101 protein-coding genes, 3 rRNA genes, 2 pseudogenes and 1 riboswitch (2 of these 107 only partly in view) are annotated in these 115343 nt (G+C 71.8%); of the genes and pseudogenes, 42 read left to right on the top strand and 64 right to left on the bottom strand.

Annotated features, from left to right (window positions below):
* The 3 genes in view from OG776_RS31700 to OG776_RS31690 are tightly spaced (at most 22 nt apart) and all read left to right on the top strand, a layout consistent with a single transcriptional unit that may run on beyond the window.
* Nucleotides 1-567: the 3' portion of a DUF6529 family protein gene (locus OG776_RS31700; protein ID WP_329322922.1), read on the top strand. It extends 18 nt beyond the left edge of the window; only the last 567 of its 585 coding nucleotides appear in the window; its start codon lies off the left edge, out of view; it ends in the stop codon at nucleotides 565-567.
* Complete coding sequence (locus OG776_RS31695; protein ID WP_329322921.1) at nucleotides 564-986, top strand: Rieske (2Fe-2S) protein; 423 nt, start codon at nucleotides 564-566, stop codon at nucleotides 984-986. Before OG776_RS31700 ends, OG776_RS31695 begins: the two co-directional genes overlap by 4 nt.
* Nucleotides 987-1008: 22 nt before the next feature.
* Nucleotides 1009-1773 (top strand): nucleotidyltransferase domain-containing protein, encoded by a 765-nt coding sequence (locus tag OG776_RS31690; protein WP_329322920.1) that lies wholly within the window; start codon nucleotides 1009-1011, stop codon nucleotides 1771-1773.
* Here OG776_RS31690 and OG776_RS31685 read toward each other — a convergent pair.
* From OG776_RS31685 to OG776_RS31630, 12 genes are all read right to left on the bottom strand, one after another.
* Nucleotides 1678-2451: a nucleotidyltransferase domain-containing protein gene (locus OG776_RS31685; protein WP_410093133.1), complete on the bottom strand. Its 774-nt coding sequence runs from the start codon at nucleotides 2449-2451 to the stop codon at nucleotides 1678-1680. The genes OG776_RS31690 and OG776_RS31685 overlap by 96 nt on opposite strands.
* Nucleotides 2452-2454: 3 nt before the next feature.
* Entirely contained in the window at nucleotides 2455-3480 is a 1026-nt protein-coding gene (locus OG776_RS31680; RefSeq protein ID WP_148007581.1) for an ADP-ribosylglycohydrolase family protein, read from the bottom strand.
* Nucleotides 3480-4241 (bottom strand): NUDIX hydrolase, encoded by a 762-nt coding sequence (locus OG776_RS31675; protein ID WP_329322919.1) that lies wholly within the window; start codon nucleotides 4239-4241, stop codon nucleotides 3480-3482. Before OG776_RS31675 ends, OG776_RS31680 begins: the two co-directional genes overlap by 1 nt.
* 430 nt (nucleotides 4242-4671) lie before the next feature.
* A complete protein-coding gene (locus OG776_RS31670; protein WP_148007580.1) occupies nucleotides 4672-5772 on the bottom strand; it encodes a pseudouridine synthase in 1101 nt (366 codons plus the stop codon).
* Complete coding sequence (gene scpB / locus OG776_RS31665) at nucleotides 5772-6437, bottom strand: SMC-Scp complex subunit ScpB (RefSeq protein ID WP_148007579.1); 666 nt, start codon at nucleotides 6435-6437, stop codon at nucleotides 5772-5774. Before scpB ends, OG776_RS31670 begins: the two co-directional genes overlap by 1 nt.
* Nucleotides 6434-7747, bottom strand: coding sequence for a segregation and condensation protein A (locus OG776_RS31660; RefSeq protein ID WP_329322918.1), 1314 nt, complete (start codon nucleotides 7745-7747; stop codon nucleotides 6434-6436). The genes scpB and OG776_RS31660 overlap by 4 nt, the downstream gene beginning before the upstream one ends.
* A gap of 18 nt (nucleotides 7748-7765) precedes the next feature.
* Nucleotides 7766-8341, bottom strand: coding sequence for a hypothetical protein (locus OG776_RS31655; RefSeq protein ID WP_148007578.1), 576 nt, complete (start codon nucleotides 8339-8341; stop codon nucleotides 7766-7768).
* Nucleotides 8326-9453 (bottom strand): ParA family protein, encoded by a 1128-nt coding sequence (locus OG776_RS31650; protein WP_148007577.1) that lies wholly within the window; start codon nucleotides 9451-9453, stop codon nucleotides 8326-8328. The genes OG776_RS31655 and OG776_RS31650 overlap by 16 nt, the downstream gene beginning before the upstream one ends.
* Before the next feature lie 425 nt (nucleotides 9454-9878).
* Complete coding sequence (gene ald, locus OG776_RS31645; RefSeq protein WP_187285491.1) at nucleotides 9879-11003, bottom strand: alanine dehydrogenase; 1125 nt, start codon at nucleotides 11001-11003, stop codon at nucleotides 9879-9881.
* A 163-nt stretch (nucleotides 11004-11166) separates the two neighbouring features.
* On the bottom strand, nucleotides 11167-13248 hold the full coding sequence (locus OG776_RS31640) for a tetratricopeptide repeat protein (protein WP_329322917.1): 2082 nt from the start codon (nucleotides 13246-13248) through the stop codon (nucleotides 11167-11169).
* Between the two features lie 236 nt (nucleotides 13249-13484).
* The gene (locus OG776_RS31635) at nucleotides 13485-14111 is read right to left on the bottom strand and encodes an NUDIX domain-containing protein (protein WP_148007574.1); all 627 of its coding nucleotides are present in this window, start codon (nucleotides 14109-14111) and stop codon (nucleotides 13485-13487) included.
* Nucleotides 14112-14221: 110 nt separating this feature from the next.
* Nucleotides 14222-15889, bottom strand: a complete 1668-nt coding sequence (locus OG776_RS31630) for a CTP synthase (protein WP_148007573.1) — start codon at nucleotides 15887-15889, stop codon at nucleotides 14222-14224.
* Between the two features lie 496 nt (nucleotides 15890-16385).
* On the opposite strand from OG776_RS31630, the gene OG776_RS31625 reads away from it, so the two are divergent.
* Nucleotides 16386-18188: a glycoside hydrolase family 15 protein gene (locus OG776_RS31625; protein ID WP_187285521.1), complete on the top strand. Its 1803-nt coding sequence runs from the start codon at nucleotides 16386-16388 to the stop codon at nucleotides 18186-18188.
* 490 nt (nucleotides 18189-18678) lie between these two features.
* Complete coding sequence (locus OG776_RS31620; RefSeq protein WP_329322915.1) at nucleotides 18679-20319, top strand: PucR family transcriptional regulator; 1641 nt, start codon at nucleotides 18679-18681, stop codon at nucleotides 20317-20319.
* 39 nt (nucleotides 20320-20358) lie between these two features.
* On the opposite strand, the gene OG776_RS31615 is transcribed toward OG776_RS31620, so the two are convergent.
* The 5 genes from OG776_RS31615 to OG776_RS31595 all read right to left on the bottom strand — a co-directional run bounded on the left by OG776_RS31615 (nucleotide 20359) and on the right by OG776_RS31595 (nucleotide 26452).
* Nucleotides 20359-21495: a glycosyltransferase family 4 protein gene (locus OG776_RS31615; protein ID WP_329322914.1), complete on the bottom strand. Its 1137-nt coding sequence runs from the start codon at nucleotides 21493-21495 to the stop codon at nucleotides 20359-20361.
* 564 nt (nucleotides 21496-22059) lie between these two features.
* Nucleotides 22060-23778, bottom strand: a complete 1719-nt coding sequence (gene recN / locus OG776_RS31610) for a DNA repair protein RecN (protein WP_148008121.1) — start codon at nucleotides 23776-23778, stop codon at nucleotides 22060-22062.
* A gap of 592 nt (nucleotides 23779-24370) precedes the next feature.
* A complete protein-coding gene (locus tag OG776_RS31605) occupies nucleotides 24371-25276 on the bottom strand; it encodes an NAD kinase (RefSeq protein WP_148007570.1) in 906 nt (301 codons plus the stop codon).
* Entirely contained in the window at nucleotides 25273-26088 is an 816-nt protein-coding gene (locus tag OG776_RS31600; protein WP_329322913.1) for a TlyA family RNA methyltransferase, read from the bottom strand. The genes OG776_RS31605 and OG776_RS31600 overlap by 4 nt, the downstream gene beginning before the upstream one ends.
* A 7-nt stretch (nucleotides 26089-26095) precedes the next feature.
* Nucleotides 26096-26452 carry a hypothetical protein gene (locus OG776_RS31595; RefSeq protein WP_329322912.1) on the bottom strand — a complete coding sequence of 119 codons (357 nt, stop codon included), beginning with the start codon at nucleotides 26450-26452 and terminating at the stop codon, nucleotides 26096-26098.
* A gap of 42 nt (nucleotides 26453-26494) precedes the next feature.
* On the opposite strand from OG776_RS31595, the gene OG776_RS31590 reads away from it, so the two are divergent.
* Complete coding sequence (locus OG776_RS31590) at nucleotides 26495-26842, top strand: SCP2 sterol-binding domain-containing protein (protein ID WP_148007568.1); 348 nt, start codon at nucleotides 26495-26497, stop codon at nucleotides 26840-26842.
* Between the two features lie 122 nt (nucleotides 26843-26964).
* On the opposite strand, the gene OG776_RS31585 is transcribed toward OG776_RS31590, so the two are convergent.
* The 4 genes from OG776_RS31585 to OG776_RS31570 form a co-directional block, all read right to left on the bottom strand.
* Entirely contained in the window at nucleotides 26965-27819 is an 855-nt protein-coding gene (locus tag OG776_RS31585; protein ID WP_329322911.1) for an ABC transporter ATP-binding protein, read from the bottom strand.
* Complete coding sequence (locus OG776_RS31580) at nucleotides 27816-28859, bottom strand: FecCD family ABC transporter permease (protein WP_148007566.1); 1044 nt, start codon at nucleotides 28857-28859, stop codon at nucleotides 27816-27818. Before OG776_RS31580 ends, OG776_RS31585 begins: the two co-directional genes overlap by 4 nt.
* Nucleotides 28856-29899, bottom strand: coding sequence for a FecCD family ABC transporter permease (locus OG776_RS31575; protein ID WP_329322910.1), 1044 nt, complete (start codon nucleotides 29897-29899; stop codon nucleotides 28856-28858). The genes OG776_RS31580 and OG776_RS31575 overlap by 4 nt, the downstream gene beginning before the upstream one ends.
* An 80-nt stretch (nucleotides 29900-29979) precedes the next feature.
* Entirely contained in the window at nucleotides 29980-31008 is a 1029-nt protein-coding gene (locus tag OG776_RS31570) for an HAD hydrolase-like protein (protein WP_148007564.1), read from the bottom strand.
* An 86-nt stretch (nucleotides 31009-31094) separates the two neighbouring features.
* On the opposite strand from OG776_RS31570, the gene OG776_RS31565 reads away from it, so the two are divergent.
* Nucleotides 31095-32387: a DUF1015 domain-containing protein gene (locus OG776_RS31565; RefSeq protein WP_148007563.1), complete on the top strand. Its 1293-nt coding sequence runs from the start codon at nucleotides 31095-31097 to the stop codon at nucleotides 32385-32387.
* 65 nt (nucleotides 32388-32452) lie between these two features.
* Here the strand turns inward: OG776_RS31565 and OG776_RS31560 are convergent, their stop codons facing one another.
* From OG776_RS31560 to OG776_RS31535, 6 genes and pseudogenes are all read right to left on the bottom strand, one after another.
* Nucleotides 32453-33406 carry a tetratricopeptide repeat protein gene (locus OG776_RS31560; RefSeq protein WP_443077387.1) on the bottom strand — a complete coding sequence of 318 codons (954 nt, stop codon included), beginning with the start codon at nucleotides 33404-33406 and terminating at the stop codon, nucleotides 32453-32455.
* A 111-nt stretch (nucleotides 33407-33517) separates the two neighbouring features.
* A pseudogene (locus tag OG776_RS42485) lies at nucleotides 33518-34291 on the bottom strand (hypothetical protein); the annotation flags it as partial.
* A gap of 603 nt (nucleotides 34292-34894) precedes the next feature.
* Nucleotides 34895-35011, bottom strand: a 5S ribosomal RNA gene (gene rrf, locus OG776_RS31550).
* 136 nt (nucleotides 35012-35147) lie between these two features.
* Nucleotides 35148-38268: ribosomal RNA gene (locus OG776_RS31545) — 23S ribosomal RNA — on the bottom strand.
* Nucleotides 38269-38582: 314 nt separating this feature from the next.
* Nucleotides 38583-40108, bottom strand: a 16S ribosomal RNA gene (locus OG776_RS31540).
* Together the 16S, 23S and 5S rRNA genes form the textbook arrangement of a ribosomal RNA operon.
* 631 nt (nucleotides 40109-40739) lie before the next feature.
* Nucleotides 40740-41381, bottom strand: coding sequence for a DNA-3-methyladenine glycosylase (locus OG776_RS31535; RefSeq protein WP_329326562.1), 642 nt, complete (start codon nucleotides 41379-41381; stop codon nucleotides 40740-40742).
* A gap of 186 nt (nucleotides 41382-41567) precedes the next feature.
* Here OG776_RS31535 and OG776_RS31530 point away from each other — a divergent pair, with 186 nt between their 5' ends.
* The 3 genes from OG776_RS31530 (at nucleotide 41568) to OG776_RS31520 (ending at nucleotide 43591) form a co-directional block, all read left to right on the top strand.
* Nucleotides 41568-42353, top strand: a complete 786-nt coding sequence (locus OG776_RS31530; protein WP_329322908.1) for a sporulation protein — start codon at nucleotides 41568-41570, stop codon at nucleotides 42351-42353.
* Nucleotides 42354-42392: 39 nt separating this feature from the next.
* Nucleotides 42393-42926, top strand: coding sequence for a YbhB/YbcL family Raf kinase inhibitor-like protein (locus OG776_RS31525; RefSeq protein ID WP_148007560.1), 534 nt, complete (start codon nucleotides 42393-42395; stop codon nucleotides 42924-42926).
* Nucleotides 42927-43084: 158 nt separating this feature from the next.
* Complete coding sequence (locus OG776_RS31520) at nucleotides 43085-43591, top strand: HNH endonuclease (protein WP_148007559.1); 507 nt, start codon at nucleotides 43085-43087, stop codon at nucleotides 43589-43591.
* A 78-nt stretch (nucleotides 43592-43669) separates the two neighbouring features.
* Here OG776_RS31520 and OG776_RS31515 read toward each other — a convergent pair whose 3' ends face one another.
* The 3 genes from OG776_RS31515 to OG776_RS31505 form a co-directional block, all read right to left on the bottom strand.
* Nucleotides 43670-44617, bottom strand: coding sequence for an SPFH domain-containing protein (locus tag OG776_RS31515; protein ID WP_148007558.1), 948 nt, complete (start codon nucleotides 44615-44617; stop codon nucleotides 43670-43672).
* A gap of 133 nt (nucleotides 44618-44750) precedes the next feature.
* Nucleotides 44751-45185 carry an NfeD family protein gene (locus OG776_RS31510; RefSeq protein WP_148007557.1) on the bottom strand — a complete coding sequence of 145 codons (435 nt, stop codon included), beginning with the start codon at nucleotides 45183-45185 and terminating at the stop codon, nucleotides 44751-44753.
* Nucleotides 45186-45312: 127 nt separating this feature from the next.
* Nucleotides 45313-46104, bottom strand: a complete 792-nt coding sequence (locus OG776_RS31505; RefSeq protein WP_148007556.1) for an ABC transporter ATP-binding protein — start codon at nucleotides 46102-46104, stop codon at nucleotides 45313-45315.
* 121 nt (nucleotides 46105-46225) lie between these two features.
* Between OG776_RS31505 and OG776_RS31500 the strand changes: the two genes are divergently transcribed.
* Entirely contained in the window at nucleotides 46226-47014 is a 789-nt protein-coding gene (locus OG776_RS31500) for a hypothetical protein (RefSeq protein WP_329322907.1), read from the top strand.
* A 1033-nt stretch (nucleotides 47015-48047) separates the two neighbouring features.
* On the opposite strand, the gene OG776_RS31495 is transcribed toward OG776_RS31500, so the two are convergent.
* The 4 genes from OG776_RS31495 to OG776_RS31480 form a co-directional block, all read right to left on the bottom strand.
* A complete protein-coding gene (locus OG776_RS31495) occupies nucleotides 48048-48287 on the bottom strand; it encodes a chaplin (protein WP_148007554.1) in 240 nt (79 codons plus the stop codon).
* A gap of 212 nt (nucleotides 48288-48499) precedes the next feature.
* Entirely contained in the window at nucleotides 48500-48745 is a 246-nt protein-coding gene (locus OG776_RS31490) for a chaplin (RefSeq protein ID WP_148007553.1), read from the bottom strand.
* Between the two features lie 152 nt (nucleotides 48746-48897).
* Entirely contained in the window at nucleotides 48898-49539 is a 642-nt protein-coding gene (locus OG776_RS31485) for a response regulator (protein ID WP_148007552.1), read from the bottom strand.
* On the bottom strand, nucleotides 49532-50677 hold the full coding sequence (locus OG776_RS31480) for a GAF domain-containing sensor histidine kinase (protein ID WP_148007551.1): 1146 nt from the start codon (nucleotides 50675-50677) through the stop codon (nucleotides 49532-49534). Before OG776_RS31480 ends, OG776_RS31485 begins: the two co-directional genes overlap by 8 nt.
* A gap of 183 nt (nucleotides 50678-50860) precedes the next feature.
* Here OG776_RS31480 and OG776_RS31475 point away from each other — a divergent pair, with 183 nt between their 5' ends.
* The 3 genes from OG776_RS31475 to OG776_RS31465 all read left to right on the top strand — a co-directional run bounded on the left by OG776_RS31475 (nucleotide 50861) and on the right by OG776_RS31465 (nucleotide 53671).
* On the top strand, nucleotides 50861-51556 hold the full coding sequence (locus tag OG776_RS31475; RefSeq protein ID WP_329322906.1) for an SDR family NAD(P)-dependent oxidoreductase: 696 nt from the start codon (nucleotides 50861-50863) through the stop codon (nucleotides 51554-51556).
* Nucleotides 51553-52638, top strand: a complete 1086-nt coding sequence (locus OG776_RS31470) for an S-adenosylmethionine:tRNA ribosyltransferase-isomerase (RefSeq protein WP_148007549.1) — start codon at nucleotides 51553-51555, stop codon at nucleotides 52636-52638. Before OG776_RS31475 ends, OG776_RS31470 begins: the two co-directional genes overlap by 4 nt.
* Nucleotides 52639-52936: 298 nt before the next feature.
* Nucleotides 52937-53671: a transglycosylase SLT domain-containing protein gene (locus tag OG776_RS31465; protein WP_148007548.1), complete on the top strand. Its 735-nt coding sequence runs from the start codon at nucleotides 52937-52939 to the stop codon at nucleotides 53669-53671.
* Nucleotides 53672-53749: 78 nt separating this feature from the next.
* Here the strand turns inward: OG776_RS31465 and OG776_RS31460 are convergent, their stop codons facing one another.
* Complete coding sequence (locus tag OG776_RS31460; RefSeq protein ID WP_148007547.1) at nucleotides 53750-56251, bottom strand: ABC transporter ATP-binding protein/permease; 2502 nt, start codon at nucleotides 56249-56251, stop codon at nucleotides 53750-53752.
* 242 nt (nucleotides 56252-56493) lie between these two features.
* On the opposite strand from OG776_RS31460, the gene OG776_RS31455 reads away from it, so the two are divergent.
* Both OG776_RS31455 and serB read left to right on the top strand, forming a co-directional pair.
* Nucleotides 56494-58260: a streptophobe family protein gene (locus OG776_RS31455; protein ID WP_329322905.1), complete on the top strand. Its 1767-nt coding sequence runs from the start codon at nucleotides 56494-56496 to the stop codon at nucleotides 58258-58260.
* A 244-nt stretch (nucleotides 58261-58504) separates the two neighbouring features.
* A complete protein-coding gene (serB, locus tag OG776_RS31450; RefSeq protein ID WP_148007546.1) occupies nucleotides 58505-59716 on the top strand; it encodes a phosphoserine phosphatase SerB in 1212 nt (403 codons plus the stop codon).
* A gap of 147 nt (nucleotides 59717-59863) precedes the next feature.
* Here the strand turns inward: serB and OG776_RS31445 are convergent, their stop codons facing one another.
* The 4 genes from OG776_RS31445 to OG776_RS31430 all read right to left on the bottom strand — a co-directional run bounded on the left by OG776_RS31445 (nucleotide 59864) and on the right by OG776_RS31430 (nucleotide 62565).
* Complete coding sequence (locus OG776_RS31445) at nucleotides 59864-60382, bottom strand: SixA phosphatase family protein (protein WP_148007545.1); 519 nt, start codon at nucleotides 60380-60382, stop codon at nucleotides 59864-59866.
* Between the two features lie 120 nt (nucleotides 60383-60502).
* On the bottom strand, nucleotides 60503-60718 hold the full coding sequence (locus OG776_RS31440; RefSeq protein ID WP_148008119.1) for a hypothetical protein: 216 nt from the start codon (nucleotides 60716-60718) through the stop codon (nucleotides 60503-60505).
* Between the two features lie 179 nt (nucleotides 60719-60897).
* A complete protein-coding gene (locus OG776_RS31435; protein WP_148007544.1) occupies nucleotides 60898-61014 on the bottom strand; it encodes an SGM_5486 family transporter-associated protein in 117 nt (38 codons plus the stop codon).
* A gap of 243 nt (nucleotides 61015-61257) precedes the next feature.
* Entirely contained in the window at nucleotides 61258-62565 is a 1308-nt protein-coding gene (locus OG776_RS31430) for a CynX/NimT family MFS transporter (RefSeq protein WP_148007543.1), read from the bottom strand.
* 201 nt (nucleotides 62566-62766) lie between these two features.
* On the opposite strand from OG776_RS31430, the gene OG776_RS31425 reads away from it, so the two are divergent.
* Nucleotides 62767-63459 (top strand): FadR/GntR family transcriptional regulator, encoded by a 693-nt coding sequence (locus tag OG776_RS31425; protein ID WP_148007542.1) that lies wholly within the window; start codon nucleotides 62767-62769, stop codon nucleotides 63457-63459.
* Here OG776_RS31425 and OG776_RS31420 read toward each other — a convergent pair.
* The 3 genes from OG776_RS31420 to fabG form a co-directional block, all read right to left on the bottom strand.
* Nucleotides 63434-63787 (bottom strand): hypothetical protein, encoded by a 354-nt coding sequence (locus OG776_RS31420; RefSeq protein ID WP_148007541.1) that lies wholly within the window; start codon nucleotides 63785-63787, stop codon nucleotides 63434-63436. The genes OG776_RS31425 and OG776_RS31420 overlap by 26 nt on opposite strands.
* Nucleotides 63788-64035: 248 nt before the next feature.
* The gene (fabI, locus tag OG776_RS31415) at nucleotides 64036-64803 is read right to left on the bottom strand and encodes an enoyl-ACP reductase FabI (protein ID WP_148007540.1); all 768 of its coding nucleotides are present in this window, start codon (nucleotides 64801-64803) and stop codon (nucleotides 64036-64038) included.
* Nucleotides 64804-64808: 5 nt separating this feature from the next.
* On the bottom strand, nucleotides 64809-65528 hold the full coding sequence (fabG, locus tag OG776_RS31410) for a 3-oxoacyl-[acyl-carrier-protein] reductase (RefSeq protein WP_148007539.1): 720 nt from the start codon (nucleotides 65526-65528) through the stop codon (nucleotides 64809-64811).
* 251 nt (nucleotides 65529-65779) lie between these two features.
* On the opposite strand from fabG, the gene OG776_RS31405 reads away from it, so the two are divergent.
* From OG776_RS31405 to tyrS, 3 genes are read left to right on the top strand one after another with little or no spacing between them, the layout of a single operon-like run.
* Nucleotides 65780-67303, top strand: coding sequence for a TldD/PmbA family protein (locus OG776_RS31405; RefSeq protein ID WP_148007538.1), 1524 nt, complete (start codon nucleotides 65780-65782; stop codon nucleotides 67301-67303).
* Nucleotides 67300-68694: a metallopeptidase TldD-related protein gene (locus OG776_RS31400; RefSeq protein ID WP_148007537.1), complete on the top strand. Its 1395-nt coding sequence runs from the start codon at nucleotides 67300-67302 to the stop codon at nucleotides 68692-68694. Before OG776_RS31405 ends, OG776_RS31400 begins: the two co-directional genes overlap by 4 nt.
* A 44-nt stretch (nucleotides 68695-68738) precedes the next feature.
* Complete coding sequence (gene tyrS / locus OG776_RS31395) at nucleotides 68739-70007, top strand: tyrosine--tRNA ligase (RefSeq protein ID WP_148007536.1); 1269 nt, start codon at nucleotides 68739-68741, stop codon at nucleotides 70005-70007.
* Nucleotides 70008-70099: 92 nt separating this feature from the next.
* Here the strand turns inward: tyrS and OG776_RS31390 are convergent, their stop codons facing one another.
* Complete coding sequence (locus OG776_RS31390) at nucleotides 70100-70375, bottom strand: GlsB/YeaQ/YmgE family stress response membrane protein (protein WP_148007535.1); 276 nt, start codon at nucleotides 70373-70375, stop codon at nucleotides 70100-70102.
* Between the two features lie 242 nt (nucleotides 70376-70617).
* Here OG776_RS31390 and OG776_RS31385 point away from each other — a divergent pair, with 242 nt between their 5' ends.
* Nucleotides 70618-71028, top strand: coding sequence for a DUF3099 domain-containing protein (locus OG776_RS31385; protein ID WP_148007534.1), 411 nt, complete (start codon nucleotides 70618-70620; stop codon nucleotides 71026-71028).
* Between the two features lie 382 nt (nucleotides 71029-71410).
* Nucleotides 71411-71653 (top strand): hypothetical protein, encoded by a 243-nt coding sequence (locus OG776_RS31380; protein ID WP_148007533.1) that lies wholly within the window; start codon nucleotides 71411-71413, stop codon nucleotides 71651-71653.
* Between the two features lie 21 nt (nucleotides 71654-71674).
* On the opposite strand, the gene moaA is transcribed toward OG776_RS31380, so the two are convergent.
* The 3 genes from moaA to OG776_RS31365 all read right to left on the bottom strand — a co-directional run bounded on the left by moaA (nucleotide 71675) and on the right by OG776_RS31365 (nucleotide 74785).
* Nucleotides 71675-72664: a GTP 3',8-cyclase MoaA gene (gene moaA, locus OG776_RS31375; RefSeq protein ID WP_148007532.1), complete on the bottom strand. Its 990-nt coding sequence runs from the start codon at nucleotides 72662-72664 to the stop codon at nucleotides 71675-71677.
* A 145-nt stretch (nucleotides 72665-72809) separates the two neighbouring features.
* On the bottom strand, nucleotides 72810-74432 hold the full coding sequence (locus OG776_RS31370) for a solute symporter family protein (protein ID WP_148007531.1): 1623 nt from the start codon (nucleotides 74430-74432) through the stop codon (nucleotides 72810-72812).
* On the bottom strand, nucleotides 74429-74785 hold the full coding sequence (locus tag OG776_RS31365; protein WP_148007530.1) for a DUF485 domain-containing protein: 357 nt from the start codon (nucleotides 74783-74785) through the stop codon (nucleotides 74429-74431). Before OG776_RS31365 ends, OG776_RS31370 begins: the two co-directional genes overlap by 4 nt.
* Nucleotides 74786-75176: 391 nt before the next feature.
* On the opposite strand from OG776_RS31365, the gene OG776_RS31360 reads away from it, so the two are divergent.
* Both OG776_RS31360 and OG776_RS31355 read left to right on the top strand, forming a co-directional pair.
* On the top strand, nucleotides 75177-76703 hold the full coding sequence (locus tag OG776_RS31360; protein WP_148007529.1) for a S8 family peptidase: 1527 nt from the start codon (nucleotides 75177-75179) through the stop codon (nucleotides 76701-76703).
* A gap of 185 nt (nucleotides 76704-76888) precedes the next feature.
* Nucleotides 76889-78307, top strand: a complete 1419-nt coding sequence (locus tag OG776_RS31355) for a CoA transferase (protein ID WP_148007528.1) — start codon at nucleotides 76889-76891, stop codon at nucleotides 78305-78307.
* A gap of 253 nt (nucleotides 78308-78560) precedes the next feature.
* On the opposite strand, the gene OG776_RS31350 is transcribed toward OG776_RS31355, so the two are convergent.
* From OG776_RS31350 to OG776_RS31330, 5 genes and pseudogenes are all read right to left on the bottom strand, one after another.
* A complete protein-coding gene (locus OG776_RS31350; RefSeq protein ID WP_148007527.1) occupies nucleotides 78561-79610 on the bottom strand; it encodes a zinc-dependent alcohol dehydrogenase family protein in 1050 nt (349 codons plus the stop codon).
* 42 nt (nucleotides 79611-79652) lie between these two features.
* Nucleotides 79653-80342 carry a lysoplasmalogenase gene (locus tag OG776_RS31345; RefSeq protein ID WP_148007526.1) on the bottom strand — a complete coding sequence of 230 codons (690 nt, stop codon included), beginning with the start codon at nucleotides 80340-80342 and terminating at the stop codon, nucleotides 79653-79655.
* Complete coding sequence (locus OG776_RS31340) at nucleotides 80339-81211, bottom strand: sterol desaturase family protein (RefSeq protein WP_148007525.1); 873 nt, start codon at nucleotides 81209-81211, stop codon at nucleotides 80339-80341. The genes OG776_RS31345 and OG776_RS31340 overlap by 4 nt, the downstream gene beginning before the upstream one ends.
* 171 nt (nucleotides 81212-81382) lie before the next feature.
* Nucleotides 81383-82093, bottom strand: a complete 711-nt coding sequence (locus tag OG776_RS31335) for a VIT1/CCC1 transporter family protein (protein WP_148007524.1) — start codon at nucleotides 82091-82093, stop codon at nucleotides 81383-81385.
* A gap of 8 nt (nucleotides 82094-82101) precedes the next feature.
* A pseudogene (locus OG776_RS31330) lies at nucleotides 82102-82381 on the bottom strand (acetoacetate decarboxylase family protein); the annotation flags it as partial.
* Nucleotides 82382-82950: 569 nt separating this feature from the next.
* Between OG776_RS31330 and OG776_RS31325 the strand changes: the two are divergent.
* The 5 genes from OG776_RS31325 (at nucleotide 82951) to OG776_RS31305 (ending at nucleotide 87960) form a co-directional block, all read left to right on the top strand.
* Nucleotides 82951-83979: a DEDDh family exonuclease gene (locus OG776_RS31325; RefSeq protein WP_148007522.1), complete on the top strand. Its 1029-nt coding sequence runs from the start codon at nucleotides 82951-82953 to the stop codon at nucleotides 83977-83979.
* Between the two features lie 178 nt (nucleotides 83980-84157).
* On the top strand, nucleotides 84158-84391 hold the full coding sequence (locus tag OG776_RS31320) for a hypothetical protein (protein WP_079665165.1): 234 nt from the start codon (nucleotides 84158-84160) through the stop codon (nucleotides 84389-84391).
* Between the two features lie 67 nt (nucleotides 84392-84458).
* Entirely contained in the window at nucleotides 84459-85250 is a 792-nt protein-coding gene (locus OG776_RS31315; RefSeq protein ID WP_148007521.1) for an SURF1 family cytochrome oxidase biogenesis protein, read from the top strand.
* Nucleotides 85251-85366: 116 nt separating this feature from the next.
* Nucleotides 85367-87181, top strand: coding sequence for a glycoside hydrolase family 15 protein (locus OG776_RS31310; protein WP_148007520.1), 1815 nt, complete (start codon nucleotides 85367-85369; stop codon nucleotides 87179-87181).
* 23 nt (nucleotides 87182-87204) lie between these two features.
* Nucleotides 87205-87960: an SDR family oxidoreductase gene (locus tag OG776_RS31305; RefSeq protein WP_148007519.1), complete on the top strand. Its 756-nt coding sequence runs from the start codon at nucleotides 87205-87207 to the stop codon at nucleotides 87958-87960.
* 243 nt (nucleotides 87961-88203) lie between these two features.
* On the opposite strand, the gene amaP is transcribed toward OG776_RS31305, so the two are convergent.
* The 5 genes from amaP to OG776_RS31280 are packed head-to-tail and all read right to left on the bottom strand — an operon-like array spanning nucleotide 88204 to nucleotide 90537.
* Nucleotides 88204-88782 (bottom strand): alkaline shock response membrane anchor protein AmaP, encoded by a 579-nt coding sequence (amaP, locus tag OG776_RS31300; protein ID WP_148007518.1) that lies wholly within the window; start codon nucleotides 88780-88782, stop codon nucleotides 88204-88206.
* A 5-nt stretch (nucleotides 88783-88787) separates the two neighbouring features.
* A complete protein-coding gene (locus OG776_RS31295; protein ID WP_148007517.1) occupies nucleotides 88788-89465 on the bottom strand; it encodes a DUF6286 domain-containing protein in 678 nt (225 codons plus the stop codon).
* Nucleotides 89462-89845 carry an Asp23/Gls24 family envelope stress response protein gene (locus tag OG776_RS31290; protein WP_384959904.1) on the bottom strand — a complete coding sequence of 128 codons (384 nt, stop codon included), beginning with the start codon at nucleotides 89843-89845 and terminating at the stop codon, nucleotides 89462-89464. The genes OG776_RS31295 and OG776_RS31290 overlap by 4 nt, the downstream gene beginning before the upstream one ends.
* A complete protein-coding gene (locus OG776_RS31285; protein WP_148007515.1) occupies nucleotides 89842-90027 on the bottom strand; it encodes a hypothetical protein in 186 nt (61 codons plus the stop codon). The genes OG776_RS31290 and OG776_RS31285 overlap by 4 nt, the downstream gene beginning before the upstream one ends.
* Before the next feature lie 33 nt (nucleotides 90028-90060).
* Nucleotides 90061-90537 (bottom strand): Asp23/Gls24 family envelope stress response protein, encoded by a 477-nt coding sequence (locus OG776_RS31280; protein ID WP_148007514.1) that lies wholly within the window; start codon nucleotides 90535-90537, stop codon nucleotides 90061-90063.
* Nucleotides 90538-90624: 87 nt separating this feature from the next.
* Between OG776_RS31280 and OG776_RS31275 the strand changes: the two genes are divergently transcribed.
* Nucleotides 90625-91455 carry a nucleopolyhedrovirus P10 family protein gene (locus OG776_RS31275; protein WP_148007513.1) on the top strand — a complete coding sequence of 277 codons (831 nt, stop codon included), beginning with the start codon at nucleotides 90625-90627 and terminating at the stop codon, nucleotides 91453-91455.
* Nucleotides 91456-91566: 111 nt separating this feature from the next.
* On the opposite strand, the gene OG776_RS31270 is transcribed toward OG776_RS31275, so the two are convergent.
* The 4 genes from OG776_RS31270 to OG776_RS31255 form a co-directional block, all read right to left on the bottom strand.
* Nucleotides 91567-92370: an enoyl-CoA hydratase/isomerase family protein gene (locus OG776_RS31270; RefSeq protein ID WP_148007512.1), complete on the bottom strand. Its 804-nt coding sequence runs from the start codon at nucleotides 92368-92370 to the stop codon at nucleotides 91567-91569.
* A 137-nt stretch (nucleotides 92371-92507) separates the two neighbouring features.
* Entirely contained in the window at nucleotides 92508-92729 is a 222-nt protein-coding gene (locus tag OG776_RS31265) for a helix-turn-helix domain-containing protein (protein WP_006123601.1), read from the bottom strand.
* 398 nt (nucleotides 92730-93127) lie between these two features.
* Nucleotides 93128-94726, bottom strand: coding sequence for an ABC-F family ATP-binding cassette domain-containing protein (locus tag OG776_RS31260; RefSeq protein ID WP_148007511.1), 1599 nt, complete (start codon nucleotides 94724-94726; stop codon nucleotides 93128-93130).
* Nucleotides 94727-94817: 91 nt separating this feature from the next.
* Nucleotides 94818-95288 carry a hypothetical protein gene (locus OG776_RS31255; RefSeq protein ID WP_148007510.1) on the bottom strand — a complete coding sequence of 157 codons (471 nt, stop codon included), beginning with the start codon at nucleotides 95286-95288 and terminating at the stop codon, nucleotides 94818-94820.
* Between the two features lie 698 nt (nucleotides 95289-95986).
* Here OG776_RS31255 and ypfJ point away from each other — a divergent pair.
* Together ypfJ and OG776_RS31245 are read left to right on the top strand one after the other, a co-directional pair.
* Complete coding sequence (gene ypfJ, locus OG776_RS31250; protein WP_148007509.1) at nucleotides 95987-96877, top strand: KPN_02809 family neutral zinc metallopeptidase; 891 nt, start codon at nucleotides 95987-95989, stop codon at nucleotides 96875-96877.
* Between the two features lie 95 nt (nucleotides 96878-96972).
* Complete coding sequence (locus OG776_RS31245; RefSeq protein ID WP_148007508.1) at nucleotides 96973-97386, top strand: VOC family protein; 414 nt, start codon at nucleotides 96973-96975, stop codon at nucleotides 97384-97386.
* A gap of 51 nt (nucleotides 97387-97437) precedes the next feature.
* Here OG776_RS31245 and OG776_RS31240 read toward each other — a convergent pair whose 3' ends face one another.
* The 3 genes from OG776_RS31240 to OG776_RS31230 form a co-directional block, all read right to left on the bottom strand.
* Nucleotides 97438-98847 (bottom strand): hypothetical protein, encoded by a 1410-nt coding sequence (locus OG776_RS31240; RefSeq protein ID WP_329322902.1) that lies wholly within the window; start codon nucleotides 98845-98847, stop codon nucleotides 97438-97440.
* Between the two features lie 468 nt (nucleotides 98848-99315).
* Complete coding sequence (locus OG776_RS31235; RefSeq protein ID WP_148007506.1) at nucleotides 99316-100443, bottom strand: alpha/beta hydrolase family protein; 1128 nt, start codon at nucleotides 100441-100443, stop codon at nucleotides 99316-99318.
* 186 nt (nucleotides 100444-100629) lie between these two features.
* Nucleotides 100630-101358 (bottom strand): class II aldolase/adducin family protein, encoded by a 729-nt coding sequence (locus tag OG776_RS31230; protein ID WP_148007505.1) that lies wholly within the window; start codon nucleotides 101356-101358, stop codon nucleotides 100630-100632.
* A 171-nt stretch (nucleotides 101359-101529) separates the two neighbouring features.
* Here OG776_RS31230 and OG776_RS31225 point away from each other — a divergent pair, with 171 nt between their 5' ends.
* From OG776_RS31225 to cobI, 10 genes are all read left to right on the top strand, one after another.
* The gene (locus OG776_RS31225; RefSeq protein WP_148007504.1) at nucleotides 101530-102318 is read left to right on the top strand and encodes a lysozyme; all 789 of its coding nucleotides are present in this window, start codon (nucleotides 101530-101532) and stop codon (nucleotides 102316-102318) included.
* A gap of 178 nt (nucleotides 102319-102496) precedes the next feature.
* On the top strand, nucleotides 102497-103738 hold the full coding sequence (locus tag OG776_RS31220) for an inorganic phosphate transporter (RefSeq protein ID WP_148007503.1): 1242 nt from the start codon (nucleotides 102497-102499) through the stop codon (nucleotides 103736-103738).
* Between the two features lie 12 nt (nucleotides 103739-103750).
* Complete coding sequence (locus tag OG776_RS31215) at nucleotides 103751-103975, top strand: hypothetical protein (protein WP_329322900.1); 225 nt, start codon at nucleotides 103751-103753, stop codon at nucleotides 103973-103975.
* 188 nt (nucleotides 103976-104163) lie between these two features.
* Nucleotides 104164-104304: riboswitch (cobalamin riboswitch) on the top strand.
* 107 nt (nucleotides 104305-104411) lie between these two features.
* Nucleotides 104412-105383, top strand: a complete 972-nt coding sequence (locus OG776_RS31210; protein ID WP_148007502.1) for a cobalamin biosynthesis protein — start codon at nucleotides 104412-104414, stop codon at nucleotides 105381-105383.
* Nucleotides 105380-106888, top strand: coding sequence for a cobyric acid synthase (locus OG776_RS31205; protein ID WP_148007501.1), 1509 nt, complete (start codon nucleotides 105380-105382; stop codon nucleotides 106886-106888). The genes OG776_RS31210 and OG776_RS31205 overlap by 4 nt, the downstream gene beginning before the upstream one ends.
* Nucleotides 106885-110538 (top strand): cobaltochelatase subunit CobN, encoded by a 3654-nt coding sequence (gene cobN, locus OG776_RS31200; protein WP_148007500.1) that lies wholly within the window; start codon nucleotides 106885-106887, stop codon nucleotides 110536-110538. The genes OG776_RS31205 and cobN overlap by 4 nt, the downstream gene beginning before the upstream one ends.
* Entirely contained in the window at nucleotides 110535-112562 is a 2028-nt protein-coding gene (locus tag OG776_RS31195) for a putative cobaltochelatase (protein ID WP_148007499.1), read from the top strand. The genes cobN and OG776_RS31195 overlap by 4 nt, the downstream gene beginning before the upstream one ends.
* Nucleotides 112562-113161, top strand: coding sequence for a cob(I)yrinic acid a,c-diamide adenosyltransferase (gene cobO, locus OG776_RS31190; RefSeq protein WP_148007498.1), 600 nt, complete (start codon nucleotides 112562-112564; stop codon nucleotides 113159-113161). Before OG776_RS31195 ends, cobO begins: the two co-directional genes overlap by 1 nt.
* Nucleotides 113155-114585 carry a cobyrinate a,c-diamide synthase gene (locus OG776_RS31185; RefSeq protein WP_148007497.1) on the top strand — a complete coding sequence of 477 codons (1431 nt, stop codon included), beginning with the start codon at nucleotides 113155-113157 and terminating at the stop codon, nucleotides 114583-114585. Before cobO ends, OG776_RS31185 begins: the two co-directional genes overlap by 7 nt.
* On the top strand, nucleotides 114582-115313 hold the full coding sequence (gene cobI, locus OG776_RS31180; RefSeq protein ID WP_148007496.1) for a precorrin-2 C(20)-methyltransferase: 732 nt from the start codon (nucleotides 114582-114584) through the stop codon (nucleotides 115311-115313). Before OG776_RS31185 ends, cobI begins: the two co-directional genes overlap by 4 nt.
* An 11-nt stretch (nucleotides 115314-115324) precedes the next feature.
* Here the strand turns inward: cobI and OG776_RS31175 are convergent, their stop codons facing one another.
* Nucleotides 115325-115343 carry the 3' portion of a ZIP family metal transporter gene (locus tag OG776_RS31175; protein ID WP_148007495.1) on the bottom strand. The gene runs 716 nt beyond the window's last position, so only the last 19 of its 735 coding nucleotides appear in the window; the start codon falls outside the window, past its right edge — the gene reads right to left on this strand; the stop codon is at nucleotides 115325-115327.

Here is a 115343-nt window from a genome sequence, read left to right as displayed (position 1 = left end):
GCCGCCACGCAGGGCTTTCCCGTCCCCTCGCCCGCCCACCGCCGCCCGCACCCGGCCCGCTGTCTCGTCCCGGCCCTGGTGGCCGCGGCGGTCGCGGTCGGCCTCGGCGCGTACGGCAGGATCCACCACCCGACCGGGACCGCCTTCAACCTCGCCGGCTTCAGCAGCACGAGCGCGGTGAAGTCGTGGCTGGCCACCACGGCGTTCGCCTTCGCGCTCGTCCAGCTGGTCTCGGCGTTCATGGTGTACGGACGGCTGCCGGGGCCGAGCTGGGCACCGGCCCTGCACCGCTGGTCCGGGCGGGTCGCGTTCCTGGTGGCGGTGCCCGTCGCGGTGCACTGCCTCTACGCGCTGGGCTTCCAGACGTACGAGCCGCGCGTGCTGTGGCACTCGCTCCTCGGATGCTTCTTCTTCGGTGCATTCAGTGCCAAAATGCTCCTGCTCCGCTCGGAGCGACTGCCCGGCTGGCTGCTGCCCGTGACCGGAGGACTCGTCTTCGTGGTCCTCACCGTCATCTGGCTGACGTCCGCTCTCTGGTTCTTCCGCACGTTCGGAGTGACGACATGACCAACCCCCCGGCGCGGCGCACCGTCCTCGGCACGGGTGCGGCCGCCGCCCTGCTCGTGGGGTGCAGTAAGTACGGCGACGGCGACGGCAGTTCGGAGGTGTCCGCGTCACCGGCCGAGTCCGGCGCCGCCGGGACCGAACTCGCCCGCACGAGCGACATCCCGGTCGGCGGCGGCAAGATCTTCAAGGACCGCAAGATCGTGGTCACCCAGCCCACGAAGGGCGAGTTCAAGGCCTTCTCGGCGATCTGCACCCATCAGGGCTGCACCGTGAGCACCGTCGCCGACGGCACGATCGACTGCCCCTGCCACGGCAGCAAGTACCGCATCACCGACGCCTCGGTGGTGAAGGGCCCCGCCACGGCTCCCCTGCCCGCCGAGCGGATCACCGTGGAGAAGAACTCGATTCGCCTGGCGTGAACCACCCCGTAGGCTCCCGGGCATGCGATCCGAGGACCTGGTGCGCGACCACACGATCTACTCCTGTGTGATGGGGTCGCGCGCCTTCGGCCTGGCCACCGAGGACAGCGACACCGACCGCCGGGGCGTGTTCCTCGCCCCGACCCCGCTGTTCTGGCGCTTCGAGAAGCCGCCGACCCATGTCGAGGGCCCGGCCGACGAGCAGTTCAGCTGGGAGCTCGAACGGTTCTGCGTCCTCGCGCTGCGCGCCAATCCGAACATCCTGGAGTGCCTCCACTCCCCGCTCGTCGAGTACGCCGACGCCACGGGCCGCGCGCTGCTGGAGCTGCGCGGGGCCTTCCTCTCCCGCCGGGCCCACGAGACGTTCGCCCGCTACGCGCAGGGCCAGCGCCAGAAGCTGGAGGCCGACGTCCGCCGGGACGGCGCACCGCGCTGGAAGCACGCGATGCACCTGCTCCGCCTTCTCATGACCTCCCGGGACCTGCTGCGCACCGGCACCCTGACCCTCGACGTCGGCGAGCAGCGCGAACCGCTGCTCGCCGTGAAGCGCGGCGAGGTCCCGTGGCCCCGGGTGGAGGCGTGGATGAACGGCCTGGCCACGGAGGCGGACGAGTCCCTCGCGCGCAGTCCCCTGCCGGCCGGGCCCGACCACGCCCGTGTCGAGGACTTCCTGACCGCCGTGCGCCGCGCCTCAGCGCACCGCGCCGACCCTGGCACCCTCCAGCCGCACCCGGACCACGAACGCGTCCAGGGCGGCCCGTACGGACGGGGCGTCCGGCAGCCCTGACAGCCGCTGCGCCTCGTCCAGCAGCCCGTGCAGGCGCTCCACGTCGTCGGCGACGCGTTCCCGGTCCACGTCCGCCGGTCCGTGCTCGCGCTCGGCCTTCGCCGCCATCAGGTCCGGCAGGTACGAGGGCGCCCCGGGCTCGTCGACGAGCGCGCGCAGGTCCGCCTGCACCTCGCCGCCGCGCATCAGGTGGATGCCGGTGAGCAGCACCCGGAACGTGTAGAGGAGCGGCTTGAGTTCACCGCTCTTCTCGAAGAGCCGCCACTGTGTCGAGGCGAACCCGCGGTAGTGGTGGGCGTGATGGCGGGTGAGGACGCCCGGGGCGAGCGAGACCAGCTCGCGGTGGGCCTCGCCGGTGTGGACGACCAGGGGCGAGAGCAGCTGCTCCAGGACATAGCCGTTGCGCCGCAGCATCAGCCGCACGAACTTCCGCAGGTCGTGGGTGACGAGGTCCATCTCGACCCCGTCCCGGTCCCACATCCGCGACCGGGTCTCCTCCGGCTCGCCCAGCCCGACCAGTTCGGCCGCCGGAAGCAGGTGGACGCCCCGCAGGTCGACGTCCGAGTCGCGCGACGGGAAGCCGTACAGATGGGCGCCCGAGACGGTGGCGAACAGCACCGGGTCGGGCTGCTCGGCCACCACGCCGGAGAGGTCGATGGCCAGGACGTCGTCGATCATCCGTCAAGCATCCCAGAGCGCCCCGAGCGACATGAGGTCGCTCTGGTATTCGATGCGGTCGGCCCATTCGGTGGGCCAGATGTCCGAGCCGTGGTGGGCGCCCGCGAACGCGCCCGTCAGGCACGCGATGGAGTCGGAGTCGCCGGAGGTGCAGGCCGCCCGGCGCAGTGCGGTGACCGGCTCGTCGACGAAGAGCAGGAAGCAGAGCAGGCCGGTGGTGAGCGCCTCCTCGGCGATCCAGCCCGCGCCGGTGGCCAGGCAGGGGTCGGTCTCGGGCGAGGGGGCGCGCAGGGCGTCCCGGAGCCGGTCCAGCGCGTCCAGGCACTCGTCCCAGCCGCGCCGGATGAAGTGCTCCGGTGTGGGGTCCTGGCCGCGCGTCCACAGGTCGCCCAGCCAGCGGGCCAGGTAGCGGTCGCGGTTCTCCTCGGCGTACGCGCGCAGCAGCCCGACCAGGTCGCCGGGCGCGGCGCCCTGCACGAGGAGCCGGACGGCATGCGCGGTGAGGTCGGAGGCGGCGAGCGCCGTGGGGTGGCCGTGGGTGAGCGCCGCCTGCAACTGCGCGGCGCCCGACCGCTGTTCGTCGCTCAGCCCCGGTACGAGCCCCACCGGCGCCACCCGCATGTTGGCGCCGCATCCCTTGGAGCCGATCTGGGCGGCGTCCTGCCAGGGACGGTGCTCGTCCTTCAGGAGGTTGCAGGCGACGAGGCAGGTGCGGCCGGGTGCGCGGTTGTTCTCCGGCGACCGGTACCAGTCCACGAACTCCTCGCGCACCGGCCGCTCCATCCGCAGCGGGCCGAGCAGGCCGCGGTCCATGGCCGTGCGCAGCCCCCGCCCCAGCGCCAGCGTCATCTGGGTGTCGTCGGTGACGATCGCGGGCGTGGGCAGCGCCATCTCCCGCCAGGGGCCGCACTTGGCGAGGATCGACGGTATGTCGTCGAACTCGGTCGGGAAGCCCAGCGCGTCGCCGAGGGCCAGTCCCAGCAGGGACCCGGTGGCGGCGTGCTTCGCGAGCGTCGGGGTGGTGGTCATCAGGGCCGTCCTTCCGAAGGGGGACGCAGCAGGGGCGGGTGCAGGGCGGTGGCGCCGCCCGCGCGGTAGAGCGCGGCGGGTTTGCCGCGGCCTCCGGTGAGGCGGGCGGCCCCCGGGACCGGCTCGACGAAGCCCGGCGTGGCGAGGACCTTGCGCCGGAAGTTGGGCCGGTCGAGCACGGTGTCCCACACCGTCTCGTAGACCCGCTGCAGCTCGCCGAGGGTGAACTCGGGCGGGCAGAAGGAGGTGGCGAGACAGGTGTACTCGAGCTTGTCGCCGACGCGTTCGTGGGCGTCGGCGAGGATGCGGTCGTGGTCGAAGGCGAGCGGACCGCGAGTGCGGTACGGCTGCCAGCGGGCCTGCGCCGCGTCACCGCCGCCGTGCGGCTCGGGAGGGTCCGGGAGCAGCGCGGCGAACGCGACGGAGACGACTCGCATCCTCGGGTCGCGGCCGGGGTCGCTGTACGTCCGCAACTGCTCCAGGTGCAGGCGGGAGACGTCCGACAGGCCGGTCTCCTCGGCGAGTTCGCGCCGGGCGGCCGTCTCCGCGGACTCCGTGGGCAGCACGAACCCGCCGGGCAGCGCCCAGTGGCCCGCGTACGGCTCCTGCCCCCGCTCGACGAGCAGCACCTCCAGCGAGTCCGCGCGGATCGTCAGGACGGCCAGGTCCACGGTCACGGCGAAGGGCTCGAACGCGTACTTGTCGTAGCCCTCGGGCGCACCGTCGCCGGCCGAGCGGCCCGGACCCCCGTGTGCACCCACCCGTCCCCGCCTCCCCCGCGTGCGGCGCACCGCCGGGCCGGGCGGGGACCGCCGGAAACGGCGGTCACCGCGGACGGCCGTCGGCACGGCCAGTAATAGTCATGACGACTATAAAGAGCGCCGGTCGGCCGCGACAACACCTCCGGCGCCGGAAATCCGCCGCGTTCCGCGCCGGGCGTACGGCGGCGCGCCCGCTCAAGGAGGTCCGCGAGGAGGCCGGGAAGACGCCAGAAGCCCGTCAGAAGCCCGCCAGGACGCCGGAAGTCACGCCGGGGCCGCCCGGGCCCCTCCCCCGGCGGGAGCCGCCCCCACGGCCGCCTGACCGCCCCCGGCGGCGGACACGCGTCGGCCGGCCCCGGGTACTCCCGGGACCGGCCGGTACGACGGCGTCGCGAACGACGGGCGGAGGGCGTCGTGTACGACGGGCGTTCTAGAGGTCGACCTCGTTCATGAGCATGCCGACCTCGGTGTTCGACAGCCGGCGCAGCCAGCCGGACTTCTGGTCGCCGAGGGTGATCGGCCCGAACGCGACGCGCACGAGCTTGTCCACCGGGAAGCCGGCCTCGGCGAGCATGCGGCGCACGATGTGCTTGCGGCCCTCGTGCAGGGTCACCTCGACGAGGTAGTTCTTGCCGGTCTGCTCGACGACCCGGAAGTGGTCCGCCTTCGCGTACCCGTCCTCCAGCTGGATGCCGTCCTTGAGCCGCTTGCCGAGGTCACGCGGGATCGGCCCCACGATGTGCGCGAGGTAGACCTTCTTCACGCCGTACTTCGGGTGGGTCAGCCGGTGCGCGAGTTCGCCGTGGTTGGTGAGCAGGATGACACCCTCGGTCTCGGTGTCGAGCCGCCCGACGTGGAAGAGCCGCGTCTCGCGGTTCGTCACGTAGTCCCCGAGGCACTGCCGGCCCTCGGTGTCCTCCATCGTGGAGACGACACCGGCGGGCTTGTTCAGCGAGAAGAACTGGTACGACTGCGTGGCGACGGTCAGACCGTCGACCCGGATCTCGTCCTTCTCGGGGTCGACCCGCAGGCCCTGCTCCGTGACGATCCGGCCGTTGACCTCGACCCGGGCCTGCTCGACGAGCTCCTCACAGGCCCGCCGCGAGCCGTAGCCGGCGCGCGCGAGCACCTTCTGCAGACGCTCGCCCTCCTGCTCGGCGCCCGGGAAGGTCTTGGGCAGCTTGACCTCGGGCTTGCCCGCGTACCTGTCCCGGTTGCGTTCCTCGGCCCGCGTCTCGTACTCACGCGAGCGCGCGGGCTCCGTACGGCCGCCGCGCTGCTGGCCCTGCCGGGGGCCGCCCTTGGCGCCACCGCGGGCCGCGTTGCCGCGTCCGGACTTCGGGCCGTCCTTGGAGGCGCCGGGACCCACGTCGTAGCGGCGCTCCTCGGGACGGGGCTTGCTCTCGCGCTTGGGACGGTCGTCACGCCCCGCGCCCGCCTTCGGCCGACCGGCGCCCCCGCCGTCTCCGCGGTAGTTGCCGCGCCCGCCGCTGTTCCTACCGCTACCGCTACCGCTGCCGCTGCTTCGCATCAAAATTCCGTCTGGTCGTCTGCGTCGTCGTCTGTCCCCGGAGCGTCAGGAGCATCCGGGTCGAACGACGGAACGCCTTCCTGCGTCTCGGCCTCGATCGCGTCCGCTTCCGGGAGGAAGGGTGCGAGCTCCGGGAGCTCGTCCAGACCGCGCAGGCCCATTCGCTCCAGGAAGTAGTTCGTCGTCGTGTACAGGATCGCACCTGTTTCGGGTTCCGTGCCCGCCTCCTCGACCAGACCGCGCTGCAGCAGGGTGCGCATCACCCCGTCACAGTTCACTCCGCGGACCGCCGAGACCCGGGAACGGCTGACCGGCTGGCGGTACGCGACGACCGCCAGGGTCTCCAGCGCCGCCTGGGTGAGCCGGGCCTGCTGGCCGTCCAGCACGAAGCGTTCCACGGCCGCCGCGTAGGCCGGCCGGGAGTAGAAGCGCCAGCCGCCCGCGATGAGCCTCAGCTCGAAGCCGCGGCCCTGGACGGTGTACTCGTCGGCCAGCGCCCGCAACGCGTCCCCGACCTGCCGTCTCGGCCGCTCCAGGATCTTCGCGAGGTGCTCCTCGGTGGCGGGTTCGTCCACGACCATGAGGACCGCCTCGAGCGCGGGACGGAGGTCGAGGTCCGCCACCGTGTCCTGGCCCGTCGCGGTCCCGCCGGTCTGCTCGCTCACGCCTTCTCCTTCCTGGCGTCTTCCTTCGCCGCCTCGGGCGGCCGGTCGAACTCGTCCGTCACCCGGGGCTCCCCGGCACCCTCCCCGCCCGTCCAGCGCACCACCAGGTCCCCCAGCGCCTCCTCCTGGTCCAGGGCGACCGCCTTCTCCCGGTAGAGCTCCAGAAGGGCCAGGAAACGGGCCACGACGGTGAGGGTGTCGGCGGTGTCCTCGACGAGGTCGCGGAAACTGGCCTCCCCGCGCTCCCGCAGCAGCGCCACCACGATCTCCGCCTGCTCCCGCACGCTGACCAGCGGGGCGTGGATGTGGTCGACGTACACCTGTGGCTTGGGCCTGGGCTGCATCGCCTTCACGGCGAGCCGGGCGAATCCTTCCGCCCCGATGCTGATGACGACCTCGGGCAGCAGTTCGGCGTGGTGGGGTTCGAGACCGACGGTACGGGGGTAGCGGCGGCCCTCCTCGTCGAGGCGCGCGTTGAAGATGTCCGCGATGCGCTTGTAGGCGCGGTACTGCAGCAGTCGCGCGAAGAGGAGGTCACGGGCCTCCAGCAGGGCCAGGTCGGCCTCGTCCTCGACCTCGGCAGCGGGCAGCAGGCGCGCGGCCTTGAGGTCGAGCAGGGTCGCCGCGACGACCAGGAACTCGGTCGTCTGGTCGAGGTCCCAGTCCGGCCCCATGGCCCTGATGTGGGCCATGAACTCGTCGGTCACCCGTGACAGCGCCACTTCCGTGACGTCCATCTTGTGCTTCGAGATCAGCTGCAGCAGCAGATCGAAGGGGCCCTCGAAGTTGGCCAGCCGCACCTTGAAGACGCCGTCAGCGCTCTCCGGACCACTGTCGGGACCGGCGTCGCCGCCGGAACCGGCTTCGGCTCCGGACCCGGTACCGCCATCGGCCGGGGCTTCGGCCCGCGCTTCGGCCTTCTGCAGGGGCCCGGCGTCGGTCCCGTCTTCCGGGCCTTCGGAGAGCCCGGCCCCCTGACCGGCGGCCGCTCCGGGTGTGACCGAGATCTCAGGCCCCGCACCGGTCCCCGGGCCGTCCGCGACGCGCGGCGGCACCGTGCCGGAAGGGCTACCGGGCTCCGGGGCCGGATCGGATCGCCGCGCCGGACCGGTCGACGGCTCGGGCTCCGCCTGATTCCCCGGCTCGGCGGACTCCTCCGCGAAATCCCCTGCGGATTCGTCGGCCGGTTCCCCGGCGGGCGGGGGAGCGGGGGGTGCCGCGGGGGTCGGACCGGCCCCGGGTCCTCGGCCGAGCGCGCGTCGGCGACCGGCTGAGCCGGCGGCGGGGACGGGGGCGTCGTTCGAGGTCATAGCCGTCGCAGGCTACCGCTACCGCCCGCGGAGCCGTCGTACGAGAATGCTCGCGTCCCCACGCGATTCGAGATCGGCGAGCACGACCGCGACCGCCTCGCGGACGATCCGCCCGCGGTCGACCGCGAGGCCGTGCTCCCCGCGCAGCACCAGACGGGCGTGCTCGAGGTCCATGAGCTCCTCGGCGGACACGTACACCGTGATCTTCTCGTCGTGCCGTTCCCGCCCGCTGGGCCGCCGGTTGGCGGCGCGCTGGCGCTTGCGGGACTGCTGCTGGGCGGCGGAGGCGGTGCCAGAACCTTCCTGCGTCGCCTGCCGCCGCGCCGAGCGCTCCGGAGCCGTACCCCGGCTGCGTGACTCCCCCGCGTCGGCGCCGGAGTCGGCCGCGACGTGTTCGTCGCCCTCGCCGTCGCCGCCCTGTACGGGCACGGAATGCGGCGCGTCCTCCGCGGCGGCCGGATCGCTCTCGCCGGCCGGAGCCGGCACCCGGGCCTCACCGTTGGCCCGGCGAGTGGGGCTGGAGGCCTGGAGCGCCATGCCCCCGGTGGTACGGAACAGTTCGTCGGCCCCCGGCAGACTCACTCGGCGTGACACCGGGCGAGCACCTCCCTGGCGAGCTGACGATAGGCGGCGGCGCCGACGGAGTTGGAGGCGTACGTGGTGATCGGCTCACCGGCGACGGTGGTCTCCGGGAAGCGGACCGTCCGGCCGATCACCGTGTGGTAGACGTGATCGTCGAAGGCCTCGACCACCCGTGCGAGCACCTCGCGGCTGTGCACCGTACGGGAGTCGTACATGGTCGCGAGGATGCCGTCGAGCTCCAGCTCGGGGTTGAGCCGCTCCTGGACCTTCTCGATGGTCTCGGTGAGCAGCGCGACACCGCGCAGCGCGAAGAACTCGCACTCGAGCGGCACGATCACCTTGTGCGCCGCCGTCAGCGCGTTGACGGTGAGCAGGCCGAGCGAGGGCTGACAGTCGATCACGATGTAGTCGTAGTCGGCCATCAGCGGCTTCAGGGCGCGCTGCAGGGTGGACTCGCGCGCGACCTCGGAGACGAGCTGCACCTCGGCGGCGGACAGGTCGATGTTGCTGGGCAGCAGGTCCATGTTCGGGACCGCCGTCTTCAGGAGGACCTCGTCGGCCGCCATGCCCCGCTCCATGAGCAGGTTGTAGACGGTGAGGTCGAGCTCCATCGGGTTGACGCCGAGACCGACCGAGAGCGCGCCCTGCGGGTCGAAGTCGACGAGCAGGACCCGGCGTCCGTACTCCGCGAGCGCGGCACCCAGGTTGATGGTCGACGTGGTCTTGCCGACGCCGCCCTTCTGGTTGCACATCGCGATGATCTTCGCGGGGCCGTGGTCGGTCAGCGGGCCCGGGATCGGGAAGTACGGCAGCGGGCGTCCGGTCGGACCCACGCGCTCACGGCGCTGGCGGGCCGCGTCGGGCGCGAGCGTGGCCGCGTACTCCGGATCGGGCTCGTACTCGGCGTCGGGGTCGTAGAAGTGCCCCTCGGGCAGTTCGTCGTAGTCGGCGAAGTGGGTGCGGTTCTCGCCACTTCCGTTGCCGGCCATGGCGTTCACGTGATGGCCATCCATGCTCGGGTGTGCTGTCTGAGTCATCCGGGGACTCTGATGGGCTGCGAAGGTGCGGACAGCGACGGAGCCGACAGCCTCGAGCCCCGTGGGGCCCTGGCCCCGCGCCGGCATTCCTGGTTGACCACCCCCGGGAGTAAATGTCGACTCATTCACAAGTCGTCTTACCTCCTTGGTGACCAGGAAACTTCTCGATAGGTCAGCGTGGCACCATGCCGACGGTTGGCGACTCTATGGCGTGTCACCGCTCCGCAGCAACACAATCCGCCGGACCCGACCCGATGTGTCGGCAACCGAACACCCCGCTGTCAAGGGCGTAAGGCCGTCGCACAGCAGGTTTCACCGGTGTGCGAATCGGTCGAAGAGTTACGTTCGTGGCGAGTTGATCGAGTGTCGCAAAGTGACCCGACACACATCCGGCCGGACCTTGCTGGGCAAGGTCCGGCCGGATGCGGGACGTTGACGACCTGTGTTGACGTATCGCCTTTTGCTCGTCGGCCGGTCCACGGCCGCGCGGTGGCGGCCCGGCCGGACGGGGGTCAGTCGAGCAGGGACTCCAGGGTCACGTGCTCCAGGCCGTGCGCCTCGGCGACCTCGCGGTAAACGACCTTGCCCTCATGCGTGTTGAGGCCCCGGGCGAGTGCGTGGTCGCGGCGCAGCGCCTCGGCCCAGCCGCGGTTGGCGAGCTCCACGATGTACGGCAGCGTCGCGTTGGTCAGCGCGTAGGTGGAGGTGTTCGGCACGGCGCCGGGCATGTTGGCGACGCAGTAGAAGACCGAGTTGTGGACCGGGAAGGTCGGCTCGGCGTGCGTGGTCGGGCGCGAGTCCTCGAAGCAGCCGCCCTGGTCGATCGCGATGTCGACAAGGACACTTCCCGGCTTCATCCGCGACACCAGCTCGTTGGTGACCAGCTTCGGAGCCTTGGCACCCGGGATGAGGACGGCACCGATGACGAGGTCGGCCTCGAGACAGGCCTTCTCCAGCTCGAAGGCGTTGGAGACGACGGTCTGGATCTTCGTGCCGAAGATCTTGTCCGCCTCCTTGAGCTTGTTGATGTCGCGGTCGAGCAGCGTCACCTGGAAGCCCATGCCGATGGCGATCTGCGCGGCGTTCCAGCCGGAGACACCGCCGCCGATGACGACGGCCTTGGCGGGCAGCACGCCCGGGACGCCGCCCGGCAGCACGCCGCGGCCGCCGTTGGCGCGCATCAGCTGGTAGGCGCCGACCTGCGGGGCGAGCCGGCCCGCGACCTCGGACATCGGCGCGAGCAGCGGCAGGGCGCGGCTGGGCAGCTCGACCGTCTCGTACGCGATGGCCGTGGTGCCGGACTCCAGGAGGGCGTCCGTGCACTCCTTGGAGGCGGCCAGGTGGAGGTAGGTGAAGAGCGTCTGGTCCTTGCGGAGGCGGTGGTACTCCTCGGCGATGGGCTCCTTGACCTTCAGCAGCAGGTCGGCGGTGGCCCACACCTCGTCGGCGGTGGGGAGGATCTGCGCACCGGCGGAGACGTACTCGTCGTCCGTGATCGAGGAGCCGACACCGGCGCTCTGCTCGACGAAGACCTGGTGGCCGTGGCGCACGAGCTCGTGGACGCCTGCGGGGGTGATGGCCACCCGGAACTCGTTGTTCTTGACCTCGCGGGGGATACCGACCTTCACGTCGATCACGGTCCTTGACTCAGAGGGTTCTGGGGCTGTGCACGGCCGTGGCGGCGCGAGCCGGGGCAATGCAGGTCATACCCGGATGCACGAGCGCGCCGGGAGACACCACGAAAGAACGCAGCGGAGCCAGTCTAATTAAGGGATTCCCTCTGTCTAGCCTTTCAATGCATCAATCTTCTGCGGATGTACTACGGATTTCGCAGGCGTTAGCGTCCTGTTCCATGTCCATCGCGCTCTCCGGCAGCTCATCACCCAGCATGCGCCCGGCCGCTCCGCGGTGCAGCCGGGCCGCGGCGGGGTCGCCGAGCCGGTCCAGGGTGTCGGCCAGCCGCAGCTGCAGCGCGGCCTGCAACCGAAGGTCCTCGGCGCGGCGGGCCCACTCGACGGCCTCCTGGCAGGTGCGCAGCGACTCCTCCGGCCGGCCCGCGTACTCCTGCACCCGTGCCAGCTCGCTCAACGCCCGCGCCTGGGAGGCCACATCGCCGTTCCTGCGGTGTCCGGTGGCGGCGGCGCGCCAGTTGCGCAGCGCCTCGCCGTAACGGCCCGCGTAGGTGTGCGCGGTGGCGATCCGGCCGTAGAGCCGGGCCGCGTCCGGCCGCTCGTCGCGGGCCAGTCGCTGGGCGAGCGCCCGGCCGTACCAGTCCGCGGCCCGGTCGTAGTCCCCGAGCTCCAGGTGGGCGCCGCCTACGGATTCCATCGCCCGGCCGGTCGCGTAGGGGTCGTTCGCCTCGCGGGCCGCGTCGAGCGCGGCCCGGTAGCGGGTCAGGGCCGCCGCCGTACGGCCGGTGCGTTCGTCCAGGTCGGCCAGGTTCAGCAGGGCCGCGGCCCGCTCCCGGGGCAGCCCGCGCCGCTCGGCGACGTCGAGGACCAGCCGGTGGATGCCGTACAGCTCGGGTGCCGCCGCCCGGGTGCCGAAGTGGACGACCAGCGCCCGCACCAGGGCGGCCATCAGACGGCGGGCCAGCGTGTCCAGCTCACCATCGGCGACGGCGAGCCGGGCGGCGGCCAGCAGCGCGGGCTGCCGGACGCGCAGCCAGTCCTCGGCGGCCCGGGGGTTCGGGAAGCGCAGCGCGCGGGGCATCCCGGCGAGCTTCTCGCGCGCCGGAGAGCTGTCGGTCTCCGTGATCGCGCGGCAGGACGCCAGCAGCCGCACGGTCCGCTCCAGCATCCGGGCGCGGGCCAGCTGCAGCTCGGCCGGGCGGTCCTCGCTCTCGGTGAGGGCGCGCAGCAGCGGCAGCAGGAAGCCGGGGACCTCGTACTGCGGCAGCGGCGAATCGAGCGTCCGCAGCAGCCCGAGCGCGGCGAAGTCGTCCAGTGCCTCACGGGCGGCGTCGACCGAGCAGCCGGCGAGCGCGGAGGCGGTGTGCGGGTCGGCGAGTCCGGCCGGCGCGAGCGAGAGCAGGCGCAGGGTCCGCGCGGCGGTGGCGGAGAGCCCTGCGTAGGTGAGCCGGAAGATCCTGGCGGACGGCGAGCCCTCCTCACCGTCCGCGCGCAGTTGCTTGGCGAGGTCGGCGACGGCCGCGGTGGGGCGGGCCGCGAGCCAGCCGCCCGCCAGCACGAGGGCGGCGGGCTGGCCCGCGCACTCCTCGACGAGTCCCTCGGCGGCGAGGGGGTCGACCGTGATGCGCACCGAACCCGCGAACCGCTCCAGGAGTTCCAGCGCGGACTTGGTGTCGAGTCCGCCGAGGGTGCAGGGGCGGACGTCCGCGATGCCGGTCAGAGGCCCCCCGGAGACGGCCACCACCAGGCATTCGGGGGTGTCGGGCAGCAGGACGTCGACCTGCTCGGCGTCGGTCGCGTCGTCGAGCAGGAGCAGGGCGCGACGGGTGGCGAGGGCGTCGCGCACCGCCGCGCTCAGATCGTCGGCGTCGGCCCCGGGCGGCGCGGGCAGTTCCAGGGCCGTGAGGAGCTCTCGCGCGGTGCGCTCGGTGGGTACCGGGGTGCCGTCGGGTTCGGCGAGCCGGGCCCGCAGCACTCCGTCCGGGTAACTCTCGGCGACCTGCCGGACGAGTTCCCCGGCGAGGGCGGAGCGGCCCGAGCCGGGCCTCCCGGCGATGAGCAGCACCCGTGCGCGCGGCGCCTTGCGGCCGGCGATGGTGTCCAGTCCGGCCCGTTCGATGTCGGCCCGGAGTTCCTTCAACTCTCTTGTACGGCCGAGGAACTGACCCTTGGTAGGAGCGGACCCGGCAGCCGGACGCCGCCCTTCCGACGACGCTTTCGCGCCATCCGTGTCCACCGCCTGATCTGTCACGGGCCACACTCCCGTCCCACTGCACGCGCAAGCCCGCCGGGACTCCGGTTCGGGCGTTTCCAGAGCCTAGTTCACGCTCTGCGACGAACTGTGCGGAGCACGGCGGAGACGTCGCCCGATCGGATCAGCAGATCGTAGGACCAGACGGTGGTTCGGTGCGCCACCGAGGGGCGTCGGCGGACGCCGAGGGCACCCGGCGCCTCGCGCGGGGCGTCCCGGGCGCCGCCGCGGGCCGGTCAGGCCTCGAACGGGCGCGCCGGCCAGGGAGCCTCGGCCGGACGCAGCGCGTCGAGTCCGTCCCCGGCGCGCGCGGCGAGCAGCGAGAGGACGCCGACCACCAGGCAGCTGTTGTGCAGTGCGCCGCCGAGGACACCCCGGGCGAGCTCGTCGACGGGGACCCGGGCCAGCTCCATGTCGGCCTCCTCGTCCTCGACCTCGAAGCGGTCCCCCTCCGCCTCGGAGAGATCACGCGCGAGGAAGACGCGTACGGCCTCGGAACTGCCGCCGGGGGTGGTGTAGAGGTCGGTGAGCACCCGCCAGGTCTCGGCCTTGACGTGCGCCTCCTCGTACAGCTCGCGCTGCGCGGCGTGCAGCGGGTTCTCACCGGGCACGTCGAGCAGGCCGGCCGGGATCTCCCAGAGCTTCTGGCGCACGGGGTGCCGGTACTGGCGCAGCACCACGACCCGGTCCTGGTCGTCGAGGGCCACGACGGCCACGGAGCCGGGGTGGACCTGGTAGTCCCGCCGGGCGACCGACCCGTCGGGCATGACCACGTCGTCGGTACGGACGGAGGTCTTGTTGCCGACGAAGGGGGCCGCGGTGGCCCTGACCTCCCACTCCTCGGCGGTGTCCTTGATCGTCATGCCCTGTCCTCCCACACGCGCAAAAGAAACCGGTCCCGGTGCCGAAAACGACCGAAACCGGGGTGCGTGCCCCGCAAGGCACACACCCCGGCCACCGTACAACCCTGGTGTTACTTGCCCGTCTTGCGCTGCACCGCGGCCTTCACCAGTCCGGCGAAGAGCGGGTGCGGGCGGGTCGGACGGGAGCGCAGCTCGGGGTGCGCCTGGGTCGCGACCAGGTAGGGGTGCACCTCGCGGGGGTACTCCACGTACTCCACCAGCTTGCCGTCCGGGGAGGTGCCGGAGAACTGCAGTCCGGCCTTCTGCTCCAGCTCGCCGCGGTAGGCGTTGTTCACCTCGTAGCGGTGCCGGTGGCGCTCCTCGACGTACTCCTTGCCGTCGTACACCTCGCGCGCGATGGAACCCTCGGCGAGCTTGGCCGGGTACATGCCGAGGCGCATCGTGCCGCCCATGTCGCCCTCGCCGGCCACGATGTCGAGCTGCTCGGCCATGGTGGAGATGACCGGGTGGGCGGTGGCGGAGTCGAACTCGGTGGAGTTGGCGTCCGGGATGCCGGCCAGGTTGCGCGCGGCCTCGATCACGATGCACTGCAGGCCGAGGCAGAGGCCCAGCAGCGGGATCCGGTTCTCGCGGGCGTACTGGATCGCGCCGACCTTGCCCGACACACCGCGGTCGCCGAAGCCGCCGGGGATGCAGATCGCGTCGACGTCACCGAGCTGCTTCGCGGCGCCCGCCGGGGTCCTGCAGTCGTCCGAGGTGACCCACTTGATCTTCACGCGGGCCTTGTTGGCGAAGCCGCCCGCGCGGAGCGCCTCGGTGACCGAGAGGTAGGCGTCGGGCAGGTCGATGTACTTGCCGACCAGCGCCATGTTGATCTCGTGCTCGGGGTTGTGCACCCGGTCCAGCAGGTCGTCCCAGGTCGTCCAGTCCACGTCGCGGAACGGCAGGTCCAGCTTGCGGACGACGTACGCGTCCAGACCCTCGGTGTGCAGGACCTTCGGGATGTCGTAGATCGACTTGGCGTCGATGGCCGCGACCACGGCCGCCTCGTCGACGTCGCACATCAGCGAGATCTTCCGCTTGATCGCGGTCGGCACCTCGCGGTCGGCGCGCAGCACGATCGCGTCCGGCTGGATACCGATGTTGCGCAGCGCCGCGACCGAGTGCTGGGTCGGCTTCGTCTTCAGCTCGCCGGACGGCCCGATGTACGGGAGCAGCGAGATGTGCACGACGAACACGTTGTCGCGGCCGACCTCGTGGCGGACCTGGCGGACGGTCTCCAGGAACGGCAGCGACTCGATGTCGCCGACCGTGCCGCCGACCTCCGTGATCACGACGTCGACGTCGTCCGTGGCCATCCGCCGGATGCGGTGCTTGATCTCGTTGGTGATGTGCGGGATGACCTGCACCGTGTCACCCAGGTACTCGCCGCGCCGCTCCTTGGCGATGACCGTCGAGTACACCTGTCCTGTAGTGACATTGGCGGAGCCGTCCAAGTCGACGTCGAGGAAGCGCTCGTAGTGTCCGATGTCCAGGTCGGTCTCGGCACCGTCGTTGGTGACGAACACCTCACCGTGTTGAAACGGGTTCATGGTGCCGGGGTCGACGTTCAGATACGGGTCGAGCTTCTGCATGGTGACCCGCAGCCCGCGCGCCTTGAGCAGTGCGCCCAGGCTGGAGGCGGTCAGACCCTTGCCGAGGGAGGAGGCGACACCCCCGGTGACGAAGATGTGCTTGGTCGTCGTGGCAGTGCTGCTTCGGAAAGCAGCGGGCGGCATGGCCAAGAGGGGGCTCCCGTGGTCGCGGTCTGGGGTGCGTACCGGCGTGGTGTCCGAGAAAACTTCGGAGGTGCCGTCGCTGCGGTTCGGGGGTTTCTTGCCCACCGGTCCACGGGCTACCAGGGTATCAGCGACCCGGCGAGGCCGCTTCCGGCCACGCTCCGCACACACCTCGACACGAACCCCGCACGCTGCTCACTCGATCGGCCCACCCGGGATACCGGGAGCGGCACGCGGATCTTCCACGTGCGTCGTATCCTGCTCGGACACTCGCTGCCGAGCCCGGCCGGCACACGGCACCATCCCCGCCCGTATCCCGGAACAACGAAGGCTCGTCAGTTCGTTTCGCAACGACAATCGGACCAATAATTGACGTTCCGCAGCGACGCTTTACCAACGTTCTTACATTCAACCTTCTAACGTTTTGAACGTTCCCTTGACCGCAGAGCGACCGCCCCTCGTGGGGGGCGACGTGGCCGTTCGACTGGAGATGCACGTGGCCGGGCGCATCGAGGACTACGCACTCATCGGAGACATGCAGACCGCAGCGCTGGTCTGCCGGGACGGCACAGTGGACTGGCTGTGCCTGCCCCGCTTCGACTCCCATGCCATCTTCGCGGGACTGCTCGGCACGGAGGAACACGGATTCTGGCGGCTCGGCCCGGCCCACGCGGCCGACGCGGAACCGCCGACGGCGGCGCGCCGCTCGTACCGCGGCGACTCGCTGATCCTCGAATCCGAGTGGGACACCCCTCGTGGCACGGTCCGCGTGACCGATTTCATGCCGCCCCGTGACGGCGCCCCGCAGCTCATCCGCATCGTGGAAGGCGTCACGGGCCGCGTCCCGATGCGCTCCGCGCTGCGCATGCGGTTCAGCTACGGACGGGTGGTGCCCTGGGTGCACAAGCACGAGGGACGCACGGTCGCCGTCGCCGGACCGGACTCGGTGTGGTTCGACACCCCGTGCGAGACCTACGGCAAGGCGCTGACCACGTACGCGGACTTCACGGTGGCACCGGGTGACCGGATCGCCTTCACCATCTCGTGGGAGCCCTCGCACAAGCAGCCCCCCGCGCTGCCCGAGCCCGAGCAGTCCCTGGAGGCCACGGAGGAGTTCTGGCGCGACTGGGTCGACCAGTGCACCTATCACGGCCCCTACCGCGAGGCCGTGGTCCGCTCGCTGATCACCCTCAAGGCCCTGACGTACGCGCCCACCGGCGGGATCGTCGCGGCGCCCACCACCTCCCTGCCGGAGGAGATCGGCGGCGTACGCAACTGGGACTACCGCTACACCTGGCTGCGCGACGCCGCGATCACCCTCTCCTCCCTGCTGCGCACCGGCTACCGCGAGGAGGCCCGGGCCTGGCGCGAATGGCTGCTGCGCGCGGTCGCGGGCGACCCCGAGAACCTCCAGATCATGTACGGCATCGCGGGCGAACGGGAGTTGGGCGAGGCCGAACTCGACTGGCTTCCCGGGTACGAGAATTCGGGACCGGTCCGGGTCGGCAACGGCGCCGCGCACCAGCTCCAGCTGGACGTGTACGGCGAGGTCACCGAGGCCCTGCATCTGGCCCACATGACGGGCCTGTCCCGCAACGACTACGCCTCGCTGCTCCAGTTGAAGCTGATCCGCTATCTGGAGGACCACTGGGACCAGCCCGACGAGGGCATCTGGGAGGTCCGCGGTCCGCGCCGGCACTTCGTGCACTCGAAGGTGATGGCCTGGGTCGCCGTCGACCGCACCATCAAGCTCATCGAGTCGGGCGACGCGGACGGTCCGCTGGAGAAATGGCGCGAACTGCGCGACGACATCCACCGGGACGTCTGCGAGAAGGGCTACGACAAGGAACGCAACACGTTCACGCAGTCGTACGGCTCCCGGGAGCTGGACGCCTCGCTGCTCCTCATCCCGCAGATGGGCTTCCTGCCGCCCGACGACAAGCGTGTCATCGGCACCATCGAGGCGATCCAGCGCGAGCTGTCCACCTCCGACGGCTTCATCCTGCGCTACCCGACCTCCGGCGAGGACGCGGGCGTGGACGGGCTGGAGGGCGACGAGGGAGCCTTCCTCGCCTGCTCGTTCTGGATGGCGGACGACCTGGCGATGATCGGCCGGGTCGACGAGGCCCGCAAGCTCTTCGAACGGCTGCTGGCGCTCCGCAACGACCTCGGCCTGCTGGCCGAGGAGTGGGACCCGCGCCTGCAGCGCCAGGTGGGCAACTTCCCCCAGGCCTTCAGCCACGTGCCCCTGATCGACACGGCACTGCGGCTGACGGCGAGCGGGGCGTACGGGGGCTAGCCGCCGGCCCGCCCGGGAGCGGCGGGCACGCGTACGGGCGGCCGCGGACGAGCGGCCGCCGGGGTGCCCGCGCGTCATGGGCATCCCGGCACCCCGGCACCCCGGCACCCCGGCACCCCGGCACCCCGGCACCCCGGCAGGGAACGCTCAGGTCCGGCCCCGACGGCCCCGTCAGGGCCGGCTCGGGGCTCGGGGTGCACGGCCCGGTTTCGGACCGGAAGGCCGCTTCCCACGCGGCTCCCGCGTGGGGGAGCCGGGCTCGGGCGTGGCCGGGGAACACACCGTGGTCCCGGGACGGCCGCCCCGCACCGGCCAGGTACGGACGGGCCGGTACGCCCCGTGGGGCGGCGTGCCGGCACGACCCCGTGGGGGCGGCGTGGCGCGGACGACGCGCATTCGGGCCGCCCGCTCCGCCTCGGTCCGGGCGGACGCCCCACGGCCCCCGTCCCGGAGGTGCCCGCGCGGGGGATGCACGGGTAGCGTCCGCAGCATGGACAGCCGTACCGACAGCAGCTTCGACACCCAGGGCGCCGGGATCACCGTGCAGCGGGCGCTGGAGCTGCCCGGACTGCGCAGCGGGCTGCCCGAGATCCTCGCCGGAGCCGACCGGCTGCAGCGCACCGTGCGCTGGGTGCACGCGGGCGAGGTCCCGAACATCGCCTCGCTGCTCAAGGGCGGCGAACTGCTCCTGACCACCGGTTACGGCCTCGGCACCCGCCCGGCCGACCAGCGCGCCTTCGTCCGGACGCTGGCCGAGCGCGGCATCGCGGCGCTCGTCGTGGAACTCGGCCCGCGTTTCGCCCGGCTGCCCGCCGCCCTCGTCGAGACGGCCCGCTCGGCCGGTCTCCCCCTCGTCCAGCTGCACCGCGAGGTGCCCTTCGTGACGGTGACGGAGGAGATCCACACCGAGATCGTCAACGGCCACTACGCGCTGCTCCAGCAGGCCGAGGAGGTGCACCGGCGCTGCACCGAGGCGCTTCTCGGCGGCGGCGGAGTCCCCCAGGTCCTGCGCATCCTGGCGGACTTCAGCGGCAACCCGGTGTTCCTGGAGACCGCGGACGGACAGCTCCTGTACGCCGCCGGGTCGGGCTCCGCGGCCGCCGACCCCCTCCAGGTGTGGGAGGGGCTGCGCGGCCAGCACAAGGAACAGCCGCCCGCCGGTACGACGCTGGTGGACGTGCCGGGCGGCGGCCCCGGTTCCGGTGCGGTCCGGGCGCGGCTGGTCCTGCTGCCGGCCGGTACCCCGATCGCGCCCGTGCACCGGATCGCGGCGGAGCGGGCCGCGGGTGTCCTGGCCGTCGTCCTGATGCAGGCCCGCCAGGAGGAGGAGCTCGCCGCGCGCGGCCGGGGGGACTTCCTGACCGACCTCGCGGAGGGCCGCATCCAGGCGGAGGACGCCCCCGCCCAGGCCCGGGTGCTCGGGTTCAAGCCGGGCAGGAGCCCGCTCCTGCCCGTCGTGATGCGGCTCGCCGACGGCCTGCCCCCCGGCGGCGGGTGGGCGGTCCTGGCCCGGGCCGTCGCGGAGGAACTGGCCTCGGTGGGGGTACCGGTCCTGCTCGGCGTACGCCCCGTCGAGGGCCGGGTCCCGCTCCTGCTCGGCCTGCGGGCGGAGTCCGAGCGGCCGGCGGTCGCGGACCGGGTGGCACAGGCGCTGCGGGCGGGTGTGGAGCGCGCCGGGATGCAGCGGCCCGGCGCGCTGCCCCCGGTGGTGGTGGTCGGCGTCGCGGGCGGCTGGGCGGCGGCCTCGGCGGGCCTGCGGCACGCGGCGGAGACCGCGACGGCCGCGCAGGGTCTGTCGGACCGCCCGTGGTACGACGCCCGCCGCCTCGACATCGACCTCCTCCTGTGGCGCCTGCGCGACCACCCGGACCTGGCGGCCTTCGTGGACCGCGCCATCGGCCCCCTCCGCGACCACGACGACCGCTCCAGACCTCCGCTACTGCCCACCCTGGAGACGTATCTGGCCCACGCGGGCCGCAAGGCGGAGACCGCCCGCGAGCTGCACCTCAACCGCCAGACCCTGTACAACCGCCTCGCCCGGATCGGGGAGTTGCTGGGCACGGACCTGGACGACCCGCAGACGGTCCTGGCGTTGAGCCTGGCCCTGCGGGCGCGCAGGCACGTCCCCTGACGACGGGCGACGGACGCCGGGCGACGGGACGGTCGGGGCTCAGACGAGTGCTCTGGCCTCGGTCAACTCGTCGTAGACGCTGAGCACTTGGGCCACGTTCTCGTCCTCGGTCGGCCAGCAGGCGGCCTGTCGCACTCCCCTCTCGCGGAGCAGTTCCCGGCGCGCCGGATCACCGAGCAGGCGCACCACGGCCGCGGCGAGCGCGTCGGCGTCCTCGTACGGGACCAGCTCGGCGGCGTCGCCTACCAGTTCGGGGATGCCGCCGACCGCGGTCGCGACCAGTGGCACGCCCGCGCGCAGGGCCTCCTGGGCGAGGACGGAACGGGACTCCCAGCCGCTCGGCAGCAGCACGAGATCGGCGGCGGGCAGCAACTCGCCGACGTCGTCGCGCCGGCCGAGCAGCCGCACCGGCAGTTCCTCGTCCTCGACCCGTCCCTGGAGGACCGTACGCAGCGGCCCCTCACCGGCGATCACGAGGAGCGGCACGGGGTCGAGGTCCCGCCAGGAGCGCGCCGCGTCCAGCAGGGTGCCGTATCCGCGGTGCCGGTCGAGGGAGCCGACCGCCATCAGCAACGGGCGCTCGGTGGCGCCGAGTTCGGCTCGCGTCTTGTGGCGTGACCGGTCGGGGTCCCCGGGCTCGGCGACCGTGCGGGGCGCCGGGATCGCGACGGCCGACAGCCGGGCGTCCCGCGCGCCGCGGCGGCGGGCCCGGTCCACCAGGTCCGAGGAGGTGGCGAGGACGACCGCGGCCGCCCTGGCCACGCGCCGCTCCAGCAGCCGCAGCAGATGGGCACGCGCGCCCTCGGCCTGCGCGCGGGTGTGCCAGGTGACGACGAGCGGAGTGCGCCGTCCGCCGAGCGCGAGCGTGGCCCGCAGCGCGGCGTGCAGCCCGTGCGCGTGCACGAGGTCGGCGTCCGCGCAGGCGATCCGCAGCGCGGCCACGGAGGCGGGGTCACTGCTGCGCGGCACCGGGACGTGCCGGGCGCCCACACCGGTGAACCCGTACACCCGGTCGGCCTCGGACGGGGCGCAGACGGTGACCCGCACGCCACGGGCGACGAGGCCCGAGGCCAGCGACCGCACATGCGCGCTGCTGCCCGCGCTGCCGCCGCCGAGCACCTGCACGGTGTGCAGCGGCGACTGGCCCTGCGGTGAGTGGCTGCTCACGTGGCTCACGTGGCCGGGGCTCCTGGTTCGGCGTCGGACGGTCACGGAGAAACGTACAGAAAGGTCTGCAGAGGGGGGTGTACCGCACGTCGTGCTCCGCGTACTACGCCAAGGATGCCAGGCCGTACGGGTGTTCCGGGACCGCCATCTGAGCGGGCCGGGCGTCGCACCGGCCGACTCGGCGCTACGTGTCACCCACATGGGTGAGCGGTTCCCTGCCGTCACGCCGGTTCGGCGGCCCCGGCGGCCCTCCGTCGGCCTCACGGGTCGACGCGTCCGCGGGCCCGCGGGCCCGCCAGGCGGGATGCCGGGGGCGCGGAAGCCCGGGCGGGCGCGGAGACCCGGGGCGCACGCGGGCGCGACCCGCCCGGCGCCGCCCGCCTCACGTTCACGCCCCACGCCCGCCGGAATCACCGGAATCACCGGAATCACCGAGCGGAGGCGCCCGACGCGGGCGGACCGTCCGACGTATCCGCCTCCCGGCGGTCAGGGCGCTTCCGGCGCCGACGGCCCGCCGTCCCGGGGCCGGAACCAGTCCGGCACACGGTGCGGGGGCCCGCCACCGGGCTCCGGCTACGCGTCGGCGCGCGCCGTGGCCAGCAGTTCCTCCGCGTGGGCCCGGGCGGTCTGCGAGTCCTCCTGTCCCGCCAGCATCCGGGACAGCTCCCGGATGCGGTCCTCCCCCTCCAGCACCTTCACCCCGGACCGGGTCACCGAGCCGTCGTTGGTCTTCTCGACCAGCAACTGCCGGTCCGCGAAGGCGGCCACCTGCGGAAGGTGGGTCACCACGACCACCTGCGCGCTCCTCGCGAGCCGCGCGAGCCGGCGCCCGATCTCGACCGCGGCCTTGCCGCCGACGCCCGCGTCGACCTCGTCGAAGAGATACGTGGGCACGGGATCGGTCCCCGCGAACACCACTTCCACCGCGAGCATCACCCGCGAGAGCTCACCGCCGGACGCCCCCTTCGCGATGGGCCGAGGCGGGGCGCCGGGGTGCGGCGCGAGCAGCAGCTCGACCTCGTCGACGCCCGCGGGCCCGTACGCGACCGTACGGCCGCCGACTTCCACGCCCTCGGGGTCGTCGGTCTGCCGGATCTCGAAGGACACGCGCGCGTGCGGCATGGCGAGCGAGGCCAGCTCGGCGGTCACGGCGGCGGCGAACCGTTCCGCGGCCTCGGTCCGGGCGTCCGTCAACGCCTGTGCCAGACCGCCGAGTTCGGCGCGCAGGGCGTCCCGCTCGGCGGTCAGTTCACCGATCCGCTCGTCGTCGCCGTCGAGTTCGAGAAGCCGTGCCGCGCCCTGTTCCGCCCAGGCCAGCACGGCGTCGACGTCCTCGCCGTACTTCCGGGTCAGCTGGGTGAGCGCGGCCCGGCGCTCCTCGACCGCGGCCAGCCGCAGCGGGTCGGCGTCGAGGTCGTCGGCGTATCCGGCCAGTTCCCCCGCCACGTCGCGCAGCAGGATGTTGATCTCGCCGATCCGCCCGGACAGCCCGGCGAGCGCGGAGTCGTGCGCCCGTACGGCCTCCAGGGCCCGGTGGGCGCCCGCGACGAGGGTCGCCGCGTCGATGCCCTCGGGATCCTCGGGGTTACCGGCGAGCGCGGCGTGCGCGGCGGTGGCGGCCGAGGCCAGCGCCTCCGCGTGGCCCAGCCGCTCGGCCTCCGCCGACAGTTCCGCGTCCTCGCCCGAGCGCGGTTCCACGGCGGCGATCTCGTCGAGCCCGAAGCGCAGCAGGTCGGCTTCCTGGGCCCGTTCGCGCGCGCGGGTGGTGATCTCGTCCAGTTCGGCCGTGATCGCCCGCAGCCGGCGGTAGGCCCCGGCGTACTTGGCGAGCGGCGTGGCGACCGCGTCGCCCGCGTACCGGTCGAGCGCCTGCCGCTGCCGGGACAGTTTGAGCAGCCCCTGCTGGTCGGTCTGGCCGTGCACGGCGACCAGCTCGTCGGCGAGTTCGGCCAGTACGCCCACGGGGACCGAGCGCCCGCCGATGTGCGCCCGTGAGCGTCCCTCGGCCGAGACGGTCCGGCTGATGAGCAGCGCGCCGTCGTCGAGTTCGGCTCCCGCCTCCTCGGCCCGCAGGATCGCCGTTCCTCCCGTGGGTACGGCGATCCGGCCCTCGACGACGGCGTTCTTGGCGCCGATCCGTACGAGGGCGGGGTCCGCGCGCCCGCCGAGCAGCAGCCCGAGGCTGGTGACCACCATCGTCTTGCCCGCACCGGTCTCACCCGTCACGGCGGTGAAGCCGGGCGACAATTCGACGACCGCGTCGTCGATGACTCCGAGCGACCGTATCCGCATCTCCTCCAACACGGACACGACCTTACGAGGTCGGGGACCCGATGTGCGACGGGCCCTGCCCTGCTTGTACGAAGGCGCAGGTGACGGGGGTCACCCGGGCACGTGTGTCACCCGCCGGGGTGGGACTTCGCCGACCGTCCTCCGGCGGGTCCGCGCGAGGCCCCGGACGGAACCGCCGCACGGCCGGCACCGGCGCGCCGGCCTGCTCCCGGGCCTCTCTCCCGGGCCGCACGGACGCCGCCCGGTCCCGGTGGGTCTGCCGACGGGGCCGTGGGCCCCGGGCGCCTCCGACCGCCGCGGGAGCCCCGTGCGGGGCTCACCGCGTCCGCCACCGGCGGGCCGCGATCGACCGTACCGAGACCCGTACCGACCTCGCCGGGTGCCTGCCGCGTGCCCGCCGCCTACCTGCCGCGTGCCCGCCACGGCCCTGCCGCGTACCCGCCGCAGGGCCGCCACGGGCCCGGCGGGCGCCCCGGCCGCCGACCGCCGACCGCCACGGCGAATTCCTCCCCCGTCCCGCGCTCCCCGTCCCGCGCTCCCCGTCCCGCTCGGGCGCCCGCCGGTCGGCGTGGCCGGCCGCGCGGGCCACGGCTCAGTGCGGCGCGCCTCGCCATCCCGCGACCGGCAACGCGAACTTCGCGACCAGCCGGTCGGTGAACGAGGCGTGGTGCAGCCGGGCGAGCCGTACCGGGACGGCACCGCGCCGTACCTCGACCCGCGCTCCCGGCGGCAGCTCCACGGTCCGTCGCCCGTCGCACCAGAGCACGCCGGGCGGGATGTGCGGCAGCACCTCCACGGCGAGCACGGAGTCGGGCGAGGTCACCAGCGGCTTGGCGAACAGCGCGTGCGCGCTGATCGGCACCATGAGCAGTGCCTCCACCTCGGGCCACACGACGGGCCCGCCCGCGGAGAACGCGTACGCCGTGGACCCGGTGGGGGTCGCGCAGACGATGCCGTCGCAGCCGAAGCCGGTGACCGGCCGGCCGTCGATCTCCAGGATGACCTCCAGGAGCTTCTCGGCGGACACCTTCTGCACGGCGGCCTCGTTCAGCGCCCAGTCGGTGTGGACGATGTCGCCGTTGCGGTGCACGACCACGTCGACGGTCATCCGCTCCTCGACCTCGTAGGCCTTGGTGACGACGCGGTCGACGACCTTGTCCAGGTCGTCGCGTTCGGCCTCGGCGAGGAAGCCGACGCTGCCGAGGTTGACGCCGAGCATCGGGACGCCGGAGGCGCGGGCGAACTCGGCGCCGCGCAGCAGCGTCCCGTCACCGCCGAGCACGATCAGCAGTTCGCACCCGTCCAGGCACTGCGGGGTGGCCTCCTTGACGAGTTCCACCTCGGGAGGCAGCGGCAGGTCGGCCGCCTCCGCCTCCAGGACACGCACCCCGAGTCCGGAGCGCAGCAGCCCCTGGACGACGAGTTCGGCGCTGCGGATCGCAGCGGGCCGCCCGGTGTGGGCGAGCAGGAAAACAGTACGAGCTCGGGTCTGTGTCAACGCGGCCCCTCCGCCACTGCACGGTCGACGTCGGCCGGGTCGAGTTCGGGCGACCCGGCACGCAGCCACAGAAAATACTCGACATTGCCCGAGGGTCCGGGCAGCGGACTCGCGGTCACGCCTTCCACCCCGAGCCCCAGTTCCGCGGCCCGTCCGGCCACGCCGCGCACCGCTTCGGCGCGCAGTTGCGGACTGCGTACGACTCCACCACTGCCCAGTCGTTCCTTCCCCACCTCGAACTGCGGCTTGACCATCATCACCAGATCGGCGTCGGGCGCAGCACACCGCACGAGGGCGGGCAGCACCAGTCCGAGCGGGATGAAGGACAGATCCCCGACAACAAGGTCCACGGGCTCCCCATCGATCGCCTCCAACGTCAACTCGCGTACGTTCGTACGGTCCTTGACGGTGACGCGTTCATCGCTCTGCAGTGACCAGGCGAGTTGGCCGTAGCCGACGTCGACGGCGACGACATGGGAGGCGCCGGCGCGCAGCAGCACGTCGGTGAAACCTCCGGTGGACGCCCCGGCGTCCAGCGCGCGGCGCCCCTCGACCCGCAGGCCCCTGGGTACGAAGGCCGCGAGGGCGCCCGCGAGCTTGTGCCCGCCGCGTGAGACGTAGTCGGGGTCGTCGTCGTCCCGGGTGACCACGATCGCGGCCGCGGTCTCCACCTGGGTGGCGGACTTGGTCGCCAGGGTCTTGCCCACGGTGACCCGGCCCGCGGCGATCAGCTGGCCGGCGTGTTCGCGCGAGCGGGCGAGTTTCCGGCGGACCAGCTCGGCGTCGAGGCGGCGGCGTGCCACTCCTGCCACGTTCGGTTCAGCTCCTGCGGTCGTACGAAGGGGGCGCCGGAGGTCCCGGGCGGGCGTCGAGCGCGGTCAGCGCGTCACGCAGCCCCCGGTGCACATCCTCGTACACCTCCAGGTGTCCGTCCGTGGCGAGGTGGTCGGCGTCGCCCAGGCGGTCGAGCTGTGCGTCGACCTCGGCGCTCCCCGTGGGCGTGCGTTCCACGTCCAGCGGGGAGGGCGCGGCGGGGTCGTGGGCGTGTTCGTCGGGATCCGGCGCGTCCTGCGGGTCCCGTAGGTCCTGTGCGTCCTGTGCGTCCTGTGCGTCCGGTGTGGGCACCCCGGCCCCGGTCTCCGGCGCGACCCCGGACTCCGGCACTGACTCGTTCATGCCCCGACGCTACCTCGAAGCGCTGCGGTACGGTCGATCACGATGGCGACGACTGAGGAGTGCCGTGCGGCGCTCGAGAAGCTCTCGGACAACCTGGCGGGTGCCGAAGGGGACGTACGCAGCGCGGCGGCCCTGGACCGGTCGCTGAGCTGCCATGTCACCGATCTCGGCATCACCTTCGTGGGGCGCCTCGCGGACGGCCGGATCGAGGTCCTGGACACGCTCGCGGGTCAGCCCCGTGAGAAGGCCCAGATCCGGCTCACCATGAGCGGTGACGACCTGGTCGCGATGGTGAACGGGGATCTGCACTTCGCGAAGGCGTGGGGTTCCGGCCGGGTGAAACTGGAGGCCGGCCTGCGTGATCTGTTCCGGCTCAGAAGCCTTCTCTGACGTACGACCGACGTCCGAGGCCGACGTCTGAGGCCTGCCGTCCGTGGCCTGCCGTCCGAGGACAGACGCCCGAGGGCCGTCCCGGGACAGCGCGTTCCCCCTTCCCCGGCCCCGGAGGCCGGTCAGGAGCCCTCCGCGGCCTTCACCGCAACACGTGCCCTGCGGGCCGCCGGCACCACCAGCGGCGTACCCGTCTCCGGGTCGTCGATGACCTGGCAGCGCAGCCCGAAGACCTCCTCGACCCGCTCGGCCGTCACGATGTCCCGGGGCGGGCCCTCGGCGACGACCCGGCCGTCGCGCAGGGCGATGAGATGGGTGGCGTACCGGGCGGCGTGGTTCAGGTCGTGCAGGACCGCGACGAGCGTCCGCCCCTGTTCCTCGTGGAGTTCGGCGCAGAGGTCGAGCACGTCGATCTGGTGCTGGATGTCGAGGTAGGTGGTCGGCTCGTCGAGCAGCAGCAGCGGGGTCTGCTGGGCGAGGGCCATCGCGATCCAGACGCGCTGGCGCTGGCCGCCCGAGAGCTCGTCGACGTAGCGGTCGGCGAGTTCGGCGACGCCGGTCGAGGCCATCGACTCCCGTACCACCCGCTCGTCCTCCGTCGACCACTGGCGCAGCAGGCCCTGGTGCGGATAGCGGCCGCGGCCGACCAGATCGCCGACGGTGATCCCGTCCGGCGCGATCGACGACTGCGGGAGCAGCCCGAGCGTCCTGGCCACCTTCTTCGCCGGCAGCGACTGGATGACCTGCCCGTCGAGCAGCACCCGGCCCTCGGAGGGCCTGAGCATCCGGGACAGCGCCCGCAGCAGGGTCGACTTGCCGCACGCGTTCGGGCCGACGATCACGGTGAACGAGTGGTCGGGGATCTCCACCGACAGCTTCTCCGCGATGACACGCTGGTCGTAGCCGAGGGTGACGTTGTCGGCGGACAGGCGGTTCACAGTGCTCCTCCGGGTGTTCTCGTTCGTGGGGGCGCTCATATCCGGCCCGCCTTGCGCTCGGTGACGAGCAGCCACAGCAGATAGACGCCGCCGAGGACCCCGGTGACGACGCCCACGGGCAGCTGGTCGGCGCCGAAGGCCCGCTGCGAGGCCCAGTCCGCGACGATCAGCAGGGTGGCGCCCATGCACATCGACGGCACCAGGTTGGGCCCGGGTGAGCGGGTCAGGCGCCGGGCGAGCTGCGGCGAGGTCAGCGCCACGAAGCCGACCGGACCGGCGGCGGCGGTGGCGCCCGCGGTGAGCAGGACGGCGGACAGCATCATCAGCAGGCGCACCCGCTCGACCCGCACCCCGAGCGCGTACGACACGTCGTCGCCCATCTCCGTCATCCGCAGGCCTCGTGCGTTGCCGAGGACGAGCGGCACCAGGACGGCGCACATCACGAGCAGCGGCCACACCTGGGCCCAGTCACGGCCGTTGAGGGAGCCGGTCATCCAGACGACCGCGCGGGCCGCGTCGACGAGATCCGCCTTGGTGAGCAGATAGCCGTTGACCGCGGTGACGATCGCGGAGACACCGATGCCGACGAGGACCAGCCGGTAGCCGTGCACACCCCGCTTCCAGGCGAGCAGATAGATGGCGACGCCGGTCACCAGGCCGCCGACGAGCGCCCCGAGGGCGACCTGGTTCGCGGTCCCGGAGAACAGCACGATCATGATCAGCGCGCCGGCCGTCGCCCCCTGCCCGAGGCCCAGGACGTCCGGGCTGCCCAGCGGGTTGCGGGAGACGGACTGGAAGATCGCCCCGGCGAGCCCGAGCGAGGCCCCGACCAGGAGGCCGACGAGCACCCGGGGCAGCCGCAGGTCGTTGACGATGAACTCCTGCCCGGCGTTCCCGTCGCCGGCCAGCGTCCTGAGGACGTCGGCGACCGGGATCGGGAAGTCGCCGGTGCCGATGAGCACCACGCTCGCGGCGAGGGCGGCCACCAGCAGCAGCACGACGACGAGGAGCGCCCGCACGTCGAACCGGACCGACAGTCCGCCGCGCGCGCGTAGGGATCGGGTACGGGTCGTGCTCACAGCTGGGCCGTCCTCCGCCGTCGTACGAGGTAGATGAAGACCGGGCCGCCGAGGACCGCGGTGACGATGCCGACCTGGAGCTCCGCGGGCCGGGCGATGATCCGCCCCACCACGTCGGCGCCGAGCAGCAGCACCGGCGACAGCACGGTCGCGTACGGCAGGATCCAGCGCAGGTCGGGGCCGGTGAAGGAACGGACGACGTGCGGAACCATCAGCCCGACGAAGACGATCGGTCCGCAGGCGGCCGTCGCCGCTCCGCACAGCACGGTGGCGGCCGCCATGGACAGCGCGCGGGTGCGGTTCAGGTGCGCGCCGAGCGCGCGCGCCGTGTCGTCGCCCATGGCCATGGCGTTCAGCGGCCGGGCGAGGCCCAGCGCGAGCGCCGTGCCGGCCACCAGAAACGGCAGCACCTGCCTGATGGTCGAGTCCGTCGCCGAGGCCAGTGAACCGACCGTCCAGAAGCGCATCTTGCCCAGCGCCGCGTCATCCATGATCATCACGGCCTGGAGATAGCCGTAGAGGGCGGCGCTGATCGCGGTGCCGGCCAGCGCGAGCCGGACCGGGGTGGCCCCCCGGCTGCCGCCGAGGAACCAGACCAGCGCCCCGACCCCGGCCGCGCCGAAGAAGGCGAACCAGACGTATCCGCTGAGGCTGGTGACCCCGAAGTACGTGATGGCGGTGACGACCGCCGCGGACGCGCCCGCGTTGATCCCGAGCAGACCGGGATCGGCCAGCGGGTTGCGGGTGAGCGCCTGCAGGACGGCGCCCGACAACCCGAGCGCGGCGCCGACCAGCAGTCCGAGGACGGTCCGTGAGAGCCGGTCGCCCACCACGACGTCGGCGTACGTCCCCGAGTCGTGGAACAGGCCGTGCCAGACCTGGGCCGGCGGCAGCGCCTTCGCGCCGATCGCGATGCTCGCCAGCGCGACCAGCGCGAGGACGGCCGCGGACACGACGAGCCCGACGGCACGTATCGCCCAGCGGTTCGGGGGCGCGGGGGCGGTCTCCGCGCGCTGTTCGGGGGGACTGTCGACCAACACCCAGTTAGGTTAGCCTACCCTCGCTGCCATCCGGTCCCCCGGTCTCCGCCCCGCACCGCGGGCGCTCCCGGGACGGGCCGTCAGAGTCCCAGCCGCGCCAGCGCCTTGGCACCGTCCAGCGCGCACGCCCCGTCCCCGGCCGCCGTCCACGCCGCCGCGCACAGCGCCCGCAGTCCGTCCAGCGCCTCGCCCTCGCCCGTGAGCTCCAGCCGCTCGCTCCCGGCCGTCGCGGTCCACCCGCCACAGCGGAACCCGTCACTCTCCTGGTCGATCGCGGGCTGACCGGTCAGCAGACCGCGCAGATCTGCGTCGACATACGTCGGCCGGTGCTGTGGCGGGGCCGCGAGGAGCTGCGCGCCGTCCGTCACACCGGTGAGCACGAGCAGCGAGTCCACCTCGCCGTTGAACGCGCCCTCGATGTCGGTGTCCAGCCGGTCCCCGACCACCAGCGGCCGCTTCGCCCCGGTCCGCAGGACCGTCTCCCGGTGCATCGGGGGCAGCGGCTTGCCCGCCACCTGCGGCTCGGCACCGGTGGCGATCCGTACGACCTCCACCGCGGCGCCGTTGCCCGGCGCGATACCGCGGGCGCTCGGGATGGTCAGGTCCGTGTTGGACGCGAACCACGGCACCCCCCGCGCGATGGCGTAACAGGCCTCGGCGAACCGTCCCCAGGCCAGGTCGGGACCGCCGTACCCCTGCACCACCGCCGCCGGATCGTCATCGGCCGAGTCGACCGGTTCGAGCCCGCGTTCGCGCAGCGCGACCCGCAGCCCCTCCCCGCCGATGACCAGTACCCGCGCACCGGCCGGCACCTGGTCACCGATCAGCCGGGCCACCGCCTGGGCGGAGGTGATCACGTCGGCCGCGTCCGTCGGAACGCCCAGCTCACCGAGGTGTTCGGCCACGGCCTCGGGCGTCCGCAGCGCGTTGTTGGTGACGTACGCGAGGTGCATCCCACCGGACCGGGCGGTGCCGAGGGACTCCGCGGCGTGGGCGATCGCGTTCCCGCCCGCGTACACGACCCCGTCCAGATCGAGCAGCGCCGTGTCATAGGCCTCACTCAGGGCCTGCGTGCTGCCCTCGGGGCGCGTCCTGACGGTCTGGCTCATTGCGCATCGCCTCTCGTTCTAGCTCTTTCCCTCGATCATCGCGCATGCCATCGGCACACACTGACGATCACATTTACGATGCGTCAATGAACACTGCAGGTCCCGCGGAGGAAACCCTGGTGCGCAGCGGCCTCGAACTGGCCCCGTTCCGGGGCGTGCGCTACGACCCCGACCGGGTCGGCAGCCTCGCCGCCGTGACATCCCCGCCGTACGACGTCATCGTCCGGCCGGACGGTCTGCTGCACCTCGAATCGGCCGACCCGCACAACATCGTCCGGCTGATCCTGCCCCAGGACGCGACACCCGACGCCCGCAACCGCCAGGCGGCGGACACCCTGCACGCCTGGCTGTCCAAGGGGGTCCTGACCACGGACCCCGAGCCGGGCCTGTACGTCTACGAGCAGCGCGACGCCGACATGCTGCAGCGCGGCATCATCGGCACCCTGCGTCTGTCCGAGCCGTCCGACGGTGTCGTCCTCCCGCACGAGGACGTCATGCCCCACATCGTCGCGGACCGCGCGGCCCTGATGCGGGCGACCTCCGCCAACCTCGAACCCCTGCTGCTGACCTACCGGGGCAACGGTTCCCGGGTCGGCACGGCCGCCGTCATCGAGCGCACCGCGGACCGCGAGCCGCTGCTGTCCACCACCACGGAGGACGGGCTGAGCCACCGGCTCTGGGCGATCACCGACGCCGCAGACCTGGCCGAGATCCAGTCGGACCTGGGCCGTCACCAGGCACTCATCGCGGACGGCCACCACCGCTGGGCGACCTATCTGCGGCTGCGCGCTGAGCATCCCTCTCCGAGCCCCTGGGACTTCGGCCTGGTCCTCCTGGTGGACACCGCGCGCTATCCGCTGCGGGTCCGGGCGATCCACCGTCTGCTGCACGGACTCCCGGTCGCGGAGGCGGTGGCGGCGCTCACGGACTCGTTCCGCGTACGGCGCCTCGACGTCCCCCTCCCGAAGGCACTGGAGACCCTCGCGTCGGCGGCCGCGGAGGGCAACGCCTTCCTCCTGGCGGGCGACGGCTCGTTCCACCTGGTCGACCGCCCGGACCCGGACCTCCTGACCCGTACGGTCCCGGCGGACCATCCCGAGGCCTGGCGCACCCTGGACGCGACGGTCCTGCACGCCACGCTTCTCGCGCACGTCTGGGGCATCCCGGAGGACTCGCCCGCCCACATCGCGTACATCCACGACACCGAGGCCACGGTCGCCAAGGCGGAGCTGGACGGCGGCACGGCGGTTCTCCTGCACCCGGTGCGCGAGGAGGTCGTCCGCGATCTCGCGCGTCAGGGCGTCACGATGCCCCGCAAGTCGACGTCGTTCGGCCCCAAGCCGGCGTCGGGTCTCGTACTGAGGGCACTCTCCGACTGAGACGCCGAACGGCGGGACCCCTTCCGGAGTCCCGCCGCTCACACGCTCACCGCGTCGTTCGGGCGTCAGCCACGAGGGGTGTCCTCGCCGTCGCCCTCCTCGCCGCTCTCACCCGCACGCCGCGTGCCGGGGCGTTCGGCGGACTCTTCGTCGTCACGCTCGTCCTCGTCGTCGAGGTCCTCGTCGTCGACGATGTCCTCGTCGTCGACAATCGCGTCGACATCATCAACGCCGTCGACCTCGTCGGCCTCAAGGGTCCCGGTCCGGGGGGTCGGGTCGGCCTCCCGGACGGACCTGGGCTCGGCGCCGGAGTCGGCGCCGTCCTCGTCCTCGTCGTCCTCGACCAGCGCGTCGACGAACTCGACACCGTCCAGCTCCGCGAGCCGGTCCGAGGCGTCCGTGCTGCCGTCCTTGTCGGACTCGACGGCCTTCGCGAACCACTCGCGCGCCTCGTCCTCACGGCCGGCGGCGAGCAGCGCGTCGGCGTACGCGTAGCGCAGTCGCGCGGTCCAGGGCTGCACGGAGTGCGAGGCCAGCTCGGGGCTCTGGAGGGTCACGATGGCGGCGTCGAGCTGCCCCATGTCCCGCCGCGCTCCGGCGGCCACCAGGCGCATCTCGACCTGACCGGCCTTGTCCAGCTTCTGCACGTCGGGCGCGCCGGCCATGTCCAGCGCCTTCTCCGGCCGGCCCATACCGCGCTCGCAGTCCGCCATGACGGGCCACAGGTCCACGTTGCCGGTCATCCGGCGCGCGGCGCGGAACTCCGCGAGCGCCTCGCTGTACTTCTGGCTCGCGTAGGCGGCGAATCCGGCAGCCTCGCGTACGGCCGCGACGCGAGACGCGAGACGGAGCGCGATCCTGGAGTACGCGTACGCGCCCTCGGGGTCCTCGTCGATGAGCCGGGCGACCATCACCAGGTTCCTGGAGACCTCCTCGGCAAGTCCCTTCGGCAGGCTCAGCAGTTCCTGCCGGACGTCCTTGTCGATCTCGTCGCCCGTGACGTCGTCCGGGATCGGCAGCCGCTTGATCGGCTCACGGTCCCGGTCGCGGTCGTCGCGTCCACGGAAGGCACCGCGGCTGTCGCCGCCCCGGCGGTCGTCACGGCCCTGGAAGCCACCGGGACGGCCACCCCGGTCGTCGCGGCGCGGGCCGCCGCGTCCACGGTCGTCCCGGCCGCGGTCGTCGCGCCCGCGGAAGCCACCGCCACGGTCGTCACGGCGGTCGTCGCGGCGGAAGGCGGGGCGGTCCCCGTCCCTGCGGAAACCACCGCGGTCGTCGCGGTCGTCGCGGCGGAACCCGCCGCGGTCGCCGCCGCCACGGTTGTCGTCCCGGCGGAACCCGCCACCACTGCGGCTGTCGTCGCGACGGAAGCCGCCACGGTCGCCGCCACGGTCGTCACGGCGGTCACCGCCACGGTCGTCGCGCCGGTCGTCACGGCGGAAGCCGCCTCCGGTGCCGCCACCACGGTTGTCGTCGCGCCGGAACCCACCGCGGTCGTCGTCACGGCGCGGAGCGCCGGAACGCTCGTCACGACGGAACGGCGGACGGTCCCCGTCACGACGGGGACCCCTGTCCCCACCACGACTGTCACCGCCACGGTCGTCACGGCGGTCGTCGCGGCGGAAGGCGGGGCGGTCCCCGTCCCTGCGGAAGTCGCTGCGGTCGCTGCGGTCGTCGCGGCGGAACCCGCCACGGTCGCCGCCGCCACGGTTGTCGTCCCGGCGGAACCCGCCACCACTGCGGCTGTCGTCGCGACGGAAGCCACCTCGGTCGCCGCCACGGTCGTCCCGGCGGTCACCGCCACGGTCGTCGCGTCGGTCATCGCGGCGGAAGCCGCCTCCGGTGCCGCCACCACGGTTGTCGTCGCGCCGGAACCCACCGCGGTCGTCGTCACGGCGCGGAGCGCCGGAACGCTCGTCACGACGGAACGGCGGACGGTCCCCGTCACGACGGGGACCCCTGTCCCCACCACGACTGTCGCCACTCCGATCGTCACGGCGGTCGTCACGACGGAAGGCCGGACGGTCCCCGTCCCTGCGGAAACCACCGCGGTCGTCGCGGCCGGTCCCGCCGGGGCGGTCGTCACGGCGGAACGGCGGACGGCCCCCGCGGTCGCCTTCGCGACGGTCGTCTCGGCCACGGAAGCCGCCACCGCTGCTGCCACCGCCGCGGTTGTCGTCACGGCGGAAGCCGCCACGGTCTCCGCCTCGGTCACCCGCACGGTCGCCGTCCCGGCGGTCGTCACGCCGGCCGAAGCCGCCGCGGTCGCTGTCGCGGCGGTCGTTGTCCCGGCGGGGACCCCCGCGGTAGCCGCCGCGATCACCACTGTCCCGGCGTCGCTGATCGCGCTCCGGTCGCTCATCGGGAGAGTTGGTGGACATGGGGTGACTCCTGTCTTCGGTACCGCAAGTCATTCTCGCGCAGCCGGGTACCCGGCGCGCTTCGTAAAAACAAAAAAGGACCTCTGGTCCCAGCGAGTCGCTGGGACCAGAGGTCCTCCAAAGATTGTTCGGCGGCGTCCTACTCTCCCACAGGGTCCCCCCTGCAGTACCATCGGCGCTGTAAGGCTTAGCTTCCGGGTTCGGAATGTAACCGGGCGTTTCCCTCACGCTATGACCACCGAAACCCTGTCAGACATCTCGTTTTTCAACGAGACCTCGAACGGGCAGCGAACAAGCACACTATTCAATTCATCAGTGAAGCCGTTCAGCCAGCACAACCGTTCGTTGTCTGGGAACTACACAGTGGACGCGAGCAACTGAGGACAAGCCCTCGGCCTATTAGTACCGGTCACCTCCAGCGGTTACCCGCCTTCCAGATCCGGCCTATCAACCCAGTCGTCTACTGGGAGCCTTAACCCCTCAAAGGGGGTGGGAATACTCATCTCGAAGCAGGCTTCCCGCTTAGATGCTTTCAGCGGTTATCCCTCCCGAACGTAGCCAACCAGCCATGCCCTTGGCAGGACAACTGGCACACCAGAGGTTCGTCCGTCCCGGTCCTCTCGTACTAGGGACAGCCCTTCTCAATATTCCTACGCGCACAGCGGATAGGGACCGAACTGTCTCACGACGTTCTAAACCCAGCTCGCGTACCGCTTTAATGGGCGAACAGCCCAACCCTTGGGACCGACTCCAGCCCCAGGATGCGACGAGCCGACATCGAGGTGCCAAACCATCCCGTCGATATGGACTCTTGGGGAAGATCAGCCTGTTATCCCCGGGGTACCTTTTATCCGTTGAGCGACGGCGCTTCCACAAGCCACCGCCGGATCACTAGTCCCGACTTTCGTCCCTGCTCGACCCGTCGGTCTCACAGTCAAGCTCCCTTGTGCACTTACACTCAACACCTGATTACCAACCAGGCTGAGGGAACCTTTGGGCGCCTCCGTTACTCTTTAGGAGGCAACCGCCCCAGTTAAACTACCCATCAGACACTGTCCCTGATCCGGATCACGGACCCAGGTTAGACATCCAGCACGACCAGACTGGTATTTCAACGACGACTCCACCCACACTGGCGTGCGAGCTTCAAAGTCTCCCAGCTATCCTACACAAGCCGAACCGAACACCAATATCAAACTGTAGTAAAGGTCCCGGGGTCTTTCCGTCCTGCTGCGCGAAACGAGCATCTTTACTCGTAGTGCAATTTCACCGGGCCTATGGTTGAGACAGTCGAGAAGTCGTTACGCCATTCGTGCAGGTCGGAACTTACCCGACAAGGAATTTCGCTACCTTAGGATGGTTATAGTTACCACCGCCGTTTACTGGCGCTTAAGTTCTCAGCTTCGCCACCCCGAAGAGTGACTAACCGGTCCCCTTAACGTTCCAGCACCGGGCAGGCGTCAGTCCGTATACATCGCCTTACGGCTTCGCACGGACCTGTGTTTTTAGTAAACAGTCGCTTCTCGCTGGTCTCTGCGGCCACCCCCAGCTCAGAGTGCAAGACTCATCACCGGTGATGGCCCCCTTCTCCCGAAGTTACGGGGGCATTTTGCCGAGTTCCTTAACCATAGTTCACCCGAACGCCTCGGTATTCTCTACCTGACCACCTGAGTCGGTTTAGGGTACGGGCCGCCATGAAACTCGCTAGAGGCTTTTCTCGACAGCATAGGATCATCCACTTCACCACAATCGGCTCGGCATCAGGTCTCAGACTATGTGCTGTCCGGATTTACCTGGACAACGTCCTACACCCTTACCCCGGGACAACCACCGCCCGGGATGGACTACCTTCCTGCGTCACCCCATCACTCACCTACTACAGGTCTGGTCCGTCGGCTCCACCACTCCCCTTCGCCCGAAGGCTCCAGGGCGGCTTCACGGACTTAGCATCGCCTGGTTCAATGTTTGACGCTTCACAGCGGGTACCGGAATATCAACCGGTTATCCATCGACTACGCCTGTCGGCCTCGCCTTAGGTCCCGACTTACCCTGGGCAGATCAGCTTGACCCAGGAACCCTTAGTCAATCGGCGCACACGTTTCTCACGTGTGTATCGCTACTCATGCCTGCATTCTCACTCGTGAACCGTCCACCACTGCCTTCCGGCGCGGCTTCACCCGGCACACGACGCTCCCCTACCCATCACAGCGGGCGTTGGCCCTATTGCTGCAATGACACGACTTCGGCGGTACGCTTGAGCCCCGCTACATTGTCGGCGCGGAATCACTAGACCAGTGAGCTATTACGCACTCTTTCAAGGGTGGCTGCTTCTAAGCCAACCTCCTGGTTGTCTGTGCGACTCCACATCCTTTCCCACTTAGCGTACGCTTAGGGGCCTTAGTCGATGCTCTGGGCTGTTTCCCTCTCGACCATGGAGCTTATCCCCCACAGTCTCACTGCCGCGCTCTCACTTACCGGCATTCGGAGTTTGGCTAAGGTCAGTAACCCGGTAGGGCCCATCGCCTATCCAGTGCTCTACCTCCGGCAAGAAACACACGACGCTGCACCTAAATGCATTTCGGGGAGAACCAGCTATCACGGAGTTTGATTGGCCTTTCACCCCTAACCACAGGTCATCCCCCAGGTTTTCAACCCTGGTGGGTTCGGTCCTCCACGACCTCTTACAGCCGCTTCAACCTGCCCATGGCTAGATCACTCCGCTTCGGGTCTTGAGCGCGCTACTAAATCGCCCTATTCGGACTCGCTTTCGCTACGGCTTCCCCACACGGGTTAACCTCGCAACACACCGCAAACTCGCAGGCTCATTCTTCAAAAGGCACGCAGTCACGAGACATGTGCAAGCACACATCCGACGCTCCCACGGCTTGTAGGCACACGGTTTCAGGTACTATTTCACTCCGCTCCCGCGGTACTTTTCACCATTCCCTCACGGTACTATCCGCTATCGGTCACCAGGGAATATTTAGGCTTAGCGGGTGGTCCCGCCAGATTCACACGGGATTTCTCGGGCCCCGTGCTACTTGGGTGTTTCTCAAACGAGCCGCTGATGTTTCGACTACGGGGGTCTTACCCTCTACGCCGGACCTTTCGCATGTCCTTCGCCTACATCAACGGTTTCTGACTCGTCTCACGGCCGGCAGACCGTGAAAGAGAAATCCCACAACCCCACATACGCAACCCCTGCCGGGTCTCACACGCATATGGTTTGGCCTCATCCAGTTTCGCTCGCCACTACTCCCGGAATCACGGTTGTTTTCTCTTCCTGCGGGTACTGAGATGTTTCACTTCCCCGCGTTCCCTCCACATACCCTATGTGTTCAGGTATGGGTGACAGCCCATGACGACTGCCGGGTTTCCCCATTCGGAAACCCCCGGATCAAAGCCTGGTTGACGACTCCCCGGGGACTATCGTGGCCTCCCACGTCCTTCATCGGTTCCTGGTGCCAAGGCATCCACCGTGCGCCCTTAAAAACTTGGCCACAGATGCTCGCGTCCACTGTGCAGTTCTCAAACAACGACCAACCACCCATCACCCCCGGCTACAACCGGAGTTCACTGGGGCCGGCACTGAAGGCAGCCACAATCGGCCGTACCCTCAGACACCCAACAACGTGCCCGGCACACTCCCCGCTTCCCTCACCCGTTCCACGACCCGAAGGCCAGTACTAGGAGGAGAAGACGATCAAGTGTGCCGAATAATCAACGTTCCACCCATGAGCAACCACCGTCGAACGTTTGCCGACGTAATGGCCCTGGACCACCAGGCGAACCTGGCAGCCTAGATGCTCCTTAGAAAGGAGGTGATCCAGCCGCACCTTCCGGTACGGCTACCTTGTTACGACTTCGTCCCAATCGCCAGTCCCACCTTCGACAGCTCCCTCCCACAAGGGGTTGGGCCACCGGCTTCGGGTGTTACCGACTTTCGTGACGTGACGGGCGGTGTGTACAAGGCCCGGGAACGTATTCACCGCAGCAATGCTGATCTGCGATTACTAGCAACTCCGACTTCATGGGGTCGAGTTGCAGACCCCAATCCGAACTGAGACAGGCTTTTTGAGATTCGCTCCGCCTCACGGCTTCGCAGCTCTTTGTACCTGCCATTGTAGCACGTGTGCAGCCCAAGACATAAGGGGCATGATGACTTGACGTCGTCCCCACCTTCCTCCGAGTTGACCCCGGCAGTCTCCTGTGAGTCCCCATCACCCCGAAGGGCATGCTGGCAACACAGAACAAGGGTTGCGCTCGTTGCGGGACTTAACCCAACATCTCACGACACGAGCTGACGACAGCCATGCACCACCTGTACACCGACCACAAGGGGGCGACCATCTCTGGCCGTTTCCGGTGTATGTCAAGCCTTGGTAAGGTTCTTCGCGTTGCGTCGAATTAAGCCACATGCTCCGCTGCTTGTGCGGGCCCCCGTCAATTCCTTTGAGTTTTAGCCTTGCGGCCGTACTCCCCAGGCGGGGAACTTAATGCGTTAGCTGCGGCACCGACGACGTGGAATGTCGCCAACACCTAGTTCCCACCGTTTACGGCGTGGACTACCAGGGTATCTAATCCTGTTCGCTCCCCACGCTTTCGCTCCTCAGCGTCAGTAATGGCCCAGAGATCCGCCTTCGCCACCGGTGTTCCTCCTGATATCTGCGCATTTCACCGCTACACCAGGAATTCCGATCTCCCCTACCACACTCTAGCTAGCCCGTATCGAATGCAGAACCGGGGTTAAGCCCCGGTCTTTCACACCCGACGTGACAAGCCGCCTACGAGCTCTTTACGCCCAATAATTCCGGACAACGCTTGCGCCCTACGTATTACCGCGGCTGCTGGCACGTAGTTAGCCGGCGCTTCTTCTGCAGGTACCGTCACTCTCGCTTCTTCCCTGCTGAAAGAGGTTTACAACCCGAAGGCCGTCATCCCTCACGCGGCGTCGCTGCATCAGGCTTTCGCCCATTGTGCAATATTCCCCACTGCTGCCTCCCGTAGGAGTCTGGGCCGTGTCTCAGTCCCAGTGTGGCCGGTCGCCCTCTCAGGCCGGCTACCCGTCGTCGCCTTGGTGAGCCACTACCTCACCAACAAGCTGATAGGCCGCGGGCTCATCCTTCACCGCCGGAGCTTTCAACCCACCCAGATGCCCAGGCAGGTATTATCCGGTATTAGACCCCGTTTCCAGGGCTTGTCCCAGAGTGAAGGGCAGATTGCCCACGTGTTACTCACCCGTTCGCCACTAATCCACCCCGAAGGGCTTCATCGTTCGACTTGCATGTGTTAAGCACGCCGCCAGCGTTCGTCCTGAGCCAGGATCAAACTCTCCGTGAATGCTTACCGGTAATCCGGCGAAACACCACGAGAGCGGAACCGGAAGAGGAATAATCCCCCGGTTCACAGCGTCCTCGCTGTGCGCCTGCCCCGAAAGGCAGGACTTTTTCAAAGGAACCTCGCCCCGACCGATCGGCCGGAGACGGGGTATCAACATATCTGGCGTTGATTTTTGGCACGCTGTTGAGTTCTCAAGGAACGGACGCTTCCTTTGTACTCACCCTCTCGGGCTTTCCTCCGGGCGCTTCCCTTCGGTCTTGCGTTTCCGACTCTATCAGACCGTTTCCGTATCCGATTTCCTCGGCGCTTTCCAGGTTCCCGCTTTCGCGTTTCCCTTTCCGGCGAGTCCGACTCTATCAGATCCTTTCGGGCCTGATTCCCAGTCGGCGGGTCTGCCTTTCGGCCTTTGAGTTCTTTCGCCTCAGGGCCTTTCGACATTCACTACGCTAGCCGATTCCGTCCGCAGCTCATAATCGAGCTTCGCGAGATTGAATTCAGACATGCGGACACGTCGAATTCGCCCCCGCTGAGGGGAGGTCGTAGGTAGTGGGTTGGCCACTTCCGGCTGCAGGCTGAACGCCGTACCCGGGTCAAGCGGCTCGGGCTACATTACGGACCCCCCAGAGGCGAGTCAAGTTGAGCGGCGGCGCGGGGTATGGGCCCGATAAGGGCTCACGGTGGGGTCGTTGGCGACCCAGAAGCGCCACGGGTGGACGCCGCCGTCACCGGACACTCCGGTCCGGGGGCCGTTGCGTACCTGGTCGGGGGCGGCCGGTGTCCCCGCCAGCAGGGTCAGCGGACCCCCCTCCGGGGCGCAGGCGTCGGTGCCGTCGAGGGACCGTTCCACGTCCAGCGCCGTCGCCAGGCGGGCGGGGCCTTTGGCCAGTTCCTTGTCGTTCCGGGCCGAGAGTCGACGTCTGCGAGTGAGCTCGGCGCCCTCGACGACCTCGCCGGCCCTCAGCAGGACACCACTGGGTCTGCCCACGGGACCGCACACCAGGTTCATGCAGAACCACATGCCGTAGGTGAAGTAGACGTACACATGCCCGGGCGGACCGAACATCACGCCGTTGCGGGTCGTGCGGCCGCGATAGGCGTGGGAGCCGGGGTCGTCCGGACCGTCGTACGCCTCGACCTCCGTGAGACGGAGTTCGATCGGACCGTCAGGTGTCGTGCGCACGAGGATCCGCCCCAGGAGGTCGGGAGCGACCTCCAGTACGGGGCGGTCGAAGAACTCACGCATCAGGGGCGTACGGTCAGGGGCCGCGATCATGCCGTCCGAGCGTAGTCCAGCGACACGGACACGTGGGTACGGGTGGGTGCCGACGGGTGGTCAAGGAGCGTTCCCCTTGTAAGGGTGAGAACGCGGAACCGGCCGCCGGTCGGATCGCGTATGTAGGGATCAGGGATCCAGACGCAGTACTACGGAGCACAGGCGTTGCCTGGGGAGGTTTGAGACATGGGGTTCAAGCGGCTGCTTGCGAGCCTGGGAGCCGGTGGGGCTTCGGTCGAGACGGTGCTGACCGAGGTCAACGTCGTTCCGGGCGGTGTCGTGCAGGGTGAGGTGCGGATCCAGGGCGGATCCGTGAACCAGGCCATCGAGGGGCTGTCGGTGGGGCTCCAGGCCAGGGTCGAGGTCGAGGGTCACGACGACCAGGAGTACAAGCAGGACATCGAGTTCGCGAAGCTGCGACTCGGGGGCGCCTTCGAGCTGCAGGCCGGCGCCGTGCACGCGGTCCCCTTCGGGCTCGACATCCCGTGGGAGACCCCGATCACCACGATCGACGGGCAGAGCCTGCGCGGCATGAACATCGGTGTGACCACGGAGCTGGAGATCGCGCGTGCCGTGGACTCCGGGGACCTGGACCCCATCCACGTGCACCCCCTCCCGGCGCAGCAGGCCCTCCTGAACGCCTTCATCCAGCTGGGCTTCCGCTTCAAGAACGCGGACATGGAGCGCGGTCACATCCGGGGCAGCCGCCAGAAGCTGCCCTTCTACCAGGAGATCGAGTTCTTCCCGCCGTCGCAGTACCGCGGGCTGAACCAGGTCGAGCTGAGCTTCGTCGCGGACGACCGCGAGATGGACGTCATCCTGGAGATGGACAAGAAGCCGGGCCTCTTCAGCGAGGGCAGCGACTCGTACCGCTCCTTCCAGGTGGGCCTGCACGACTTCCAGGGCACGGACTGGGCCGCGTACCTGAACCAGTGGCTGTCCGAGGTCGGGAGCCGGCGCAGCTGGTTCTAGGCTCGGACCGAGAGATTCCGCCGTTCAGGAGGTACTGACGTGACCGAGCTCAAGAGGGCGCCCCTTCCGCACGACTTCCATCCGCGCGTGCCGGCCTTCACGGTCACCAGTGAGGACGTGGCCTCGGGCGCGGTGCTGAAGGACGCCCAGGTCTACGCGGCCGGGAACACCTCGCCGCAGCTGAGCTGGGAGGGTTTCCCCGCCGGGACCAAGAGCTTCGCCGTGACGTGCTTCGACCCCGACGCCCCGACGGGCAGCGGGTTCTGGCACTGGGTGGTGTTCGACATCCCGGCCTCCGTCACCGAACTGGTGACGGGTGCGGGCAGCGGCACGTTCGAGGGCCTGCCGGACGGCGCGGTCCACGTACGCAACGACTACGGGACCAGGGACTTCGGTGGCGCCGCGCCGCCGGCCGGGGACCCCGCGCACCGGTACCTCTTCACCGTGTACGCCGTGGATCAGGAGAAGCTCGGCCCGGACGCGGAGGCGTCGCCGGCCTATGTCGGATTCAACCTGCGGTTCCACACGCTGGCCCGCGCCCATCTGATCGGCGAGTACGCGGCTCCCGCGTAAAGCGTCACAGACGGACGTTCACTGAACGTTTGCCCGCCTCTGGTCTTGGAAGTGATCAGGGGCGGGCATTTTTATTGCGTTGTCCATCTCGGCGCGCCCGGCCAGAGTTGATCCAAGCCCGCCAGTGGGTGGGCCGGTGCATACGGGAGGTGGGCAGGATGCGGGACACGCTGGTTCTGAACGCGAGCTTTGAGCCGCTGTCGACGGTGACGTTGAACCGAGCCGTCGTTCTGGTGCTGCAGGACAAGGCCGTCGTCGAGCAGGCCCACCCCGAACTGCGCATGCGCGGTGCCGCTCTCGACATACCCGTGCCGCGGGTGATCAGGTTGTGCCGGTATGTCAGGGTGCCCTTCCGAAGACAAGCCCCGTGGTCGAGGCGTGGTGTCCTCGTGCGTGACCGCCATCGCTGCGCGTACTGCGGCAGGCGGGCGACGACGGTCGACCACGTGGTACCCCGTGCGCAGGGCGGCCAGGACTCCTGGCTGAACACGGTCGCGTCGTGCGCCGAGGACAATCACCGCAAGGCGGCCCGTACGCCGGAGCAGGCGGGGATGCCGCTGCTCAGGCAGCCGTTCGAGCCGACGCCCGCCGACGCGATGCTGCTGACGCTGGACCGCGACGACCTCGACGCGCTGCCGGAGTGGCTGGTGCAGCCCGCGGCCTAGGCCGGGCTGGGGGATCAGGTCGTACGAGGAGGGGGCCCGTCTCCGGTCGGAGACGGGCCCCCTCCTCGTACGACGTGGTCAGTCGGTGACGGACGGCTTCTCGCGGCGCTCGTCACGGCGCTCCGCGCCGCTGTTGCCCGAACCGCCGCCCATGGGGCCGAAGTTGCCCATGGCACCGCTCAGCCCCTTGAGGGCGTCGCCGATCTCGCTCGGCACGATCCAGAGCTTGTTGGCGTCGCCCTCCGCGATCTTCGGGAGCATCTGGAGGTACTGGTAGGAGAGGAGCTTCTGGTCCGGGTCTCCGGCGTGGATGGCCTCGAAGACCGTACGGACGGCCTGGGCCTCGCCCTCGGCGCGCAGGGCGGCGGCCTTGGCCTCACCTTCGGCGCGCAGGATCGCGGACTGCTTCTCACCCTCGGCGGTGAGGATCTGCGACTGGCGGATGCCTTCGGCGGTGAGGATCGCGGCACGCTTGTCACGGTCGGCGCGCATCTGCTTCTCCATCGAGTCCTGGATGGAGGTGGGCGGTTCGATCGCCTTCAGTTCCACGCGGTTGACGCGGATGCCCCACTTGCCGGTCGCCTCGTCGAGGACGCCGCGCAGGGCCGCGTTGATCTCCTCGCGGGAGGTGAGGGTCCGCTCCAGGTCCATGCCGCCGATGATGTTGCGCAGCGTGGTGACCGTGAGCTGTTCGATCGCCTGGATGTAGCTGGCGACCTCGTAGGTCGCGGCGCGGGCGTCGGTGACCTGGTAGTAGATGACCGTGTCGATGTTGACGACCAGGTTGTCCTGGGTGATCACCGGCTGCGGCGGGAACGGTACGACCTGTTCACGCAGGTCGATGCGGTTGCGGATCGAGTCGATGAACGGGACGACGATGTTGAGGCCCGCGTTCAGGGTCCGGGTGTACCGGCCGAACCGTTCGACGATGGCGGCGCTGGCCTGTGGGATGACCTGGATGGTCTTGATCAGGGCGATGAAAACCAGCACCACCAGAATGATCAGGACGATGATGATGGGTGCCATCGATAACTCCCCGTACCCTTCTGCGCCTCGGTGTTTCCGAAAGATCTTATGGTTGTTGAAGATCTTGCTGGACGAGTCTGACAGACCGTCGTCTGCCGCGTGGGGCGTTCGGTTCAGTTGGAGTCGCGCGAGGTCACATGACGATCGCCGTGGCTCCTTCGATGTCCACGACGTCCACCTCCTGGCCCACTTCGTAGGCCTGTCCGGTGTCGAGGGCGCGTGCCGACCAGATCTCTCCGGCGAGCTTGATCCGGCCGTCTCCCGAACCGTCGACCCGCTCCAGCACGACGGCCTGTCTGCCCTTCAACGCCTCGACGCCCGAGACGAGTTGGGGCCGTTGCGAGCGGTGCCGGGTCGCGACGGGGCGTACCACCGCGATGAGCGCGACGGAGACGGCGGCGAAGACGAGTACCTGGAGGACGACACCGGCGCCGAGACCGGCCGTGGCCGCGGCCGCCGCGGCGCCCGCGGCGAGCATGCCGAACTCCGGCATCGCGGTCACCACGAGCGGGATGCCCAGCGCGGCCGCGCCGACCAGCCACCACACCCATGCGTTGATGTCGTTCACGTGGTCATGGTAGGTCCGCGGGTCCGTTCGGCGACAGGGCGCAGACCGGGCGGAGAGGGGGCTCGTATCGGTTCCCGCGGGGCGGGTGCGTCTCCCGGGACGGTGGGGGTCGGCCGCTTCGTGCGGCTCAGGCCATCGGGAGGCCCTGCGCGGTCCAGCGCTCGCCGACCTGTTCGACGACGAGGGGGAGGCCGAAGCAGCGGGAGAGGTTGCGGGAGGTGAGTTCGAGTTCCAGGGGGCCCGCGGCGAGCACCTTGCCCTGGCGGATCATGAGGACGTGGGTGAAGCCCGGGGCGATCTCCTCGACATGGTGGGTGACCATGATCATGGAGGGGGCGATCGGGTCGCGGGCGAGCCGGCCGAGGCGGCGTACGAGGTCCTCGCGGCCGCCGAGGTCGAGGCCCGCGGCGGGCTCGTCGAGCAGGAGCAGCTCGGGGTCGGTCATCAGGGCGCGGGCGATCAGGGTGCGCTTGCGCTCGCCCTCGGAGAGCGTGCCGAACCTGCGGTCGAGGTAGTCGCTCATGCCGAGGCGGTCGAGGAAGGCGCGGGCGCGCTGCTCGTCGATGTCCTCGTAGTCCTCGTGCCAGCCCGCGGTCATGCCGTAGGCGGCAGTGAGCACGGTCTGCAGGACGGTCTGGCCCTTGGGAAGCTTCTCGGCCATGGCGATGCCGGCCACGCCGATGCGCGGGCGCAGCTCGAACACGTCGACCTTGCCGAGGGTCTCGCCGAGGATGGTGGCGGTTCCCTGGCTGGGGAAGAGGTAGCTGGAGGCGAGGTTGAGGAGGGTCGTCTTGCCGGCGCCGTTCGGACCGAGGATGACCCAGCGTTCTCCCTCCTTGACCGACCAGGAGACCTGGTCCACCAGAGCCCGGCCCTCGCGGACCACGGACACGTCCTCCAGCTCCAGTACATCGCTCATGAGCGCGTTGTCTCCCATTGCAGTCTCGGCCGTCGCTTACGTCTGTGGACGCAGCCCCCAGGGAAAACCTACGCCACCGGTCGGGCGCTCCTGTCCATCGGCCGGTCCTTAGGGTGGAGGCATGCTCTCGGAACCACGTTCAGGACGTCTGGCCGCATGGGGAAATGCCCTTTTGGCCGGCTTTGTATCTCCGGATGACGCGGTCATCGCCATCGTCGGCGAGGACGCGGTGCACCGGGTCGAGGGGCTGCCGGGCGAGACGGGGCCCGTCGGGCTCACGCTCGCCCTCGGCCGACTGCGGGCGCTCGGCGTCGCCGGGCTGCGGGTCGCGCTGCCCGCGCCGGGGCACCCGCTCGGGCTGAGCGGGCCGCCGGACTTCAACGCGCGCGCCCTCGACGCCGAGGAGGCGGTCGTCTGTCACGGCGCCGCGCTGGGGCTCGTACCGGAGGTGTACGAGGCGGGGCCCGCCGGCGACGTCCATGTCGAGGTCGTCTGGCACTGTCTCCCGGTGCGGGAGGCGCCGCCCGCCGACGTGCCGTCCCTCGGGGAGGCCGAACGGGAACTGGCGGAGGCGCTGCGCGAGGCGACGGAGGTGTTGTCGCGGCTGGACGTCGCCGGGTCGGGGCCGGTCGCGGAGGCGGCCGTGGAGGCGTACCGGGCGCGGGCCGAGCGGGGGCGCGAGATCCTGGCGCCCGGCTACCCGCCGCGTGCGGTACGGGTGTTGGAACTCGCCCAGCGGGTGGGACTGCTGATCTCCGTCGCGTACGAGAACGGGCACGGCGGGGCGGTGAGCGCCTCCGAGATGGCGGCTCGCGCCGAGGCGCTGCGTCCGGTGGAACGGACGGCCCGGCGGGCGCAGGTGGCGGCGTACAACGCGTTCGTGGAGGAACGGGAGCGCGGGGGCCACTGACGGGGCGCTCCGCTGGGTGATCAGGGGTACGGCGCCCCCCTCGGGCCGGGGCGCGGCCCCCGCTGGACCGGGGCGCGGCCCCGCGCGCCGGGGTGCGGCCACCGCGGGCCCGGGCGGGGCCACCGCGGGCCGGGGCGGGGGCGGTGCTCGCAGCACTGGGGCGCGGGCACGGGGGGCTGCACGGTGCCGGAGGTGCGGGGGTCGCCTGGCGGGGCGAGGTACACGGGTGCCGGGCCCACCTCACGGAGCCAGGTGCGAGGGCGCCAAGGCCGCCTGACGGAGCCAAGTACAGGGGCGTCAGGCCCACCTGGCGGAACGAGGTGCGGGGGCATTCGCCGCACGGCGGCGGGGGTGCGGCGCTCGTCGCACCGGGCCGAGGGCTCGCTGCACGGGACCGGGGGCGCCAGGCTCGCCCGACGGCGCGAGGTACAGGTGCGCCAGGCCCACCTGGCAAGGCCAGGTACAGGGACGCCAAGCCCACTTGACGGAGTCAGGTGCGGGGGTTCGCCGCGCGGCGGCAATGAAGGCGCGGCGCTCGTTGTATGGGGCCGAGGGCGCGCGGCTGGTTGCACGGGGGCGCGGGACTCGGTGCGCGAGCGCGCGGGTGGCGTTCGCTGCAAGGCCGCGGGGGGGCGCACGCTTGCCGAGCGTCATGCGGGAGTGCGCGCGCCCGAATCACGCGGTGGGGCGGGCGCCCGGGAAATCGCGCTCTCGAAGTGGGCTCGGCGGTGTGCTCTCGCCGTACGGCCCGAGTCGGTGCTGTTCGGCTCGCGCCTGACCGCGGGGGCGCGGCGCGCATCGGGTGGAGAGGGGACTCTCGTAGGGCGCGTTCCGTTCCGTACGGGACGCGCCTGCCGCACCGGCGACTCGTGGCGCGCGGTGCGTGGCCCACGGTCAGGACGAGGGGTCGTTCGGTGTGGCTCCGGGGCGGGCGCGCGTCCCGGGGGCGGAGCGCACCGCGCGCCCGGTGCGCGCCGGAGGGACGGCGCAGGGCCCCGCGGATGGTTCGCGGGGCCCTGCGCGGCGGCGTGCGTCAGCCGTTCACGCCCGTGTTGCCGAACGCGGGGTTCAGCAGGCCGACCACGTTCACGCTGTCGCCCACGACGTTGACGGGGACGTGGACGGGGAGCTGCACGATGTTGCCCGAGACGACACCCGGCGACTGCACGGCGGCGGCGTGGGCCCCCGAGTCGGCCACGGCCGCGCCGGCCGAGGCTCCCGCGGCGATACCGGCGACGGTGACGGCCATGGCGGCCTTCTTGGCGATGTTCATGAGAAACGTTCCTCCTGCGATTGCGGTTCCGACCCGGCCGCGGGTCGTACGTCCCTCAACGCGGGAGGCCGCCCCATGGCACGGAACCGTCGGCCGAAGTGACCGTTCGGGCCATTGAGACGATGGACGGATGGGCCGATGGGCCGACCACACCTGACCGGCCCCCGGGGAGCGCCCGGGGGCCGGTGGTCATGACGGGTGGGGCGGGAACCTCAGCCGTTGAGGCCGAGGTTGCCGAAGGCGGGGTTCAGGACGCCGATCACGTTCACGCTGTTGCCGACCGCGTTCACGGGGATGTGGACCGGCGCCTGGATGACGTTGCCCGAGACGACACCCGGGGAGCCCGCGGCCTGGCCGGCGGCCCACGAGCCGTCCGTCGCGGAAGCCATACCGGCACCGGCGGCGACGAGGCCGCCCGCCACCATCGCGACAGCCGTGGCCTTCTTCAGGTTCTTCACTTCTGAGCCCTCCCTAGCGATCACCGCGGCAGGTCGCCGCGGCACGCACTGGAGAACGGCCGGGATCCACGGAGGATGCGCCATCCGGGTGACATACACCCGACGGTATGAATCTCAGTCCGGAGCGGAACCTTTCGTATCATCGTGCCCGCTCAGCCCGCCGCCCCATGCCGAACGGCCCACAACGCGGCCTGTGTCCGGTCCGCGAGGTCGAGCTTCATCAGGATGTTCGAGACATGTGTCTTGACGGTCTTCTCGGAGAGGACGAGCGCGCGGGCGATCTCCCGGTTGGAGCGGCCGTCGGCGATCAGCGCGAGCACCTCCCGTTCCCGGTCGGTGAGCGAACCTCCCCTGCCCTGGCCGGAGTTGGCCTCCTCCTGGGAGAGCAGGACGCCCGCCACCTCGGGCTGCAGCAGGATGTGCCCCGCGTGCACGGAACGGATGGCTCCGGCGAGGGCGTCGGGATCCACGTCCTTGTAGACGTACCCCGCCGCGCCGGCCCGCAGGGCCGGGACGACCGTGCGCTGCTCGGTGAAGCTGGTGACGATCAACACGCGTGCGGGGTTCGCGAGTTCACGGAGCCTGCGCAGCGCGTCGATGCCGTCCATGCCCGGCATCTTGACGTCCATGAGGACGACGTCGGGCTTCAGCTCCTCGGCGAGGGCGACCCCTTCGGCGCCGTCGGACGCCTCTCCCACGACCTCGATGTCGTCCTGCACCTCGAGAAAGGTGCGCAGGCCCCGGCGGACCACCTGATGGTCGTCGACGAGCAGCACCTTGATTGCCTCAGCCACCAGGGACCTCCATCTCGATCGTGGTGCCCTTGCCGGGCGCCGATTCCACGGTCAGCGTGCCGCCGACCCCGCTCGACCGGTCGCGCATGGAGACGAGGCCGAGGTGGCGTCCCGCGGTGCGTATCTCCGTGGGGTCGAAGCCACCGCCGTCGTCACTGACGCTCAGCACCGCGCCTGGTCCGCGCTTCTCCAGGAGGACGTCGACGCGGGCCGCCCCGGAGTGCCGCAGCGCGTTGTGGAGGGCTTCCTGGGCGACGCGCAGGACGGCCTCCTCCTGGGCCGCGGGCAGGGCGCGCACGCCCCGGCCGGTGAAGGTCACGCGCGCCGAGTGGGCGCGGTCGAGCACCTGGATCTGGGTGCGCAGCGTGGCCACGAGACCGTCCTCGTCGAGGGCGGCGGGGCGCAACTCGATGACGGCGGCGCGCAGTTCCTCGGTGGCTTCGGCGGCGAGCGCGGCCACCTGGTGGAGTTCGCCCTTGGCGCGCGCGGGGTCCCGGTCGACGAGGGCCGCGGCGGCCTGCGCCGTGAGCCGCAGGGAGAACAACTTCTGGCTGACGGCGTCGTGCAGTTCGTGCGCGAGCCGGGAGCGTTCCTCGGCGATGGTGAGTTCGCGGCTGCGCTCGTAGAGACGGGCGTTGGTCAGGGCGATCGCCGCGTGCTGGGCGAGGATGGTGAGGAGTTCCTCGTCGTCCTCGGTGAAGCCGCAGCCGCCGTCGGCCCTGGTGCCGTTCTTGTTGGCGAGGAACAGGGCTCCGATGGTCTCGTCGCCGTCACGGACGGGCAGGCCGAGGAAGTCGGACATGTCCGGGTGGGCGGCGGGCCAGCCCTCGAAGCGGGGGTCCTCGCGGACGTCGGCGAGACGCTCGGGGCGTGCCTCGTGCAGCATCGCGGCGAGGATGCCGTGCTGGCGCGGGAGCGGGCCGATGGCCTTCCACTGGGCGTCGCTGACGCCGTCGACCACGAACTGGGCGAAGCCGCCGTGGTCGTCCGGCACCCCGAGGGCGGCGTACTGCGCGTCGAGCAGCTCGCGGGCCGAGGCGACGATCGTCTTGAGGACGTCGCGCACCTCCAGGTGCCTGCTCATGGCCAGCAGCGCGGAGCTCACCGCGTACAGACCGGACCGGGGGCCTTGGCTCATGACCCCAACGTACCCGTGGGCTGTGACAGTGCGTATCCGACCCGTGGTGGGCGGCCCTGGGCCGCTGGGCCTAGGCCGAAGGGCCCTCCGCCGTCGGGACCGCCGTACGAGGCGGCGGGAGCGGTCCGGTTCCTACGTTGAGGACGCCCGCCGGCCGGCGGGCCGGACGAGGGGACGGATGTCATGCCGGTAGCGGTCATCACGGGGGCGTCGAAGGGGCTGGGGCGGGCGCTCGGCGCCGCTCTGGCGCGGCGCGGCTGGGATCTGGTGCTCGACGCCAGGACCGCCGGGGTTCTGCGGGAGACGGCGAGGGCACTGTCCGTGCACGGGACCCGGGTGGTGGCCCTGCCGGGGGACGTGACGGACGCCGGGCACCGGGCGGCGCTGGTGGCGGCGGCCCGTGAGCTCGGGGGCGTCGATCTGCTGGTGAACAACGCGAGCGCGCTCGGCGCGGAGCCGCTGGTCCCGCTCGCGGAGCTGGATCCGGACGGGCTGCGGCGGGCCCTGGAGGTCAATGTGGTCGCGGCGCTCGGTCTGGTCCGGGAGGCGCTGCCGCTGCTGCGGGCCGCCGGGGCGGGCGCGGTCGTCGCGGTGAGCTCGGACGCGGCGGCGGAGGCGTACCCGACGTGGGGCGGTTACGGGGCGTCGAAGGCCGCCCTCGACCACCTCGCGGCCGTACTCGGTGAGGAGGAGCCGGGTCTGCGGGTCTGGGCCGTGGATCCGGGGGACATGGCCACGGACCTGTACGCGGCGGCCGTGCCGGACGGCGGGGGGCCGCGGCCGTCGCCGGACAGTGTGGTGCCGGCCTTCCTCAGGCTGCTCGACGAGCGGCCCGCCAGTGGCCGCTACGCCGCGCCCGCGCTCCTGGAGGAGCGGTGAGGACCGTGGTGCGGGTCCCGGAGGAGCTGTCGGCGCGGGTGCCGGCCGAGCAGCGCGGGCCCGGGCGGGACCGGGACTCCGTACGGCTGCTCGTCTCGCGGGGCGGTGAGGTGTCGCACCACGCGTTCGCGGAGCTGCCGCTGCTGCTGCGGGCCGGGGACCTGCTCGTCGTGAACACCTCCCCCACGCTGGCCGCCGCGGTCGACGGCCGGATCGGGCACGCGCGCGTGGTGGTCCATTTCTCCACCCGGGGCGACGACGGACGGTGGGCGGTCGAGCTGCGGGATCCCGACGGGACGGGCACGACGCGTCCGCGCGCGGGCGGTCCCGCGGGCGCGGAGGTGTGTCTCGCCGGGGACGGACGGCTCGTACTGGAGGAGCCGATGACGGCGCGCGGCGGGCGGCTGTGGTGGGCGCGGGTGCCGGATGTGGACGTACCCGCGCTGCTGCGGCGGCACGGGCGCCCCGTCCGGTACTCCTATACGGAGCGGGACCAGCCCCTCTCCGCCTATCAGACGGTGTTCGCGCTGCCGTCCGCCGACGGTGCGGGGAGCGCGGAGATGCCGAGCGCGGCGCGGCCCTTCACGACGCGTCTGGTGACGGAGCTGGTGAGCCGGGGGGTGCGGTTCGCTCCGGTCCGGCTGCACACCGGTGTCTCCTCGGTCGAGGCCCACGAGCCGCCCTCCGCGGAGTGGTACGAGGTTCCGGAGGCTTCGGCGCGTCTGATCAACGCGGGGAGGGCGGACGGCGGTCGGATCGTCGCGGTCGGTACGACGGCCGTGCGTGCCGTCGAATCGGCGGCGGGCCCCGACGGTGTGGTCCGGGCCCGCCGGGGACGGACGGAGCTCGTGGTGACCCCGCGGCGGGGTGTACGGGTGGTCGACGGGCTGCTGACCGGTCTGCACGAGCCGGAGGCCTCCCATCTGCTGATGCTGGAGGCGATCGCGGGAGGGGCCGCGATCGGGCGTGCCTACACCGCGGCGGTGAGCGGGCTCTACCTGTGGCACGAGTTCGGGGACTCCCACCTCATCCTCCCGGCGGAGACCGCTCACCCTGGGCGTTGCTCCAGCAACCGGCAGTGAGAACGATCTAGGAGCCATGTGAGCCCGCACATAGGGCCCACATCACGTACGAACGGACATAGGAGATAAACGGTGCCCCTATGAGCGGGGCAGACGTGCCCTTATGTCCGGACTTGTCCCCCATGGACCTACTACTCGGCGTCGTACGTCACACCTTTGCCACAGGATTTTGCGGCCGCTAACAATGGCTCACGTCGCTCAACGCAGCAGGTGTTTACCCGCAGCGTCTGATCCGGAAACGAAGTGTCCCCACCGGACCGAGAGCGGCATCCGCGCTATTCGAAGAGGTCCATCAGTTATGCCCAAGAACATCATCACTCCTGGTCATAGTCCGAAGCTGACCAAGGTCCACAAGCTTTCGATCGCCGGTATCGCCACCCTCGGTGCAGCGGCCCTGGCGTTCACCGCGACGCCCAGTGGTGCCCACACCACCACGAACGACGCCGCCGTGTCGCAGGCTCCGGTCGCCTTCGGTCAGCAGCCCATCAAGGACGTCAAGGCCAGCATCACCGACCAGATGGCCGGCGCCAGCCTGAAGGCCCAGAGCATCGCCGCGAAGAAGGCCGCCGACGCGGCCGTCGTCAAGAAGAACGCCGAGGCCGCCCGCAAGGCCGCCGCCGCGAAGGCCGCCCAGCAGGCGCGCGTCAAGGAGCAGGCCGCGAGCCGCTCGGTGCAGCGCGTCCAGTTCGAGACGGTCGCCGCGAAGTCGTACACGAACAACCTCGACGGCTGGATCCACGAGTCGCTCGACATCATGAAGAAGCACAAGATCCCCGGCTCGTACCACGGGCTGTACAAGAACATCATGCGGGAGTCGTCCGGCAATCCCCGTGCGATCAACGACTGGGACATCAACGCCATCAACGGCATACCCTCGAAGGGCCTGCTGCAGGTCATCCCGCCGACCTTCAAGGCCTACCACGTGCCCGGCACCTCGTGGAACATCTACGACCCGGTCGCCAACATCACCGCCGCGTGCAACTACGCGGCCGACAAGTACGGCTCGATGGACAACGTGAACAGCGCGTACTGAGGCAGGGCGCGGACCTCTCCGCCGTACGCCGAAGGGCGGCACCCCACCGGGGTGCCGCCCTTCGCGCACTGCACGCGACTACTTCCGCATGACCTCGGGCTCGTGGCGCCGCAGGAAGCGGGCCACGAAGAATCCGCAGAGCACGCCGAGCGCGATCAGGGCGGCCATGTCCATGGCCCAGACCCCGGCCGTGTGGTCCCAGAGCGGGTCCGTGCTCGTCGGGTCGTCCTGGTTCGGGAAGATGTTGTTGAAGTCCAGCGTGGCCCCCGCCGCCGCGACCGCCCAGCGGGCCGGCATCAGGTAGGAGAACTGGTTGACGCCGATCGTGCCGTTCAGGATGAACAGGCAGCCGGTGAACACCACCTGGACGATCGCGAACATGACCAGCAGCGGCATCGTCTTCTCGGCGGTCTTCACCAGCGACGAGATGACCAGGCCGAACATCATCGACGCGAAGCCGAGCGCCATGATCGGCAGGGTGAGCTCGACCTTGGGCAGACCGGTCAGGACCAGGCCCTTGTCCGGGACCGTGCGGCTGCCGAAGCCGATGGCACCGACCAGGGCACCCTGCAGCAGGGTCACCACACCGAGGACGATCACCTTGGACATCAGATACGCGGAACGCGACAGACCCGTCGCGCGCTCCCGCTCGTAGATCACCCGTTCCTTGATCAGTTCACGGACGGAGTTGGCCGCGCCCGCGAAGCACGCGCCGACCGCGAGGATCAGGAGCACCGTCGTCGCCGTGCCGTTCGCCACGTGCACACCGGACTTGGTGATGATCGGGTTGACCAGCAGGGTCTTGTCCGAGTCGATGAGCAGGCTGACCGAGCCCAGCACCGCCGGCAGGATCACCGTCAGGGCCAGGAAACCCTTGTCGGACGCGATCACCGAGACGTACCGGCGCACCAGCGTCGTCAGCTGGGAGCCCCAGCTCTGCGGCTTCGGCGGCTTCATCGCCTGCTGCGGCGGCACGTTCACCGACTGCGGGGCGACCGCGTCGATGTCCGCGGCGTACATCTGGTAGTGCTGCGAACCCTTCCAGCGACCCGCCCAGTCGTAGTCGCGGTAGTTCTCGAACGCGGAGAAGACGTCGGCCCAGGTCTCGTAGCCGAAGAAGTTCAGTGCCTCCTCGGGCGGCCCGAAGTACGCCACCGAGCCACCGGGCGCCATCACGAGCAGCTTGTCGCAGATGGCCAGTTCCGCCACGGAGTGCGTGACCACCAGGACCGTACGGCCGTCGTCGGCGAGACCGCGCAGCAGCTGCATGACGTCGCGGTCCATGCCCGGGTCGAGGCCGGAGGTCGGCTCGTCCAGGAAGATCAGCGACGGCTTGGTCAGCAGCTCCAGGGCCACCGAGACCCGCTTGCGCTGGCCACCGGAGAGGGAGGTGACCTTCTTCTCCTTGTGGATGTCCAGCTTCAGCTCGCGCAGCACCTCGTCTATCCGCGCCTCGCGCTCCTCGCCCGTGGTGTCGGCGGGGAAGCGCAGCTTGGCCGCGTACTTGAGGGCCTTCTTGACGGTCAGCTCCTTGTGCAGGATGTCGTCCTGCGGGACCAGACCGATGCGCTGCCGCAGCTCGGCGAACTGCTTGTACAGGTTGCGGTTGTCGTAGAGGACGTCACCCTGGTTGGCCGGGCGGTAGCCCGTGAGCGCCTTCAGGAGCGTCGACTTGCCGGAGCCGGACGGCCCGATGACCGCGATCAGCGACTTCTCGGGCACACCGAAGGAGACGTCCTTGAGGATCTGCTTGCCGCCGTCGACCGTGACGGTCAGGTGACGGGCGGAGAAGGACACCTCACCGGTGTCGACGAACTCCTCGAGGCGGTCACCGACGAGACGGAACGTCGAGTGGCCGACGCCGACGATGTCGTTCGGGCCGAGCAGCGCCGAGCCGCCCTTGGCGATCGGCATGCCGTTGACGTACGTGCCGTTGTGCGAGCCCAGGTCGCGGATCTCGAAGCGGCCGTCGGGCGTCGCGTGGAACTCGGCGTGGTGGCGCGAGACCTGGAGGTCGGAGACGACCAGCTCGTTCTCCAGCGCACGGCCGATCCGCATCACCCGGCCGAGGGCCAGCTGGTGGAAGGTCGTGGGGCTGCGGTCGCCGTAGACCGGCGGCGCCCCCGCGGCGCCACCGGGTCCCTGCTGCCGCGGCACCTGCCCCGCGGGCTGCTGCGACGGGTGCCCCGGTTCGGGCGCCTGCTGCTGCGACGGTGCCTGCTGGGCCCAGCCCGGGCCCGCGCCCTGTGCGGCGTACGGCTGTTGCCGGGCCTGCGCGGCCGGGGCCTCGGCGCCCGACAGATTCAGGCGCGGACCGTCGGTCGCGTTGCCGAGGTGCACCGCCGAACCGGGCCCGAGTTCCGTCCGGTGGATCCGCTGCCCCTGCAGGAACGTGCCGTTGGTGCTGCCGTGGTCCTCGATGACCCAACTGCGGCCGCTCCAGCTGATCGTGGCGTGACGCCAGGACACCCTGGCGTCGTCGAGCACGACGTCCCCCTGCGGATCACGTCCGAGGGTGTATGGCCTGGACGCATCGAGCGTCCAGGTCCGTCCGTTCAATTCCAGTACGAGTTCCGGCACTCCATGCCCCACTGTGTTGTCCCCCGAGTTACCCCCAACACAGGGAGTCTAGGGATGTCGAACATCGGGGGGAACTATTTCAGGAGCAGCCCCCCGACCGAAAGCCGGGCCCCGCGAAGACCGGCTACGGGTGGGGTTGCCCGTTTCCGTTGACGGGGTTGATACCTGACCGGAGAGTGGTAATCCCACGCGAGGGGGACATCCATGGTGGTGGTACGCGGCGCGGATCGGGGGGTCTGACGATGAGCATCGACACCGTGGGGCGGGGCGGGCGCGTGCCGTGGGGGGATGTGCTGCTGTCCGCGATCGCCTCGGTGAGCTGGGCGCTGATCGCGATGGCGGGCACGGCCGCGCTCGGCCTCCATCTGGTGGGCGCGGACGACGCGGGTTCGCTCGGGCCGATGACCGCGGCCGTGGTGGCGCTGGGGGCGAACGGCGCAGTCCGGCCCTCGGGCAACGTGTCGGCCTTCGGGCTGAAGGGCGCCGACGCGCACACGGCCGTCCAGATCACGCCACTGGGGGTGGGTCTGGTCGGCGCGCTGCTGCTCTCCTACTTCTTCCTGCGTTCCTTGCGCGCGGCGGGAGTTGTGATCGCGCCGGCCGAACTCCTGGCGCGCGCGGGCGCGGTGGTCGTCCTGTTCGTGGCGACCCTGGGCGGGCTGGCCTGGGCCGGCCACGACGTCATCACCATCGACGGCGGCCGGCTCGGGCTCGACCGGGTGACGGGCGGCGGCGGGCTGGGGAAGATCACCGACAAGCTGCCGGGCGGGCTCGGTGACCTCGGCGGACTGCTGCCGGGGAGGATCGACGACCTGGTGGACGCGAAGGCGGCCGTGGGATTCACCGTGGACACGGTGCCCACGCTGCTCGGAGGTGCCGCCTGGGCGGCCGGCGTCCTGGTCATCTCGCTGCTGGCCTCCCGGCGCACCCCTCTGCCGCGCGGCTGGGAGGGTGTGCACCGGACGGTGCGGCCGGCCGCGTCCGCGCTGGTCACGGTCCTGCTGGTGGCGGTCGTCGCGGGGCTCGCGGCGGCGGCGTACGCGGCGATCGGTGACCCGCATCCCAGACTGATCGCGGGCGCCGCCCTGCTCGGCGCGCCCAACGGGGTGTGGCTCGGTGTGCCGATCGGTCTCCTCGTCCCCTGGGACGGCAGGGCGACCGGCGCACTCGCCCGGATGCTGCCCGACCCCCTGGACAAGCTGCTGAGCGGCGGCTCCGACCGGCCCGTGACCCTGGGCCGTCTCGCGGAACTGGACGGCAGGGTGTGGCTGTTGGGGGTGGCGGCCGCGCTCATGATGTTGTTCGCCGGGGTCCTCGCCGCCGCCCGTACGCCTTTTGTACGGCGAGGGGATGCCGCTTCCGGGGGCATCCCCGGTGCTCCCGGTGCGGGAGGCGTCGGTGCCCTCGGGTTCGCGGGCCGCTGCGCTCTTCGGCTGGGGATCGTGACGGCGTCGGCACTGCCGCTGCTGGCGTGGGCGACGGACGTGTCGGTGGACGCCTCGCTGTCGGTGTTCGGCATCGACGCGTTCGGGGCCGGGATCGGGCTGCACGGACGGCTGGGTGTGGCCCTGCTGTTCGGGGCCGCGTGGGGTGCGGGCGCGGGCGCGGCGGGCGCGCTGCTGGCGTACGCGAGCGGGGCCGCGGGCCGGCGGGCGGCGCCCCTGGCACTCGGTGACGCGCGGGCTCCGGCCCACCCCGGCGCGCCGCCCCCCACCGGTCCCGCGCCGCGGTCGGGACCGTACGCGCCGAGCGCTCCGTACCGGCCCGCCAACCCCGACACCAATCCGTATCTGCGGCTGCCGGACGAGCTGCGGGAGCCGCGCGACGGTCGTCCGTCGGAACGGAAGCGGGCGGGTGACGACGTGTACGGCGCTCCGACGGTCGCCCGGCCGCTCCCGCCGCCGCCCGGGCCGCGCCGACGGCCGCCGGGACAGGGTGTGCCCCCTCCCCCGCCGCCCCCGCCCGACCAGGGGCAGCCTCCGCCGTCCGGGCCCCGGCGGCGCGACTGAGCCGCGCCGCCCGCCGCCACCGTCCGCCAGTCACCGTCCGCCAGTCACCGGTCACCGGTCACCGGTCACCGCCCATCGCCCGTCGCCCATCGCCCATCGCCCATCGCCCATCGCCCATCGCGCGGCGGTGCCGGTGCCGGCTCGCGGAAACGCGCGCGTCACCGGTCCGACACCCAGAGTTCCCTGTCCGCTGGACGGACCGCGCGGGCGGAAGGCACTGCGTGCCGGATACGGTGGAAGCACCATGAGCGCTACGCAGACCCCCGATATCCCCACCCTCCTTGTCAAGATCTTCGGCAAGGACCGGCCGGGCATCACGGCCGGACTCTTCGACACCCTCGCCGCCTTCTCCGTCGACGTCGTCGACATCGAGCAGGTCGTCACCCGTGGCCGGATCGTGCTGTGCGCGCTCGTGACCGAGCCGCCCTCCGGCCTGGAGGGCGATCTACGGGCCACCGTGCACAGTTGGGCCGACTCGATGAAGATGCAGGCGGAGATCATCTCCGGCCTCGGCGACAACCGGCCCCGTGGCATGGGGCGTTCGCACGTCACCGTGCTGGGGCATCCGCTCACCGCCGAGTCCACTGCCTCGATCGCCGCCCGGATCACCAAGACCGGGGGGAACATCGACCGTATCTTCCGGCTCGCCAAGTACCCGGTGACGGCCGTGGAGTTCGCCGTGTCCGGTGCGGAGACGGAGGCGCTGCGCACCGCGCTGGTGACGGAGGCCGCGGCGCTCGGGGTGGACATCGCCGTGGTCGCCTCGGGACTGCACCGGCGGGCCCAGCGGCTGGTCGTCATGGACGTGGACTCGACACTGATCCAGGACGAGGTGATCGAGCTCTTCGCCGCGCACGCCGGGTGCGAGGACGAGGTGGCCGAGGTGACGGCCGCCGCGATGCGCGGGGAGCTGGACTTCGAGCAGTCGCTGCACGCGCGTGTGGCGCTGCTGAAGGGGCTGGACGCCTCGGTGGTGGCCAAGGTGCGCGAGGAGGTGCGGCTGACCCCCGGGGCGCGCACACTGATCCGTACGCTGAAGCGGCTCGGCTTCCAGGTCGGTGTCGTCTCGGGCGGGTTCACCCAGGTCACGGACGACCTGAAGGAGCGGCTCGGGCTCGACTTCGCGCAGGCCAACACGCTGGAGATCGCCGACGGGAAGCTGACCGGCCGGGTCACCGGGGAGATCGTGGACCGCGCGGGCAAGGCGCGGCTGCTGCGCCGGTTCGCCGCGGAGGCGGGCGTGCCGCTCGTCCAGACCGTGGCGATCGGGGACGGCGCCAACGACCTCGACATGCTCAACGCCGCGGGTCTCGGTGTCGCGTTCAACGCCAAGCCCGTCGTACGGGAGGCCGCGCACACCGCGGTGAACTTCCCCTTCCTCGACACCGTGCTGTATCTGCTGGGGGTCACCCGCGAAGAGGTCGAGGCGGCGGACATGCATCTGGGCGACCACTGACCGCGCGTTCGGCCGCTGGTCCCGGCCGCGCGGCCACGAGTACGCGCGCCTGACCGGCGCCGGACGCCCGCCGGGGTTCCGGCCGGTATGACGAAGGGGCCCGGCACCGTCGCGACGGTGCCGGGCCCCCTGTCCGTGAGGACGCGGTCACTCGGTCGGTGCCCAGTAGTCGGTCAGTGTGGTGACGCCGGGCTCCAGGGATTTCCAGGAGCCGTCGAACGACAGCACGGCGTAGGCGGCGGTCGGGAAGCCGTGCTCGGTCATCCGGGACCGGGCCTCGCTCTCGGCCCGGCCGGTGAGGACGTCGGCGAGACCCTGGATGCCGGGGTTGTGCCCGATCAGGAGCACGTCCTGCGCGTCGTCCGGGATTTCGTTCAGTACGGCGATCAGCTCGCCCGGCGAGGCCTCGTAGACCCGCTCCTCGTAGACCGTTTTCGGCCGGTGCGGGAACTCGTGGACGGCGAGCTTCCAGGTTTCCCGGGTGCGGGCCGCGGTGGAGCAGATGGCAAGGTCGAAGGGGATGCCGGTATCGGCCAGTCGGCGTCCGGCGACGGCGGCGTCCGTACGCCCCCGGTCAGCGAGCGGCCGCTCGTGGTCGGACACCTGCGGCCAGTCGGCTTTCGCATGCCGGAAGAGGACAATCCTGCGAGGTTCTGCGACGCTCATGAGTCCCAGCTTCGCATGAAACACGCCATGTGGCTCAAGGAGTTGACGGGCTCCTTCACCATGGGACACCGGGCGTCGGGCACCGTGCGCGAGGGGTGCCGCACGGTGGGTGAAGGCGGCTCAGGAGGCCTGGTGCTGCACGGTCTGCTGGAGGCGCTCGAAGAGGTGGGTGAGGGCGGGGTCGCCGGCCGCGGCGTGCGCGTCCGCCGGGTTCAGCAGCAGGAGCAGCAGCGTGGCGAAGGCGAGGGCCGGCAGGGCGACGGCCCACCAGGGCAGCCGGATCTCGACGCGGCCCGGGGTCGCCGGGTGGGGCCGGGTGTGCGTACGGGCCGACATGCCGCCTCCGTGGGTCTTCGCGTGGTCCGTGTCCCGCGTCCTCGCGGCCACATCTCGAAGGTACGGAATCCGGGTGCGTCAACCCATCCGGTGATCCACCCACTTGACCCTGACACTCGCCCCCTAGGGGACAGGGGGGCTAGCCCCACCGTCGCCGTCCCGGGAGGGGGCGGGCGGGGTCACGGGGAGGCGATGGTCGCGATGACGGCGATGATCACGGTGATGGCGAGGAACGTGCCGAAGACGAGCAGCATCTTCTTCTGGCCGTTCTGGGGGTTCGGATCGAGCACTGGCATGGGGTCAGTCTCGCACCCTTCGGCCGGGCCCCGGCGGGTGGGGTCGGCCCCCATGTCCGCCGATGTCCCCGGAAACGTCCCTCACGGCCCCGGAGCGCCCGCCGGGCCCTCCGGGGGTGCCGATGAGCACTCTGGGGGTGCGGGCGGGCGTGTCCTGGGCTCGCAGAGGGTGCCGGCGGCGCGTCCGCCGCCGCGGAGTCGAGTGTCCGCGGGTGCCCGGGCCGGGTTCCCGGGGCCGGGTGCTCAAGGGCGCCGTCCGGGAGTGGCCTCGTCCTCGACGGTGCGGTCGCGGCCCGCCAGGACGCCGACCGCGATCTGCGGGACCATCAGCGCGGCCATGAGCGCGATCGGCAGGCCCCAGCCGCCGCTGTGCTGGTAGAGCACCCCGACGAGCAGGGGGCCCGGGATCGAGAGCAGGTAGCCGGTGCTCTGCGCGAAGGCCGAGAGCTGGGCGACCCCCGCCCCGGTGCGGGCGCGCATGCCGACCATCGTCAGGGCGAGCGGGAAGGCGCAGTTCGAGACGCCCAGCAGCAGGGCCCAGAGCCAGGCGCCGCCGGCCGGGGCGGCGTAGAGACCCGCGTATCCGGCGAGTCCGCAGGCACCGAGGGCGACCACGATGGGCCCCTGGTGGGGCAGGCGGGTGGCCACGCGCGGGATGACGAACGCCAGCGGCACGCCCATCACCATCGTGACGGCGAGCAGCAGTCCCGCGGTGCCCGCGGAGACGCCCGCGTCACGGAAGATCTGCGGCATCCAGCCCATCGTGATGTAGGCCGCGGTGGCCTGCAGGCCGAAGAAGACGGCGAGCGCCCAGGCGGTGCGGCTGCGGGTGATGCGCAGCCCGCCGGGCCCGTGCGGGGCGGTGTCCGCGGCGGGCGCGTCGCCGCTCGGGGGGCCGGTCCGGACGAGCGGGATCCAGGGCAGTACGGCGATGCCGGCGAGCCCCGCCCACACGGCGAGCCCGGAGTGCCAGTCGCCGCCGAGCGCGTCGGTCATGGGCACCGTCAGTGCGGCCGCCGCCGAGGTGCCGAGGGCGAGCGCCATGGAGTAGAGGCCGGTCATGGAGCCGACCCGGTCCGGGAACCAGCGCTTGACGATCACCGGCATGAGGACGTTGCTGACGGCGATGCCCATCAGAGCGAGGGCGCTGGCGGCCAGGAAGCCGGCCGCGTTCCCGGTGAACGGGCGGATCGCGAGCCCGGCCGTGATGGCGGCCATCCCGGCGCAGACGACCGCGCCGGGCCCGAAGCGGCGGGCGAGCCGCGGTGCCATGACGCCGAAGACGGCGAAACAGAGCGGTGGCACGGAGGTGAGCAGTCCGGCGACGCTGCCGCTCATGCCGAGCCCGTCGCGCACCTCTTCGAGGAGGGCGCCGAAGCTGGTGATGGCGGGGCGCAGGTTGAGGGCCGCGAGGACGATGCCCACGATCACCAGCCGTGTCGTCCACGCGCGCGGGGACGTCCGCGGCGCCGCCGTCCCGCTCCCGGGCCGCCGCGGTGCGGCGTCGCGTATCGGTGGGGTCGTGCTCGTCCTGGTCTCCTCGATGGCCATGGTGCCATCATAGAATCATGGGATGATTAGTTGTCCATCCTGACCGTCCCAGCCGTCCTCCAAGCCGTCCAAGCCCTCCAAGCCGTCCCAGCCGCCCTGCGTCTCCGCCACCCCGCCGCCCGCTCCGCCCCCGCTGCGTTAATCTCCGGAACCTCCGGCCCCGCGCGAACGACCGCACCCGGGCCCGTACGAAGGACCGCCATGCCGCTGAGCCACCCCCGCCGTTCGGCACTGTCCGAGCAGGTCATCGCCGAGCTGCGGACCCAGATCACCTCGGGTGAGTGGCCGGTCGGCTCCCGCATCCCGACCGAGCCGGAGCTCGTCGAGCAGCTGGGGGTCGCCCGCAACACGGTCCGGGAGGCCGTGCGCGCGCTCGCCCACAACGGTCTGCTCGACATCCGCCAGGGCTCGGGCACGTACGTCGTCGCGACCAGCGAACTCGCGGGCGTGATGCACCGCCGCTTCGCCGACGCCGATCCCCGGCACGTCGCCGAGCTGCGCTCCACCCTGGAGTCGAGCGCCGCCAAGCTGGCCGCCGAGCGGCGCACCGAGCGCGATCTCAAGCAGCTCGACGCGCTGCTGGCCCGCCGCGAGAGCGCCTGGGAGTCGGGCGACCGGGAGGCCTTCGTGACGGCCGACGCGACCTTCCATCTGGCGGTGGTGGCCGCGTCCCGCAACGACGTCATGACGGCGATGTACGCGGACCTGGGCGAGGTCCTGCGCGACTGGCTCCGCGACGATGTCGGCGAGGAGCTGACCCCGGAGACGTACCTGGACCACACGGGACTTCTCGACGCGATCCGCGAAGGCGACGCGGAGGCCGCGGCCGAGGCGGCGGCCGGCTACCCGTTCCAGTGCCGCCCGTGGCTCAGGCGCCCTGCTTCCGGTGGGTGACCCACACCGAGCGGATCTCCTTCCAGCACCGGCCCTCCAGCCGTACCGTCATCGCGGGTCCCGTCTCGACCGGGGCGCTGTCGGTGTCGATGTCCCACCAGCGGTCGCACTCGATGTGCAGGCTCACCAGGTCCGTCCCCGGATAGGGGTTGTGGCAGTAGGCGACCGCGTGGGAACCGGCGACCGAGGTGCGGCACGCGGCCCCGAACGGCTGGGGCACCGCGGTGCTCTGGTGGCGCCCGCGCCCGCTGGGCATCGCGTCGTACGGCAGCGCGACCATCAGCGTGACGGCCGCGAACACCGGGGCAAAACGACGGGACAGGCGCACAAGGGGACCTCCTCGGCCGTACGGCTGCGGGGCGGTGCGTACTCCAATCGTGCGTGGTGGGGCGCCCGTGCCGCCCGGCCGACTGGGCCGAACGGGCGACGCCCCGCTCCCCGCGCGAGGCGGGGAACGGGGCGTCATGGCCGTACGGGACGGCCTGGTACGTGCAGGTACGGGACGGTCGCCCGCGGACGGGGACGGTGCCCCGGTACGGGACGGCGGCCGCCGTACGGGAACAGCGGTGCGGGTGGCTACGCGCCGATCGCGTGCAGACCGCCGTCGACATGGATGATCTCGCCGGTGGTCTTCGGGAACCAGTCGCTCAGCAGGGCGACGACACCGCGGCCGGCCGGCTCGGGGTCCTTGAGGTCCCACTCCAGGGGCGCGCGCGAGTCCCACACGGCGGCGAGCTCGCCGAAGCCCGGGATGGACTTGGCGGCCATGGAACCGAGCGGGCCCGCCGAGACGAGGTTGCAGCGAATGTTCTGCTTGCCCAGGTCGCGGGCGATGTAACGGCTGGTCGCCTCCAAAGCGGCCTTGGCCGGGCCCATCCAGTCGTACTGCGGCCACGCGAACGAGGCGTCGAAGGTGAGGCCGACGACCGAACCACCGTTCTGCATCAGCGGCAGGCAGGCCATGGTCAGCGACTTCAGGGAGTACGCCGAGACGTGCATGGCGGTGGCCACCGACTCGAACGGCGTGTTGAGGAAGTTGCCGCCGAGGGCGTCCTGCGGCGCGAAGCCGATGGAGTGCACGACGCCGTCGAGGCCGCCCAGCTCCTCGCCCACGATGTCGGCCAGCCGCGCGAGGTGCTCGTCGTTGGTGACGTCGAGCTCGATGACCTTGGCCGGCTTCGGCAGCTTCTTGGCGATGCGCTCGGTCAGCGTGGGCCGCGGGAACGCGGTCAGGATGATCTCGGCGCCCTGCTCCTGGGCCAGCTTGGCCGCGTGGAAGGCGATGGATGCCTCCGTCAGCACACCCGTGATCAGGATGCGCTTGCCCTCGAGAATTCCACTCATGGTGATCAGTGACCCATTCCCAGTCCGCCGTCAACGGGAATGACGGCTCCAGTGATGTACGAGGCGTCGTCCGAAGCGAGGAACCGCACCGCCGCGGCGATCTCCTCCGGCTGCGCGTACCGGCCGAGCGGCACCTGGGCGACGATGCCCGCGCGCTGCTCGTCGGTGAGCACCTTGGTCATGTCGGTGTCGACGAAACCGGGCGCGACGACGTTGAAGGTGATGTTCCGCGAGCCGAGTTCCCGTGCGAGCGAGCGCGCGAAGCCGACCAGGGCGGCCTTGGACGCGGCGTAGTTCGACTGCCCGGCGGAGCCCAGCAGCCCGACGACCGACGAGATGAGGACCACGCGGCCCTTCTTGGCCCGGAGCATGCCGCGGTTGGCGCGCTTGACTACCCGGAAGGTGCCGGTGAGGTTCGTGTCGAGGACGGAGGTGAAGTCCTCCTCGGACATGCGCATCAGGAGCTGGTCCTTGGTGACGCCTGCGTTGGCCACCAGGATCTCGACGGGACCGTGCTCGGCCTCGATCTCCTTGTAGGCCTGCTCCACCTGCTCGGTGTCGGTGATGTCGCACTTGACGGCGAGGCAGCCCAGGGCGGTGAGGGCGGCCGGCGGCTCACCCGAGCGGTATGTGATCGCGACCTTGTCGCCGGCATCGGCGAACGCGCGGGCGATGGCGAGGCCGATGCCCCGGTTGCCTCCGGTGACGAGAACCGAGCGGCTCAACGGATCACCCTTTCGATAGCAGTCTGAAACCCCTGCAGGACAGGCGCCTTCCCCGAAAACCTATCGGTCGGGTCCGTCTCCCGGAGAATCGGTCCCCGACAGTGGCGCGGGGGGCTCGCTGTCGGATCCCTACAGAAAGCCGCTTTCGGCGGACGGAAAGATCCGGCCTCGGCCGGGACAAAGCCGTGGCCGCCGGACCCGCCCGCGCGACATGATCGGACCCGACAGGCCACGACAGCAGGGAGACCTCCGTGCCCCATTCCATCGACGAAGCCTTCACGGCGCTGCCACTGCGGGCCCTGGCCGACGCCGCGCTGGCGCGCGCCCGTGCCCTGGGTGCCGAACACGCGGACTTCCGGTTCGAACGGGTGCGCAGCGCCTCCTGGCGGCTGCGCGACGCCAAGCCCGCGGGATCGTCGGACACCACGGACCTCGGGTACGCGGTACGGGTGGTGCACGGCGGGACCTGGGGGTTCGCGTCGGGCGTGGACCTGACGATGGACGCCGCGGCGAAGGTCGCCTCGCAGGCCGTGGCGATGGCGAAGCTGTCGGCCCAGGTGATCAGGGCGGCGGGTTCCGACGAGCGCGTGGAACTGGCCGCCGAACCGGTGCACGCCGAGAAGACCTGGATCTCGTCGTACGACATCGACCCCTTCTCCGTGCCCGCCGAGGAGAAGGCCGGGCTGCTCTCGGACTGGAGCGCCCGGCTGCTGGCCGCCGACGGCGTCGACCACGTCGACGCCTCGCTGCTGACCGTGCACGAGAACAAGTTCTACGCCGACACCGCGGGGACCGTCACCACCCAGCAGCGCGTCCGGCTCCACCCGCAGCTGACCGCCGTCGCCGTCGACGAGTCGAGCGGCGAGTTCGACTCGATGCGCACCATCGCGCCGCCGGCCGGGCGCGGCTGGGAGTACCTGATGGGCACCGGCTGGGACTGGGACTCCGAGCTGGACCGCATCCCGGAGCTGCTCGCCGAGAAGATGCGGGCCCCGAGCGTCGAGTCGGGGCTGTACGACCTCGTGGTCGACCCCTCGAACCTGTGGCTGACCATCCACGAGTCCATCGGCCACGCCACCGAGCTGGACCGCGCGCTGGGCTACGAGGCGGCGTACGCGGGCACCTCCTTCGCCACCTTCGACCAGCTCGGCAAGCTGCGCTACGGCTCCGAGCGGATGAACGTCACCGGTGACCGCACCGCCGAGCACGGCCTCGCGACCATCGGCTACGACGACGAGGGCGTCGAGGGCCAGTCCTGGGATCTGGTCAAGGACGGCACACTCGTCGGGTACCAGCTCGACCGCCGGATCGCCAGGCTGACCGGCTTCGAGCGCTCCAACGGGTGCGCCTACGCCGACTCCCCCGGGCACGTGCCCGTGCAGCGGATGGCCAACGTGTCCCTGCAGCCGGACCCCGCCGGGCTCTCCACCGAGGACCTGATCGGGGGTGTGGACCGCGGCATCTACGTGGTCGGCGACCGGTCCTGGTCGATCGACATGCAGCGCTACAACTTCCAGTTCACCGGACAGCGGTTCTTCAGGATCGAGAACGGCCGGATCACCGGTCAGCTGCGCGATGTCGCGTACCAGGCGACGACGACCGACTTCTGGGGGTCGATGGCCGCGGTGGGCGGTCCGCAGACGTACGTCCTGGGCGGTGCCTTCAACTGCGGCAAGGCCCAGCCGGGTCAGGTCGCGGCGGTCTCGCACGGCTGCCCGTCCGCCCTCTTCAGGGGCGTCAACATTCTGAACACGACGCAGGAGGCCGGTCGATGAGCGCCCGTACCAACAAGCCGCACGAGGTCGTCGAGCGTGCCCTCGAGCTCTCCCGCGCGGACGGCTGCGTGGTGATCGCCGACGAGCACTCCACCGCGAACCTGCGCTGGGCGGGCAACGCGCTGACCACGAACGGGGTGACGCGCGGGCGCACGCTGACCGTCGTCGCCACCGTCGACGGCCGCGAGGGCACCGCGTCCGGGGTCGTCTCGCGTTCGGCGGTGACCGCGGACGAGCTGGAGCCGCTGGTGCGGGCCGCGGAGGCGGCGGCGCGCGGCGCGGGCCCCGCCGAGGACGCCCAGCCGCTGGTCACGGGCGTACCGGAGTCCCCCGACTTCACGGACGCGCCCGCCGAGACCTCCTCCACCGTCTTCGCGGACTTCGCCCCCGCGCTCGGCGAGTCCTTCGCCCGCGCGCGGGCGGGCGGGCGTGAGCTGTACGGCTTCGCCAACCACGAGCTGGTCTCCAGCTATCTCGGTACGTCGACGGGGCTGCGACTGCGGCACGACCAGCCCAACGGGACCCTGGAACTGAACGCCAAGTCGCCGGACCGTACGCGCTCGGCGTGGGCGGGGCGTTCCACCCGTGACTTCAAGGACGTCGATCCGGCGGCGCTGGACGCCGAGCTGGCCGTCCGGCTGGGCTGGGCCGAGCGGCGGGTGGACCTGCCGGCCGGCCGCTACGAGACGCTGCTGCCGCCGACCGCCGTGGCGGACCTGCTCATCTACCAGATGTGGTCGGCCGCGGCCCGGGACGCGGCCGAGGGCCGGACGGTGTTCAGCAAGCCGGGCGGCGGCACCCGCGTCGGCGAGAGGCTCACCGAGCTGCCGCTGACGCTCCGCAGCGACCCGAACGAGCCGGGGCTGGAGTCCGCGCCCTTCGTGCTCGCGCACTCCTCCGGCGACGACGCGTCCGTGTTCGACAACGGGCTCCCGCTGGCCCCGACGGACTGGGTGAGCCGGGGCGAACTGGCCCGTCTCTCCACCACCCGGCACAGCGCGGGCCTGACCGGACTGCCGGTCGCGCCGACGATCGGGAACCTGATCCTGGACGGCGGTGAGGACCGCTCCCTGGAGGAGATGGTCGCCGCCACCGAGCGGGGTCTGCTGCTGACCTGCCTCTGGTACATCCGCGAGGTCGACCCGGCGACGCTGCTGCTGACCGGTCTGACCCGGGACGGTGTCTACCTGGTGGAGAACGGCCAGGTCGTCGGCGAGGTCAACAACTTCCGGTTCAACGAGTCGCCGGTGGGTCTGCTGGGGCGGGCGACGGAGGCCGGGCGTACGGAGAAGACCCTGCCGCGCGAATGGAGCGACTGGTTCACCCGTGCCGCGATGCCCGCGCTGCGCGTGCCCGACTTCAACATGAGCTCTGTCAGCCGAGGCGTATAACCTCGTACCTGATTCACGAGACCACCCAAGGAGATACGAGAACCGTGACGGACATCGTCGACGAGCTGAAGTGGCGGGGGCTGATCGCCCTCTCCACCGACGAGGACGCATTGCGCAAGGCGTTCGCGGACGGTCCCGTCACGTTCTATTGCGGCTTCGACCCGACCGCGCCCAGCCTGCATCTCGGCAATCTCGTGCAGATCCTCACGATGCGCCGGATCCAGCGGGCGGGCCACCGCCCGCTGGGTCTGGTGGGCGGTGCCACCGGTCTGATCGGTGACCCGAAGCCGAACTCCGAGCGCACGCTGAACTCCCCCGAGGTCGTCGCCGAGTGGGTGGAGCGGCTGCGTGCGCAGATCGCCCCGCTGCTCGACTTCGAGGGCCCGAACGCCGCGGTGATGGTCAACAACCTGGACTGGACCCAGGGCATGTCGGCCATCGAGTTCCTGCGCGACATGGGCAAGCACTTCCGGGTCAACAAGATGATCGCCAAGGAGGCCGTCTCGCGGCGGCTCAACTCCGACGCGGGCATCAGCTACACGGAGTTCAGCTACCAGATCCTGCAGGGCATGGACTTCCTGGAGCTGTACCGCCGGTTCGGCTGCACCCTGCAGACCGGCGGCAGCGACCAGTGGGGCAACCTCACCTCGGGCACGGACCTGATCCACCGGACCGAGCCGGAGGCCGTGGTGCACGCCCTCGGCACTCCGCTGATCACCAAGGCGGACGGCACCAAGTTCGGCAAGACGGAGTCCGGGACGGTCTGGCTGGACCCGGAGATGACCACGCCGTACGCGTTCTACCAGTTCTGGCTGAACGCGGACGACCGGGACGTCTCCAAGTTCCTGCGCATCTTCAGCTTCCGGTCCCACGAGGAGATCGAGGAGCTGGAGCGGCAGACGCAGGAGCGCCCGCAGGCCCGTGCGGCGCAGCGCGCGCTGGCCGAGGAGCTCACCACGCTGGTGCACGGCGCCGACCAGACGGACGCCGTGATCGCCGCGTCCAGGGCCCTGTTCGGTCAGGGCGAGCTGGCGGAGCTCGACGCGCGGACCCTGGCCGCGGCCCTCTCCGAGGTGCCGCACGTCCAGGTCGCGGAGCTCGGCCTCGTGGTGGACCTGTTCGCGGAGGTCGGCCTGGTGGCCAGCAAGTCCGCCGCCCGCCGCACGGTCAAGGAGGGCGGTGCCTACGTGAACAACGCGAAGGTGACCGCCGAGGACGCGGTCCCCTCCCGGGAGGACCTGCTGCACGGCCGCTGGCTGATCCTGCGCCGCGGCAAGAAGAACCTGGCCGCGGTGGAGGTCACCGGCGGCTGAACGGGCGCGTGCGACACGCATGACCGAGGGGGCGGCTCCGTCAGGGGCCGCCCCCTCGCTCGTCCTCCCGTGCCGTCGCGTCGGCCGTACCGTCAGGCCCGCCGGCGCTCTCCCCGCAGCGACATGTAGACCATGTCGCCCAGGAAGACGATGACGATGGCGGCCACCAGCTGCAGTGCGTGCCGTCCCCAGTCGATGCCCCTGGTCTCGGCGATGCCCAGCCAGCCCGCGATGGCGTTGCCGACGATGGCGCCGATGATGCCGAAGATGGTGGTCAGCCAGAGCGGGCTGTGCTGCTTGCCCGGAAGGATCGCCTTGGCCAGCAGGCCGAGCACGAAACCCACGATGATCGCCCACAACCAGCCCATGTATGCCTCCTTGTACGGCTCCGCGTGAGCAGTACGCCCAGTCTCGGTCCGGCCGTGGTACGGCGCATGTCGGGTTCGGCCATACGCGGTACGGCGCATCAGGTCCCCCTCGGACCGGACCCGCCCCGGTCTCGAAGGCGGCGCAGGCGCGGCGTAACGTGGAACCTGTTCGGGCCCGCCTCCCTGAGCGGGTCCGCGCGGGTACGGACCGGGGAGAGTCCGACACAGGCAGGTGGTGGCACATGCTGCGGAAGCAGAGCGGCGGTCAGGTCTTCCGGATCACCGGGGCCCGGCAGGGGCTCGACGAGGACGTCCGCGGCAGACAGCGCCGCTACATCATCTCGATGTCCGTCCGCACGCTCTCCGTGATCCTGGCCGCCACCCTCTGGAACGTCGAGCGGCATGTCGCGCTCGTCGCGCTGGTGCTCGGGATCCTGCTCCCCTACGTCGCCGTGGTGATCGCCAACGCCGGCCGGGAGAACGCGCCGTCGCTCCCCTCCACGTTCGTCACCCTCCCCGGCCCGGCGATGATCGCCCCGCCGCGGCCGGACGCCTCCGCGCGGCCGGTTCCGGACGATGCGGCCGCCGACGCCGGGGCGCGACCGGGGACCGCTCGCACGGGCGCGCAGGGCTCCGAATCGCCCTCCGCCTGACCACGGAGGATCCGCCGGAAACGGAATCCGGCCGCGCGCCAAGCTCAAGAAAAGCTCAGATCAATCACGCTGTTCCGGTGCCGGGCAGCGGGTTACCCGTGACATACTTCGTACGCGCTCCGCATCCCCCGTCGGAGCGACAGACCGACGCCGGGCAGCTCCCCCCGTGGCTGCTCGGCGTCGCCTTTTGGGAGCCTTTCCGGCACCGGATCAAGGTCGGTACGGGGTGCGGCCGGGGGCCCGTTCGACGAGTGAACGACGGGTCGGCCGGCGAGCGGTCGAGGGGTACGCCGGAGGCCGGTGGCGCAGCGGACTCCTCGCCCCCCAGGCGCTCCCCCGGGGGCCGTTCGGAACGGCTCCGGAAGCCGCCTAGGGTTGAGGCGTGAACTTCCCGCTCTCCGATCCGTCGCCCGCTCCCACCACTCCGCAGTGCTCCGCCAAGGGCTGTCGCGCCGACGCGGTGTGGGTGCTCGCCTGGAACAACCCGAAGCTGCACACGCCGGAGCGGCGCAAGACCTGGCTCGCGTGCGACGAGCACCGCGAGCACCTGTCCCAGTTCCTCGGTGTACGGGGATTCCTCAAGGACGTGGTCCCGCTGGCCGACTGGGCGGACCCCGACGCCTGAGCGGCCGCGGCGGGGCCCTGGTCAGCCGCCGATCGCCGACATGGGGCGCGTCGGCTGCAGGAACGACGGGTCGTCCAGACCCGAGCCCGCCTTCTTGCCCCACATCGCGAGGCGCCAGACGCGGGCGATCTCCTCGTCGGGGGCCTCCGAGCGCAGCGCCGCGCGCAGGTCGGTCTCCTCGGTGGCGAACAGGCAGGTGCGTATCTGGCCGTCCGCCGTGAGCCGCGTACGGTCGCAGGCCGCGCAGAACGGGCGGGTGACGGAGGCGATCACTCCCACGCGGTGCGGGCCCCCGTCGACGAGCCAGCGCTCGGCCGGCGCGGAACCGCGCTCGCCCGCGCCCTCCTCGGTGAGCTCGAAGCGCGTACGCAGCGAGTCGAGGATGTCGCCCGCGGTGACCATCCCCTCGCGCTTCCAGCCGTGCTGGGCGTCCAGGGGCATCTGCTCGATGAAGCGCAGCTCGTAGTCGTGCGCGACGGCCCAGGCGAGCAGGTCCGGGGCCTCGTCGTCGTTCAGGCCCGGCATCAGGACCGTGTTCACCTTGACCGGGGTCAGGCCCGCGTCGCGGGCGGCTTCGAGACCCGCGAGGACGTCGTGGTGGCGGTCGCGGCGGGTGAGGGTCTTGAAGACCTCGGGGCGCAGCGTGTCCAGTGACACGTTCACCCGGTCCAGGCCCGCCGCCTTCAGGGCGGCGGCGGTGCGCTTGAGGCCGATGCCGTTGGTGGTCAGGGACATCCGCGGGCGGGGCGCGAGCGCGGCGACCCGCTCGACGATGCCCACCAGACCGGGGCGGAGCAGCGGCTCACCGCCGGTGAAGCGGACCTCGGTGACGCCGAGACGGGTGACGGCGATGCCGATGAGGCGGACGATCTCGTCGTCCGTGAGCAGATCGGGCTTGGAGAGCCACTGCAGGCCTTCCTCGGGCATGCAGTACGTGCACCGCAGATTGCACTTGTCCGTCAGGGATACGCGCAGGTCGGTGGCTACCCGGCCATAGGTGTCGATGAGCATGTGGGCCCCCTCCCTCGATGCGGATCATCCTTACCCGGCACGATCGAGCCTACGTGACGGGACGGACATCCAGAGCGGCCGGATCCCACGAGGTGCGGCGCGGCCGCGTCGTAGGGATCTACGACGCGGCCGTCGGCGAGGGGCGTCAGTGCGCTCCGGTGCCCGTCAGGGAGCGGACCTCCAGCTCGGCGTACTTTCCGGCGTCGGGCTCCTCCTTGGACAGCAGGGTGCCCAGCCAGCCCAGCAGGAAGCCGACCGGGATCGAGATGATGCCGGGGTTCTCCAGCGGGAACCAGTGGAAGTCGACGTCCGGGAACATCGAGGTGGGTTTGCCGGAGACGACGGGCGAGAACAGCACCAGGCCGACCGCCGTGACCAGACCGCCGTAGATGGACCAGAGGGCGCCCGAGGTGGTGAACCGCTTCCAGAAGAGGCTGAAGAGGATCGTCGGCAGGTTGGCGGACGCGGCGACCGCGAAGGCGAGGGCGACCAGTCCCGCGACGTTGAGGTCACGGGCGAGGGCGCCCAGGAGGATGGACACGGCGCCGATGCCGACCGTCGCGTACCGGGCCGCCCTGATCTCCTGTTTCTCGTCGGCCTTCCCCTTCTTGATGACGTTCGCGTAGATGTCGTGCGCGAACGACGAGGAGGAGGCCAGGGTCAGGCCCGCGACGACGGCGAGGATCGTGGCGAAGGCGACGGCGGAGATGGAGGCGAGCAGGATGGCGCCCCAGTTCGAGTCGACGCCTCCCAGGTGGAGCGCCAGCAGGGGCGCGGCCGTGTTGCCCGCCTTGTTCGAGGCGATGATCTCGTCGGGTTTGATCAGGGCCGCGGCGCCGAAGCCGAGGGCCAGGGTCATCAGGTAGAAGGCCCCGATGAGGCCGATCGCCCAGTTCACGGACTTCCGCGCGGTCTTCGCCGTGGGCACGGTGTAGAAGCGGATCAGGATGTGCGGGAGGCCGGCGGTGCCCAGGACCAGGGCCATGCCCAGGGAGAGGAAGTCCAGCTTGGTCGTGGAGGTGGCGCCGTATTTCAGGCCGGGCTCCAGGAACGGCGCGCCCTTGCCGCTGTTGTCGGCCGCCTTGCCGAGCAGGTCGGAGATGTTGAAGTTGAACTTCAGCAGGACCAGGAAGGTGAGCAGCAGCGCGCCGATGATCAGCAGGACGGCCTTGACCATCTGCACCCAGGTGGTGCCCTTCATGCCGCCGATGGTCACGTACACGATCATGAGGACGCCGACCAGGGCGACGATGGCGATCTTGCCGCCGTCGCTGGTGATCCCGAGGAGCAGGGAGACCAGGACGCCCGCGCCGGCCATCTGGGCCAGCAGGTAGAAGATCGACACGACGATCGTGGAGGTGCCGGCGGCCGTCCGTACGGGGCGCTGGCGCATGCGGTAGGCGAGGACGTCACCCATGGTGTAGCGGCCGGAGTTGCGCAGTGGTTCGGCGACCAGGAGCAGGGCCACCAGCCAGGCGACGAGGAAGCCGATGGAGTAGAGGAAGCCGTCGTAGCCGAAGAGGGCGATGGCGCCGGCGATGCCGAGGAACGAGGCCGCGGACATGTAGTCGCCGGAGACGGCCAGTCCGTTCTGGAATCCGGTGAACTGGCGGCCGCCCGCGTAGAAGTCGGCGGCGTCCTTGGTCTGACGGCCGGCCCAGACGGTGATGACGAGGGTCGCGGCGACGAACACCGAGAACAGGGTGATGATCAGCGGCCGGTGCTGACTTGCCTCGCCGGCCGCGAGCAGGGTCGGTACGGGGCTCATGCGCCGCCCTCCATCCGGGACTTGATCGCTTCGGCCTTGGGGTCGAGCTGCGCGGCGGCGTGCCGCGAGTACCACCAGGCGATGAGGAACGTGGTGAGGAACTGGGCGAGCCCGAGGACCAGGGCGACGTTGACGTTGCCGGCCACCTTGGTGCCCATGAAGTCGCCCGCGTAGTTGGAGAGCAGGACGTACAGCAGGTACCAGGCGATGAAGCCGATGGTCAGGGGGAAGGCGAAGGAGCGGTGCGAGCGCCGCAGTTCGGCGAACTCGGCACTCTGCTGCACCTCCGCGAACTCCTCGGTCGAGGGCAGTCCGGGATCGGCCTTCGAGGGGGGCGGTGCGTCGGTAGCCACGGAGTCTCCTCGCGTTGCGGGTGCGGACATGACGGTGGACGGGGCGAGTTGGGACTCGCGGACCGGGACGGGTGGGGCACGGGCGTTGTGCGGATCTCACAGTGACACGGATCACGTTGACCGGGTCGAGCGGTGGTGCAACGGGCGTGATCCGCCGGGGGCCCGAGCGGGCTCGCGCTCCCGTCCAAGGTCACGGCGCCGCGCGTGGACCGGTTCAACTCCCCCGGTTTCTTTCGGAAGTCGTCGCCCGCTTGTTTCGGACGTCATCTCCGGAAATCGTTGCTGGCCAGCTCGGACGGGAGATAGCTTCGGCTCGCACCACTCGTCATGTACCTGCCCGAGCACTCCGTGTGTTCGGGCGGCTCTTCGTTCCAGATGATGTGGAGACCCCATGGCTCATCTGCGATCCAGACGCCGGCTCGCCCTCGCGGTCCCGGTCGTCCTGTCGCTCACCGCCTCGCTCGGCTTCCTGCCGGGCGCCGCGTCGGCCGCACCCCTCAGCACGTCCGCGAGCACCCGCGCGGACGGCCCCAACCTGGCGTACGTGGTCAACACCACGACGGACCATCGCACGATCGCGTCGGTGAAGAAGGCCATCACCGCGGCGGGCGGCAGCGTCGTCATCGCCTACGAGCAGATCGGTGTGATCGTCGTCCACTCGGCCGACCCGGACTTCGGCAGGCGCATCCGCGCCGTGCGTGGCGTGCAGTCGGCGGGTGCGACACGGACGGCGCCGCTGGCGGCAGCGGGGACGACCGACGAGGGCGCGGCGAAGGTGCTGTCGGCCGCGGAGGCCGCCAAGGTCTCCCGGAGCGCCGCGGCCGGCCAGGAGCCCCTGGAGGCGGACCAGTGGGACCTGCGCGCGATAGGCGCCGACAAGGCGGCCAAGGCCGACCCGGGCAGCAGAAAGGTGACGGTGGCCGTGATCGACGTGGGGGTCGACGACACCCACCCGGACATCGCCCCGAACTTCTCCCCCTCCCAGTCCGCGAACTGTGTGGGCGGCAAGCCGGACACCACGTACGGGGCCTGGCGTCCGGTGGACGCCGACCACTACCACGGCACGCATGTCGCGGGTGAGATCGCCGCGGCCCGCAACGGCGTCGGGGTCGCGGGTGTGGCGCCGGGCGTGAAGGTCTCGGGCATCACGGTCGCCGAACCCGACTCCACCCAGCTGTTCTACCCGGAGAGTGTCGTCTGCGCCTTCGTGTTCGCCGCGGACCACGGCGTGGAGATCACCAACAACAGCTACTACGTGGACCCGTGGCTCTACAACTGCCTGGACGACCCCGACCAGCGGGCGATCGTCGACGCGGTCGACCGGGCCCAGCGGTACGCCCAGCACAAGGGCACGCTCAACGTCGCCGCGGCCGGCAACTCCAACGACGACCTCGACGCGGACGCGCTCTCCGACGCGTCCAGCCCCGACGACTCGACGCCCGTCCCGCGTACCGTCGACCCGCACAAGTGCTTCGACGTACCGACCCAGTTGCCGGGTGTCGTCACGGTGAGCTCGACCGGTGTCACCGGCGCCAAGTCGTACTTCTCCAGCTACGGCAAGGGCGTCGTCGACGTCGCGGCGCCCGGCGGTGACCGGTTCCAGATCCCGGACACTCCGTCGAAGGACGGCCGCATCCTGTCCACGCTGCCGAACAACCAGTACGGCTGGCTGCAGGGCACCTCGATGGCGACACCGCACGTCGCCGGTGTGGCCGCGCTGCTGAAGTCCAAGTACCCCTGGGCCGGCCCGGCCACGCTCCAGCGGCTCCTGAAGGCCGAGGCGGACAACCCGGGTTGCCCGACCGCCCCCTACGACGGGAACGGCGACGGCGTCGTCGACGCCACCTGCGTCGGCAACAATCACCTGAACGGGTTCTACGGAGCCGGGATCGTCAACGCCCTGCGGGCGGTCCGGTAACCCAAGGCCCCCGGACCCGCGACATGCCCGGCCGGGAGGCGAACGCCTCGGCGGCACAGTGGCGATGACGGATCGTCATGACAGATCGTGATGACGGGTCGTGATGACGTCGGCGGGTGCCCCGGCCGTCCGCGGAGGACGGCCGGGGCGCAGGTCGTGCGCCGCCCGCCTGGCACAGTTCTCGTATGACGCGATCGGTCACGGGTACGGAGTCCGCGTGGGCGGCGCTGGGCGGCGACCCCGCGCTGCTGTCCCGGCTGTCGACGGTCACCCGGGCGGGAACCCTCGCCGCCCGGCTTCCCGTACGGGAGTTGGCACGGGCGTGCGTGGGGGTCTGCGCGCTCGCGGGTGCCGAGCTGACCGCCGTCCGCACCGGAGGGAGCGTTCCCGAGGTGCGGGTCGACGACGGCGCCGTCGCCACCGCGTTCGCCAGCGAGCGGCATCTGCGCGTCGGCGGCCGGGCACCCCTGAGCTTCGCGCCGCTGTCACGGTTCTGGCGCACCGCCGACGGCTGGGTGCGCACGCACGCCAACTATCCCCATCACCGGGCGCGGCTGCTGGAGGCGCTCGAACTGGCCGCCGACGCGTCCGTGGAGACCGTCGGGTCCCACCTCGCCGGGCGTTCCGCCGCGGAGGTGGAGGAGACCGTGTACACGGCCGGAGGCCTGGCCGTCGCCCTGCGTACGGCCGCTCAGTGGGCGGCGCACGAGCAGGGAGCGGCCGTCGCGCGCCACCCCATGGTGGACCGGGAGACCGTCGACGCGGCGGACCCGTCCGCTCCGTGCGGGCCGGCGCGGCTCTCCGGTGATCCGCTGCGGCCCGCGGCCGGCGTGCGCGTGCTGGATCTCACCCGGGTCATCGCGGGCCCGGTCGCCACCCGCACCCTCGCCCTGCTGGGCGCCGACGTCCTGCGCGTGGACCCGCCACGGCCGCCCGAGGACCCCGACGCGCACGCCGACACCGGCTTCGGGAAACGCTCCACCCAGCTCGACCTGGCGGTACGCGCGGACCGCCGCGCCTTCGAGGAACTGCTCGCCCGGGCCGACGTGGTGGTCACCGGATACCGGCCCGGCGCACTCGACCGCTTCGGGCTCACACCGGAGGCACTGGCCGTGCGGCGGCCCGGCCTGGTGGTGGCGCAGTTGTCGGCGTGGGGAGGGTACGGGCCGTGGTCCGGGCGGCGGGGCTTCGACAGTCTGGTGCAGGCCGCGACCGGGATCGCGGAGGTCGAGGGCACCGCCGGGCGGCCGGGCGCCCTGCCCGCGCAGGCCCTCGACCACGGCACGGGGTATCTGCTGGCCGCCGCCGTGCTCCGGTCGCTCACCGAGCGGTCCCGGGAGGGCGGGACCCGTCTCGTCCGGCCGTCGCTCGCCAGGACGGCCGCGTGGCTGGTCGACGGGCTCGCGCGCCCCGCCGAGGAGTTCGCGCGGGCCTCGGAGAAGCGTCCGCGGGACGCGTACGAACCGGGCCCCTGGCTCACCCGGACCGACAGCGACCTGGGCCCGCTCACGTACGCCAGGTCGCCCGTGTCCATCGCCGGCGGCCCGGCCGACTGGACGCGTCCGCCGGGCCGTTGGGGCACGGACGCGGCCCGCTGGATCTGAGCGGCCGGTCCGGACCGGGGGACGGACGGACCCGGACCGGGGACGACGCGGGGCGACAGGTGACGGCCCCGTGGAACACTCCGGGCGACCGGCACCCCCGGGTCGGCACCCCCGGGCCGGCGCCCGCGGCGGCGACGGCCGCCGCGACGGCGGAGGCGGCACCGGACCGGACCCCGTCAGAGCCGATCGGACCGGACCGGATCAGGCCGGCCCGGTGCCACCGTCCGCCGCACGGGCGTGAGTTGTCGGACCGTCAGCAGCCGTTGGTGACCAGGACCTTGAGGGCGGTGCGCTCGTCCATCGCCTTGTAACCCTCGGGCACGCCCTCCAGGTCGACGGTCCGGTCGAAGACGGGCGAGGGGTCGATGGTGCCGTCGAGGATGTCGGGCAGCAGCTCCGGGATGTACGCGCGCACCGGCGCGACACCGCCGCGCAGCGCGATGTTCCGGTCGAACATGACGCCCAGGTCCAGTCCCGTGCCGCTGCCGTGCGGCACACCGACGAAGCCGATGGCACCGCCGTCGCGGGTGATGTTCACGGCCGTCCGCATGGACTGCTCGGTGCCGACCGCCTCCACGACGGCGTGCGCGCCCTGTCCGCGGGTCAGTTCACGCACGGCCTCGACGGCCGCCTCGCCGCGTTCGGCGACGACGTCCGTGGCGCCGAACCGGCGGGCGATGTCGGTCCGCACCTCGTGCCGGCCGAGCGCGATGATCCGGTCGGCGCCGAGCCGCTTGGCGGCCAGGACGGCACACAGGCCCACGGCGCCGTCGCCGACGACCGCGACGGTGGCGCCCGTACGGGCCCCCGCGCCGAGGGCCGCGTGATGGCCGGTGCCCATGACGTCGGAGAGCGTCAGCAGCGCCGACAGCAGACGGTCGTCGGAGGCCGCCTCCTTGGGCAGCTGTACGAGGGTTCCGTCGGCGAAGGGGACGCGCACGGCCTCGCCCTGCCCGCCGTCGTAGCCCACGGCACCCCAGAACCCACCGTGCTCGCACGAGGTGGTGAGCCCTTCGCGGCAGTAGTCGCAGACGCCGTCGGACCACATGAAGGGCGCGACGACGAGGTCCCCGCGCCGGACACCGGTCACGTCGGAGCCGGTCTCCTCGACGATGCCGAGGAACTCGTGCCCGATCCGCTGCCCCGGCTTGCGCGCCGCCTCACCGCGGTAGGCCCACAGGTCGCTGCCGCAGATGCACGACCGCAGCACCCGCACGACGGCGTCGGTGGGCAGCTGCACGACGGGCTCGGGCACGTCCTCCACGCGCATGTCGAAAGGGGCGTGGATGGTGGTGGCGCGCATGACGAGGATCCTTCTCGGCCGATCGGCTGGGGTGAGATGCGCTCAGGGGGTGGTTGAGCGCATCTCACCGTACGCCGCCCGCGGCGCGGGCCGCGCGCCGAGGGTGCTCAGTACGCCCCTGACCAGCAAGAACTGGGCGGCGGCGTAGGTCGACATGATCCAGAAGTCCGGTACCGGAAGCTGTGGCCAGTCCGCGACCCCGGTGGCGATCAGGGTGTCCGAGAGCATGAACAGCGCCCCGCCCGCGGCGGTGAGGGGTCCCAGTCCGGTGGCGCCGTACGCCATCGCGGTCAGCAGCAGGCTGTAGACCGCGACGGGGATCCGCAGGCCGGCGGGCAGGCCCGGCGTGAGCAGGGCCACGGTCACGGTCAGGGCGACGGCGTAGCCGGTGGCGACCAGTGTCCCCCGCGCGCGTGCGGCCGGCCGGAACGGGGCGGCTCCGCGGAAGAGAAGGAGGTAACAGACGTGTCCGGCCGCGAAGGAGGCCATCCCCACCAGGAAGGCCGGGTCGGCGTCGGACAGCAGCAGGACGTCGCCGCCCCAGCCGCACAGCAGGGCCGCGACCAGGAGCCGCGGACCGCCGCGGGCCGCCGTGTGGGCGGCGAGCAGCGGCATCAGCAGGGGCTTGGCGACGAGGTGCCCCGGTGCGAACCCGGCGGCCAGCGAGACGAGGTCCACCAGGGCCGCCGCGCCGAAGGAGACCAGCAGCACGCGCGCGTGGCGTGGGCTCACGCGGCGGGCTCCGTGACCGGCTCCCGCTCGGCACGCGTCGGGGCCGGCTGCCAGCCGGGGCCGCGGAAGACCCGCCCGGCGCGCTCGCGCCAGCTCGCGGCCGCCCTCAGGTCCCTGGCGATGGCCGCGTACTCGTGGGTGGCCACGCGCAGCGGGTTGTACGTGGCGATGTTCTTGGTGAGCCCGTAGACGGGCCGCTCGGTCTCGGCGACGAAGGACCCGAAGAGCCGGTCCCACACGATGAGGATGCCGCCGAAGTTCCGGTCCAGGTAGCCGCCCTGGGAGGCGTGGTGCACGCGGTGGTGCGACGGCGTGTTGAAGACGAACTCGAACCAGCGGGGCATCCGGTCGATCCGCTCGGTGTGGATCCAGAACTGGTAGACGAGGTTCGCGGACGAGCAGAACGCGAGCGCCGCCGGGTGCACGCCGAGGGCGATCAGCGGCAGGTAGAAGGGCCAGACGGTCCAGCTGGTCCACGGCTGGCGCAGCGCGGTGGTGAGGTTGAACTTCCGGCTGGAGTGGTGGACGACGTGGCAGGCCCACAGGAGGCGGATGACGTGGTGTCCGCGGTGCGACCAGTAATAGAAGAAGTCCTGCCCGAGCAGCATCAGCGGGACGGTCCACCACAGGACGGGCACCCGCAGCGGTGTCAGTTCGTAGACCGCCGTGTAGAGCGCGACGATGGGGATCTTCCAGAAGAAGTCGAAGACGAGGCTGCCCAGGCCCATGCCGACGCTGGTCGCGGCGTCCTTCGCCTCGTACCCCGCGTCCTCCTCGTCCGGATGGATCCTGACGCTCACCATCTCGATCACGGTGAGCAGCACGAAGGCGGGTATCGACCACAGCACGACATCGGGCAGGTTCGGCATGGATGCACCGTAGGACGGTGGATCGGCTGCGGCTAGACGTGGTTACCGACAAGTATTACCGGCGGTACGCGCTTGCTTCTTGGTGATCTCCGCCAATGGGCCACCCGCGCGGGCGGATGTGCGCGGGTCACGGAGGGGGCCTTCACCGGGCGTCCACCGGCGCGCGGCCCCTCAGGTCCCGGACGCCCCGAGCAGCAGCCCCGCCAGGTACGTGACCCCCATCGCCAGCGCCCCGCCCGCCACGTTCCGCAGGATCGCCTGGCGGGCGCCCGCCGAGCCCAGGCGGGCGCTCACCCAGCCGGTGACGAACAGGGACGCGAGGACGGAGACCACGGTGACGGGCAGGCGCAGGACGCCCGGCGGCAGGACGATCGCCAGCAGCGGCAGCAGGGCGCCCACCGTGAAGGACGCGAAACTCGCCCAGGCCGCGTGCCACGGGTTGGTCAGGTCGTCGGGGTCGATGCCGAGTTCCACGCGCGCGTGGGCCCTGAGCGCGTCCCGTTCGGTGAGCTGCTCCGCCGCCTCGCGGGCGATCTCGCGCGACAGGCCGCGCCGCTGCAGGAGTTCGGTCAGCTCCTCCAGTTCGGCCTCGGGCTGCTCGCGGAGCTCGCGCCGTTCCGTCGCCAGCGCGGCCTTCTCGGAGTCCCGCTGGGTGGAGACCGAGACGTACTCCCCCGCCGCCATCGACATGGAGCCGGCCAGCAGGCCCGCGAGCCCGGCCGTCAGCAGTGCGCCGCGGTCGTCCGTGGCACCGGCGACGCCGACGACGAGACCCGCGGTGGAGACGATCCCGTCGTTGGCGCCGAGGACCCCGGCCCGCAGCCGGTTCAGCCGCGGTCCGAGGGTTCCTTCATGGGCCTCGTCGTGCGTCGCTTCGGTCACACGGCGAGGATCGCACCCCGCACCTCGCCGGACGCGATGCCGTGCCGGACGAGCTCGGCGCGGACCACGGGCCCGTCCCGCTCGACGGTCACCCCGCCGGGCTTCCCGGGTTCGCCGAAGACCTCACGGCCACCGGTCAGGGCGCGTTCCTGGGTCATGGGCGCCACGAGCGGGTTCCGGCCCTCGACCCCGTCGTGCGCCGCGGCGACGGCGAACGACCCGGCGACCGGCGGGTGTCCGGGCAGCCCGCCCCTGCCGCGACACCGTCACAACGGGCCTCGCGCGCGGTAAGTACACGTGCACGCGGCGGACTTGGGAGCCCCATGGCGAGATCGGCCGTCAGGCGCGACATGGTCCTGGACGCTGCCGGGGCCCCGGTGAGTCGGGGCGCGTCGTGTCGGTGGCCCACGTCCCGCGCCGGCGACCGCGCGCGCATCCTCACCTCATCGCGAGGGCGCACGAACACGGGCCGACGGGACGGATGTTCGGCCCGCGCAGGAGGCACCGGTGCGGGAGGACGGCGGGGAGAGCGCGTCGCCGAGGTCGTACGGGCCGTGCGGTTCCGGGGCGTCGGGCACGTCCTGGGCACGTCCTGGGCGCGTCCTGGTCGAGCGCGACCGCGAGCGGGCGCCGGCGCGGCGTCCCGGCGAGAGGCGCCGCGGGGGGCGCGTGCCGACGAGCGCGACCCGGCGCTCGCGCGGGCGCCGGCGGGGCCGGCCGACACCCGGCGGCCGTTCACGGCGTCCGACAAGGCGCTGGTGGCCGGGCTGTTGACGCCGCGGGCGGTGGCCGGACCCCGGCGGGGGCCCGGAGTCCGGGGCCGTGGCTGTCGGTCGCGGCCCGTATCCTCAGTGACCATGCTCGAAGACCTGACGACCGCAGCCACCCCCGCCTCCTGGCCGGCCGCGTATCCGCAGGGGTACGCGGTCGTCGACGTGGAGACCACCGGCCTGGCCCGGGACGACCGCATCATCTCGGCCGCCGTCTACCGGCTGGACGCGCGCGGCGAGGTCGAGGACCACTGGTACACGACGGTCAACCCGGAGCGGGACCCCGGCCCGGTGTGGATCCACGGTCTGACGAGCGACGTACTCGAAGGCGCCCCGCTCTTCCAGGACATCGCCGAGGAGTTCGCCGCCCGGCTCGCGGGCCGCGTCCTCGTCGCGCACAACGCGGTCTTCGACTGGTCGATGATCGCGCGGGAATACGCGCGCGCCGAGCGCGAGGCGCCGGTGCGTCAGCGGCTGTGCACCATCGCGCTCTCCAAGGAGCTGGGCCTGCCGCTGCCCAACCACAAGCTGGAGTCGCTGGCCGCGCACTTCGGCGTCGTGCAGCAGCGCGCGCACCACGCGCTGGACGACGCGCGCGTATTGGCCGAGGCGTTCCGGCCGAGCCTGCGGGCTGCCGCCAGCGAGGGGATCCGGCTGCCGCTGCTGGAGTGCAGGCCGCTCAAGGAGTGGTCGGAGAGCCCCGCCGCGCCCCGCATCGGACGGCAGGGCGGCGCATCCCCCGCGGGCGGCCACGGGGGCGGATACGGGTCCGGGGGCGGTTATCCGTCGGGGAGTTGGCGCCCCTCGCGCAAACGTCCCGCGTGCCCCTACCCCAACCCAGGCCGTTACGAAGCGGGTGGACCGCTCGAACAGGGCATGCGCGTGGCGTTCTCCGGGGACACGTCCGTCGACCGCGAGCTGCTGGAGGACCGCGCCGTCGAGGCCGGCCTGCATGTGGCGACGAGCCTGTCCCGGCTGACCAGCCTGCTCGTCACCAACGATCCGGACTCCAGTACGTCCAAGGTCGTCAAGGCCAGGCAGTTCGGCACGCCGGTGATCGACGAGGCGGCCTTCGGCCAGCTGCTGAGGGACGTGCGGCCGGCGCCGGAGAGGTGACGGCCGGATGTCCCCGGCGGCCGGATGGCGCACGGTGACCGGCCGGGCGACGGCGACCGGCCGACGCACGGGGGACCGACGGGGACCGACGGGGTACTGACCGACGTACGGGTGATTGGCGCGCGACTCGCCCGGCGCCCGCTCGCCGGTGCCGCGTCGGCCCCGCACCCTGTGGCGCATGGCGAGATGCGAAGTATGCGGCAATGACTACGGCATGACGTTCGAGGTGCACGCGCAGGGCGCGGTGCACGTCTTCGACTGCTTCTCCTGCGCGATCCACCGGATGGCCCCGATCTGCGAACACTGTCGTGTGCAGATCATCGGCCAGGGGGTCGAGGTCGAGGGCCACTGGTTCTGCGGGGCCCACTGCGCCCGCGCCGAGGGAAGGGTGGGGATCGTCGACAAGGTGTGAGCGGCGGCACGGCCCTCGGCGGGACCCTCCCGTCGAGGGCCGAATGGTGCCGAGTACCGTCAATGGGGTGTACCGCTTCCTGTTGTCCCGGCAGTGGGTGATCCTCACCCTCGTGGCCCTCGCCCTCATCCCGACGATGATCAAGCTGGGCTTCTGGCAGCTGCACCGGCACGAGCACAAGGTCGCGCTGAACGCGGTGATCTCCGCGTCGCTGTCCGCGAAGCCGGTACCGGCGGAGTCGCTCACCGCGCCGGGACGGCAGGTCGTCCACGACGACCTGTACCGCCGGGTGACCGCCGAGGGGACCTACGACACCGCGCACGAGGTCGTCGTACGGCGCCGGACCAACGCGGACGGCGAGGTCGGCTTCCACGTCCTGACCCCGTTCGACCTGGACGACGGCCGGGTGCTGATGGTCAACCGGGGCTGGATCCCCGCGAACGGCGCGCAGACCGCGTTCCCGAAGATCCCGGCGCCCCCGAAGGGCCGGGTCACCGTGGTCGGGCGGCTGATGCCGGACGAGACGACCGGCGCGAGCGGCATCAAGAACGTCACGGGGCTGCCCGACCGTCAGGTCATGCTGATCAGCAGCGGACAGCAGGCCAAGAGCCTCGGCAAGGAGGTCCTCGGCGGCTACATCGAGCAGACCGCGCCCACTCCCAGGGGCGACTCGCCCGAGCTGCTGCCCGACCCCGAGCACAACGACATCGGCCCGCACATGGCCTACGCCATCCAGTGGTGGCTCTTCTCCGCGGGCGTGCCCGTGGGCTGGGTCGTCCTGGTCCGCCGCGAGCGCCGTGAGCGCGCGGCGGCCGCCACCGCCGAGACGGCCCCGGAACCGGCGCCCGCCGGGGTGTAGCACGCGCCCGGTGCCACGGACGGGTCAACGGGCGGTTCCACGGTGGGACGCATCCCACTTCACCCGGTCGGCCTCGGACCCGATTGGCCCCGGCCCTCGCCGGGAACCCGCCCCACGTGCACCCACGTATCGAGGACTACGCGCTCATCGGGGACGAACAGACGGCCGCACTGGTGGGCCGGGACGGGTCGATCGACTGGCTCTGCGTGCCACGGTTCGACTCGGCGGCCTGTTTCGCGGCGATGCTTGGCGACGAGAACAACGGCCACTGGCGGATCGCGCCCAAGGGAGCGGGCCCCTGCGCCAGACGCGCGTACCGGCCGGACTCCCTGGTGCTGGACTCGGAATGGGAGACGGACGACGGCTCGGTCCGGGTGACCGACTTCATGCCGCAGCGCGACAAGGCCCCCGACCTCATCCGCATCGTCGAGGGACTCAGCGGCCGCGTCACGGTGCAGAGCACCCTGCGGCTGCGCTTCGACTACGGCTCGGTCGTCCCCTGGATGCGCAAGTCCGACGGTCACCGGGTCGCGGTCGCGGGCCCGGACTCCGTATGGCTGCGCAGCGAACCCGAGGTACGGACCTGGGGCAAGGACTTCCGCACCCTCTCGGAGTTCACCGTGGAGGCGGGCGAAAAGGTCGCCTTCGTCCTGACCTGGCATCCCTCCCACTGGTCGCGGCCACCGCTGATCGACCCGTTCGAGGCACTGCGGTGCAGCGTCGCCGACTGGCAGGCGTGGGCGGCGCGCTGCCGCTACCAGGGCCCGCACCGGGACATCGTGGTCCGCTCCCTGATCACCCTCAAGGCCCTCACCTACGCGCCGACGGGCGGCATCGTGGCGGCCCCCACCACCTCGCTCCCGGAGGAGCTGGGCGGTGTCCGCAACTGGGACTACCGCTACTGCTGGCTGCGCGACTCCACCCTCACCCTCGGCGCGCTCCTCGCGGCCGGGTACCACGAGGAGGCCGAGGCGTGGCGCGACTGGCTGCTGCGCGCGGTCGCGGGAGACCCGGCCGACCTGCAGATCATGTACGGGCTCTCCGGCGAGCGCCGGCTGCCCGAGTTCGAACTGCCGTGGCTGCGCGGCTTCGCCGGTTCGTACCCGGTCCGGATCGGCAACGAGGCGGTGAAACAGCTCCAGCTGGACGTGTACGGGGAGGTCATCGACTCGCTCGAACTGGCCCGGCGCTCGGGCCTGCCGTCCAAGCCGCACATGTGGCGGCTGCAGTGCGCGCTGATGGACTTCCTGCGCACCGCCTGGCGCCAGCCCGACGAGGGGATCTGGGAGGTGCGCGGTCCCCGTCGGCACTTCGTGTACTCGAAGGTGATGGCGTGGGTGGCCGCCGACCGCGCCGTGCGCACGCTGGAGGCGGACCCCGGGCTCACCGGTGATCTGGTCGGCTGGCGCGAGATGCGCGACGAGGTGCACAAGGAGGTGTGCGAGCGCGGGTTCGACGCCGAGCGGAACACCTTCACGCAGTCCTACGGCTCGCGCGAGCTGGACGCGTCGCTGCTGCTCATCCCGCGCTCCGGCTTCCTGCCGCCGGACGATCCGAGGGTCGTCGGCACCATCGACGCGGTCCGCGCGGAGCTCGAACGGGACAACTTCCTGCTGCGGCGCTACAGCGAGGAGGGCACGGACGTCGACGGCCTGCCGGGCGGCGAGGGCGCGTTCCTCGTCTGTTCGTTCTGGCTCGCCGACGCGCTGCAGATGACGGGCCGCGCGAAGGAGGCGCGTGAGCTGTTCGAGCGGCTGATCGCGCTCGCCAACGACGTGGGGCTGCTCTCCGAGGAGTACGACCCCGTGGGGCGCCGCCAATTGGGCAACTTCCCCCAGGCCTTCAGCCACCTCGGCCTGGTGGGCACCGCGTTCAACCTGTTCGGGGGCGGGGGCGCGGAGGACGTGGGAGGGGCCGCACCGGCGGACTGACGGGATGGGGGAGGATGGACGCCATGGATCTTGGACTGAAGGACCGTGTGTACGTCGTCACGGGAGCCACCCGTGGTCTGGGCAACGCCGCGGCGCGCGAGCTCACCGCCGACGGTGCGAAGGTGATCGTCTCGGGGCGCGACGAGAAGAGCACCGCCGACGCCGCGTCCGCGCTCGGCCCGAACGCGTTCGGGGTGGCCGCCGACAACGCCGACCCGCAGACCCCGGCCCGGCTGATCGCGGCGGCGCGTGAGCACTTCGGCGGGTTCGACGGCGTCCTCGTCAGCGTGGGCGGCCCGCCGCCCGGCTTCGTCGCGGACACCACGGACGAGCAGTGGACGGCCGCGTACGAGTCCGTGTTCCTCGGCGCGGTCCGGCTGGCCCGCGCCGCCGCCGCGGAGCTGGGGGACGGCGGTGTCCTCGGCTTCGTCCTGTCGGCCTCGGTGCACGAGCCGATCCCGGGCCTGACCATCTCCAACGGTCTGCGTCCGGGGCTCGCGGGCTTCGCCAAGTCCCTCGCCGACGAGTTGGGCCCGCGGGGCATCCGTGTGATCGGCCTCCTCCCGTCCCGCATCGACACGGACCGCGTCCGCGAGCTCGACGGTCTCTCCGCCGACCCGGAGGCCACCCGCGCGGCCAACGAGTCGCGCATCCCGCTGCGCCGGTACGGCACCCCGGAGGAGTTCGGCCGCACCGCGGCCTTCCTGCTCTCCCCCGCGGCCTCCTACCTGACAGGCGTCATGCTGCCGGTGGACGGCGGCATGCGGCACGGGTTCTAGCGGCGCGGATTACTCGCGAGGCCGGTTACTCGCAAGGCCGGTTACTCGCGGGGCGGTACGGGCCCGCGGTACGGACGCCGGCCGCACGGGGTGCGGCCGGCTCCACCGGTCCCGACGGCCTCGGGCGCGGCGCGCGGCTCCGGAGCCAGGAGTCTCCGGGACCGGGGGCCGTACCCGCGGCGGTGGCGCGGAGTGCCACCGGCGGTCCCGGTGCCGGGTCCGGTCGCCCCGTGGAGCGTCGGGTCAGCTCACCCGTTCCGCGCGGTGCTTGACCGCGCGGAGGCGTACCTCCGCGGGGAGCGCGGCGAGGCCCGCCGAGTCGCGGGCGTGCGCGAGCGCCTCCGTCGTGAGCAGGTGCAGGGTGTGGCCGGGATCCACATGAGGTTCCATCAGGAGCTGCACCCGTGTGGCCGGAGCACCCTTCTTCCCGGTCAGCTGCACCTGGGCGTGCGCCACCCCGTCCACGCGCCCGGCGTCCTGGGCCAGTACGCTCTCCAGCGCCCGGCCGCGCAGCAGCGCGCCCTCGCCGTCGCCGACGTCGACCAGCACCTCCGCCAGCCTGCGCCGGTGCAGCACGGCCGCCAGCCACCACAGGGCGAGCAGGACGAGCAGCGCGAGCCCGGCGATGACGGCCGGCCACCACCAGCCCTGGTCCCGCCAGCGGGTCCGCCCGGCGTCGCTGAGCAGGACGTCGTGCGGCCCGTCGTGGATCCACCACGAGGGCGACCGCACGCCCAGGCCGATGGCGAGCACGGAGCCGCCGAGAACGACCAGGGCGAGCCCGACGACTCCCAGCAGCACACGGTTGACGATCCTGAGCACCGTACTCACCCCTTCCGTCCGGGACGCCGCACACGCACCGAGAGCGAGGGGGTACGGGAGAGACCCAGCCCCCGGATGCCGTCGGCGAGCGTGGCGTCCAGGTCGGCCCGTACCTCGTCGAGTTCACGGAAGTGCGAGACGGCGTGGACGTCCACCCTGCGCCGTCCCGTACGGACCCTCGCCGACTGCACCCCGGAGACCTCCATGGCCCGGTCGCGCAGGGCGAGCGCGGCGGCGTCCCGGTGCAGCCCGGCCCGTACGTCGTGATGGGCGCGCCGCATCGGCAGGACCGCGCGCAGGCCCGGGGTCACCGCGAGGACGACCAGGAGGAGCCCGAGGGCCGTGGCGATCCCGGCGCCGACCAGCATCCAGGTGTCGTCGAGCGGGCGTTCGGCGAGTTGCCGCGCGAGAGAGCTGCGCCAGTGCATCGCGGGGCGGTGGGCCCGGACGGCCGCCACGTCGTACAGGAAGACGCCCGCGCCGATCAGGAGGACCAGCGCGACGATCCCCGCGGGGACGCGGCGCGCCGACCAGAACCGCCCCTGACCGCCGTCCGCCTCGTCGAGGGGGCGCGCGGGGTCGTGGACGTCCGCGGGCGCGGACCGGTCGGGTCCGTCCTCGGGCGGCTTCTCCATCACGGGCAAGCGTCGGGTCGTGCTGTCGGAGCCCTGGGGCTCGCTCATTGCGTCCTCCCCTGTGCCACGCCGGGTACCGGTAGCAGGTGCAGCCGTTCCACCTGGACGGTCACCTCCGGCACTTCCATCCCCGTCAACGCGCTTACCCGCTCCGCGACATGACAACGCACCGCTTTGCAGCGGGCGCCGATGTCGGTGGGGTAGCCGAGTTCGAGATGGACGTGGACGCGGGCGCTGTCCTGGCGGACGAGGACCGTGGCGTGCGGAGCGGCGGCGTCCTCGGGCAGCGGTCCGAGGGCCTCACGGGCCGCCTGCGCGGCGGTCTTCGCCACGACGCGGTCGGCGATCCGGGTCGCGCCGCGCTCGGCCGCCGCGACGGTCGTGCCGGGCCGCCGGGTGCCGCCCGCCGTACCGCTCACGGGTGTCACCGCCGCCGGTCGTCACGCGGACGGAAGACGGCGCCGAGGTCCAGGTCCCCTTCGAGGAACCGCCCCACGAGGAAGCCGACGGCCCCCAGCGCGGCGACGAGCAGGAAGGCCCCGAATCCTCCGAAGTACCCGGCGAAGCCCAGCGCCATCCCGGCGATCATGCCGATCACGGCCAAACTCATGTGCGCTCCTCAGCAGTTCGTCGGCCGGGCCGGTCACTGGAGCCGCGACTCCGGCTCCTCGTCCTCTTCGTCGGGAAGCTTCACGTCACTCACGGCGATGTTGACCTCGACGACCTCGAGCCCCGTCATGCGCTCCACGGCGGTGATCACGTTCTCCCGGACCGCCCGGGCCACGTCCGCGATCGACACCCCGTAATCGACGACGATCTCCAGGTCGAGTGCGGTCTGCACCTCGCCGACCTCCGCCTTGACGCCCCTGGCGACGGACTTGGAACCGCCCGGGACGCGGTCGCGGACCGCGCCGAAGGTACGGCTCAGCCCACTGCCCATGGCGTGCACGCCGAGCACGTCCCTGGCCGCTAGTCCGGCGATCTTCTCCACGACGCCGTCGGCGATCGTGGTCCGCCCCCGGGTGGCGGGATCACCACCGCCGCGCCGGGTGGTCCTGCGGGTCTGGGGCGTCTCGCCCTCGGGGTTGTCCGTCCGGTTCCGGTCCGTCATGTCGGTCATCGCCGCACGTCCCTTTCGGTCGTCCTCCTCCGCCCACAGTAAGTGCGCTTGCGCGATCGCGCGCCGGGGATACGGCAGGCTGGAGGAATGACGGCGGATCGATGGACGCGGGCGGTGGTCCGGCAGCTCGGGCTGGGACGGCTGCTCCCCCTCGGGCACCGCGGCGACGGCGCGTGGATCACCGAGGAGGCGGCCCGCACGGTGCTCCGGCGGGCGGCGGACGCCGTCCCCGGTGTCCGCGTCGGCGCGCTGCGGGTCTCTCTCGCGGACCCCGGGCGGACCTACGAACCCGCGGTGCCGCCTCCGCCGGGCGCGCTACCGCCCGGTCCGCTGCGTGTCACCGGGGAGTTCGCCGCCTCCGCGGACCCGTCGGCACCGGGCGGCGAACCGCTCCCGGCGGTGGCGGCCCGGCTGCGTTCCGCCCTGGGCACGGCGGCGACGGAACGTCTGGGACTCATGGTCACGGAGGTGGACCTACGGGTGACGGCACTGCTGGACACCGGCACCCCTGCCCCGTTATCCGGACCGGGCCCGTCCAGCGGCTCGGATCCGGCAGACGGATCGGAGCCGGCCGACGGGTGGAACCAGGCCGACGGTCTGACCCCGGCCGGCGGCCCGGATCCGGTCGCCGGACCAGGAGCCGTCGACGAGCCGGTCTCCTCCGAGGCCGCGCGGGTCGCCGCCGCCGTCCTGTCCGTCCCGGGGGTGGACCGTCTCGCGGGCGCGCTGGGGCGTCCGGTCCACTTCGCGGAGGTCCGCGCTACGGACCTCGCACTGCCGCGCCGCCATGTCCGGGTGGAGGTGGCGGTCTCGGCCGCGGAACGCGCGGCCGACGTGGCTCGGGCGGTCAGGGTCGCCGTCGCCGAGACCCTGCCGGACGTCCCGTCGGTGACCGTCCTGGTGACCGCCGTGCGCTGACGACGCCGTCCGCGCGGTTCAGCCCAGGTGGATCAGCTCGGATGGATCAGCTCGGATGGATTGCGAGGGACCGCGCGGGCGGCCCCTCCCGTCCGTCGTGCGGCAACCGCGTCAGTCCCCCACGCCGGCGAGGTCCCGCAGTCGCCGGGCCTGCGCGGATCGTTCGGCACGGCGCTGCTCCTCGTACGTGCGCTCGCCCACCCCGCGCAACAGCGCCTTGGTCTCGATGACGGCGTCGCGCGGCGCCGCGAGCAGGGCCGCGGCGAGGTCACCTGCGGCGTCGTCGAGCTGCGCGGCGTCGACCGCGAGATTGGCGAGGCCGGTGCGCTCGGCCTCCTCGGCCGTCACGAAGCGGCCCGTCGCGCAGATCTCCAGCGCGCGGGCGTAGCCCACCAGACCGACCAGCGGGTGCGTCCCGGTGAGGTCGGGCACGAGGCCGAGGCTGGTCTCGCGCATGGCGAACTGCACGTCGTCGGCGACGACGCGCAGGTCACAGGCGAGGGCGAGCTGGAACCCGGCTCCGATGGCATGCCCCTGCACGGCGGCGATGGACACGATGTCGCTGCGCCGCCACCAGGTGAAAGCCTCCTGATACTCGGCGATGGTCGCGTCGAGCTCGGCATCCGCGCCGCGCGCGAGGTCGATGAACGACGGTTCGCCGTCGAAGCCCTCGGGCGTGAACGCCTGCCGGTCGAGTCCCGCCGAGAACGACTTGCCCTCGGCACGCAGGACGACCACCCGGACGGTGCCCGGCAGTGACCGTCCGGCCTCCGTCAACGCCCGCCACAGAGCGGGACTCTGGGCGTTGCGCTTGGCCGCGTTGGTCAGCGTCACCGTGGCGATCGCGTCGTCGACGGTGAGCCGTACGCCGTCCTTGTCGAGTACGGGGTCGAGATCCTTGTCGAGCGAAGCCATGGGCTGCCTCCGATGGGTGCGGTCGGATCAGGTGCGCGCCCGCACGGGGACACACCTAAGTGACTGCACAGTAACCACCCGGTCGATCATCCGACCGACCGGGTGGCCACCACCGAAGCCGATGGGGACGCCCGGCCTCAGGCCGAGGCGGCCTTCTTGCCCCTCGTCGCTCCGCCACGCCCACGGAGCGTGACGCCCGACTCACTGAGCATCCGGTGCACGAAGCCATACGAACGGCCGGTCTCTTCGGCCAGCGCTCGGATGCTCGCACCGGAGTCGTACTTCTTCTTCAGGTCTGCCGCGAGCTTGTCGCGCGCGGCGCCGGTCACCCGGCTGCCCTTCTTCAGAGTCTCGGCCACCCGTGCCTCCTCATGGGAAGTGCGCTCTGGACTTCTCATGATCACCCCTCAACGGCTTCATGGCCAGCCATTCGGCAAGGTACGTGAGACAAGGTTTTGACGACAGGAGCCCGTCCCCACGATCGGAACGACAGGTTCCGCACCGGCCCGTCCGTACGGCCGAACGAGTTCTCCGGCAAAGTGCCAGGTCAGCGACGCACGGCGGCCGAGCCCTCGCGAACGAAGGACTCGGCCGGAAATTCGATGTACGACACACCTCGGTACGAGGAGATCTCACACAGATGATGGATCACGGATCGGCCGAATGATCCATACGCAGTGGATCAGTCATTCGATCACGCCGTGCCGACCGCCGTCCCGGGGCCGCCGACGACGTCCCCGGGGGCGGTTCGGAGGGCTCAGGCGAGGGCTACGAGGTCCGCGTAGTCGGCGCCCCACAGGTCCTCGACGCCGTCCGGCAGCAGGATGATCCGCTCCGGCTGGAGCGCCTCGACGGCGCCCTCGTCGTGGGTGACGAGGACGACGGCGCCCTTGTACGTGCGCAGCGCGCCGAGGATCTCCTCGCGGCTGGCCGGGTCGAGGTTGTTCGTCGGCTCGTCGAGGAGGAGGACGTTCGCGGAGGACACCACCAGGGTGGCGAGCGCGAGACGGGTCTTCTCACCGCCGGAGAGGACCCCGGCGGGCTTGTCGACGTCGTCGCCGGAGAACAGGAACGAACCGAGGGTCTTGCGGACCTCCACCAGGTCGAGGTCCGGGGCGGCGGACCGCATGTTCTCCAGCACCGTGCGCTCGGGGTCGAGGGTCTCGTGCTCCTGCGCGTAGTAGCCGAGCTTGAGGCCGTGCCCCTCGACCACCGCGCCGGTGTCGGGCTTCTCGGCACCGCCGAGCAGCCGCAGCAGGGTCGTCTTGCCGGCGCCGTTCAGACCGAGGATGACGACGCGGGAGCCCTTGTCGATGGCCAGGTCGACGTCGGTGAAGATCTCCAGGGAGCCGTACGACTTCGACAGGCCCTCCGCCATGAGCGGGGTCTTGCCGCAGGGCGCGGGCTCCGGGAAGCGCAGCTTGGCGACCTTGTCGGAGACACGGACCGCGTCCAGGCCGGCGAGCAGCCGGTCGGCGCGCTTGGCCATGTTCTGCGCGGCGACCGTCTTGGTGGCCTTGGCGCGCATCTTGTCGGCCTGCGCGTTCAGCGCGGCGGCCTTCTTCTCGGCGTTCTGACGCTCGCGCTTGCGGCGCTTCTCGTCGGCCTCGCGCTGCTGCTGGTAGAGCTTCCAGCCCATGTTGTAGACGTCGATCTGGGCACGGTTGGCGTCCAGGTAGAAGACCTTGTTGACGACCGTCTCGACGAGGTCGACGTCGTGCGAGATCACGATGAACCCGCCGCGGTAGGTCTTCAGGTAGTCGCGCAGCCAGACGATCGAGTCGGCGTCGAGGTGGTTGGTGGGCTCGTCGAGGAGCAGCGTGTCGGCGTCGGAGAACAGGATGCGGGCCAGTTCGATACGGCGCCGCTGACCGCCGGAGAGCGTGTGGAGGGGCTGTCCGAGCACACGGTCGGGCAGGTTGAGCGCGGCAGCGATGGTGGCGGCCTCGGCCTCGGCGGAGTAGCCGCCCTTGGTGAGGAACTCCGTCTCCTGGCGCTCGTACTGCCGCATGGCCTTGTCGCGGGTGGCGCCCGAGCCGCTGGCGATCCGCTGTTCGTTCTCCCGCATCTTGCGCAGGAGCACGTCCAGGCCGCGCGCGGAGAGGATGCGGTCGCGGGCGAGCACGTCGAGGTCGCCGGTACGCGGGTCCTGGGGCAGATAGCCGACCTCGCCCGAGCGTGCGACGTTGCCGGCGGCGGGCATGCCCTCCCCCGCGAGGACCTTGGTGAGGGTCGTCTTGCCGGCGCCGTTGCGCCCGACCAGGCCGATGCGGTCGCCCTTGGTGATGCGGAAGGTGGCGGACTCGATGAGGATGCGGGCGCCGGCGCGCAGCTCGATACCGGAGGCGGAGATCACGGACAGACTCCAGGGCAGGGTCGTTGGCGGGGTGGGCGGCTGAGGACGTTCCCGCCGTCTAATGCGCGAGGAGAATGGCCATGGGCCAAGTCTAACGGGGCGGTGCAACCACTTTTCCTGGGCGCGGGTGTTCGGCACTGTGACGCTCGCCCCGTCCGCCGTCAGGCGGCGGGGCGCGGTGCGAGGTGACGACGCCCAGGTCGTCCACCGCGTCCAGCCCGGCCGTCCAGCGGTCCTCGGCGGGGCAGGGACGCGCGATCAGGAGCACCGCACCGTGACGAACCGCACGTACCGGCACGAAGCGGCAGCCGGGCCGGGTGGGCAGGATCCAGCGCAGGCCGCCGTCGGCGACACGGTGGGCGACGACCCGCTCGGGGGTGATCACGGCGAGCACGCCGCCGTCCAGGAGCCGCAGCACGCCGCCCGCCCCGTGCTCCGTGAGCCACCGGGCGGTCCCGGGCAGGGCCCGGTGCCGGCGGACGGCGCTCCCGTCGCGCCGTGTGATGTCGGTGACCGGTCCGTCGTCCCAGAGGGCGATCGCGTGCCCGCGCGCGGGCAGCACCGCCGGCGGACGGCGGCCCTCGCGCGCGTACGTCCAGCGGGCGCGTCCGGTCGCCGTGCCGTAGGCATCGACCGCGCCCCGGGCCGTTCGCAGCGGGGCTCCCGACGAGGGAGCCCCGGAGCGCGCTCTTCCGCGCGCGTGTGGGGCACGAGCCGGTCTCCGTACGGGGCGGGGCGGCTCTGGTGGGCCACGGCGACCAGCACCGCGACGGCTCCGCCGAGCAGCGCGCGAGCCGTCCGGCGGGTGACCGCGGCGGACCGCGGCCGGGGAAGCCCGCCGCGGTCACCCGCCGGGGCGGACCGGCCGGACCGCCGGCCGGGGCGGGTGCTCCATGAGGGCCGGGGGGGACGTCCAGGCGGAACCGGCGGCCCGCGCGGAGCCGGTCGTCCCGGCCCGGGCGGGCCCGTCGGTTCCCGCGGACTTGTCGGTTCCCGCGGGCCCGTCGTTCCGCGCGGACCCGTCGGTCCGGGCGGACCGTGTCGCCTCGACCGGCACAGTGGCCACTCCTGCCCCCTCCTTCGCCCCTGCCGGGTTCCGGCGCAGAGCGTAGGGGTGTCCCGGCGGTACTTCGCGCGGACACGGCGGGCGGCCGGCGGAGGTCCCCCGTTCGGCCCTCCGCCCGGAGCCGGGGCGCCGGGGGCGAACGAGGATGACGGCACGGAGCGACGTACGCGCCGTGGGCGGAGGGTGGTGCGCGCATGCAGTTCGACGACGACGCCGACCTGGACACCTCCGAGGTGCAGGACGTGCGCGGCAGCCGGATCCCCGGTGGCCGGGCGACCGTCGGCGGCGGTGTCGTCGGTCTGATCGCACTGCTGCTCGGGCTGTTCTTCGGGGTGGGGCCCGATCAGCTGGGACTCTCCTCCGGCAACGACCAGCCCGCGGTGACCTCCTCCTCGCTCGACCAGATCAAGGAGACCTGCCGTACCGGGCGGGACGCGAACGCCAAGGAGGACTGCCGTGTCGTGGCGGTGGTCAACAGCGTGCAGGACTTCTGGACACAGGAGTTCGCGCGGCGCGACGGCGTCTACACCCGCTCCCCGACCGTCTTCTTCACCAACCGGGTGGCCACCGCGTGCGGCACCGCGACCTCGGCCGTCGGGCCCTTCTACTGTCCCGCCGACCGCAAGGTCTACGTGGACCTGGGCTTCTTCGACGACCTGCGGACCAAGTTCGGCTCCAGCGGCGGTCCGTTCGCGCAGGCGTACGTGATCGCGCACGAGTACGGGCACCACGTGCAGGACCTGATGGGCACGCTGGGCCGCGCCCAGGACGGTGTCTCGGGCGCCACCAGCAACTCGGTGAAGGTGGAGCTGCAGGCCGACTGCTACGCCGGCGTGTGGGCGCACCACGCGACGACGACGAAGGACCCGTCGACGGGCAGGCCCCTGCTGAGCAGTCTCACCGCGGCCGACATCCGCGACGGGCTGGACGCGGCCGCGGCCGTCGGCGACGACCGCATCCAGGAGAGATTCCAGGGGCGGGTGACGCCGGAGACCTGGACGCACGGCTCGGCCGCGCAGCGCCAGCAGTGGTTCTACCAGGGCTACCGCACCGGTGACATGGCGCAGTGCAACACCTTCCGCTGAGGGCCGGCGCCTGCTCGCGGGGGCGTTGTCAGTGGCCGGTGCGAGACTGTGGGGCAGGTCACATTCCGGCGGCGGGACGAGAAGGAGTGGTCGGTATGGCGGGCATGGACGGCGGACGTCCGAGCATCTACCCGACACTGCTGTACGCGGACGCGAAGGCGGCGATCAGGCAGCTCACGGAGGCCTTCGGCTTCACCGAACTGTCGGTGTACGAGAGCGAGGACGGCACGGTGATGCACGCGGAGCTGGTCCAGGGTGCCGGCGCGGTGATGCTCGGTTCCAAGGGCCGCGGCGGGGTGTTCGACACCGCGATGAAGGACGCCGGCCCCGCCGGGGTGTACGTGGTCGTGGACGACGTCGACGCACACCACCGGCGGGCCGTGGACCACGGCGCGGAGATCCTGATGCCCCCGACCGACCAGGACTACGGCGCGCGGGACTATCTGGCCCGCGACGCCGAGGGCAACATCTGGAGCTTCGGCACGTACGCACCGGAGACCGGCGCCTAGGCCGTGTCCGGACCGGGCGACACCGGGGCGGGCGTGGCTCCGGGGCGGTGCTCAGCTTCCCCCGGTGTGCACCTGGAAGGCGGCCCGGCGGACGGCCTTGGCGAGCGCCGGGTCCGGGTGCGCGGCCGCGAGCGCGACCAGGACCTGGACGGTGCGGGGGTGCCCGACGGCGCGCACCTCGTCGAGGAGCGCGGGCACCGTCGCCTGCACGGCGGACTCCAGGTGCCGGACGAGGAGCGGTGCCTCGCCGTGGTCGGCGACCGCGGCGGCGGTGTCGACCCACAGCCAGGTGGACTCCTCGCGGGTGAGGACCTCGTGGGCGTCCTCGGGGTCGTGGCCGTCGTGTTCGGCGAGCCACAGCAGCGCGTAGGGGCGCAGCCAGCTCTCGTCGGCCACGGAGCGGACATCGGGTTCGGCGGGGGCCCCGACCACCCGCAGCGCCTCGAAGGCGAGACCGCGGGTGAGCGCGTCCTCGCCGCGGGCGGCCTCCAGGAGTTCGGTGACGGCGCTGCCGACGGGGCGGGCCGCGAGCCAGGCCCGGTACTCGGCGCGGGCCGCGTTCGGGCGCAGTTGGGCGCAGCCGCGGAGCATGTCGGCGGCGGGCTGCTCGATGTTCCCGGCGGGGCTCTGCGCGGCGACGCAGATCTGCTCCAGTTTGACCCACACCGCCCAGCTGCCGAGCGGGGTGAGGGTGGCCTGTCCGTCGGCGCAGGTGAGCGCTCCCACGGCGGCGAGGGCGTGCAGGGCCCAGTCGAGGAGGGGGGCGAGCGGAGCATCCGGGTCCGGGACCGCGGCGGGTTCCGGGGCGGGCTCCGGCTGGGGTCCGTAGGGGATTTCGCAGCGCTCGGTGCGCAGTTCCGTGACCCGCTGTTCGAGGAGGTCGAGGAGCTGTTCCACGGGGACGGGCCCGGCGGAGAGCTGGAGGAAGGAGAGCACCTGGGGCATCGCGGAGACGACCTCGGCGACGGCGGACGCCTCGCGCTCCGCGGGCTCGGGGTGGGCCAGTGACCAGGCGTCGAAGAGGGCGACCCAGCCGCGCAGGACGGCGCTGTCGTCGCGGTTCCAGGCGCGCAGACGCCAACCGGGGCGGGCGACGTCGCCGTGCACCTCGACGAGGCCCGCGAGGCGTGCGGTGTCCCAGTCCGCGCGGACCTGAGCCGGGGTCAGGCCCAACTCCTCGGCGGCCCGTTCGGCGGTCGCCGCGGAGAGGGTGCCCTTGCCCTCGGGGGTCGCGCCGTCGCGCCCGGGGCCGAGCATCGAGTCGGCCCAGCGGGCGACGCGGGCCGCGTCGGACAGGCCGGTGCGCGCCATGCGGGCGAGTTCCGCGGGCGGCGGGGTGCCCTCGGGGGGCCGGGGTGCGGGTCGGCGCGAGCTGCGCTGGGTCACCGCTCGGGGAGCGGCGGCCAGGGGCCGCGGGCTGACGAGTCGGAGCCTGGAGTCGCGCGGGTTACGGGACGTCACGGGTGCAGTCTTCCGGTTGGCGGTCCGAAAACCCAAACGGAATGTCACAGCAGGCGACAGGGGTGGCCAATGCACGGGGATTTGCGGGGGCTCGACACGTGTGAGCGCGAGCCCGCGCGAGTTGCCCCGATCCGAACCGGAAGCCTGCCGGCGGCCCGCGGAGGAAACGGATGGGCGGCACCCGGCGGCCCGCTGAGGAAACGGAAGGGGAGAAGAGGGGGGAAGAGAAGGGAGAACGACGGGACGACGGCCCCGGCGGCACGGAAGGACGGGGCCGGACCTCGGGAGCGGCGGTGCTGCCCGGACACCGGGGTCGGGAACGGCGGTCCGCTCCCGGGGCCGCCGCCGCGAACAGGGACCGGCCCCGCACACCGGCGTGACTTCACGAGACGGGGGCGGGGCTCCGTACGTCCGGCCGGGCCGCCCTGTCAGGTGCGTCCACATCGAGGGCGTCCACATCGAGGGCGTCTACATCAAGGGCGTCAGGAAGCGGCGCAGGACCTCTTCGTACTCCGTGGGGTCGGCGTTCCACAGGGCACCGTGCGGGGCTCCCGAGACGGTGTGCAGGGTGACCAGGTCCGGGCGGCTCCGGGCGAGACGGCGCGAGGGGCCCCACGGGGCGATGACGTCGTCCGGGCCGTGCACCACCAGTGCCGGCACGGCGAGCCGGTCGGGGTCGGCGGCCTGCCGGACGCGGTCGCCGTGCAGTCCGGTGCGGCCCTGGGCGGCCCGGACCGCGAGCGGCAGCAGGGCCCTCGGGGTGTGGCGGGCACCGGCGAGGGCGCGCAGCGTGGCCTCCCAGTCGAGGACGGGAGAGTCCAGGATCAGCCCGGCGACCCGGTCCCGCAGGGCGGAGTGGGCGGCGGTCCGCAGGGCCATGGTGGCGCCGGTGGACCAGCCGTACAGGACGACCTGGGCGGCGCCGTAGCGGACCGCGTAGCGCAGCGCGGCGTCCAGGTCGCGCCACTCGGTCTCGCCGAGGTGGCCGAGGCCGTCCGGGGGACGGGGCGCGCCGACGTCTCCCCGGTAGGCGAGGTCGAGGACGGGGAGCCGGCTGCGGTGCAGGAACTCCATCACGTTCATCGGCAGTTCCCGGGTGGCGCCCAGGCCGTGCACGGTGATCACCCAGGTGTCGCGGACGCCGGGCACGAACCAGGCGGGCAGCGGGCCGAGCTCGCCGGGCACGTCCACGTCGGCGTGTTCGAGGCCGAGAGCGGTGCCCGGGTTGCCGACGTACAGGTTCGGGGTGAGCCAGACCCGGTCGCCGGGCCGCAGGGTGCCGTGGGTCACGCGTTCGAGGCGGCGTACGACGGTGTCGGCGCTGTGGGGCGCGTCCTCCAGGACCGGGCCGACGACCGCGTGGGAGCCGTCGCCGGCGAGTCCGTACGTCCCCGGCCGCCGGGAGGCCAGCGCGCGGGTGAGCGTGACGCGGCCCGGGGCCGTGGCGTGCACGGTGAGCCGGGGCTCGGTGGGCAGGGGCCTGCCGGGCGGCGCCTTGAGCGCGGCGTCGCTGGCGAACCGTCCCACCGCCACGGAGGCCGCGCTCGCGGCCAGGGCTACGGTGACGGCCGCGGCCGTCGCTTTGGCAGTACGCACGGTCCCAGTCTCACGGCGCATCCCGATGTCGGCCAGTGGGAGCGCGCACCGACGGCTCGGTCGCCGGGGCGCGGCGGCACAGGCCGGCGGGCCGCCGCCGAAGCCCCCTCCGGCGGGCACCGGACGCGCGGAGACCGGACCGTGGCGGCGTGCGCCGTCGCGGCGCGGCGCGGCGCCGTGGTCGGGTCAGGGGGCGCGGACGCCGTCCGTGTCCGGGCCGGGCTGGCCGTACCCCCGCAGCCGCTCCCCCGCCTGCGCCAGCTGCGCCCGCGTCAGAAGCGTCGGCGACAGTCCCGGTACGGACGAGGCCAGGAGCCAGACGCGGGACATCCACTCCAGCTGGGCGGTGCGGTCGTACGCCTGGTCCAGGGAGGCTCCGTGGGCGAGGGTGCCGTGGTTCTGGAGGAGACAGGCCGTACGTCCGGCCAGCGCCCGCAGCATGTTCTCGGCCAGCTCGGGAGTCCCATAGGTCGCATAAGGGGCGACTCGGACAGGGCCACCGAGAGCGCCCGCCATGTAGTGGATCAGCGGGAGTTCGGTCACGAGCGTCGACACCGCCGTCGCGTGCGCGGCGTGGGTGTGGACGACGGCGCGCGCGTCGGTGGCGCGGTAGACCGCCAGATGCATCGGCAGTTCACTGGTCGGACAGAGGGAACCGAGGGTCTGCCGGCCGTCGAGGTCCACCCCGACGACGTCGCCCGGCGCGAGCCGGCCGTAGGGCACACCGGTCGGCGTGACCAGGACCGTGTCGCCGACCCGCACCGAGACGTTGCCCGAGGTTCCGACGACCAGGCCGTCGGCGACCGTCCGGCGGGCCGTCGCGACGAGTTCGTCCCACGCGTCCACCACCTCCGGAGTCCGCGCGCCGTGCGCACCCACTTCCGCGTCCCGCCCGCCCCGCCGTCGCTCCGTCATGACCGCGATCCTGTCAGGGCGGACGCCGACCGGGTGGCGGGCCAGGGCGCTTCAGGAGTGAAAGACGTAAGCCCATAAGGGTTTATATATGGACAGATCAGCATTTTAAAGTGATGGGTCGGCGACCGGCGTGCATTGAATGATCCTCCACTGACCCCTGGGGGATCCACCGTGCAGAACGCCGTTCCGGGGGGCCGCCCGGCCCGCGGCCGCGGGCCGCTCCGCCGCCGCGCCCACACCCTCACCCTCGCCCTCGCCGCCGCCTCCGCCCTGACGACACTCGCCTTCACCGCACCGGCGCTGACCGGCGCGCCCGCCGAGGCGGCCGACGCACCGAGGGGCCACGACGTCTCCTCGCACCAGAAGAACGTCGACTGGCAGAGCGTCAGGGAGAGGGGCGCCCGGTTCGTCTACGTGAAGGCCACCGAGTCCCACACCTATCGCAACCCCTACTTCGACCAGCAGTACAACGGGGCGCTCGACGCGGGACTCCTCCGCGGCGCCTACCATTTCGCAATTCCGAACAAATCGTCCGGAACCACCCAAGCCGCGTACTTCATGCGCAACGGAGGCGACTGGCAGCCCGACGGCCGGACACTGCCACCCGCGCTCGACATCGAGTACAACCCGTACAGCAGGCACAAGTGTTACGGCATGGGCAAGACCCGGCTGGTGCGCTGGATCCAGGACTTCAGCGACGAGGTGGAGCGGTACACGGGCCGACGCCCGGTGATCTACACGACCGCGCACTGGTGGACCACGTGCACCGGGGACAGCCGCGCCTTCGCCGCGGACCACGCGCTCTGGCTGGCCCGCTACGACTCGTCGGACATCGGCGTGCTGCCGGGCGGCTGGTCGGCGTGGACGTTCTGGCAGTACGACAACCACGGCGCCCTGCCGGGTGACCAGAATCTCTTCAACGGGTCCACGAGCCGGCTGAAGAGGCTCGCGAAGGGCTAGCGGAGCCCGCTATTCCGCCTTCGTTCGAACCAAGGGTCCCGACCCTCACCTCCCCCGGAGGCAAACGGAGGGCGGATCCGCGGTTGGATACACCCCTAAGCCCGCCTCAGTTCATCTTCCGTTCACTCAGGTTGCCTACGGTCCACGTGCCACTGACGTCAAACAGAAGCCTGGGTAAATGGAACACATCACGCTCCTCCTCGGAATCGTGATCGTCACCGCTCTCGTGTTCGATTTCACGAACGGTTTCCACGACACTGCCAACGCGATGGCGACGACCATCTCGACCGGCGCTCTGAAGCCCAAGACGGCGGTGGCCATGTCCGCCGTGCTGAACCTCGTCGGTGCGTTCCTCTCCGTGGAGGTCGCCAAGACGATCTCCGGTGGACTCATCAACGAAGAGGGCATCCGCACCGAAGTGATCTTCGCGGCGCTCGTCGGCGCCATCCTCTGGAATCTGCTGACCTGGCTCCTGGGTCTGCCCTCCAGCTCCTCCCACGCCCTGTTCGGCGGCCTGATAGGCGCCGCGGTCATGTCCGCCGGCTGGTCGTCGGTGAACGGCTCGACCGTCGTCACCAAGGTCCTGATCCCCGCGGTCGCCGCGCCCGTCGTGGCCGGACTCGCCGCGATGCTGGCCACCCGGCTGACCTACCGGATCGGCGGCCGCGCCGACCAGCGGGCCACCGCCAAGGGGTACCGCGCCGGCCAGATCGCCTCCGCCGGTCTGGTCTCGCTGGCGCACGGCACGAACGACGCGCAGAAGACGATGGGCATCATCACCCTCGCCCTGGTCACCGGCGGCGTGATCGCCCCCGGCTCGAACCCTCCCACCTGGGTCATCGTCTCGGCCGGTACCGCCATCGCGCTCGGCACCTACCTGGGCGGCTGGCGCATCATCCGCACGATGGGCAAGGGGCTGACCGACCTCGCGCCGCAGCAGGGCTTCGCCGCCCAGACCAGCGCCGCGACGGCCATCCTGGCCTCCTCCCACATCGGCTTCTCCCTCTCCACCACCCAGGTCTGCTCGGGTGCCGTGATGGGCTCGGGTCTCGGCCGCAAGGGCGGGGTCGTCCGCTGGTCGACCGCGACCCGGATGTTCGTCGCCTGGGGCCTGACCCTGCCGGCCGCCGGACTGGCCGGTGCCGCGGCCGAGTTCCTGACCAAGCAGGGCACCTGGGGCATCGTCCTCACCGGCGCGCTCCTGGTCGCCGGCGCCGGCGTCATCTGGACGCTGTCCCGCCGCCAGCCGGTCACCGTCGACAACGTCAACGAGGCCACCGAGCCGGCCGGCGTCGTCACCACCGCGATGGCCGCGGTCACCCCGCCGCCCGCGGGCCCCGTCACCGGAGACCTGTCCGGTGATCTGAAGACCACCATCCCGGCCCCGGACGCGGAGCCCACCCGCCCGGCCACGGTGTAAGGACAGAACCCCATGAACATCGACTGGGCAGCCCTCGCCTCCGTCTTCGGAGTCAGCCTCGTGGTCACCGTGGCCCTCGTCGGCCTCTTCACCCTCGGCATCGTCGGCCTCACCAAGCGTGAGTCCGCGCCCGCCCGGGGCGGTTCGGCCGCTCTCGCGGTCACCGGCGCGTACGTGTGCTTCGCCGCGTGCGCCGCGGCGGTGGCCTACGGGATCTATCTCATCGTCGGCAAGTGACCGGGCGCCGGTGACGGCGCGCCGGTAAACAGCCCGAAACGGGCGGCACTTCACCTGGGGTGCGGGACGGAGCGACGTCCCGCACCCCACGTGTACGCCCTCCCGCACCCCGTGCGCACGTCCTCCCCCGCCCCGCGCCGTGTGGGCCTTCGCACACTCTCCCCTCGCAGGTCAACGGCAAGTTGACGGGTCCCGCGACCCGTGGTGGACTGCCGGGGCCAAGTACGGCGACAGAAGAGGAAGCCGGTGAGAATCCGGCGCGGTCCCGCCACTGTGACCGGGGAGAGAACTCCCCGGGAGCCAGGAACTCTCAGCGCCGGTCTCGTCGAACCAGGGCGTGGACACCCTGAGTGAGGACATATCGCCATGCGCGGCTGCCCGTTGCCGGTATTGCTGAGTACGAGGGTCACGCTCCACCGCACGGCCGGCTGACCCCGTGCGTGCCGATCGCGTCTTCGCGTACGGCGCCGGCGCGGGCCTCCTCGGCGACCTGCTGCTCGGCGATCCCCGCCGGGGCCATCCGGTCGCCGTGTTCGGACGGACCGCGGGAGCCGTGGAGCGGTTGCTGTGGCGCGACCACCGCGGGTGGGGAGCGCTGCACACCACCGTCTGCGCCGGAGGCGCCGGAGTCCTCGCCGCGCTCGCGAGCCGTGGCGTACGCCGTTCCCCCGCCGCTTCCATCGCCCTGACGGCCGCCGCCACTTGGGCCGTCGTCGGGGGCACCTCCCTCGGGCGCGAGGCACGGGCGATCGGTGCCGCGCTCGGCGCCGGCGACGTCGAGGCCGCCCGCGCCCGGCTGCCGCACCTGTGCGGACGCGACCCGCAGGCACTGGACCGCGACGGCATCGCGCGGGCGGTCGTCGAGTCCGTCGCCGAGAACACCTCCGACGCCGTGGTGGGCGCCCTGGTGTGGGGCGCCGTCGGCGGGGTGCCCGGACTGGTCGCGTTCCGTGCCGTCAACACGCTGGACGCCATGGTGGGGCACAGATCCGCCAGATACCTGCGCTACGGCTGGGCCTCCGCGCGCCTCGACGACGTCGCCGGCTGGCCGGGCGCGCGGCTGACCGCGGCGCTCGCCACGGTCGCCGGCGGCGACCCGCGCGGGGCGGCACGCGCCTGGCGCGCCGACGCCCGCCGGCACCCGAGCCCCAACGCCGGTCCGGTGGAAGCCTCGTTCGCGGGCTCCCTCGGGGTGCGGCTCGGCGGGACCCTCTCGTACGCGGGCCGGGTCGAGCACCGGCCCGTCCTCAACGGCGGCGGGCGTCCCGTGCACGTCGCCGACATCGAACGTGCCGTACGGCTCTCGCGGCGCGTCGGCTGGCTCGCCCTCGGCGTGAGTGCCGCGGGGCGACTGCTGGCCGGGCGCGTGCGCGCCGGCGGACCTCTCCCGAAGGGGCGTACGACATGAGCGGCGGTCTTCTCGTCGCCGGCACCACCTCGGACGCCGGCAAGAGCGTCGTGACGGCGGGGATCTGCCGGTGGCTGGTGCGGCAGGGCGTCAAGGTCGCGCCCTTCAAGGCGCAGAACATGTCCCTGAACTCCTTCGTGACCCGCGGGGGTGCGGAGATCGGGCGCGCGCAGGCCATGCAGGCGCAGGCCGCCCGGGTGGAACCGACCGCGCTCATGAATCCCGTGCTGCTCAAGCCGGGCAGCGACCGCAGCAGTCAGGTCGTGCTGATGGGCAGACCGGTGGGCGAGATGACCGCCCGCGGCTACCACGGCGGCCGCCAACAACAGCTCCTGGGCACCGTGCTGGACTGCCTCGCCGAGTTGCGGGGCACGTATGACGCGGTGATCTGTGAGGGGGCCGGCAGTCCTGCCGAGATCAATCTGCGGCGGACCGACATCGTGAACATGGGGATCGCCCGCAACGCGGGGCTGCCGGTGCTCGTCGTCGGTGACATCGACCGCGGCGGTGTGTTCGCCTCGTTCTTCGGGACAGTCGCGCTGTTGTCCCCCGAGGACCAGCGGCTCGTCGCCGGGTTCCTGGTCAACAAGTTCCGCGGCGACGTGTCCCTGCTGGAACCCGGGCTCGACATGCTCGAGGACCTCACCGGACGCCGTACGTACGGGGTCCTGCCCTTCCGGCACGGTCTGGGGATCGACGAGGAGGACGGGATGGCGGTCTCCCTGCGGGGTGCCGTACGGGAGTCGGCGGTCGCCGGACCGGTCGGCGAGGACGTCCTGCGCGTCGCGGTCTGCGCGGTCCCCCTCATGTCCAACTTCACGGACCTGGACGCCCTGGCCGCCGAACCCGGCGTGGTCGTACGGTTCGTGGACCGGCCCGCGGAACTGGCCGACGCCGACCTCGTCGTCCTTCCCGGCACCCGGGGCACGGTGGCGGCGCTGCGCTGGCTGCGGGAACGCGGGCTCGCGGAGGCCGTCCGGCGCCGGGCGCGGGACGGCCGTCCCGTGCTCGGGATCTGCGGCGGCTTCCAGATCCTCGGCGAACTCATCGAGGACGAGGTGGAGTCCCGGGAAGGCGCCGTCGAGGGTCTCGGACTGCTCCCGGTGCGGGTGCGTTTCGCACGCGAGAAGACCCTCGCCCGCCCGTCCGGCGAGGCGCTCGGCGAACCCGTCGAGGGGTACGAGATCCATCACGGCGTCGCCGAGGTGACCGGTGGCGAACCCTTCCTGGACGGCTGCCGCGTGGGTGCCGTCCTGGGCACCCACTGGCACGGTTCGCTGGAGTCGGACGGCTTCCGGCGGGCCTTTCTGCGCGAGGTGGCGGCCGCCGCGGGCCGCCGCTTCGTACCGGCCGCCGACACGTCGTTCGGGGCGCTGCGCGAGGAGCAGCTCGACCGGCTCGGCGATCTGATCGAGGAACACGCGGACACGGACGCGCTGTGGCGGCTCATCGAGTCGGGCGCGCCGCAAGGACTGCCCTTCATTCCACCGGGAGCGCCCGCATGAGCACAGTGTTGTTGTTGTCGACCGCCGACACCGATCTGCTGGCGGCGCGTGCCTCCGGCGCCCCGTACCGGATCGGGAACCCGACCCGGGTGGAGGTGGGCGAGGAACTCCCCCGGCTCGTCGAGGGCGCGGACGTCGCCGTCGTGCGGCTGCTGGGCGGGAAGCGGGCCTGGGAGGAGGGTCTCGCGTTCCTCCGGGCGTCCGGCGTCCCGACCGTGCTCCTCGGCGGCGAGTCCGTCCCGGACGCCGAGCTGATGGCCGAGTCCTCGGTGCCGGCCGGTGTGGTCGCCGAGGCGCTGCGCTATCTGGTCGAGGGCGGGCCGGAGAACCTCACCGAACTGGCCCGGTTCCTCTCCGACACCGTGCTGCTCACCGGTGAGGGTTTCGAGGAGCCGCGCGCGATGCCCGAGTACGGCGTCCACGGCGAGCGCGAGTTCGTCGAGGGCCGCCCGACCGTCGGGGTGCTCTTCTACCGGGCCCACCAACTGGCCGGGAACACCGCCTTCGTGGACACGCTGTGCGACGCGATCGAAGCGCGCGGCGCCAATGCCCTCGCCGTGTACTGCGGTTCACTGCGCGGCGCCGACAGCGGTCTGTACGAGCTCCTCGGCCGGACCGACGCGCTGGTGGCCACCGTGCTCGCGGCCGGCGGCACGCACGCCTCGGAAGCGTCCGCGGGCGGCGACGACGAGGCCTGGGACATCGGCGCCCTCGCCGATCTCGACGTCCCGGTGCTGCAGGGGCTCTGCCTGACCTCGTCGCAGCGGGCCTGGGAGGAGTCGGACGCCGCCCTGTCCCCCATGGACGCGGCGATGCAGGTCGCCATCCCGGAGTTCGACGGACGGCTCGTCACGGTGCCGTTCTCCTTCAAGGAGCAGGGTCCCGACGAGGTCCCCGTGTACATGGCCGATCCCGAACGGGCCGCGCGGGTCGCCGGGATCGCCGTGCGGCACGCCCGGCTGGGACACAAGCCGAACGCGGAGAAGAAGCTGGCGCTGGTCTTCACCGCCTACCCGACCAAGCACTCGCGGGTCGGCAACGCGGTGGGCCTCGACACACCCGCCTCCGCCGTACGGGTCCTGGACGCGCTGCGGGACGCCGGCTACTCCCTCACCGAATACCCCGACAACGGCGACGAGTTGATCCACCGCCTCATCGCCGCCGGGGGTCATGACGTCGAGTGGCTCACCGAGGAACAGCTGGCGTCCGCGCCCGCCCGGGTGCCGCTGGCCGACTACCGGGCCTGGTTCGACCGGCTCGACCCGGGGCTGCGGGACGGCATGCTGGAGGCGTGGGGCGAACCGCCGGGCAACCTGTACGTGGACGGCGACGACATCGTCCTCGCGTCCCTGCGGTTCGGGAACGTCGTCGTGATGATCCAGCCGCCGCGGGGATTCGGCGAGAACCCGATCGCGATCTACCACGACCCGGACATGCCGCCGTCGCACCACTACCTGGCGGCCTACCGCTGGCTGGAGAACAGCTTCGGCGCCGACGCCGTCGTGCACATGGGCAAGCACGGCACGATGGAGTGGCTGCCCGGCAAGGGACTCGGGCTCAGCCGCGGCTGCGCGCCCGACGCCGTCCTCGGTGAACTCCCGCTCGTCTACCCCTTCATCGTCAACGACCCGGGCGAGGGCACCCAGGCCAAGCGGCGGGGGCACGCCACGGTCGTCGACCACCTGGTGCCGCCGATGGCACGCGCCGACACCTACGGGGACCTCGCCAAGCTGGAGCAGCTCCTCGACGAGTACGCCCTCGTCAGCGATCTGGACCCGACGAAGGCCCCGGCGGTCCGCGCACAGATCTGGACCCTCGTCAAGGCGGCCGAGCTCCATCACGACCTGCACGTCGCCGAGCAGCCGGACGACGGCGACTTCGACTCGTTCGTGATGCACATCGACGGCTATCTCTGCGAGATCAAGGACGTGCAGATCAGGGACGGCCTGCACGTCCTGGGCGGCGGTCCGGAGGCCGAGCCGCGCGTCAACCTGGTCCTGGCCGTGCTGCGCGCCTCCCAGGTGTGGGGTGGTGCCGCGAACGCGCTGCCGGGTCTGCGGGCCGCCCTCGCCGGGCACTTCGGGCTGTCCGAGAAGGAGCTGCTGAGCGAGCCCGGCGCGGCGGTCAAGGTGCCGGTGGAACTGACGGACCTGGTCGGGGGCCCGGCGCGGACGGGTGCCGACGCGATCGACCTGCTGGAGCAGTTGTGCCGCCGCGCGGCCGAGGGCATGGAGGAACGCGGCTGGGACGGCGCGGCCGTGCCCGCCCTGGTGCGTGAGGTGCTGGGCACCGAACTCCCGGACGCCGTCGCGGTGCTGGAGTTCGCCTGCCGGGAGGTCGTGCCCCGGCTGGCCCGGACGACGGACGAGATCACCCACATCCTGCGGGCCCTGGACGGCGGTTACGTCCCCGCCGGTCCGTCGGGATCCCCGACCCGCGGACTGGTGAACGTCCTGCCGACCGGCCGGAACTTCTACTCGGTCGATCCCAAGGCGATTCCCTCCAGGCTGAGTTGGGAGGTCGGCCAGTCGCTCGCCGACTCGCTGGTGCAGCGGTACCTGCAGGACACCGGCGCGTACCCGCAGTCCGTGGGCCTGACGGTCTGGGGGACCTCCGCGATGCGCACCCAGGGCGACGACATCGCGGAGATCCTGGCGCTGCTGGGCTGCCGGCCGGTCTGGGACGACGCCTCCCGCCGGGTGACCGGCTTCGAGGTCGTCCCCCTGGACGAGCTGGGCCGGCCGCGCATCGACGTCACGGTGCGCATCTCCGGCTTCTTCCGGGACGCGTTCCCGCACGTGGTCGGCCTCATCGACGACGCGGTGCGCGCGGTGGCCGAGCTGGACGAGCCCGCGGACCGCAACCACGTCCGCGCGCACGCCGACGAGGACACCGCCGAGCACGGCGACCGGCGGCGCGCCACCTCGCGCATCTTCGGCTCCAAGCCGGGAGCCTACGGAGCCGGTCTGCTGCCGCTGATCGACGCCCGCAACTGGCGCTCCGACGCGGACCTCGCCGAGGTGTACGCGGTGTGGGGCGGATACGCCTACGGGCGCGGCCTGGACGGCCGGGCGGCGCGCGGTGACATGGAGACCGCGTTCCGGCGCATCGCGGTGGCGGCGAAGAACGTCGACACCCGCGAGCACGACCTCGTCGACGCCGACGACTACTTCCAGTACCACGGCGGCATGGTGGCCATGGTGCGCCATCTGACGGGCGCGAGCCCGGAGGCGTACGTCGGCGACTCGGCCGTGCCGGACCAGGTGCGGACCCGCACGCTCGGCGAGGAGACGCACCGGGTCTTCCGCGCCCGGGTGGTCAACCCGCGCTGGATGGCGGCGATGCGGCGGCACGGCTACAAGGGCGCCTTCGAGATGGCGGCGACCGTCGACTACCTCTTCGGCTACGACGCCACGGCCGGGGTCGTGGACGACTGGATGTACGAGAAGCTCAGCGCGGAGTACGTCTTCGACGCGGAGAACCAGGACTTCATGAGGAAGTCCAACCCGTGGGCGCTGCGCGGGATCACCGAACGGCTCCTGGAGGCCGCCGACCGGGGGCTGTGGGCCGAGCCGGACGCGGAGACGCTGGAGCGGCTGCGCGCCACCTATCTGGAGCTCGAAGGCGACTTGGAGGGCGACGACCAGTGAGTACCCCGTTCCCGTTCACGGCCGTGGTCGGCCAGGACGACCTGCGGCTCGCGCTGCTGCTGAACGCCGTGTCACCGGCGGTGGGCGGTGTGCTGGTCCGCGGCGAGAAGGGCACCGCCAAGTCCACGGCCGTGCGGGCGCTGTCCGTGCTCATGCCGGAGGTGGACGTCGTCGCCGGGTGCCGCTTCTCGTGCGACCCGGACGCCCCGGACCCCGCGTGCCCGGACGGGCCGCACGACGGCGGCCCGTACCTGTCGCGTCCGGCCCGTACGGTCGAGCTGCCCGTCGGTGCCTCCGAGGACCGGCTGGTCGGCGCGCTCGACATCGAGCGCGCCCTCGCGGAGGGTGTGAAGGCCTTCGAACCCGGCCTGCTGGCCGACGCGCACCGCGGGATCCTGTACGTCGACGAGGTCAACCTCCTCCACGACCATCTGGTCGACCTGCTGCTGGACGCGGCGGCGATGGGTGCCTCGTACGTCGAGCGGGAGGGCGTCTCCGTACGGCACGCGGCCCGCTTCCTGCTGGTCGGGACCATGAACCCCGAAGAGGGCGAGCTGCGGCCGCAGTTGCTGGACCGGTTCGGGCTGACCGTCGAGGTCGCGGCCTCCCGGGAGCCCGACCAGCGGGTCGAGGTGGTCCGGCGGCGCCTCGCCTACGACGACGACCCGGACGGCTTCGCGGCGCGCTGGGCCGACGAGGAGTCCGCGGTGCGGGCCCGGATCGCGGCGGCGCGCGCGCTGTTGCCGTCGGTGCGGCTCGGGGACCCGGCGCTGCGGCAGATCGCGGCGACCTGTGCCGCGTTCGAGGTGGACGGCATGCGGGCCGACATCGTGATGGCCCGGACCGCGACCGCGCTGGCCGCCTGGGCGGGGCGCACCGAGGTGCTGCCCGAGGACGTGCGGCAGGCGGCGCTGCTCGCGCTGCCGCACCGGCGACGCCGCAACCCCTTCGACGCCCCCGGCCTCGACGAGGACAAACTCGACGAGACTCTGGAGGAGTTCGGCGGTCCGGACGACGATCCGGAACCCGACCCCGGCCATGACCCCGACCCGGACCCGGACGGTCCCGGCGGGGGCGGTCAGCCACCGCAGGACGGGCCGGAGGGCGACGCGCCCTCCGGTGACGTCCCGGCGCAGGGGGAGCCCTCGCGGGACGGGCGGGCGCCGGCCGGGCAGGGCGCCGGTGAGCAGTCCCCGGTGCGGGCCGCCGAACCCTTCCGGACGAAGGTGCTGAGCGTGCCCGGTCTCGGGGAGGGCGCCGCGGGCCGGCGTTCCCGGGCACGGACCGAGCACGGCCGGACGACCGGTTCGCGGCGGCCCCGGGGCACCCTCACCAAACTGCATCTGGCGGCGACCGTGCGGGCGGCGGCACCGCACCAGCGGGCGCGCGGCCGCTCGGGTCCCGGTCTGGTCGTACGACGGGACGATCTGCGCCAGGCCACCCGCGAGGGGCGGGAGGGCAACCTCGTGCTGTTCGTGGTGGACGCCTCCGGGTCGATGGCGGCGCGTCAGCGGATGGGCGCCGTGAAGGGCGCCGTGCTCTCCCTGCTGCTCGACGCCTACCAGCGGCGGGACAAGGTCGGTCTGGTGACCTTCCGCGGCTCGGCCGCCGAGGTCGCGCTGCCGCCCACCTCCTCGGTGGACGCGGCGGCCGCGCGGCTGGAGTCGCTGCCCACGGGCGGCCGGACGCCGCTCGCGGCCGGGCTGCTGCGCGCGCACGAGGTGCTGCGGGTCGAGCGGCTGCGGGACGCGGCGCGCCGGCCCCTGGTGGTCGTCGTGACGGACGGGCGGGCCACGGGCGGTCCCGAGCCGGTCGCGCTCGCGGGGCGCGCGGCACGGCTGTTCGCGGCGGAGGGGCTCGCCTGCGTGGTCGTCGACTGCGAGGCGGGGCCGGTACGGCTCGGGCTCGCGGGGCGGCTCGCCGGCGAACTGGGCGGGACGGCGGTGACGTTGGAGGAGCTGCGCGCCGATTCCATCGCCGGGCTGGTGCGTGAGGTGCAGGGCACGTCGAGGAGGGCCGCGTAATGCCGCAGGGACAGCCGAGTGTCGTACCGGACGACGGCCTGACGACGCGTCAGCGGCGCAACCGGCCGCTGCTCGTGGTGCACACGGGCGTCGGCAAGGGGAAGTCCACCGCGGCCTTCGGGCTCGCGCTGCGCGCCTGGAACCAGGGGTGGCCCATCGGGGTGTTCCAGTTCGTCAAGTCGGCGAAGTGGAAGGTCGGCGAGGAGAACGCGCTGCGGGTGCTGGGAGCCAGCGGTGAGGGCGGTTCCGTCGACTGGCACAAGATGGGCGAGGGCTGGTCCTGGGTGCAGCGCGACGCGCAGATGGACAACGAGGAGAAGGCCCGCGAGGGCTGGGAGCAGGTCAAGCGCGACCTGGCCGCCGAGACGTACAAGCTGTACGTGCTCGACGAGTTCGCGTATCCGATGCACTGGGGATGGATCGACACCGACGAGGTCGTCGCGGTGCTGCGGGACCGGCCCGGTACCCAGCACGTCGTGATCACCGGCCGCAACGCCCCCGAGAAGCTGGTCGGGGCCGCCGATCTCGTCACCGACATGTCGAAGGTCAAGCACCCGATGGACGCCGGCCAGAAGGGCCAGAGGGGCATCGAGTGGTGACCTCCGTCCCCCGGCTGGTCATCGCCGCGCCCTCGTCCGGCAGCGGCAAGACCACCGTCGCCACGGGGCTGATGGCGGCCTTCGCCGAACGGGGTCTGTCCGTGTCCCCGCACAAGGTGGGGCCCGACTACATCGACCCGGGCTACCACGCGCTCGCGACCGGGCGCGCGGGCCGGAACCTCGACGCGTACCTGTGCGGCCCGGAGTTGATCGCGCCGCTGTTCGCGCACGGGGCGCGGGGGTGCGATCTCGCCGTCGTCGAGGGCGTGATGGGGCTGTACGACGGCGCGGCCGGGCAGGGGGAGCTGGCCTCCACGGCGCAGGTGGCGAAGGTGTTGCGGGCGCCGGTGGTGCTGGTGGTCGACGCCTCCTCGCAGTCGCGGTCCGTGGCCGCGCTGGTGCACGGGTTCGCCTCCTGGGACCCGGAGGTGCGGGTCGGCGGCGTCATCCTCAACAAGGTGGGGTCCGACCGGCACGAGGAGATGCTGCGGGAGGCGCTCGACGCGTCCGGGGTACCCGTCCTCGGCGCCCTGCGGCGGGCCCCGCAGGTGGACACGCCGTCCCGGCACCTGGGACTGGTGCCCGTCGCCGAGCGGCGCGCGGACGCCGTGGACGCCGTGCGGGCGATGGCCGCGCAGGTGCGGCGCGGATGTGATCTGGACGCGCTGTCCGCGTTGGCGCGCGGCGCGGGCGAGCTGTCCGGCGCGGCCTGGGACCCGGCCGGGGCCGTCGCCTCCGCGCCCTCCTCGCCCCGTGCCGAGGACGGTCCGGGGGACCGGGCGTCCGTGGGTGCCGGGAACCCCGGGAACGGGCGGCTCCGGTCGCCGCGGATCGCCGTCGCGGGAGGGGCCGCCTTCACCTTCTCGTACGCCGAGCACGCCGAGCTGCTCACCGCCGCCGGGGCCGAGATCGTCGTCTTCGACCCGCTGCGGGACGAGCAACTGCCGGACGGGACGGACGGGTTGGTCATCGGCGGCGGCTTCCCGGAAATGTACGCGCCGGAGCTGTCCGCCAACGAGCCGCTGCGCAAGGCGGTGGCCGAGGCCGCGGTCGCCGGGGCACCGGTCGCCGCCGAGTGCGCCGGGCTGCTGTACCTCTCGCGCGAGCTCGACGGCCGGCCGATGTGCGGGGTGCTCGACGCCACCGCCCGGATGGACGAACGGCTCACCCTGGGCTACCGGGACGCGGTGGCCGTGTCGGACAGTGTGCTCGCCGTGGCCGGGACCCGGATGCGCGGGCACGAGTTCCACCGGACGGTCGTGGAGCCCGGCGCCGGGGAATCTCCCGCCTGGGGGGTGCGCGCCCCGCGACCGCGCGTCGAGGGTTTCGTGCGGCACGGCGTGCACGCGAGTTATCTGCACACGCACTGGGCGTCCGCCCCCGGTGTCGCCCGTCGGTTCGTGGAGAGGTGCCTGACGTCATGAGCAGCAAGCTGATCGGGGTCGGTGTCGGCCCCGGGGACCCGGAGCTGGTGACCGTCAAGGGCGTCAACGCGCTGCGGGCCGCCGACGTGGTCGTGGTGCCCGTCATGGACACCGGGGAACGCGGCCGCGCCGAGGCGACCGTGCTGCACTACGTACCCGCGGAGAAGGTCCTGCGGATCGTGTTCGCGCTCAACGAGCGGACCGACCGCGCCCGCCGTGAAGCCGCCTGGGACGCCGCGGGCGCGCGGGTCGCGGAGCTGCTGGAGCGGCACCGGTCCGTCGCCTTCGCGACCATCGGCGACCCGAACGTGTACTCGACCTTCACCTATCTGGCGCACACCATCGGCGCGCTGGTGCCGGGGACGGGGATCGAGACCGTGCCCGGCATCACCGCGATGCAGGACCTCGCCGCCCGCTCGGGTGCCGTGCTGACCGAGGGGACCGAGCCGCTCACCCTGGTGCCGGTGACGGCCGGGGCGGCCGTGCTCAAGGACGCCCTCGCCGGGCCCGGCACGGTCGTCGCGTACAAGTTCGGCCGGCAGGCGCACGAGGTCGCCCGGGCGCTGCGGGAGACCGGCCGGATCGACGACGCGGTGTGGGGGTCGGCGCTCGGTCTTGAGGACGAGTCCATCCGCCCGGCCGCCGATCTGGACGGCGGGCCGCTGCCGTACCTCTCCACGCTCATCGCGCCCGCCCGGCGGGACGGCGGACGCGGCGGGAAGCTGTGAACCGCGAGCGGTCATCCCGTTCCGGCGAGT

It is taken from the genome of Streptomyces sp. NBC_01689, assembly GCF_036250675.1.
In the GTDB taxonomy this organism is placed as follows: Bacteria; Actinomycetota; Actinomycetes; order Streptomycetales; family Streptomycetaceae; genus Streptomyces.
Note: the sequence above shows the minus strand (reverse complement) of the source record. Positions and strands in the feature narration are given on the sequence as shown.

Bases quoted from the DNA above. Each gene is read 5' to 3' on its own strand.
- OG776_RS31695 (WP_329322921.1), top strand. From the start codon at position 564: ATGACCAACCCCCCGGCGCGGCGCACCGTCCTCGGCACGGGTGCGGCC.
- OG776_RS31690 (WP_329322920.1), top strand. From the start codon at position 1,009: ATGCGATCCGAGGACCTGGTGCGCGACCACACGATCTACTCCTGTGTG.
- OG776_RS31685 (WP_410093133.1), bottom strand. From the start codon at position 2,451: ATGATCGACGACGTCCTGGCCATCGACCTCTCCGGCGTGGTGGCCGAG.
- OG776_RS31680 (WP_148007581.1), bottom strand. From the start codon at position 3,480: ATGACCACCACCCCGACGCTCGCGAAGCACGCCGCCACCGGGTCCCTG.
- OG776_RS31670 (WP_148007580.1), bottom strand. From the start codon at position 5,772: ATGCGAAGCAGCGGCAGCGGTAGCGGTAGCGGTAGGAACAGCGGCGGG.
- OG776_RS31660 (WP_329322918.1), bottom strand. From the start codon at position 7,747: ATGACCTCGAACGACGCCCCCGTCCCCGCCGCCGGCTCAGCCGGTCGC.
- OG776_RS31650 (WP_148007577.1), bottom strand. From the start codon at position 9,453: ATGCCGGCGCGGGGCCAGGGCCCCACGGGGCTCGAGGCTGTCGGCTCC.
- OG776_RS31635 (WP_148007574.1), bottom strand. From the start codon at position 14,111: ATGACGATCAAGGACACCGCCGAGGAGTGGGAGGTCAGGGCCACCGCG.
- OG776_RS31630 (WP_148007573.1), bottom strand. From the start codon at position 15,889: ATGCCGCCCGCTGCTTTCCGAAGCAGCACTGCCACGACGACCAAGCAC.
- OG776_RS31620 (WP_329322915.1), top strand. From the start codon at position 18,679: ATGGACAGCCGTACCGACAGCAGCTTCGACACCCAGGGCGCCGGGATC.
- recN (WP_148008121.1), bottom strand. From the start codon at position 23,778: ATGCGGATACGGTCGCTCGGAGTCATCGACGACGCGGTCGTCGAATTG.
- OG776_RS31595 (WP_329322912.1), bottom strand. From the start codon at position 26,452: ATGAACGAGTCAGTGCCGGAGTCCGGGGTCGCGCCGGAGACCGGGGCC.
- OG776_RS31590 (WP_148007568.1), top strand. From the start codon at position 26,495: ATGGCGACGACTGAGGAGTGCCGTGCGGCGCTCGAGAAGCTCTCGGAC.
- OG776_RS31585 (WP_329322911.1), bottom strand. From the start codon at position 27,819: ATGAGCGCCCCCACGAACGAGAACACCCGGAGGAGCACTGTGAACCGC.
- OG776_RS31570 (WP_148007564.1), bottom strand. From the start codon at position 31,008: ATGAGCCAGACCGTCAGGACGCGCCCCGAGGGCAGCACGCAGGCCCTG.
- OG776_RS31565 (WP_148007563.1), top strand. From the start codon at position 31,095: ATGAACACTGCAGGTCCCGCGGAGGAAACCCTGGTGCGCAGCGGCCTC.
- OG776_RS31535 (WP_329326562.1), bottom strand. From the start codon at position 41,381: ATGATCGCGGCCCCTGACCGTACGCCCCTGATGCGTGAGTTCTTCGAC.
- OG776_RS31530 (WP_329322908.1), top strand. From the start codon at position 41,568: ATGGGGTTCAAGCGGCTGCTTGCGAGCCTGGGAGCCGGTGGGGCTTCG.
- OG776_RS31520 (WP_148007559.1), top strand. From the start codon at position 43,085: ATGCGGGACACGCTGGTTCTGAACGCGAGCTTTGAGCCGCTGTCGACG.
- OG776_RS31515 (WP_148007558.1), bottom strand. From the start codon at position 44,617: ATGGCACCCATCATCATCGTCCTGATCATTCTGGTGGTGCTGGTTTTC.
- OG776_RS31505 (WP_148007556.1), bottom strand. From the start codon at position 46,104: ATGAGCGATGTACTGGAGCTGGAGGACGTGTCCGTGGTCCGCGAGGGC.
- OG776_RS31500 (WP_329322907.1), top strand. From the start codon at position 46,226: ATGCTCTCGGAACCACGTTCAGGACGTCTGGCCGCATGGGGAAATGCC.
- OG776_RS31495 (WP_148007554.1), bottom strand. From the start codon at position 48,287: ATGAACATCGCCAAGAAGGCCGCCATGGCCGTCACCGTCGCCGGTATC.
- OG776_RS31480 (WP_148007551.1), bottom strand. From the start codon at position 50,677: ATGAGCCAAGGCCCCCGGTCCGGTCTGTACGCGGTGAGCTCCGCGCTG.
- OG776_RS31475 (WP_329322906.1), top strand. From the start codon at position 50,861: ATGCCGGTAGCGGTCATCACGGGGGCGTCGAAGGGGCTGGGGCGGGCG.
- OG776_RS31465 (WP_148007548.1), top strand. From the start codon at position 52,937: ATGCCCAAGAACATCATCACTCCTGGTCATAGTCCGAAGCTGACCAAG.
- OG776_RS31455 (WP_329322905.1), top strand. From the start codon at position 56,494: ATGAGCATCGACACCGTGGGGCGGGGCGGGCGCGTGCCGTGGGGGGAT.
- serB (WP_148007546.1), top strand. From the start codon at position 58,505: ATGAGCGCTACGCAGACCCCCGATATCCCCACCCTCCTTGTCAAGATC.
- OG776_RS31445 (WP_148007545.1), bottom strand. From the start codon at position 60,382: ATGAGCGTCGCAGAACCTCGCAGGATTGTCCTCTTCCGGCATGCGAAA.
- OG776_RS31440 (WP_148008119.1), bottom strand. From the start codon at position 60,718: ATGTCGGCCCGTACGCACACCCGGCCCCACCCGGCGACCCCGGGCCGC.
- OG776_RS31435 (WP_148007544.1), bottom strand. From the start codon at position 61,014: ATGCCAGTGCTCGATCCGAACCCCCAGAACGGCCAGAAGAAGATGCTG.
- OG776_RS31430 (WP_148007543.1), bottom strand. From the start codon at position 62,565: ATGGCCATCGAGGAGACCAGGACGAGCACGACCCCACCGATACGCGAC.
- OG776_RS31425 (WP_148007542.1), top strand. From the start codon at position 62,767: ATGCCGCTGAGCCACCCCCGCCGTTCGGCACTGTCCGAGCAGGTCATC.
- fabI (WP_148007540.1), bottom strand. From the start codon at position 64,803: ATGAGTGGAATTCTCGAGGGCAAGCGCATCCTGATCACGGGTGTGCTG.
- OG776_RS31400 (WP_148007537.1), top strand. From the start codon at position 67,300: ATGAGCGCCCGTACCAACAAGCCGCACGAGGTCGTCGAGCGTGCCCTC.
- OG776_RS31390 (WP_148007535.1), bottom strand. From the start codon at position 70,375: ATGGGCTGGTTGTGGGCGATCATCGTGGGTTTCGTGCTCGGCCTGCTG.
- OG776_RS31385 (WP_148007534.1), top strand. From the start codon at position 70,618: ATGCTGCGGAAGCAGAGCGGCGGTCAGGTCTTCCGGATCACCGGGGCC.
- moaA (WP_148007532.1), bottom strand. From the start codon at position 72,664: ATGCTCATCGACACCTATGGCCGGGTAGCCACCGACCTGCGCGTATCC.
- OG776_RS31370 (WP_148007531.1), bottom strand. From the start codon at position 74,432: ATGAGCCCCGTACCGACCCTGCTCGCGGCCGGCGAGGCAAGTCAGCAC.
- OG776_RS31360 (WP_148007529.1), top strand. From the start codon at position 75,177: ATGGCTCATCTGCGATCCAGACGCCGGCTCGCCCTCGCGGTCCCGGTC.
- OG776_RS31355 (WP_148007528.1), top strand. From the start codon at position 76,889: ATGACGCGATCGGTCACGGGTACGGAGTCCGCGTGGGCGGCGCTGGGC.
- OG776_RS31350 (WP_148007527.1), bottom strand. From the start codon at position 79,610: ATGCGCGCCACCACCATCCACGCCCCTTTCGACATGCGCGTGGAGGAC.
- OG776_RS31340 (WP_148007525.1), bottom strand. From the start codon at position 81,211: ATGCCGAACCTGCCCGATGTCGTGCTGTGGTCGATACCCGCCTTCGTG.
- OG776_RS31325 (WP_148007522.1), top strand. From the start codon at position 82,951: ATGCTCGAAGACCTGACGACCGCAGCCACCCCCGCCTCCTGGCCGGCC.
- OG776_RS31320 (WP_079665165.1), top strand. From the start codon at position 84,158: ATGGCGAGATGCGAAGTATGCGGCAATGACTACGGCATGACGTTCGAG.
- OG776_RS31305 (WP_148007519.1), top strand. From the start codon at position 87,205: ATGGATCTTGGACTGAAGGACCGTGTGTACGTCGTCACGGGAGCCACC.
- OG776_RS31295 (WP_148007517.1), bottom strand. From the start codon at position 89,465: ATGAGCGAGCCCCAGGGCTCCGACAGCACGACCCGACGCTTGCCCGTG.
- OG776_RS31285 (WP_148007515.1), bottom strand. From the start codon at position 90,027: ATGAGTTTGGCCGTGATCGGCATGATCGCCGGGATGGCGCTGGGCTTC.
- OG776_RS31280 (WP_148007514.1), bottom strand. From the start codon at position 90,537: ATGACCGACATGACGGACCGGAACCGGACGGACAACCCCGAGGGCGAG.
- OG776_RS31275 (WP_148007513.1), top strand. From the start codon at position 90,625: ATGACGGCGGATCGATGGACGCGGGCGGTGGTCCGGCAGCTCGGGCTG.
- OG776_RS31270 (WP_148007512.1), bottom strand. From the start codon at position 92,370: ATGGCTTCGCTCGACAAGGATCTCGACCCCGTACTCGACAAGGACGGC.
- ypfJ (WP_148007509.1), top strand. From the start codon at position 95,987: ATGCAGTTCGACGACGACGCCGACCTGGACACCTCCGAGGTGCAGGAC.
- OG776_RS31245 (WP_148007508.1), top strand. From the start codon at position 96,973: ATGGCGGGCATGGACGGCGGACGTCCGAGCATCTACCCGACACTGCTG.
- OG776_RS31230 (WP_148007505.1), bottom strand. From the start codon at position 101,358: ATGACGGAGCGACGGCGGGGCGGGCGGGACGCGGAAGTGGGTGCGCAC.
- OG776_RS31220 (WP_148007503.1), top strand. From the start codon at position 102,497: ATGGAACACATCACGCTCCTCCTCGGAATCGTGATCGTCACCGCTCTC.
- OG776_RS31215 (WP_329322900.1), top strand. From the start codon at position 103,751: ATGAACATCGACTGGGCAGCCCTCGCCTCCGTCTTCGGAGTCAGCCTC.
- OG776_RS31205 (WP_148007501.1), top strand. From the start codon at position 105,380: ATGAGCGGCGGTCTTCTCGTCGCCGGCACCACCTCGGACGCCGGCAAG.
- cobN (WP_148007500.1), top strand. From the start codon at position 106,885: ATGAGCACAGTGTTGTTGTTGTCGACCGCCGACACCGATCTGCTGGCG.
- cobO (WP_148007498.1), top strand. From the start codon at position 112,562: ATGCCGCAGGGACAGCCGAGTGTCGTACCGGACGACGGCCTGACGACG.
- cobI (WP_148007496.1), top strand. From the start codon at position 114,582: ATGAGCAGCAAGCTGATCGGGGTCGGTGTCGGCCCCGGGGACCCGGAG.